The sequence below is a fragment of the Achromobacter marplatensis genome, assembly GCF_002209535.1.
Taxonomy (GTDB): domain Bacteria; phylum Pseudomonadota; class Gammaproteobacteria; order Burkholderiales; family Burkholderiaceae_B; genus Achromobacter; species Achromobacter marplatensis.
This window is the reverse complement of sequence record NZ_NJIG01000001.1, coordinates 1-115,343: the sequence shown is the minus strand read 5'-3', so window position 1 is coordinate 115,343 and position 115,343 is coordinate 1. Positions and strand designations below refer to the sequence as shown.

General features: G+C 63.8%; 73 protein-coding genes and 3 pseudogenes (1 of these 76 running past the window's edge). 41 read left to right on the top strand and 35 right to left on the bottom strand.

Annotated features, from left to right (window positions below; genetic code table 11):
- From CEY09_RS00385 to CEY09_RS00365, 5 genes are all read left to right on the top strand, one after another.
- Positions 1 to 1,418, top strand: partial view of a sugar ABC transporter ATP-binding protein gene (locus tag CEY09_RS00385; protein ID WP_088587129.1) — the 3' portion only. The gene continues 103 nt to the left of window position 1, outside the view; only the last 1,418 of its 1,521 coding nucleotides appear in the window; the start codon falls outside the window, past its left edge; the stop codon is at positions 1,416 to 1,418.
- Positions 1,418 to 2,458 (top strand): ABC transporter permease, encoded by a 1,041-nt coding sequence (locus CEY09_RS00380; protein WP_088587128.1) that lies wholly within the window; start codon positions 1,418 to 1,420, stop codon positions 2,456 to 2,458. The genes CEY09_RS00385 and CEY09_RS00380 overlap by 1 nt, the downstream gene beginning before the upstream one ends.
- Entirely contained in the window at positions 2,455 to 3,435 is a 981-nt protein-coding gene (locus CEY09_RS00375; RefSeq protein WP_088587127.1) for an aldo/keto reductase, read from the top strand. The genes CEY09_RS00380 and CEY09_RS00375 overlap by 4 nt, the downstream gene beginning before the upstream one ends.
- Before the next feature lie 17 nt (positions 3,436 to 3,452).
- Positions 3,453 to 4,307 carry a class I fructose-bisphosphate aldolase gene (locus CEY09_RS00370; RefSeq protein WP_088587126.1) on the top strand — a complete coding sequence of 285 codons (855 nt, stop codon included), beginning with the start codon at positions 3,453 to 3,455 and terminating at the stop codon, positions 4,305 to 4,307.
- A gap of 71 nt (positions 4,308 to 4,378) precedes the next feature.
- On the top strand, positions 4,379 to 5,179 hold the full coding sequence (locus tag CEY09_RS00365) for an APH(3')-II family aminoglycoside O-phosphotransferase (protein WP_088587125.1): 801 nt from the start codon (positions 4,379 to 4,381) through the stop codon (positions 5,177 to 5,179).
- Positions 5,180 to 5,217: 38 nt separating this feature from the next.
- Here the strand turns inward: CEY09_RS00365 and CEY09_RS00360 are convergent, their stop codons facing one another.
- Positions 5,218 to 5,901, bottom strand: coding sequence for a response regulator (locus CEY09_RS00360; protein ID WP_088587124.1), 684 nt, complete (start codon positions 5,899 to 5,901; stop codon positions 5,218 to 5,220).
- Positions 5,902 to 6,582: 681 nt separating this feature from the next.
- Here CEY09_RS00360 and CEY09_RS00355 point away from each other — a divergent pair.
- Both CEY09_RS00355 and CEY09_RS00350 read left to right on the top strand, forming a co-directional pair.
- On the top strand, positions 6,583 to 8,103 hold the full coding sequence (locus CEY09_RS00355) for a ShlB/FhaC/HecB family hemolysin secretion/activation protein (protein WP_234818192.1): 1,521 nt from the start codon (positions 6,583 to 6,585) through the stop codon (positions 8,101 to 8,103).
- 71 nt (positions 8,104 to 8,174) lie between these two features.
- Positions 8,175 to 11,387 (top strand): GLUG motif-containing protein, encoded by a 3,213-nt coding sequence (locus CEY09_RS00350; RefSeq protein WP_158218643.1) that lies wholly within the window; start codon positions 8,175 to 8,177, stop codon positions 11,385 to 11,387.
- Between the two features lie 318 nt (positions 11,388 to 11,705).
- Here the strand turns inward: CEY09_RS00350 and CEY09_RS31850 are convergent, their stop codons facing one another.
- The 5 genes from CEY09_RS31850 to CEY09_RS00325 form a co-directional block, all read right to left on the bottom strand.
- A complete protein-coding gene (locus CEY09_RS31850) occupies positions 11,706 to 12,956 on the bottom strand; it encodes a fimbrial protein (RefSeq protein ID WP_143219538.1) in 1,251 nt (416 codons plus the stop codon).
- Positions 12,957 to 13,017: 61 nt separating this feature from the next.
- Positions 13,018 to 13,782: a fimbrial biogenesis chaperone gene (locus CEY09_RS00340; protein WP_088587121.1), complete on the bottom strand. Its 765-nt coding sequence runs from the start codon at positions 13,780 to 13,782 to the stop codon at positions 13,018 to 13,020.
- Positions 13,779 to 16,352 (bottom strand): fimbria/pilus outer membrane usher protein, encoded by a 2,574-nt coding sequence (locus CEY09_RS00335; protein ID WP_088587120.1) that lies wholly within the window; start codon positions 16,350 to 16,352, stop codon positions 13,779 to 13,781. The genes CEY09_RS00340 and CEY09_RS00335 overlap by 4 nt, the downstream gene beginning before the upstream one ends.
- A 166-nt stretch (positions 16,353 to 16,518) precedes the next feature.
- A complete protein-coding gene (locus CEY09_RS00330; protein ID WP_234818191.1) occupies positions 16,519 to 17,253 on the bottom strand; it encodes a fimbria/pilus periplasmic chaperone in 735 nt (244 codons plus the stop codon).
- Positions 17,254 to 17,283: 30 nt separating this feature from the next.
- Positions 17,284 to 17,865 carry a fimbrial protein gene (locus CEY09_RS00325; protein ID WP_088587119.1) on the bottom strand — a complete coding sequence of 194 codons (582 nt, stop codon included), beginning with the start codon at positions 17,863 to 17,865 and terminating at the stop codon, positions 17,284 to 17,286.
- A gap of 437 nt (positions 17,866 to 18,302) precedes the next feature.
- On the opposite strand from CEY09_RS00325, the gene CEY09_RS00320 reads away from it, so the two are divergent.
- A complete protein-coding gene (locus CEY09_RS00320; RefSeq protein WP_088587118.1) occupies positions 18,303 to 19,916 on the top strand; it encodes an NAD(P)/FAD-dependent oxidoreductase in 1,614 nt (537 codons plus the stop codon).
- 48 nt (positions 19,917 to 19,964) lie between these two features.
- Here the strand turns inward: CEY09_RS00320 and CEY09_RS00315 are convergent, their stop codons facing one another.
- Positions 19,965 to 20,582 (bottom strand): TetR/AcrR family transcriptional regulator, encoded by a 618-nt coding sequence (locus CEY09_RS00315; protein ID WP_088587117.1) that lies wholly within the window; start codon positions 20,580 to 20,582, stop codon positions 19,965 to 19,967.
- A gap of 99 nt (positions 20,583 to 20,681) precedes the next feature.
- On the opposite strand from CEY09_RS00315, the gene CEY09_RS00310 reads away from it, so the two are divergent.
- On the top strand, positions 20,682 to 21,809 hold the full coding sequence (locus CEY09_RS00310) for an MBL fold metallo-hydrolase (RefSeq protein ID WP_088587116.1): 1,128 nt from the start codon (positions 20,682 to 20,684) through the stop codon (positions 21,807 to 21,809).
- A gap of 118 nt (positions 21,810 to 21,927) precedes the next feature.
- Positions 21,928 to 22,587 (top strand): hypothetical protein, encoded by a 660-nt coding sequence (locus CEY09_RS00305; RefSeq protein WP_088587115.1) that lies wholly within the window; start codon positions 21,928 to 21,930, stop codon positions 22,585 to 22,587.
- 94 nt (positions 22,588 to 22,681) lie between these two features.
- On the opposite strand, the gene CEY09_RS00300 is transcribed toward CEY09_RS00305, so the two are convergent.
- Positions 22,682 to 22,918 carry a tautomerase family protein gene (locus CEY09_RS00300; RefSeq protein ID WP_088587114.1) on the bottom strand — a complete coding sequence of 79 codons (237 nt, stop codon included), beginning with the start codon at positions 22,916 to 22,918 and terminating at the stop codon, positions 22,682 to 22,684.
- 50 nt (positions 22,919 to 22,968) lie between these two features.
- Positions 22,969 to 23,679: an SDR family NAD(P)-dependent oxidoreductase gene (locus CEY09_RS00295; RefSeq protein WP_088587113.1), complete on the bottom strand. Its 711-nt coding sequence runs from the start codon at positions 23,677 to 23,679 to the stop codon at positions 22,969 to 22,971.
- An 82-nt stretch (positions 23,680 to 23,761) separates the two neighbouring features.
- Between CEY09_RS00295 and CEY09_RS00290 the strand changes: the two genes are divergently transcribed.
- Together CEY09_RS00290 and CEY09_RS00285 are read left to right on the top strand one after the other, a co-directional pair.
- Positions 23,762 to 24,649 carry a LysR family transcriptional regulator gene (locus tag CEY09_RS00290; RefSeq protein ID WP_088587112.1) on the top strand — a complete coding sequence of 296 codons (888 nt, stop codon included), beginning with the start codon at positions 23,762 to 23,764 and terminating at the stop codon, positions 24,647 to 24,649.
- A 12-nt stretch (positions 24,650 to 24,661) separates the two neighbouring features.
- Entirely contained in the window at positions 24,662 to 25,759 is a 1,098-nt protein-coding gene (locus CEY09_RS00285) for a DNA glycosylase AlkZ-like family protein (RefSeq protein WP_088587111.1), read from the top strand.
- Between the two features lie 12 nt (positions 25,760 to 25,771).
- On the opposite strand, the gene CEY09_RS00280 is transcribed toward CEY09_RS00285, so the two are convergent.
- Positions 25,772 to 26,941 (bottom strand): hypothetical protein, encoded by a 1,170-nt coding sequence (locus CEY09_RS00280; RefSeq protein ID WP_234818190.1) that lies wholly within the window; start codon positions 26,939 to 26,941, stop codon positions 25,772 to 25,774.
- Between the two features lie 301 nt (positions 26,942 to 27,242).
- Here CEY09_RS00280 and CEY09_RS00275 point away from each other — a divergent pair, with 301 nt between their 5' ends.
- Together CEY09_RS00275 and CEY09_RS00270 are read left to right on the top strand one after the other, a co-directional pair.
- The gene (locus CEY09_RS00275) at positions 27,243 to 28,349 is read left to right on the top strand and encodes a DNA alkylation repair protein (RefSeq protein ID WP_088587109.1); all 1,107 of its coding nucleotides are present in this window, start codon (positions 27,243 to 27,245) and stop codon (positions 28,347 to 28,349) included.
- 153 nt (positions 28,350 to 28,502) lie between these two features.
- Complete coding sequence (locus CEY09_RS00270) at positions 28,503 to 29,402, top strand: SDR family oxidoreductase (protein WP_088587108.1); 900 nt, start codon at positions 28,503 to 28,505, stop codon at positions 29,400 to 29,402.
- A gap of 63 nt (positions 29,403 to 29,465) precedes the next feature.
- Here the strand turns inward: CEY09_RS00270 and CEY09_RS00265 are convergent, their stop codons facing one another.
- Both CEY09_RS00265 and CEY09_RS00260 read right to left on the bottom strand, forming a co-directional pair.
- Positions 29,466 to 30,272 (bottom strand): methylenetetrahydrofolate reductase, encoded by an 807-nt coding sequence (locus tag CEY09_RS00265; protein WP_234818189.1) that lies wholly within the window; start codon positions 30,270 to 30,272, stop codon positions 29,466 to 29,468.
- A 114-nt stretch (positions 30,273 to 30,386) separates the two neighbouring features.
- Positions 30,387 to 31,310 carry a LysR family transcriptional regulator gene (locus CEY09_RS00260; protein WP_088587106.1) on the bottom strand — a complete coding sequence of 308 codons (924 nt, stop codon included), beginning with the start codon at positions 31,308 to 31,310 and terminating at the stop codon, positions 30,387 to 30,389.
- Between the two features lie 144 nt (positions 31,311 to 31,454).
- Here CEY09_RS00260 and msuE point away from each other — a divergent pair, with 144 nt between their 5' ends.
- The 3 genes from msuE (at position 31,455) to CEY09_RS00245 (ending at position 34,175) form a co-directional block, all read left to right on the top strand.
- A complete protein-coding gene (msuE, locus tag CEY09_RS00255) occupies positions 31,455 to 32,036 on the top strand; it encodes an FMN reductase (protein WP_088587105.1) in 582 nt (193 codons plus the stop codon).
- A 98-nt stretch (positions 32,037 to 32,134) separates the two neighbouring features.
- Positions 32,135 to 33,118, top strand: a complete 984-nt coding sequence (locus tag CEY09_RS00250) for a DUF1852 domain-containing protein (RefSeq protein ID WP_088587104.1) — start codon at positions 32,135 to 32,137, stop codon at positions 33,116 to 33,118.
- A 28-nt stretch (positions 33,119 to 33,146) separates the two neighbouring features.
- Positions 33,147 to 34,175: a methionine synthase gene (locus tag CEY09_RS00245; RefSeq protein WP_088587103.1), complete on the top strand. Its 1,029-nt coding sequence runs from the start codon at positions 33,147 to 33,149 to the stop codon at positions 34,173 to 34,175.
- A gap of 45 nt (positions 34,176 to 34,220) precedes the next feature.
- Here the strand turns inward: CEY09_RS00245 and CEY09_RS00240 are convergent, their stop codons facing one another.
- From CEY09_RS00240 to CEY09_RS00230, 4 genes and pseudogenes are all read right to left on the bottom strand, one after another.
- Complete coding sequence (locus CEY09_RS00240) at positions 34,221 to 35,204, bottom strand: Bug family tripartite tricarboxylate transporter substrate binding protein (protein WP_088587102.1); 984 nt, start codon at positions 35,202 to 35,204, stop codon at positions 34,221 to 34,223.
- Positions 35,205 to 35,401: 197 nt separating this feature from the next.
- Positions 35,402 to 35,485, bottom strand: a pseudogene (locus tag CEY09_RS32770) (LysR family transcriptional regulator); the annotation flags it as partial.
- A gap of 19 nt (positions 35,486 to 35,504) precedes the next feature.
- Positions 35,505 to 35,828 carry a DMT family transporter gene (locus tag CEY09_RS00235; RefSeq protein ID WP_088587101.1) on the bottom strand — a complete coding sequence of 108 codons (324 nt, stop codon included), beginning with the start codon at positions 35,826 to 35,828 and terminating at the stop codon, positions 35,505 to 35,507.
- A 4-nt stretch (positions 35,829 to 35,832) separates the two neighbouring features.
- Entirely contained in the window at positions 35,833 to 36,501 is a 669-nt protein-coding gene (locus tag CEY09_RS00230; protein ID WP_088587100.1) for a glutathione S-transferase family protein, read from the bottom strand.
- 224 nt (positions 36,502 to 36,725) lie between these two features.
- On the opposite strand from CEY09_RS00230, the gene dxs reads away from it, so the two are divergent.
- Entirely contained in the window at positions 36,726 to 38,618 is a 1,893-nt protein-coding gene (gene dxs, locus CEY09_RS00225; protein ID WP_088587099.1) for a 1-deoxy-D-xylulose-5-phosphate synthase, read from the top strand.
- Positions 38,619 to 38,736: 118 nt separating this feature from the next.
- Positions 38,737 to 39,627: an NAD(P)-dependent oxidoreductase gene (locus CEY09_RS00220; protein WP_088587098.1), complete on the top strand. Its 891-nt coding sequence runs from the start codon at positions 38,737 to 38,739 to the stop codon at positions 39,625 to 39,627.
- A 40-nt stretch (positions 39,628 to 39,667) separates the two neighbouring features.
- Here CEY09_RS00220 and CEY09_RS00215 read toward each other — a convergent pair whose 3' ends face one another.
- The gene (locus CEY09_RS00215; protein WP_088587097.1) at positions 39,668 to 40,153 is read right to left on the bottom strand and encodes a PaaI family thioesterase; all 486 of its coding nucleotides are present in this window, start codon (positions 40,151 to 40,153) and stop codon (positions 39,668 to 39,670) included.
- Positions 40,154 to 40,234: 81 nt separating this feature from the next.
- Here CEY09_RS00215 and CEY09_RS00210 point away from each other — a divergent pair, with 81 nt between their 5' ends.
- Positions 40,235 to 41,575, top strand: a complete 1,341-nt coding sequence (locus tag CEY09_RS00210; RefSeq protein ID WP_088587096.1) for an aminotransferase-like domain-containing protein — start codon at positions 40,235 to 40,237, stop codon at positions 41,573 to 41,575.
- A 54-nt stretch (positions 41,576 to 41,629) separates the two neighbouring features.
- Here CEY09_RS00210 and CEY09_RS00205 read toward each other — a convergent pair whose 3' ends face one another.
- Positions 41,630 to 42,487: a LysR family transcriptional regulator gene (locus tag CEY09_RS00205; protein ID WP_088587095.1), complete on the bottom strand. Its 858-nt coding sequence runs from the start codon at positions 42,485 to 42,487 to the stop codon at positions 41,630 to 41,632.
- A 98-nt stretch (positions 42,488 to 42,585) separates the two neighbouring features.
- Here CEY09_RS00205 and CEY09_RS00200 point away from each other — a divergent pair, with 98 nt between their 5' ends.
- Positions 42,586 to 42,966 carry a tautomerase family protein gene (locus CEY09_RS00200; RefSeq protein WP_088587094.1) on the top strand — a complete coding sequence of 127 codons (381 nt, stop codon included), beginning with the start codon at positions 42,586 to 42,588 and terminating at the stop codon, positions 42,964 to 42,966.
- 53 nt (positions 42,967 to 43,019) lie between these two features.
- Here the strand turns inward: CEY09_RS00200 and CEY09_RS00195 are convergent, their stop codons facing one another.
- Together CEY09_RS00195 and CEY09_RS00190 are read right to left on the bottom strand one after the other, a co-directional pair.
- Positions 43,020 to 43,538: a lipocalin-like domain-containing protein gene (locus CEY09_RS00195; protein WP_088587093.1), complete on the bottom strand. Its 519-nt coding sequence runs from the start codon at positions 43,536 to 43,538 to the stop codon at positions 43,020 to 43,022.
- A gap of 87 nt (positions 43,539 to 43,625) precedes the next feature.
- On the bottom strand, positions 43,626 to 44,342 hold the full coding sequence (locus CEY09_RS00190; protein ID WP_088587092.1) for a class I SAM-dependent methyltransferase: 717 nt from the start codon (positions 44,340 to 44,342) through the stop codon (positions 43,626 to 43,628).
- A gap of 66 nt (positions 44,343 to 44,408) precedes the next feature.
- Here CEY09_RS00190 and CEY09_RS00185 point away from each other — a divergent pair, with 66 nt between their 5' ends.
- The gene (locus CEY09_RS00185) at positions 44,409 to 45,206 is read left to right on the top strand and encodes a helix-turn-helix domain-containing protein (RefSeq protein ID WP_234818188.1); all 798 of its coding nucleotides are present in this window, start codon (positions 44,409 to 44,411) and stop codon (positions 45,204 to 45,206) included.
- Between the two features lie 171 nt (positions 45,207 to 45,377).
- On the opposite strand, the pseudogene CEY09_RS00180 reads toward CEY09_RS00185, so the two are convergent.
- Positions 45,378 to 45,629 (bottom strand): annotated as a pseudogene (locus CEY09_RS00180) (MBL fold metallo-hydrolase); the annotation flags it as partial.
- Here CEY09_RS00180 and CEY09_RS00175 point away from each other — a divergent pair.
- A pseudogene (locus CEY09_RS00175) lies at positions 45,625 to 46,203 on the top strand (LysR substrate-binding domain-containing protein); the annotation flags it as partial. The pseudogenes CEY09_RS00180 and CEY09_RS00175 overlap by 5 nt on opposite strands.
- A gap of 163 nt (positions 46,204 to 46,366) precedes the next feature.
- Here CEY09_RS00175 and guaA read toward each other — a convergent pair.
- Both guaA and guaB read right to left on the bottom strand, forming a co-directional pair.
- Entirely contained in the window at positions 46,367 to 47,959 is a 1,593-nt protein-coding gene (gene guaA, locus CEY09_RS00170; RefSeq protein ID WP_006224234.1) for a glutamine-hydrolyzing GMP synthase, read from the bottom strand.
- Between the two features lie 103 nt (positions 47,960 to 48,062).
- On the bottom strand, positions 48,063 to 49,523 hold the full coding sequence (gene guaB, locus CEY09_RS00165) for an IMP dehydrogenase (protein ID WP_006224233.1): 1,461 nt from the start codon (positions 49,521 to 49,523) through the stop codon (positions 48,063 to 48,065).
- A gap of 255 nt (positions 49,524 to 49,778) precedes the next feature.
- Here guaB and CEY09_RS00160 point away from each other — a divergent pair, with 255 nt between their 5' ends.
- Both CEY09_RS00160 and CEY09_RS00155 read left to right on the top strand, forming a co-directional pair.
- On the top strand, positions 49,779 to 50,396 hold the full coding sequence (locus tag CEY09_RS00160) for a DUF2239 family protein (protein WP_088587091.1): 618 nt from the start codon (positions 49,779 to 49,781) through the stop codon (positions 50,394 to 50,396).
- Positions 50,397 to 50,556: 160 nt separating this feature from the next.
- Positions 50,557 to 51,960 carry an HdeD family acid-resistance protein gene (locus CEY09_RS00155; RefSeq protein WP_088587090.1) on the top strand — a complete coding sequence of 468 codons (1,404 nt, stop codon included), beginning with the start codon at positions 50,557 to 50,559 and terminating at the stop codon, positions 51,958 to 51,960.
- 4 nt (positions 51,961 to 51,964) lie between these two features.
- On the opposite strand, the gene CEY09_RS00150 is transcribed toward CEY09_RS00155, so the two are convergent.
- A complete protein-coding gene (locus tag CEY09_RS00150; RefSeq protein ID WP_234818186.1) occupies positions 51,965 to 53,017 on the bottom strand; it encodes a D-cysteine desulfhydrase family protein in 1,053 nt (350 codons plus the stop codon).
- Positions 53,018 to 53,158: 141 nt separating this feature from the next.
- On the opposite strand from CEY09_RS00150, the gene CEY09_RS00145 reads away from it, so the two are divergent.
- Positions 53,159 to 53,539: a DCC1-like thiol-disulfide oxidoreductase family protein gene (locus CEY09_RS00145; protein WP_088587572.1), complete on the top strand. Its 381-nt coding sequence runs from the start codon at positions 53,159 to 53,161 to the stop codon at positions 53,537 to 53,539.
- 28 nt (positions 53,540 to 53,567) lie between these two features.
- Here the strand turns inward: CEY09_RS00145 and CEY09_RS00140 are convergent, their stop codons facing one another.
- Entirely contained in the window at positions 53,568 to 54,452 is an 885-nt protein-coding gene (locus CEY09_RS00140) for a LysR family transcriptional regulator (RefSeq protein ID WP_088587089.1), read from the bottom strand.
- 176 nt (positions 54,453 to 54,628) lie between these two features.
- On the opposite strand from CEY09_RS00140, the gene CEY09_RS00135 reads away from it, so the two are divergent.
- Both CEY09_RS00135 and CEY09_RS00130 read left to right on the top strand, forming a co-directional pair.
- The gene (locus CEY09_RS00135; protein WP_088587088.1) at positions 54,629 to 55,624 is read left to right on the top strand and encodes a Bug family tripartite tricarboxylate transporter substrate binding protein; all 996 of its coding nucleotides are present in this window, start codon (positions 54,629 to 54,631) and stop codon (positions 55,622 to 55,624) included.
- Between the two features lie 45 nt (positions 55,625 to 55,669).
- Positions 55,670 to 56,635 (top strand): 2-hydroxyacid dehydrogenase, encoded by a 966-nt coding sequence (locus tag CEY09_RS00130; protein ID WP_088587087.1) that lies wholly within the window; start codon positions 55,670 to 55,672, stop codon positions 56,633 to 56,635.
- Between the two features lie 24 nt (positions 56,636 to 56,659).
- Here CEY09_RS00130 and CEY09_RS00125 read toward each other — a convergent pair whose 3' ends face one another.
- From CEY09_RS00125 to CEY09_RS00085, 9 genes are all read right to left on the bottom strand, one after another.
- Positions 56,660 to 57,457 carry an efflux RND transporter periplasmic adaptor subunit gene (locus tag CEY09_RS00125; RefSeq protein WP_088587571.1) on the bottom strand — a complete coding sequence of 266 codons (798 nt, stop codon included), beginning with the start codon at positions 57,455 to 57,457 and terminating at the stop codon, positions 56,660 to 56,662.
- Between the two features lie 19 nt (positions 57,458 to 57,476).
- A complete protein-coding gene (locus CEY09_RS00120; RefSeq protein WP_088587086.1) occupies positions 57,477 to 59,459 on the bottom strand; it encodes a preprotein translocase subunit SecA in 1,983 nt (660 codons plus the stop codon).
- Between the two features lies 1 nt (position 59,460).
- Positions 59,461 to 61,614 (bottom strand): efflux RND transporter periplasmic adaptor subunit, encoded by a 2,154-nt coding sequence (locus CEY09_RS00115; protein ID WP_088587085.1) that lies wholly within the window; start codon positions 61,612 to 61,614, stop codon positions 59,461 to 59,463.
- Positions 61,615 to 61,624: 10 nt separating this feature from the next.
- Positions 61,625 to 63,448, bottom strand: a complete 1,824-nt coding sequence (locus CEY09_RS00110; protein WP_088587084.1) for an efflux RND transporter periplasmic adaptor subunit — start codon at positions 63,446 to 63,448, stop codon at positions 61,625 to 61,627.
- Positions 63,441 to 96,062 (bottom strand): DUF4347 domain-containing protein, encoded by a 32,622-nt coding sequence (locus tag CEY09_RS00105; protein WP_088587083.1) that lies wholly within the window; start codon positions 96,060 to 96,062, stop codon positions 63,441 to 63,443. The genes CEY09_RS00110 and CEY09_RS00105 overlap by 8 nt, the downstream gene beginning before the upstream one ends.
- Positions 96,063 to 96,232: 170 nt before the next feature.
- On the bottom strand, positions 96,233 to 97,879 hold the full coding sequence (locus CEY09_RS00100; RefSeq protein ID WP_006227063.1) for a TolC family outer membrane protein: 1,647 nt from the start codon (positions 97,877 to 97,879) through the stop codon (positions 96,233 to 96,235).
- Positions 97,872 to 98,708, bottom strand: a complete 837-nt coding sequence (locus tag CEY09_RS00095; protein WP_234818184.1) for a hypothetical protein — start codon at positions 98,706 to 98,708, stop codon at positions 97,872 to 97,874. The genes CEY09_RS00100 and CEY09_RS00095 overlap by 8 nt, the downstream gene beginning before the upstream one ends.
- Before the next feature lie 48 nt (positions 98,709 to 98,756).
- Positions 98,757 to 99,548, bottom strand: coding sequence for a SapC family protein (locus CEY09_RS00090; protein ID WP_088587081.1), 792 nt, complete (start codon positions 99,546 to 99,548; stop codon positions 98,757 to 98,759).
- A 509-nt stretch (positions 99,549 to 100,057) separates the two neighbouring features.
- Positions 100,058 to 100,459 carry an Imm1 family immunity protein gene (locus CEY09_RS00085; protein WP_088587080.1) on the bottom strand — a complete coding sequence of 134 codons (402 nt, stop codon included), beginning with the start codon at positions 100,457 to 100,459 and terminating at the stop codon, positions 100,058 to 100,060.
- 660 nt (positions 100,460 to 101,119) lie between these two features.
- Here CEY09_RS00085 and CEY09_RS32440 point away from each other — a divergent pair.
- Together CEY09_RS32440 and CEY09_RS00070 are read left to right on the top strand one after the other, a co-directional pair.
- Positions 101,120 to 101,656 carry a hypothetical protein gene (locus CEY09_RS32440; RefSeq protein WP_234818183.1) on the top strand — a complete coding sequence of 179 codons (537 nt, stop codon included), beginning with the start codon at positions 101,120 to 101,122 and terminating at the stop codon, positions 101,654 to 101,656.
- A 2-nt stretch (positions 101,657 to 101,658) separates the two neighbouring features.
- Positions 101,659 to 102,258, top strand: a complete 600-nt coding sequence (locus CEY09_RS00070; RefSeq protein WP_088587079.1) for an OmpA family protein — start codon at positions 101,659 to 101,661, stop codon at positions 102,256 to 102,258.
- Positions 102,259 to 102,273: 15 nt separating this feature from the next.
- Here the strand turns inward: CEY09_RS00070 and CEY09_RS00065 are convergent, their stop codons facing one another.
- Positions 102,274 to 102,483, bottom strand: coding sequence for a hypothetical protein (locus tag CEY09_RS00065; protein WP_088587078.1), 210 nt, complete (start codon positions 102,481 to 102,483; stop codon positions 102,274 to 102,276).
- A gap of 250 nt (positions 102,484 to 102,733) precedes the next feature.
- Here CEY09_RS00065 and CEY09_RS00060 point away from each other — a divergent pair, with 250 nt between their 5' ends.
- From CEY09_RS00060 to CEY09_RS00005, 11 genes are all read left to right on the top strand, one after another.
- Positions 102,734 to 103,300 carry a sugar O-acetyltransferase gene (locus CEY09_RS00060; protein WP_113914596.1) on the top strand — a complete coding sequence of 189 codons (567 nt, stop codon included), beginning with the start codon at positions 102,734 to 102,736 and terminating at the stop codon, positions 103,298 to 103,300.
- A gap of 373 nt (positions 103,301 to 103,673) precedes the next feature.
- Positions 103,674 to 104,651, top strand: a complete 978-nt coding sequence (locus tag CEY09_RS00050) for a LysR family transcriptional regulator (RefSeq protein WP_088587075.1) — start codon at positions 103,674 to 103,676, stop codon at positions 104,649 to 104,651.
- The gene (locus tag CEY09_RS00045; protein WP_006227054.1) at positions 104,648 to 106,123 is read left to right on the top strand and encodes a flavin-containing monooxygenase; all 1,476 of its coding nucleotides are present in this window, start codon (positions 104,648 to 104,650) and stop codon (positions 106,121 to 106,123) included. The genes CEY09_RS00050 and CEY09_RS00045 overlap by 4 nt, the downstream gene beginning before the upstream one ends.
- The gene (locus tag CEY09_RS00040; RefSeq protein ID WP_088587074.1) at positions 106,120 to 107,094 is read left to right on the top strand and encodes an ABC transporter permease; all 975 of its coding nucleotides are present in this window, start codon (positions 106,120 to 106,122) and stop codon (positions 107,092 to 107,094) included. Before CEY09_RS00045 ends, CEY09_RS00040 begins: the two co-directional genes overlap by 4 nt.
- Positions 107,091 to 108,008 carry an ABC transporter permease gene (locus CEY09_RS00035; protein WP_088587073.1) on the top strand — a complete coding sequence of 306 codons (918 nt, stop codon included), beginning with the start codon at positions 107,091 to 107,093 and terminating at the stop codon, positions 108,006 to 108,008. The genes CEY09_RS00040 and CEY09_RS00035 overlap by 4 nt, the downstream gene beginning before the upstream one ends.
- Positions 108,005 to 109,015, top strand: a complete 1,011-nt coding sequence (locus CEY09_RS00030) for an ABC transporter ATP-binding protein (RefSeq protein ID WP_088587072.1) — start codon at positions 108,005 to 108,007, stop codon at positions 109,013 to 109,015. Before CEY09_RS00035 ends, CEY09_RS00030 begins: the two co-directional genes overlap by 4 nt.
- Positions 109,012 to 110,028, top strand: a complete 1,017-nt coding sequence (locus CEY09_RS00025) for an ABC transporter ATP-binding protein (RefSeq protein WP_088587071.1) — start codon at positions 109,012 to 109,014, stop codon at positions 110,026 to 110,028. Before CEY09_RS00030 ends, CEY09_RS00025 begins: the two co-directional genes overlap by 4 nt.
- Before the next feature lie 92 nt (positions 110,029 to 110,120).
- Positions 110,121 to 111,692 carry an ABC transporter substrate-binding protein gene (locus tag CEY09_RS00020; protein ID WP_088587070.1) on the top strand — a complete coding sequence of 524 codons (1,572 nt, stop codon included), beginning with the start codon at positions 110,121 to 110,123 and terminating at the stop codon, positions 111,690 to 111,692.
- Positions 111,693 to 111,696: 4 nt separating this feature from the next.
- Positions 111,697 to 113,061: an acyl-CoA thioesterase/bile acid-CoA:amino acid N-acyltransferase family protein gene (locus CEY09_RS00015; RefSeq protein ID WP_088587069.1), complete on the top strand. Its 1,365-nt coding sequence runs from the start codon at positions 111,697 to 111,699 to the stop codon at positions 113,059 to 113,061.
- A gap of 24 nt (positions 113,062 to 113,085) precedes the next feature.
- Positions 113,086 to 114,261 (top strand): CMD domain protein, encoded by a 1,176-nt coding sequence (locus CEY09_RS00010; protein ID WP_088587068.1) that lies wholly within the window; start codon positions 113,086 to 113,088, stop codon positions 114,259 to 114,261.
- A 106-nt stretch (positions 114,262 to 114,367) separates the two neighbouring features.
- A complete protein-coding gene (locus tag CEY09_RS00005) occupies positions 114,368 to 115,237 on the top strand; it encodes a class I SAM-dependent methyltransferase (protein WP_088587067.1) in 870 nt (289 codons plus the stop codon).
- Positions 115,238 to 115,343: the final 106 nt, after the last annotated feature.

The window sequence follows — 115,343 nt, the reverse complement described above, 5'->3', positions numbered from 1 at the left end:
TCCACGCCCTGTGCGGCGAGAACGGCGCCGGCAAGTCGACGTTGATGAAAATCATCGACGGCATCCACGCGCCTGACGAGGGCGACATCCGGCTGAACGGCGAGCGCGTGGTCATCGACGGGCCGGCCCACGCCATGCGGCTGGGCATCGGTCTGGTCCACCAGGAAATCGCGCTGTGCGGCGACGCCACGGTGGCCGAGAACATCTTCATGCCCGAGATCACCACCCGGCCGCGCGCCTGGATGGACTTCGCCAGCCTGAATGCGCGCGCCGCCCAGGTGCTGGCAAGGCTGGGGCAGCAGATCGACCCTGGCCTGCGCGTGGACGACCTGGGCATCTCCAGCCAGCAACTGGTCGAAATCGCCAAAGCACTGACCCTGGACTGCAAAGTCCTCATCCTGGATGAACCCACGGCGGCGCTGACCGAAGTGGAATCCGCCGCCCTCTTCCGCGTGCTGCACGATCTAAAAGCACAGGGCATCGGCATCATCTACATCAGCCACCGCATGGCCGAGATCTTCCAGCACTGCGACCGCGTCACCGTCCTGCGCGACGGCCGCGACGTACTCTGCGCCCCGCTGTCGGGCCTGACGCCGGATGCGCTGGTGCGCAGCATGGTCGGGCGGGACCTGGGCTGCTACTACCCGCCCAAACAGGCGGCAGGCGGTAACGCCGCCCCCTTGCTTGAAGTTGACGGCATCGCCGACGACGTCAGCGTGCACGGCATCTCGTTCACGCTCAAGCGCGGCGAGATCCTGGGCATCTCGGGCCTGATGGGCGCCGGGCGCAGCGAACTGGCCGAGACGCTGTGCGGTCTGCGGCGCGCGCGGCGCGGCAGCGTGCGGTTGCGAGGCGAACCGCTGCGGATCCGCCGCTACGGCGACGCCCTGCGCCATGGCATCGCCTACCTCAGCGAAGACCGCAAGGCGGCGGGCCTGTTCCTGGAACTTCCCATTGAACAGAACATATCGTCGATGGCGCTGGCCCGCATCAGTTCGCGTTTCGGCCTGTTGCGGCGACGCGCGGAACGGCGCCTGGCCACGGAGCTGGGCGCGCGGCTCAAGCTCAAGTCCGACGGCGTGGCCATCGACGCCGCAAGCCTGTCGGGCGGCAACCAGCAGAAGGTCGCGATCGCCAAATTGCTGGCCACCAACCCCGCTGTGCTGCTGATGGACGAACCCACGCGCGGCGTGGACGTGGGCGCCAAATCCGAGATCCATCACATCCTGCGCGACCTGGCCAGCCAGGGCGTGGGCGTGGTCGTGATTTCTTCCGAACTGCCCGAAATCATCGGGCTGTGCGACCGGGCGCTGGTGATCCGCGACGGCCGCCTGGCCGGCGAGCTGGCGGCCAGCGAAATGACTGAAGAAAGGCTGCTGAGACTAGCCTCGGGCCTCAGCGCCCAGGAGACGATCTGATGTCCGAACTCAAACCCTCCCCCGCGGCCGACGCCGTTCTGCTGCATGACGCCGGACTGACGCCCGCGCGCCCCGCCACCGGGGTCCCGTTGCGGCACCGGCTGGCAAGCATGCGCGAAGCCGGCCTGTTGTTGATCATTGCGCTCCTTGCCATCGGCATGAGCTTCGCGTCGCCGCATTTCCTGACCTGGGAAAACATACGCGCGATGCTGTTGTCGTTTTCCATCGAAGGCATCGTCGTGGTCGGCATGACCCTGCTGGTGATCGTGGGCGGCATCGACCTGTCGGTAGGCTCCGTCGTCTGCATGGCCATGGTGATCACCGGCAAGCTGTTCCTGATGGGCGTAGACCCATGGACCGCCAGCCTGGCCGCCATCGCAGCAAGCGGCGTCGTGGGCGCGCTGATCGGCCTGTGCGTGACCCGCATCGGGCTTAGCCATTTCATCGCGTCCCTGGCCTTCATGGTGATCGTGCGCGGCTTGTCGCTGGCCATCACGCAGGGCACGCCGCAGTCGCTGTTCTCGCTACCGGCGCAGTTCAAGTTCATCGGCCAGGGCGTCATCGGAGGCATCCCCGCCGTCATCCTGATCTTCGCCGCCATCGTCATCGTCAGCGACTTCGCCTTGCGCCGGGCGGCGCTGCTGCGCAAGGTGTTCTACACCGGCAGCAATGAAAAAGCCGCCCTGTATTCCGGCATCCGCACGGGCCGCGTGAAGTTCTGGGTCACCGTGCTGTGCTCGACACTCGCGGGGCTGGCGGGTGTGGTCTACACCGCACGCTTCGGCGCCGCCACGCCCACCTTCGGCCTGGGAATGGAACTGAACGTGATCGCCGCCGTGGTGATCGGCGGCGCCAGCCTGAAAGGCGGCTCCGGCACGGTCCTGGGCGCCGTGCTGGGTCTTGCCCTGCTCTCGATCGTCACCAGTTCTCTGATCCTGCTGGATGTCTCGCCGTACTGGCAAGACGTCGTCAAGGGCCTGATCCTGCTGGCCGCCGTCACCGTCGACCATCTTATGAACGTCAAGAAAGGACACCGATGAACATCACAACACTGGGCGCGTCCGGCATCGAATGCGAAACCGTCGGCCTGGGCACCTGGGCCATGGGCGGCTGGATGTGGGGCGGCGGCGACGACGCCGCAGCCATCGACGCCATCCGCGCGTCCGTGGACGCCGGCGTCCGCCTGATCGATACCGCGCCCGCCTATGGCCTGGGGCATGCCGAACGCCTGGTCGGCACCGCGCTGAAAGGACGCCGGCACGACGCCGTCATCGCCACCAAATGCGGGCTGGTCTGGCACACGCAACAGGGCGCGCACTTCTTCGACGAAGACGGCAAACCGGTGCACCGCCATCTGGGCCGCGCCTCCATCTTCCATGAAGTGGAACAAAGCCTGGCCCGCCTGGAAACGGATTACATCGACCTCTACATCACGCACTGGCAGGACAGCACCACGCCGGTCGCCGAAACCATGGGCGCGCTGCTTGACCTGAAGCGCCAGGGCAAGATCCGCGCCATCGGGATCAGCAACGCCACGCCCGAGACGCTGGCCGAATACCTGGAGCAGGGCCCCGTGGACGCCATCCAGGAACGCTACAGCCTGATCGACCGCGACATCGAATCCACGCTGCTGCCCCCATGCCGGGACCACGGCGTGGCCTCGCTGGGCTATTCGTCGCTGGCGCTGGGCCTGCTGGCCGGCCCGATCGACCCCGACCGGCAATTCACGGGCGACGATCAGCGCGCCGGCAACCCGCGCTTTTCCGCTGCCAACCGCCAGCGGCTGAAAGCCTTCTTCGAGGCATTGGCTCCCTTACAGCAACGCCTGGATTGCTCGTACGCGCAGTTGATGATCGCCTGGACCACCCGCAACGGCGGGGTCAGCACCGCCCTGTGCGGCGCGCGCACGCCCGCGCAGGCGATCCAGAACGCCGGCGCGGCCGACCTCAGGCTGGATACGGCCGCCCTCGCCGCCATCGACGCGGCCGCCGCCCGCCATCTTGCCACCCTCGACTGACGGACAAGGAAACCTCCATGACGCACAACAAAGAAGCGCGCCTGAACCGCCTGCTGACCGCCGGGCGTTGCCTGGACATCGCCGTCGACCACGGCGTCTGCAACGAACCCGGATTCCTGGACGGCCTGGAAGACATGCCCGCCGTCATCGACCAGTTGGCCGCGGCGCGCCCCGACGCCATCCAGCTCAACTACGGCCAAGCCGGCCTGCTGCAGCAGCGCCCGGGGCGTGAAAAGCCCGCGCTGGTGATGCGCCTGGACATGGGCAACCCCTACAACGCCACCACGCACCGCGTGATGTGGGCCGTGCTCCAGAACACCCAAGACCCGGTGCTGCCCGCCGTACAGATGGATGCGGCCTGCGTCGTCGTCAACCTGTTCATGCTGCCCGACGAACCCGACCTGTTCCGCCAATGCGTCTCGAACATCGCGCGCGTCAGGGCCGACTGCGACCGCTACGGCATGCCGCTGATGATCGAACCGCTGGTCATGGCGCCCCACTCTGCCCGCGGCGGCTACATGGTGGACGGCGACGCCGAAAAGATCGTGACGCTGGTGCGCCTGGCTCGCGAAATGGGCGCCGACATCATCAAGGCCGATCCCACCACCGAAACCCGCGATTTCCACCGCGTGGTGCAGGCGGCCCGATGCCCCGTTCTGGTGCGAGGCGGCGGCCGTGAAGACCTGCAACGCGTATTCGGCCGCTCATGGGAACTGCTGGACCAGGGCGCGGTGGGCCTGGTGTACGGACGCAACGTCTACCAGCACGCTAATCCAGCGGCGGTGGTGCGGGCATTGATGGCGATGATCCACCAGGGCGCCAGCGCGCGGGACGCGTGGCAACAGTACGAAAGCGATTCCGGGCGCGGATAGCGCCAAGTGTGGCCAAGTCTGATTATCATGTCGAAGCTCGCTCTGAAGCCGCCTAGAGAATTGGCAAGCCAATGGAATCGCTCAATACAACGGACTGCAACCGGATCGCCCTGCCCGCCAAGTGGCGCGACGGCTTCGCTCATGCCTCCATCGAACAACAGTCCATTGGCGAGTCGCGCGCAGACGTCTACCGCGTGCGCCGCCGCGGTCAGCCCGATCTGTTCTTGAAGTCCGAACTCACTAGCGTTGTGAACGAACTGCCCGATGAGATTGCGCGGCTTCGCTGGTTGCGGCAGGTCGGCCAACCGGCCCCCACCGTGCTCGATTCCGTAGACGACGGTGGCCGCCACTGGCTGCTGATGACTGCGCTGGAAGGCTGCGACCTGGCCAGTGCCACTCTGCCCCCGGGCCAGGTCATTGGCCTGTTGGCCGCGGCATTACGCAACCTGCATCGCGTCCCAACGGAATCCTGCCCGTTCGACCACAGGCTGGCGCCCCGCATCGCTGACGCAAAACGGCGCGTCGACGCCGGATTGGTTGATGAAGCGGATTTCGACGATGAAAGGGTTGGGCAATCAGCCGGCCAGGTGCTGGCCGAACTGCTATCGACCTGCCCCACGGCACATGACTTGGTCGTGACGCATGGGGATGCCTGCCTGCCGAACTTCATGGTCGACGGTAACCGTTTCACCGGTTTCATCGACTGCGGCCGATTGGGCATCGCAGACCGCTTTCAAGACCTTGCCCTGGCTGCGCGCAGCATCGCCCGCAATGTCGGCGAGGAATGGGTTGCGCCCTTCTTCCGCGAGTATGGCGTCGCGCCCGACGCGCAACGCATCAAGTTCTATTGCCTGCTGGACGAATTTTTCTGACCTGCTGGGCGGCCGATGCCGCCCCGTCCTGTTCGGAGCTAGGCCGCAGGTTCGGCGTCCGTGGCGCCGGCCATGTCCAGCGACGTCTTGATTCCGTTGCTGAGCACGTGCCGCACCAACGCCGCGTCCGTTGTCACGCCCAGCTTTCGCATCGCGCTTCGCTTCTGGGTGCTTACCGTCTGCACGCTGCGATGCACGAGTTGGGCGATGTCGGTAATCGTTCCCCCCGCGCAAAATAGCCGGACGATCTCCGTTTCGCGAGGCGTCAGCCTTTCCACGTCACCCATCCTCATGTTGTGCATGAAGAGTTCCTGAATCACGGGCGAATAGTACCGTCGACCGGCGGATGCGGAATTCACCGCACTCAGAAGATGATTGGGAGAATCGCATTTACTCACCACCCCCATGATCTCTTGCCGTACCAGCGCCCATATCAACATGGGATTATCGGACATCGTATGAATAATCGTGCGCAGGTTCGGGTAGTTTCGCGCCAGATACGACACCAGCGCCAAGCCGTCGCCGTATTTTCCGCCGGGCATCGAAAAATCTGAAATCAGCAAGTCGCAGCGCGTTTCGTTGAGCAACTCAACGAGCCCTGTTGAATCCTGGGCGTGCCCAACAATGACAATTGCGGGGTTTCGGCTCAACACCGCCTGCACCCCCAAAGACACGGCAGGATGATCATCGACCAGTGCGACGAATATATTGGCTTCAGACACCGGGACTCTCTCCTTATCAAGCGCGGGACCACCATCACCGATTTAATTGTAGATGGCACCTCATGCTAAATGCGCATCCCGTTTGCTTACCAGACGATCTGCACCCCTCAATTTAGGACTCAATTACCCCCACCCCTCTCGAAATCTAGGACTAATTCGCGCAAAACAACACCAATTCTCCGAAGTCCGCACGAACCTCAATAAAAATTCTAGAGAATCACGTGCATAGCTAAATTATTTTCCGAATACACCGCAGTTCAATCTCGTAGTCTTACTAACTCTCTTCGTCTTACACATACCTATAGTCATCGCATGTGGCAACGACACCGGAACGAGCTTGTCCCGGGCCCTTGTCGCACGCGCTGAGCAAAGGTAGCGGCCTTTCGCTCGAACAATAAAAAAGACCCAGAGAGGGCCGTTGCGAAAGACGGTTAGAACGAATTGATATTGCGAAACGCCGTGGCGCTGCTGCGCCCAAAATCTCCCCCTTCCTTTCCCTCAGATCCATTTCCGTTCCGTAGCGGCCTGGCTCACCGAGCTTGTCAGGGGATCGGCGGACTTCTGCTGGCGCTGACACATACCACGACGCCGGCTCAGATACCTGACGCCGGCCGGTCGCTGCGCGAACTTGAATCGACGCTGCCCGCGCTTGCCCCGCCGGCTTCGCAACCCGGTCTGGACGTGTCGGGCTCTGCCCCCGCGCGGCCCTCGGCCACGGGCCAATCAGAAGGCCCCAAGGTGGCCATCAGCGGCTTTCATCTGCAAGGCAATCATGTGTTTCGGGCCGCAGATCTGCTGGCCCTGCTATCCGATCTGACAGGTACGCAGCAAGACCTTGACGGCCTGCGCGCCGCCGCCGACCGCATCACCAGGTTCTATCAAGACCACGGCTATCTACTGGCCCGGGCCTACCTCCCGCCGCAAGAAATCGTCGATGGTCTCGTCCAGATCGCCATTCAGGAAGGCGTCTATGGCGGCCTGACGCTCACCAACCGAACTCGCGTTCGCGACTCGGTCCTGCGTCGGGCGCTTTCCCCGTTGCGCCCAGGCGACGTCGTGCACCTTGAAGCGCTGGACAACCGCCTGATGCTCGTCAACGACATTCCCGGCGTCCGGGTCCAGGGCACCCTGCGCCCGGGGCAAGTCCCCGGTTCCACGGAACTGTTCATCGATGCCGCCCCCGGCCCCCTCGTGGCGGGCAGCCTGGACGCCGACAACTTCGGGGGCTATTACACCGGCGAGTTTCGCCTGGCCGGCAGTCTGGACGTAAACAGTCCGCTGCGCCTGGGCGACCAGTTGAACCTGCGCCTGCTGACCAGCGACAAGAAGCAGCGCTATTACCGCATGGCCTACCAGGTGCCGGTCGGAGCGCGCCTGACCCGCCTGGGCGCCAGCGTCTCCAACATGAGCTATCGCCTGGGCAGGGATTTCGACCTGCTGCAAGCGCACGGCAACGCCTCCATCTCCAGCGTCTTCGTCCAGCAACCGGTCTTGCGCGGCCGCAGCATCAATCTGCAAGCGCAACTGCAGTACGAAGACAAGAGCATGCGCGACGCCATGGATCTGTTCGACGTCGTCAGCCGCAAGCATATCGGCCTATGGACGGCATCCCTTAGCGGCAACAACGACGACGCCTTCCTGGGCGGCGGCCGCAATGCCCTGTATCTGTCCTATGGCATCGGCTCACTGCAGCTGCGCGACGCAGCCAGCCGCCAGGGCGACCGCCTCTACAACCGAGCAGCCGGCCGGTTCGGCAAGACCAACCTCGCCCTGCTGCGCCTGCAGAACCTGCCCGGCCCTTTCATGCTGTCCGCGCAATTCAGCGCGCAACGGGCATCGAAGAATCTGGACAGCTCCGAGAAATTCAGCCTGGGCGGGCCATTCGGCGTACGCGCCTTTCCCAATGGCGCCGGCAGCGGAGATGAAGGCTGGCAAGGCAGCCTGGACCTGCGCTACCTGCCCTTTCCCGGCTTGCAGCTTGCCGCCTTCGTGGACAAGGGCGCCGTGCGGCTCAACAAGCGCCCGTGGATCGGCGGCCGCAACAGCCAGCATCTGTCGGCCACGGGTGTGAGCGTGATCCAGACCGGCCGCCAGCACCAGATCACGCTGACCGCGGCATGGCCGCTGGAGCAGAACAACTATCGACAAGAAGGCCCCAAACGCGAACCGCGCTTGTGGTTCCAGGCCACCCGTCTTTTCTGACCCCGACGCGTTTACGCGTTTTTCAACCCCGCACGGAACTTCTCCCGTGCGTCACTTGCAAGAAGGAAGACATGAACAAGTCCTATACCGTGGTATGGAATGAATCCAAGGGATGCTGGAGCGTCGCCGGCGAATCCGCCAAGCAACGCGGCAAGTCCAGCTGCTCTGGTGTACGCGCCGGCGTCATGGCCGCCGTCGTGATGGGGCTGTCGGCATTGATGCCGGTCGCCCATGCATTGCCCACCGGTGCCACGGTCACGCACGGTACGGCGCAAGTCGGGACATACGGCAAGGAAATGGTGATCACCCAAAGCACGCCGAAGGCCGTCATCGACTGGAATGCGTTCGGCATCGCGGCCGGCGAACGCGTCACCTTCAGCCAGCGTACCAGCGATATGACGCTGAACTACGTTTCGGGCAATTCTCCCACCACGATCAACGGCAGCCTCAACGCCCAGGGAAAAATCTTTATCGTCAACCCTAACGGCATCGTCTTCAATTCCGGCGCCAGCGTGAACGTCGGCAGTCTGGTGGCCTCCACGCTTAAGGTAGACCCCGATAGCTTTTACAACAATACCAATGGCGAATTTGTGTTTGAAGCCGCGGGCACCAACGGCGTCAGGAATAATGGCGGGGTGATCACCGCCATTAGCGGCGACGTGCTGCTGCTTGGCGCCCAAGCCACCAACATGGGCACCATCCAATCCCACCGCGGCACCACCGCATTGGCCGCGGGCGACAAAATCACGGTCAGCATGGGCAGCGGACTGGTCAAGGTGGAAATCAACGCGGCAGTCGCCAACGCCTTGGCGCGCAACAGCGGCACGATCCGCGCCGATGGCGGTCAAGTATTGCTACAAGCCAGCGCCAGCAACGCCTCGCCCCTCTCGACGGTGGTCAACAACTCCGGCGTCATCGAAGCCAAGACGCTGAACAATATGCCCGGCAAGATCGTGCTGCACGGCGGAACGCAGGGCACCGTGGAAGTGGCTGGCCGCCTAAGCGCGACCGGGCTGACAAGCTATGGCAACGGCGGCGCAATTGAAGCCTCCGGCAAAAATGTGCGGGTGCGCTTGGGTGCCACCATCGACACACGCGCCACGAACGGCTCCACCGGCGCCTTCAAGCTCACCAGCGATGGGATCAACATCGAAAGCACCGCAACCAGCACCAATCCAACCCTCCATGCGGACACGTTGAACCGCACGCTGGCCACGACCAACGTCGAATTGGCCAGCGCTGCTGACGACATCGTGGTGAACGCGCCGTTGAACTGGACGTCCGGCAACAGCCTGACGCTGAACGCTCAGCATGGTGGCGCAGGCAAGGCGGTGTTGAACGGTACCCTGTCCGCCTCCGGTGCGAACAGCACGCTAAACCTGTTGGCCGACGAGCGCATTGACATCAGCGACCGCATCTTGCTGAACGGCCCGAATGCCCGCATTGCCCTGACGACAACCGCCGCTGCTCCCGGCACCGGCGGCGCATCAGGCAAACCCGCTACCGCCAACTACGTGTTGCGGGGCCCAGACGCCAACATCACCCTGAGCGGCGCTGGCGCCGGCTTCCTGTCCAACAACATCTACCATACCGTCATCCAGGACCAGGCTGCACTGCAGGCCATCAACAACAACCTTAACGGCCTTTACGTATTGGGTACCGATCTTCAGGGTGCCGAAACGTTCCAACCCATCGGCGGCGCCTACGGCTCGTTCAATGGCGTGTTCGACGGCATGGGTCATACGCTGACGAACTTCTCCGTTGCCACCACGGGCGACAACCTCGGCTTGTTCTCGTCGTCTGCCGGCATCATCCGGAACCTCAATCTGGCCTCGATGTACGTCACGTCCACCAATGCCAACGTCGCGTCCATGTCCATCGGGGCGTTGGCCGGCCGGAACACCGGCATGATTGACAACGTCAAAGTCACCAACACCACCGTCAACGGCAACGCCTACCGTGCCAACGTCGTGGGCGGCTTGGTCGGCACGAACCAGAAAGGAACCATCAGCAACTCGGCATTTTCCGGCTCTGTCTTCAGTAACACCTACACCAGCAGCGTTGGCGGTCTGGTAGGGGTAAACCGGAGTAACGGCAACATACTGAGCAGCCAGGCAAGCGGCGTCGTCAGCGGCGTGTTGCAACATAACGGCCTTGGCGGTATCGGTGGTCTGGTCGGCTTCAACGAAGCTAGCCATATTCAAGACTCGACCAGCGCAGTGGAAGTCAGTGCTAGAAGCGCCAGTCTTAACGTCGGCGGCCTCGTTGGGTCGAATCGCAACGGCACACTGACCAACGTCAGCAGCACGGGGACGGTGAGCGGCGACGCTTCCAGCAACGTTGGCGGCTTGGTCGGCGTCAACATCGGCGACATTACCCTCGCCGATAGCAGCGGGCAGGTCTTCGCCGCCTCTGGCAGTTCCGCTGGCGGCCTGGTCGGCGCCCACAACGGCGGCAAAATCTCGACTGCCAGCGCATCCGGCAAAGTGTCCGGCTACGACGGGGCGAACACGGGCGGCTTAGTAGGCGCGAATAACGGCAGTCTGGAAGACGTCAAGGCCAGCAACATCGTTGAGGACTGGCAGTATGCCGGCAACATCGGCGGTTTGGTGGGCTATAACGGCTTTAACGGCTCGATTCAGAATGGCGAATCCAGTAGCGAAAGTGTGTCAACGTACTATGGATACGGCAATGCCGGTACTCGCATGGGCGGCTTGGTAGGCGCCAACGACGGCAACATTCTGTTTGGCATCTCAAACGTGGAGAAAGTTATTGGAGGCAACTATGCAGCGGTAGGCGGCTTGGTCGGCTACAACAGCGGATCCATCATTGCTTCCAACGCGGCGAGCTTGACGCAAGGGGGCGAATACAGCACGACGGGCGGCCTGGCAGGGGTGAATGCCGGGAAAATCATCGCCGGCACCGCGTCAGGCACGGTCATCGGTAACGACTACGCCACGATTGGCGGTTTGGTTGGCCAAAACCTCGTGGACGGGATAATTGAACACTCCACCGCAGAAGGCCTAGTTACAGGCCAGCCGGTTGGCTCCTACTATTATTCCGGCACGGGCATGGCGCTGGGAGGCCTGGTCGGCATCAACCAAGGAGAGGTCAACGACTCCACCGCTTCCGGCCAAGTGGATTTCCGCCACAATATGAGCCAAGCCTTCGGTGGGCTGGCAGCCATCAACTACGGCACCATGCAAGGCAACTCTGTTTGGGGTCAGGCAGCCCAAGTGCCGATCGTTGGCACCAACTACGGTTGGATCAACATGTTCCACTAATTCAGCCGAACCTTATGGCCGACCGAGCCTGGCTAGGTCGGCCTACCCAACGCTCCTGAATGCACTGCCCCCGAAAGTTAAAAATATCTAACCTACGGGGTTTTTTGCAGACTTCCCCCGGGACATCAGTACAGGGAAAAGCGAGAGATGTGGGTTGTACCTCAGCGCCTCAAACGGAGCGAATTCATCACGCTGCACGACCTCCAGCAGCAATGAGGGCTTGGCAAGACGACTACAACCTTGATCGCCCTCAGGCGCTATTTCTTATGCTTGACGTGCCACGATCCATGCAGAACCAGGCCAGCCGCGCAAAATCTGTCAGTCGTAATAGATATTGAAATTCACCTGGCTATTCGCAATACCAGCTTGGACACCCGACGGCTGCTGCTGGTCAGTTCGCCGATAGCGCGCGCCCAACTTGATCTCTGCCCCGGAATTTTGCGCCACCCCCGCGCCGGGCAGGTTGTCAAACTCGTACTTGTTGCCTACATCGCTACCTTGGCCGATCACTAGCGGTTGGTCGTTACCTTGCCTGGTCAGAATGATGCCCAAATTCTTCGCACTGGTCACTGCGGTATGGTCTTTCAGCTGAAGTACATTGCTAGCGCCAGGAATCAAACCATACTGCGCATTAAAACCGATCTTGGGTTTGGCCCCTGCTGCACATGTGTGAACGGAGACCTCGAACGGAACCTCCTTGCTTAAAGCCCCGTCCGAGCGAAAATCCGCGGCAGCATAGTTACCCATAGGCAGCGAAAATCCCGCTCCCTGGAACTTCGCATCAACGGTACATTTTGCTTCGACCGGAAGTCCGCCGCCGCCGCCGTCGAGAGTCAAGATATCACTCACGGTATAGACTTTAACGTCGTAACATGTGTTGCCGTTACTATTTGCAGGCTTTCCTTCTTCCCTCCCTACCTGCATAACCGCGCCAAGCGCTGGGGTGTTGCGTGTATCTCGCTGCGTTGCCAAGATCTCGAGCCTTGTTCCCTTCCATGTCGAAGCGAGATCGCTCACTGTATGTGAACCAGGCGCGACAGGGCCTGTCACGACCACCTCCACAACAACGGTATCGCCAAAAGTGAAACTCACTGAGTTCCTCGCTTCGCTGGAACCGGAATAGATTGTTAAAAAATTTCCGGGGTCCAGGGGGCGCACATACGCCCCCTGATTCATAGCACCGGAAATCCGAATGGACAACCCATCCACGTTTGTCGGAATAAGATGCGTAGACAGATTCGGGGCACCAGACCAGCGTGCTCCTTGAAGTAGAGCCAGCCCGTCCCTCTCATCAACCTCGGTAGCGGTTTTACCTACAGCATTGATCGACACAGTACGCTGCGCAATCACGTTGTTCACCGTCGCCGTATCCTGGCCCGTTTTCCGCCATGGGGTTGCACCACCGTTACCCGTCTCCCCGATTTGGAAAAGGCTGCATTGGTTGAGATAGTAAGGTTTAATCTGGGGCTGAGCCTGCGCTGCCCCCATCGCGCAAACAAGCAATGCACCTGCCAGGGCAAGTTGCCCCATGCCGCGCCGGGTGCCCAAAAAAAATGAAACTGCACGCATAGCTGAACTTCTCCAATAGTGCCGCCCTCCGCATCTGAGCGAGGGCGCGCGAGCCACACAATTACGGCGAGGCAATCTGAAACCTCGCCGTGCCGGGAACCACAAGCCCCAAGTCATCGACGGCCTCAAATTCCAGGCTGGCGCCATTTACGGGCGGGGCCGATTCGGCAGGCAACGCAAAGCGCTCTGTTGCTTTGGGCAGGATGGTCAAACCCGTCCATGCGATGGGTACGGGCCCGTTGCGCAGGCTTAGCGTCGACAGTGACACAACATAGGGCGTGGGGTTCTCGGCCTGTAAGTACGGAGCGGATTGCCCCGCGCCTGGGTGGTAACTCCAGCGCACCTCGGCTGGCGCATCGTTGGCCTTCCCTGCCAGACCGTTCGGGCGGTACAGGACTTTCATCACGTAGTTCAATACCGCCTCCAACCGTGACCTGGAGTCCTGCTTGGCCGGCGCGTGCCGGAGGTTGACCCAGAACACGGTTTCCCTATCCGCCGGCAAAGGCTCTCCGGTGTATCGCAATTGCAGCGCCTTGCGTTGGCCTGGGTCTAACCTGAAAAGCGGCGGCATCAACACAAAGGGCACCTGCAGGCGGCTCAGGTCCGACTCCGCCCTTCCGTGGTCTAACCAGGTCTGGACCAGGACGGGGTCGTCGCCGGTATTACGCAGCGCCACGACGATTTCTTTTTGGCCTTCCGGGTAGACGAAACGCGTACCCGTAACGGCCAAGTCGGCCCGTGCGGCTGCTGACGCGACGACCGACAGCAGCACGCAGAGCTGTGCCAGCCAGCCGCATAGGCTCGTTGATTGATGGGATGCCCTCATCGGCTCGCCACCGGAGACATGGGCGGCGCCTTGGCCGGCAACGGTTTGCAGGGGAGTTCCAACGTGTCGTATCCGTCTTGCTTTTTCCCCTTGGCGCGCTCTGGCAATTGATAGTCGATCATGCATTGTTGATCGGGCCTTCTGCCCCACGCCACCCGCAAAGAACCCTGGTCTTGCAGCGCCCGCATCACGATGCGGCTGCCCTGGCCCACGCCTCCGACGGAGTCTTCGGTCGCCATATCGAACACATCCGCCCCGAACGGCAACCTGTCGCCATTCGGCAAGCGGCTGTCGATCAGCACTGGCCGCGCCCGCCGCGTTGGATAAGACAACAACACAACGGCGCCCGCGCGAGGGGCCACGCTGCGCGTGCTATTCAACAGTTCCACGTCATCCGACATATCACCCGGATTGAGCTCAACGGTGTTTAGCTGATAGGGAGACAAGCTGGTGACCAATCCGTAGCCGCGATAATCAACCTTGTTCTGGCTGAATCCCACACGGGCATCTTCTGCGTCGGGTGCGTGCAGCAAGCCCACGGTTTCACCCAACATGGAAGCAAAGGTCACCCCTCCCGCGTGAGCCAACACGCTGCCACTCGCCCGCAAGGATCCTTGGCGATAGCCGCTGCCCTGCGAAGCGCTAAGCCCCACGTTGGCAGCAGACGCCCGATAGTCCAGGTTGCCGCTGGCGGAATTGGTGCCGCCCCGTGTATCGCGCGACGCCCCCAGCGAATAGGACAAGTCCCCACGTTGATCCAAATAGCCCGACACACCTGTTGCAACGTCCGTCCCACTGCGGTTGTCATGGTTCACGAAGGTAGTCAGGACCGGAGCGCTCACGGAACGGCCCAATGGGATGGAGATATTGAACGACACTACCGTGCTCTTTTCGCGGCTGCCGGCATACACTGAACTGCCCGGCCACATGCTTTGCATGCGTTGCGCACTAAGAGAATAGGTGACGTCACGCCAACGGTTTGTATATCCCATGCTGTAGCTCAAGGCGCTGCCGGAACGTTTCCAGTATTGCGTTGCCGACCCGTTGGCATACAACGTACCCAACGACGAGCCCAGATCTTGGCTGGCATTCAGGTCAAACCGGGTGCGAGGCCGTCCCAAATCGCCATAGCGGCGGATCTGGCCTGCGTCGCGCAAAGCGATGGCTTCGTTGAACCCGATGAAGCCGCTGGTGGAATAGCGATAGGCCAGCAATGAAAAGTTGGTGCCGCTATTGGGCAAGTTCCTGCTGTAGGCAAGGCGATAGCTGGAGCCCGAGATGCTGCCGTAATTGGGGAGATTGGCGCTGGCCACGCTGATGTCACCGCCAAATGCGCCTATCGACGTATTGATCGCGGCCCCGCCCATCACGGATCCGTAATAGTCGCTGGCCGCCAAGCCGCCATACCCGGTCACCATGTTACTTAGGCCACGCCTGATGACGCCTTCAAAAATGTTCTGCCCGCTGCTGCGGTTGGCCGACGACATGGCGCGTCCGACTGACACTGAATATCGTGTGGTGCCAGGACGCAACAGTTCCACCCCCGTGGCGAAAGGCACCACAAACGTGTGTTCTTCACCATTGGCTTCCACCACCTTGACGTCCAGGTCTCCGCCATAACCCGCGGCCTGCAGGCTCTCAATGGCGAATGAACCCGGAGGCACGGTGGTTTCATAGATTAGAAATCCCCGCTGATAGACTGACACCGATGCATTAGTAGCGGCCGTGCCCCGTATCACGGGGGCATAGTTACGCAAGCTTTGCGGCAGCATGCGTTCATCGCTGCGTATGTTCACACCGCGATACGACACCGCGTCGAAGTAGTCGCCGCCCGTGGATGTTTCGCCGATCAACAACTGCGAGCGCCACGCCGGCAGGTCGGTGGTGACGTACGTTTGACCGCGCTGATAATCCGCGCCTGCGCCGTTCGAAGCCCAGGTGAGCGAGCCGTAGTGGCGCAACCGCCAAGCGCCAAGATTCAGGCCCGCGTTCAATCCCGCATAGCCCCGCGTATCACGACGCCCGTTGCTTTCCATCATGTTGACGTTGGCGTTGTAGTTCAACCTGCCTGCGGTCACGCCGCTGTCCCAGTTGCTGGGATCCACGTAGTTGTCCATCAGTTCGGAATGCAGGTAGTACTTGGGGACAGTCAGGTAGAGCCGCTGTTCGCCCATGTCGGATTTGACAATCACGCCCGGTACAAAACGGTCCAGGTCTTCGCAAACCAGTTCGTCGCCTAACGGCACACGGCCATGCTCGGCAGCATAGCGGGCAGTGAGTTGAATATCGAGGCCGGCGCGCCGCAGAAAGTCGACGTTGTAACAGGGCTGCCCACCAAGCTCCTGTGTACCGCGATACTCGACATCTTGGGTGCCGCGCCACTTCCCGTTGACGTAGAGTTCCAGGCGATATTGGCCCGGGATGACGTATCCGCTGCGCTCGAAGCGCGAAAGATCAATCGTGCTGCCGCCAATACCGGGCATCAACGTCTGCGGATCGAACTTCACGACCCGTTGGGATCCTTGGGCCAGCGCACCGGGGCCAAACACCATGGCCAACGCCGCGATCAACAGCCTGGGCTTCCATTGGGACCGCCCCCTGCCGCAGCAACCATCCCTCCTACGTTGGCCAAACGCCAGACGTGTCTTTCCCCGCAGTGAAGCGTACATAACCATGATCCAAATACGAATGCTGAATTGAGTGGCGCCCGAGCCTGGCTGCCAGATGCCCTTAGCGCTACAGTGCGCGCTCTAACATATGCCGACCGCCGTAGTCATTAATGACCTCGTAGTGAACGCGCATCTTTCCCGGTTCAGCAGCGGCCCCCTTGGGCAACTTGAAACGCTCCACGCCAAACGGCACGATCATGCCCCCGCCGAGCGAGGTAGTCCTTCCGTTCGCTACGGATTCGATAGACGACATCGAAACGTGATAAGGCGTGGGATTCTTCACTTCCAAGGCTGAGCCGGCGCCGGACTGAACCACCTTCCATTCAAGTTGCGCCGGCGCATCTACAATGCCGTCGCGCAGCGAGGCAGGCCGAAAGAACAGCTTGATACGGGTTCTGAAACTGAAGCTCGCCGATGAAGTCGAATCACTACTTGGCGGCACTTGCAGCACATTGAGGTAAAACAGCGTTTCACGATCGTCAGGCAAAGGGCTCTTCGTGTACACCAACCGGATGACGGCACTAGAGTTCGGGTCGATTCGGGTAAGAACCGGAGACACCGTGAAGGGCACCAAGACATTGGCTGGCGCGACGCCCACGGCGCCATCGTCTATCCATACCTGTGCCAGCATGGGTTCGAAACCGTCGTTACGCGCCCGAATCGTGACATCCTTGGAATCCGACGGATAGACCACTCGTGTACCCGTCAGCACCAAAGCCGCCTGCGCCGAACCGGCGCAGGCGGCCCAGCCCATGACGCCAGCCATAAAGGCAAGAAAAACCTTACGCATCACTAGCGTCATGATTGCTCCTATTACTGGTTCGACCGTGAATTACTGGTACACGACCATGAAAGGAATAATCGAGTTTGCCGAGCCACCCGTAACGGTACCGGCCGTCGAGACATAGTTTGCCGTGAACTTAAGAGTGCCCTTGTTACCGGCAAGCAGCACCTTTTGGGGATCTGTCTGGGCAGCGCCAAGGTTGATTTTTCCAGCCTTGCCATTGCCGAAATCGGCGATTTCAATCTGAATACCTACGGCAGGCGACGTGCTGTTGATTTTCAAGTTGCCCGACGACTTGTCAATGTGAGGGGAGTTTTGGTCGAAAACAACGCTCGCAGTCTTACTGGCGTCGCATACAGCGGTGGGGCCATTGCTGGTCAATTCGATACTGAAGGGCTCCGGAGTGCTCTTCGTGCCAATTGCACTAAAGAAGCTAGGCTCGTACTCTCCCAGAGGTACTTCCGTGATGTTGTTCATGCCCGGCATGTTTCCGTTGATCAGGCAGGTGGTGTCGCTGATTTTTCCAACGAACTTGACCTGACCATCCCATTGCGCGTGCGAGACGCCCGGAGCCAAAGCCAGCATCAGCGCGCCGGCAGCCGAAAAGGATGCAAAAGTACTACGTTTCATTTTTTTGATTTCCTAAGACGGAAGGATTAACTGCGATCACCATTCAGGGATTAGCAGCTGACATGCGAACGTGATGCGAGCACGGGTCGGCCTGTGCAAGCGTCGTATTGCCGTCGGGGATTCGCCGCCGCAACACATGCGATCGACAGGCATCACTATAGTGATTGCGCATCATCGGGTCCGTAGGAAACCGAACATAATCAACTCGTATGATTCCGAATCTCCTCGGAGAAAAAATCATCGAGCAAAGCAATCTCGCCTGCGGTCCCTGCCCCTGTCCAGGGAAGCGGCCTCCCCCGCGAAACTGCGTGAGAGCGGCATCGGGCAGGCCCATGCCACCGGCCTATTGGCAGGTGAGAGGCCGCATGCGCCCCCTGCGCTCCAGTACAATTCGCGGTTTGGCGACGTTGTGATCGCCCATTCATCTGGACCAAAGCATGTTGCGACTGTCTGAAATCAAGCTGCCGTTGAACCACACCCCCGAAGAATTGCCCGCTGCGATTCTGAAAAAACTGGGCGTTCCGGCCAGCGACCTGCACGGCTTCACCATCTTTCTGCGCAGCTACGATGCACGCAAAAAGCACAATATCCTGCTGACCTACACGCTGGATATCGACATCGAAAATGAAGCGGCGCTGCTCAAGCGGTTTCACGATGATCGCCATGTGAAGCCCACGCCCGACACCGAATACAAGTTCGTTGCCCAGGCGCCCGCCAGCCTGAACAAGCGCCCCATCGTCATCGGCACCGGCCCCTGTGGCCTGTTTGCCGGACTGGTACTGGCGCAGATGGGCTTCAAGCCCATCATCCTGGAACGCGGCAAGGCGGTGCGGGAACGCACCAAAGATACGTGGGGCCTGTGGCGCAAGCGCGTGCTGAACCCGGAATCGAATGTGCAATTCGGCGAAGGCGGCGCGGGCACGTTCTCCGACGGCAAGCTGTACAGCCAGATCAAGGACCCCAAGCATTACGGTGAAAAAGTGCTCAAGGAATTCGTGCTGGCCGGCGCGCCGGAAGAAATCCTGTACGTGAGCAAACCGCACATCGGCACGTTCCGCCTGGTGGGCATGGTGGAAGTCATGCGCGACACCATCACCAAACTGGGTGGCGAGGTCCGGTTCTCCAGCAAGGTGGAAACGCTGCAGCGCGAAAATGGCCAGATCACCGGCGTGACGCTGGCCAGTGGCGAGCATATCGAGGCCGACCACGTCGTGCTGGCCATCGGCCATAGCGCGCGCGACACCTTCCAGATGCTGCACGACCAGGGCGTATTCATGGAAGCCAAACCGTTTTCGGTGGGTTTCCGGATCGAACACCCGCAGTCGCTGATCGACAAGGCGCGGTTCGGGCCGAACGCCGGCCATCCGATCCTGGGCGCGGCGGATTACAAGCTGGTGCACCACGCCAGCAATGGGCGATCGGTATACAGCTTCTGCATGTGCCCCGGCGGCACGGTGGTGGCGGCCACCTCTGAACCCAATCGCGTCGTCACCAACGGCATGAGCCAATATTCGCGCAACGAACGCAACGCCAACGCGGGCATCGTCGTGGGAATTTCGCCCGAGGAGGATTACCCGGAGCACGTGCTGGCCGGCGTGGATTTCCAGCGCGCGCTGGAGTCGCGCGCGTTTGAGCTGGGCGGCAGCGATTACAGCGCGCCGGGCCAGCTGGTGGGGGATTTCATCGCGGGCAAGGCGTCGACCGAGTTCGGTTCCGTGCTGCCCTCTTACACGCCCGGCGTGCACCTGACTGACTTGGCCACGGCATTGCCCGAGTTTGCCATTACCGCCATCCGCGAAGCGCTGCCCGCCTTTGACAAGACCATCAAGGGTTACGGCATGCACGACGCCGTGCTGACGGGCGTGGAAACGCGGACCTCGTCGCCGATCCGCATCAAACGCGACAACGAAACCCTGCAAAGCATCAACACCAAGGGCTTGTTCCCCGCTGGCGAAGGTGCTGGTTATGCGGGGGGAATCCTGTCGGCGGGCGTGGACGGCATCAAGATCGCCGAGGCCGTAGCGCTAAGCATCATGGGCCGGCAGGCCTGAGCTGGTTTCATACCAGATTCGCGGGCGGTGCAACGCCGCCCGCCGGCATCAACTGCGGCGCTGGTAACAGCCCAGGAACATCGCCACCGCGGAATCCGCCACCCGCTGACGCTCGGCCGGGTTTAACGGCGGCTGCCCCAACGTCACCTGGGGCCAGAACGCAAAACTCTTCACCAGCCCCTGCAACTGATGGCCCGCAAAGTCGGGGTCGACTGCGGCCAGGCGTCCGTCCGCGATCGCGGCCTGGATCCAAGCGGTAACGCCGCTTTCCTTTTCTCCCATCCGGCACACGATGCCCTGCGCCCGCTCGGGGGAATGGATGATCTCGGCCAGCGCTACGCGCGCCAGATCGATGAAATTGGAATCGCCCAGCAATTCAAGCTTCTGCATCAATAGCTGCTTAAGCTGCTGATCCAGTGGCAAATCGGGGCGGTAGGCCAAGTCAACACTGGAGGCGCTGCTGTCCCACAGTTGCTCAAGCATCTGTCCGAACAGCTCTTCCTTGCTGGGGAAATGGTTGTAGACCGTACGCTTGGAAACGCCCGCGGCAGCGGCAATGCGGTCCATGCTGGTGGCCTCGTATCCCGCCGTCCGGAATTCGTCCACCGCCGCGCGCATGATGGCTTCACGTTTACGGTCGGTCAGACGTTTGGGCGGATTGGGCATGGAACGGCCTAAGGCGGTAGAAACGCTATTTTACACCGGGCAGTGTACTTTTTAAAAAAACAAAACTACACTGTGCAGTCTACATTCAAGATGCCTTCCATGAAGCGTCTCTCCGTCTACGCCCTTGCCTTCTTACTGCTTGGAATTCTTGCCGTGACCGCCAATACCGCCTACGTCCATTGCACTCAGCCGAGCTACCCCGACTCGCCCCAGCACCGCGACGGCCGTTTCGGGAACGTATCGCCGCGCCCGCCCATGGGCTTCTGGAACGGCCTGAAATTGACGTGGGCATTCCTGTTCGACAAGCCCACCGGCACGGTTCCCGACCAACCTATTCCTGTCCGCGCGCTAACTCGCGCCCAGCTTGACGCCGCCCCCGACCGCAGCCTGTACCGCCTGGGCCATTCCACCGTGCTCTTAAAACTGCGTGGCCGTTACTGGCTGACCGACCCGGTCTTCTCCAAACGCGCCTCGCCGGTGCAATGGTTCGGGCCGGCGCGCTTTCATGCGCCCCCCATCGCCATCGAAGACTTGCCGCCCATTGCGGGGGTCATCCTGTCGCACAACCACTACGACCATCTGGACCACGCGGCCGTCATGCAACTGGCCGGCAAGACGGGCCGATTCATCGCCCCGCTAGGCGTCGGCGACCAGTTGATCGCCTGGGGCATCGATCCGAAGCAGGTGGAACAACTGGACTGGTGGCAGTCGACGGAAGTCGACGGGCTGCGCTTGACGGCCACGCCGGCCCAGCACTTCTCGGGCCGTGGCTTGACCGACAGCGACCGCAGCCTGTGGGCATCATGGGTCATCCAAGATGCGGACCTGCGCGTGTTCTTCAGCGGAGACACCGGCTACTTCGACGGCTTCAAGGCCATCGGCGACGCCTTCGGCCCATTTGACCTGACGCTGATGGAGACCGGCGCCTACGACAAGCGCTGGGCGTACGTGCACATGCAGCCGGAACAGACGCTTCAGGCGCACCTGGATCTTCGCGGCCGCTGGTTGCTGCCGATTCATAACGGCACCTTCGACCTGGCGATGCACGCCTGGCAGGAACCGTTTGAACGCGTGGCGGAATTGGCCGCCATGAAAAACGTGGCCTTGACCACGCCTGAAATGGGCGAGCGGGTGGACCTGAACGCGCCCCACGCGGGTGAAGCATGGTGGCGGAAACTGGTGCCTGCCAGCCGGGGCGTGCAGGTGCCCGCGTCAGCAGCGCAATAGCCCCTCGATTGCCGTAACTGCTGGCCGGGTGCAGAACTCGCCGCTGCTTGCTATGGTACGTTTTTACCGGCCTGCAACCTCCTCCAACCGGCATCCAGCAGAGGTCCAGATCAACCCCATGACTGTTCGACGGATTTTCCTCGCCCTTGCCACACTGGCCATGTCGCCCGCGCTCACCGCCCATGCGGCGTCCAAGGTCGCAACCTGGGTCCCCCCGGGCCCGACGGCCTGCAATTTCTCTGGTTGGACGACCAACAAAAAGCCCGTGATCCAAGTGCGCGCTGCACCCTCCCCCCAGGCCGAAACGGTGGGCAGCCTGCCCACGACCCGCGGCGACGACCCTGATCCCGACCACATCGATTACTACAGCGTCACCTTCGACGTGAGCGAGGCGCGCGACGGGTGGCTAAAGATCAGAAACGCCAGCGACGATATGACCGGCAACGAAGCAAGCCGCCCCCGGCCCGTGTACCGGGGAGAAGGTTGGATCGAAGCAGCGGATGCGCAGGTCGGCATCCAGTCGGCGCGGGGATACGCTCGCCCGGACGCCGGCAGCGATCGGCTGCTGGACCTGGGCAGCGACTGGCTCACGGAACGCGCCACGTTGCGCGGCATCGTGGCCTGCGAAGGCGAATGGCTTCTGCTGGATTACGAGATGCGCCAAAGCGAAAACTGGGAGCTGCTGGCCCCCAAGGACCGCACGCAGGGGCGCGCCTGGTTTCGCGGCATCTGCACCTCCCAGGAAACGACCTGCGATATGCGGTCGGTGGACAAATAGCCCTTGCATCAGGGGCACAGATACCCCTGTCAAGTAGGCATCCGACTACCGCTCCGGAACCCCGAAACCGCAGCCGGATGCCATGTCGGCGGACCTACCGTTCGACCTTGGCCTGCTGCGCCCGGTATTCCGGCACCGTGACGCCGCCCACGCCCCAGTTCTCCATGTCTACCTCGTCGATGACGACGAAGGTCGACGCATGGGGCTTTCCCAGCACCTCAAACAACAAGTCGCTGACGCCCTTGATGAGCGCGCGCTTTTGCTCGGGCGTTGTCGCCGTCGCGCCGGGCGCCGTCCCTTCGCGGGTGACTTTGATATTCACGTAAGGCATCTCTGTTCTCCGTTTGATTGCATCGCTGTAGGGGTCGGCCTTCTCGACGGTCAAGCGCCCGCGACTTGCCCGCCGTCCACATGCAGGATCTCGCCAGTCACGAAACCGGCATCCTCCAGATAGAGTACCGCCTGGGTCACGTCGGCGACCTCGCCCATGCGCTTCATGGGATGCAATGCGGCCAGCGCGCCGTGCGTTTCCGGGGCGTGCATGGGCGTCTTGATGATGCCCGGCGACACCGCATTCACGCGAATATTGCGCGAGGCGTACTCGATCGCAAGGCTGCGCGTTGCCGCGGCCAAGCCGCCCTTGGTCAACGACGCCAGAACCGACGGAACGTTGGAGTTTGCGTGGTCGACCAGCGTCGTGGTGATCTGCACGATGTGGCCGCCCCCCTGTTTGAGCATCGCCTCCACGGCAGGCTGCGTGATGTAGAAGAATCCGTTCAAGTTGGTCCACAGCATGTCCCGATACTGCTGCTCGGTATATTTCGTGAATTCGCTGGCGACGAAAATGCCGGCGTTGTTGACGAGCGTATCCACCCGTCCGAAACGGGCCAACGCCTGCTCCACAACCTGCCTTCCCGTCGCCGGATCGCCGATGTCGCCCGCGATGGTCAGGTAGTTCGGATTGTCCGACGGCGGGATGGACCGGGACGTCCCGACGACGCGGTAGCCGCGGCTGAGAAATGCACGGGCGATACCCTCGCCCAGGCCCTGCGATGCGCCGGTAACGATGGCGACTTTCTGTTCGTTGCTCATGATGCTTCCTTCTGTATTGGGGTTGGCATGACCCGTACAGTAGGCGCATCGCACCTGTTCGAAAATCCGCTATTCTTGCTCAATGGCTGATAAAAAACGCACAGAGCCCGACTGGCAGGACATCCGCGTATTTCTCGCGCTGGGGCGCTACGGCAGCCTGTCGGCGGCTGCGCGGGCGCTGTCGACCAACCATTCGACGATCTCGCGCCGCCTTCAGTCCTTGGAGGCCACGCTAGGGGAAAAGCTGGTCGAACGCCGCCCCGAGGGATACGTGTTGACGCCGGCAGGAACCCACGCGCTGGCGGCCGCCAGCGACATGGAGGCTGCCGTCCACACCCTGGGCAGAGGCAGCGCAGACGGCACGCCGCGCGGCCTGGTCCGGGTCAATGCTCCCCCTGCCCTGTCCCAGGGGTTTCTGGTGGGCAGACTGGCCAGATTGCCGCTGCAGCACCCCGGCATCGACATCGACCTGGCCACGGATCTGCGCTCGGTCAGCCTGGAGCGGCATGTCACCGATATCGCCGTCCGCCTGGGCCGCCCCCAGGATGGCGACTTCATCGCAAAGCCCCTGGGCCTGATGGCATTCGGTTTCTATGGAACACCCACGCTATGTCAACGGATCGAAGGCGGAGCGGAACCTGTCTTTGTCGGGTTCGATGAGGCGAACGCCTATCTGCCCGAGGCCGTTTGGCTTGCCCGCCATTTTCCGCAGGCCCGCATGGTCTTTCGGGCGAACAATCAGGTAGCGCAGGCCACGGCGGCCGGATCAGGCGTGGGGATTGCGCTGCTGCCGCACTACGTCGGGCGGACGACGCCGGGTCTTGCACCGTGCAAGCTGGACGCGGCACCGCCGCCGCGCGAGATCATGCTGCTGACGCGACGGCAAGACCGTAAAGACCTGCCGATTCGGACGGTTGTCGAATATCTGGTTGAAGTGTTCGACGATGAGCGGGCGTTGTTCTCACCGTGATTCAATTGCCACATGCCTACTGATCCCCGCCTTGAAGACCTGCGCCGCTACGCCGTGGGGCGCAGCCTGTTCACGCCCGTCACCTTGCCGGCGGCAATCCGACGCCTGGGCTTTGTGCAGGCCGACCCGATCCGCGCCCCCGCCCGGGCACAGGACCTGACGCTGCGCCATCGGGTGAAGGACTACCGCGCGGGCGACCTGGAGCGCCGCTACACGCGCCTGGCGATCGACGAGGACTGCCTGGTCAACTACGGCTTCCTGCCCAGCGAACACCTGACGCTAATGCACCCCCGCCAGGCCAGGAAAGCCTGGGATGCCGAGACCGAGCGCAAAGCCGCGGACGTGCTGGCTTTCGTGCGTGAACACGGCGCGGTACACCCGCGCCAGGTCGATCAGCACTTTCAGCATGGCCGCGTGAAAAACTATTGGGGCGGATCAAGCAACGCCAGCACGCAATTGCTGGACGGCATGCACTATCGCGGCCTCTTGCGAGTGAAACGGCGCGACAGTGGCACGCGTATCTACGAGGCCGCCTCGCACCCGCCCGCGGACGACAGCCCCGCCGGCGCCGTTCGGCGCGCCGCCACGTTGATCGACCTGGTGGTACGCAAATACGCGCCGCTACCCGCCGCCAGCCTGACCTATCTGCTGCGATTGCTCGGCTATGGGGCTCCCCATCTGACCGCGCAAATCCAGGCGGCGCTGCGCCTGGCGCGCGAGCACCTGGCCAGTTGCCGCATCGATGGCACCACCTGGTACTGGCCTGCCGACGAAAACCCACGCTCGCGCCGGTACGCGGTGGATGACCGACTACGGCTGCTGGCCCCGTTCGACCCCGTGGTCTGGGACCGGCGCCGCTTCACGCTGCTCTGGGACTGGACTTATAAGTTCGAGGCCTACACGCCGCCGGCGCAACGCCAGTTTGGCTATTACGCACTGCCGATGCTATGGCGTGACAAGGTGATCGGCTGGGCCAACGTGTCAGCGAACGAAGGACACCTGGCGCCCGCGTTCGGTTATGTGGCGGGCACAGCGCCCAAAGACGCTGCGTTCCGCAATGCGCTGGATGAGGAAATAGAACGCATGAAGCACTTCCTCACCCCGCGCTGACCCGTCTGGCAATCAGCGCGACGCGCCGATCTGCAGCACCTTGAAATCGCGCTGCATATAGCGGTTCATCACCTGAGACAGAATCGGGTTGCCCGCATTCTCTGCTTTGGGGGAAGTCATGCTGACGACCGCGGCACACAGCTTACCGGCCTGGACGGTACGCCCCGAGACCGTGGCCTCTACCGACGCAGCCATGCTTTCCTTCCATGCGGCGCCGATGCCGTCAACGGCCTGCTTGGCGGTGGCGCAATCCGCGTAAGCCAGCGAAATCACCACAGCGGGGACGTTGTTGATCTGGGCGTCTGCCAGGATGCCGGAGAAGTAAGGCGGGATGCCGCGCGCGCTGGATGCCGCAGCCGCTTCAAGATTGCGCTTTGCCGCGTCGAAGTCTGCGGGCGTAGCGGGCAACACCTTCGCCGGATCCACGCCTTCCAGGCCCAAGACCGGCGAAATCACCGCGGCCTGCTCAATGTGGCCGTCGGCAGAAGAAACGGCTTCCTTCAGCCCGGCAACCGAGGCGGCAACGACTGCACTGTCGGCCACCGACGGCGTGGGTTTGGCCAGTACGTTCATTCCCGTTGCGGCGGGCGCCTGAACCAGCGCGGTATCCAGCGGCAGGACAAAGCTGGCCTTGCCCATCGAGCCTCTCCAGGGGTCTCTGGGATTGGCCTTTTTCATGTCCATCTTCTGCGCCTCGCCATTGGCGAGCACGCCGGGGACGTCACCCCCCACCGCGGCGAAATCGGCCTGCTTTAAGCGATCAACCAGCCCCGCCACGGCTTTACCGTCCTTCATCCCCCAATAGGTGACGTTGCCAGGCGCCTGGCCGAACGCAGCGAAATAGGAGAGTTCATCGAAAGGGATTTTGGCGTTGGTCGACCATTGGTCCAGACCGTATCCCACGGATTGAAGCGGGCTGATCCACTGCGCCATCGCCAATCTGCGCATGCCATCCGCAGAGGGTCCGGCTTTCTCCAGCCCGCGCCACGCTTGTACGTCCACAAAGAATATCTGCATCGCTTCCGGGGCGGTAAGCACCACCTGCGGTATCTGCTTGAATGCCTGCTGCAACGATTGGGTGCTGTCTTGGGCGGCGGCCGAACCTGCAAAACCGGCCATCAAGCAGAGGGCAAGAGCCTTTAAGCGCATCAGATTTTTTCCTTTTCTTGATTCGTTTGGCATTGATGCGATCCCTGTCTGCATCGTTGAAGACGGCCTGTGGCCGCCTTCAAGAACATCCCAGGATCGCTGCCGAAAGATGGTACCTCAATGCTTATGATCAATCTGATGCGCTCGAACGCGCGCCCATGTGAACACGCGTTCGCGACCGCTTACCCGATTTGGCCGCCCGATTGATAGCCGCGGCGAATGAGATGGGCGCGGCGCGTCCGCGCAAGCTGCTGACAGGAATTGACACGACGATCGCCGACACTGGCAACCCCCGCCCGGCCGTGTCCGGCCCGACTCAGGAATTCCCCGCCCGATGACCACCCAGACCCACGCCCCGCTCAAGGATTCGATGGGGCCCGCGCAGTTGCGCGAGCTGTCAGCCGTACTTCAATCGATATGCGCCCGCTTCGACACCGGCCGGTTCCTTTCCACCGCGCTGGACGGCCTGGAAACGCTGACACTGATGAAGCGCGTGCGGCGCGCCAGCGATGCCGTCGCCGCGGGCGCCCATGACCTGCCTGGCGGGTATGAAGGCGTGCTGGCATTGCTGATGGAAGCGGCGCCTCGCCTGGGCAACGGCTTCATGTCGCTCGTCGCGCCCGATTATGTGGGCCAGCATGGCCGCCAGGCCTTCGAACGCTCCATGGACGCGTTGAAATTCTTCACGCCGTTCGGCACGTCGGAATTCGCCGTACGCGAGTTCCTGCGCGACGACCTGCCCCGCGCGCTGGAGATCATGACGGCCTGGTCGCGGCACCCCAACGACGCCGTGCGCCGCCTGGCCAGCGAAGGCACGCGGCCGCGTCTGCCGTGGTCGTTCCGGCTGGGCGCCCTCGAAGCGTCTCCAGCTCTTGCCGCCCCGATCCTCGACAATCTGCGCGCCGACCCAAGCCTGTATGTGCGCCGGTCCGTCGCCAACCACCTGAACGACATCACCAAGGCCAATCCGGCATGGGTGCTTGCACGCGCGGCGCAATGGGGGATCGAGGACCCGCATACGCGATGGATCATCCGCCATGCCCTGCGCACGCTGGTCAAGCAAGGCAGCGCGCAAGCGCTGGCGATGCTGGGCGCCGAATCCACCGCAGACATCGAGGTCGACGCATTCCAGGTGACGCCCGCCCGGCTTGTGCTCGGCGATACGCTCACCCTTGCCTGCACCTTACGCTCGACCGCGTCCGCGCCCCGGCGACTGATCGTCCTGTACCGCATCGGCTACGTGCGGCGAAACGGCGCCGCCACGTTCAAGGCGTTCAGGCTGAAAGAGCTGACCCTGGAACCGGGCCAGGCCATCACGCTCAGCCGCAGCCAGCAGATCCGCGACTTCATGACCCGCACGCACTACGCCGGCAGGCACGCGGTGCAGTTGTGCGTGAATGGCAGCATCGCCGCCCAGGGTTGGTTCGATCTGGCGCGGTGACGCCTGCCCGCTGGGCACAGGGCAGGGAAAACAGGAGCGCTCCATTCGCTATTGTTAAAGCAAATGAAATTATTATCTTCATAACCGCCCAATTATCTTCCAAACGGAACAGTCCAGAATTGATCCCGTCAACTCAACCACCGGATCAATGCCATGACGACTTCCCAAATTGCCCTGATCACCGGCGCTTCGTCGGGCTTCGGGCTCATGACCGCCAAAGCGCTGGCCAAGGCCGGCCACACCGTCTACGCGTCGATGCGCGCGACCACGGGCCGCAATGCATCCCGCGTCGCGCAAGCCGCGCAATGGGCCGCCGACAACGCCGTGGACCTGCGCACCGTCGAACTTGACGTGCAGTCCGATTCCTCCGCAAACGCCGCCATTGGACAAGTCCTGGCCGAAGCGGGCAGGCTGGACGTCATCGTCCACAACGCCGGTCATATGGTCTTCGGCCCGGCCGAGGCTTTCACTGCGGAACAGTTGGCCCAGCAGTACGACGTGAACGTGCTGGGCGCGCAACGCGTCAACCGGGCAGCGTTGCCGCAATTGCGCAAGCAGGGCAAGGCGCTGCTGGTCTGGGTGGGTTCATCCTCCACCCGGGGCGGAACGCCCCCCTTCCTCGCACCCTACTTCGCGGCCAAGGCCGCCATGGATGCGCTGGCCGTGTCGTACTCGACCGAACTTTCGCGCTGGGGAATCGAAACCACGATCATGGTGCCGGGCGCCTTCACCAAAGGCACGAACCACTTCGCCCATTCGGGCAAGCCCGAGGACACCCACATCGTCGCCGAGTACGAGCAAGGTCCCTATGCCGGCGTGGCTGCCAGGGCGCTCGAGAGTTTGGCGGGGCTGGAACCCAGCGATGCGGATCCCGAAGAAGTCGCCCGCCAGATCGTGCGCGTCGTCGGCCTACCCCACGGCAAGCGTCCTTTCCGCGTCCACGTGGATCCCTCGCAGGACGGCGCGGAAGTCGTCAACGCCGTCGCGGACCGCATGCGTGCCGAGATATACAAAGCCATCGGCCTTGCCGACCTGCTTGGCCCCCGCCTCTGAGGCGCCTTGAGCTTGTTCGCCACGCTTGACGGCCACGCGAACGGCTCTCGGCAAGGCGCGCAGTTACTGACCCTGGGCGCGGTACTGCGCGATCCATTTCACAGACTGTGCGATCCCTCCGAATGGAAAGAAGTGCAGGCTTACCTCTCCATGTTCTTCTGTGAGTCCCGCAACCAAGCGATCCACAAAAACATCCGGCCCAGCCGTGCCGAACAGCTTGCCCAGGGAAATACCGTACTTGGACCACATCGATGCGCATGCGCTGACGCCGCACAAGGCGGCATAGCGGGCAAGCACCGCGATACCTGCGGGGCCCGGCACGCCCACGCGCACGGGATGCTCGATGCCACGCTCGCGCAGGGTTTTCAGCCACGCCAGCACGATGTCGGCATCAAATCCAAACTGCGTGACGATCAAGGGCGTCATGCCGCGCATGCCGATGCTGCGGCACTTGCGTTCAAGCACCTCCCACCGATCGGCCGCGCTCATGACCGGATGGCCTTCCGGATGCCCGCCTACGCCGACAACCTGGATGCCCGCGCGCTCGAATACGCCTGTTTCGATCAGCGAGGAACTATCGGCAAACGGCCCCAGCGGCGTCGACGGATCTCCTGCGATCACGAAGCAGCGCTCGATACCGGCTTCAGCGACCGCGCGCGTCACGAAGGACTCAAGCTCGGCGAGCGAGGCGATACGGCGCGCAGAAAGGTGCGGCATGGCTACCAAGCCCAGTGCGCGCACGGCACGCGCGGCGGCCAGTCGCGCGTTGTCGTCCTGGCCAGGCAGATAGGGAATGGAAATGGTCGACCCCGGCAACATCCGCGGCGCCGCCGCGGTCAGCGCTGGAATGTCCTTCGCGCTGACTTCCAATGAATAGGCATCGGTGATGTGGCCGGGCGACTGGGGGGAACTGGGATGAATCAAGGGCATCAATGACAGGCACGCCGAACGGCTCGGCTAGCGGTTTACGTTCAACGGTGAGATTCAGCGAGTGCCTTCTTGCACAGCGGCCGAGGTGGCGCCAGCGGCCGGCTGCCGGGCCAGTTCGATGAAGGCCCGCACGTAGTCGATGGCGGTTTCTGCCTCGCGCGCCCCCAGGAAGATCTGCTTGGCGATGCCGCGCACGCCCAGCCGCACGGGCACCACGTCCATCCTGGCCGCGTATTCCTCGACCAGCCAGCGTGGCAGCGCCGCCACGCCGCGGCCGCTGGCCACCATCTGCACCATGATGTCGGTGGTTTCAATGGCTTTGTGGCGCTTGGGCGTCACACCGGCCGGCAACAGGAACTGGTTGTATATGTCCAGGCGCTCGATGTCCACGGGATAGCTGATAAGCACTTCCTGGGTCAGCTGCTGGGGCTTCACGTACGCCGCCGTTGCCAGGGCATGGCCCTTGGGCACGACCAGCACCTGTTCGTAGTCGAACACGGGCTCGAACTTCAGGCCCGGCTTGAACAGCGGATCAGGCGTGACCAGCAGATCGATCTCGTAGCCGAACAGCGCGCCGATCCCGCCGAACTGGAACTTCTGCTTGACGTCCACATCCACGTCAGGCCATGCGGCCAGATAGGGGGACACCACTTTTAGCAGCCACTGGTAGCAAGGATGGCATTCCATGCCAATGCGCAACGCCCCGCGCTCGCCCTGCGCGAACTGGCCCAGGCGCTCTTCGGCCAGGTCCAGTTGCGGCAGCACTCGGTTTGCCACCGCCAGCAGGTATTGACCGGCCTGCGTCAGGCGCAGGCTTCGGCCCTCGCGCAGCCAGACGTCGGTGCCCAGTTGCTGCTCCAGCTTCTTCATGCTGTGGCTCAGGGCCGACTGGGTCAGGTTCAGCACGCCGGCCGCGGCCGTCAACGACCCTTGCTTTTCGACCTGCTGGACGATGCTGAGGTGGATGCGCTCAAGCATTCAGATGATTTCCGCTCATGGATTCGTGAAATAAAACCATTTTACTTCATCACCCCCCTCCCCTAGTATGCGGATCCCGGCCTGTTGCTGCACCTGCACAAAAGCAGATGCGGCGCCGCGTAGACCCATTCATGTGAAGCAAAGATGACACGTCCACTCCGTCTCGTAGCAGTTTCCGGCGGACTGCAACGCCCCTCGAAGTCGGCAGCCCTGGCAGAGCACCTGCTGGACCTGATCGCCGACGAAGTCCCGTGTGAACAGCACCTGGTCGAACTGGGCCAGCTCGCCCCGCAACTGGCGGGCGCGGTCTGGCGCTCGCAGCTGCCCGACACGGTGGAGCGCGAACTTGCCCTGGTCGAGCAAGCGGACATCCTGGTGGTGACCACCCCGGTCTACCGTGGCTCCTACACGGGACTCTTCAAGCATTTCTTCGACTTCATTCATCAGGACGCCTTGATCGACAAGCCCGTCTTGCTGGCGGCCAACGGCGGCAGCGAACGCCATGCCCTGATCATCGACCACCAATTGCGGCCGCTGTTCAGCTTCTTCCAGGCACGCACGCTGCCGCTGGGCGTTTACGCGACCGACAAGGATTTCGCCGACTACCGTCTGCAGGACGAGGCCCTGATCGAGCGGGCCAGATTGGCAGTCGAACGGGCATTGCCCTTGGTCGAATTGATGCGCCATTCAAGCACTGCCACCGCGCAAGAAGCCGTCGCAGCCTGAAGCCAAGCTAATCCGGCTGCCCCATAGCGCGGCGATAGCGTCCGCCGCCCAGCGGTAGACCGACTCAATTTTCGCAAAAATAAACACACCCCATCGCAATGAGCCAAGACTTCACCTTCAGCATCAAGAGCATCTCTTTTGATGAGAATTACCAGCCGTCCGACAGCACGCGCATCACGACCAACTTTGCCAATCTGGCCCGGGGCGCGAGCCGCCAGGAGAATTTGCGCAACACCCTGCGGATGATTGACCGGCGTTTCAACAGCTTGGCGCATTGGGACAACCCCAAGGGTGATCGCTACGCGGTTGAGCTCGAAATCATTTCCGTTGAAATGCACATTGGCGCCGAAGGCGGCAGTGACGTTTTTCCGCTGATCGAAATATTGAAAACCAATATCGTCGACCGGAAAAACAACGAACGCATTGAAGGCATTACCGGGAACAACTTCTCGTCCTATGTGCGCGACTACGACTTCAGCGTGCTGCTGTCGGAACACAACAACAATAAATCCACGTTCAGCACACCCGACAATTTCGGCGAACTGCACGGCAAGCTGTTCAAGCACTTTGTGAATTCAAGCACTTACAAAGCGCACTTCAGCAAGCCGCCTGTCATCTGCATCAGCGCGTCCAGCAGCAAGACCTACCACCGGACTGAGAACCAGCACCCCATCCTGGGCGTTGAATATCAGCAAAATGAATTCTCCCCGACGGATCAGTACTTCGAAAAAATGGGTTTGCAGGTGCGCTACTTCATGCCGCCGGGTAGCGCTGCGCCTTTGGCCTTTTACTTCCAAGGCGATCTGCTTGGCCACTACACCAATCTTGAGCTGATCAGCCTTATCAGCACGATGGAAACGTTCCAGAAGATCTACCGCCCCGAGATCTACAACGCCAATTCCGCCGCCGGCAAGCTCTATCAACCGAGCCTGAAGAACCAGGATTACTCGTTGACGCAGATTGTCTATGACCGCGAAGAACGCAGCCAGCTGGCCGTCAAGCAAGGGAAGTTTACGGAAGAACACTTCATCAAGCCTTACGCAAAGACGCTCGAAAGCTGGGCCGCCAACTACGCCCTCTAATCACTCAAAACATACAAGACTACAGATCATGAAAAAACTACTGCCCACCTCGACCGCCGGCAGCCTGCCCAAGCCTTCCTGGCTTGCCCAGCCCGAAAAGCTGTGGTCGCCGTGGAAACTGGAAGACCAGGAACTGGTCGAGGGCAAGCAAGACGCCCTGCGCCTGGCGCTGCAAGAACAACAACACGCCGGCATTGATATCGTCAGCGACGGCGAGCAAACCCGTCAGCACTTCGTCACCACGTTCATCGAGCACCTCGACGGCGTCGATTTCGAAAAGCGCGAGACCGTCCGCATTCGTGATCGCTATGACGCAAGCGTGCCCACCGTCGTGGGCGCCGTGAGCCGTCAGAAGCCCGTTTTCGTCGAAGACGCCAAGTTCCTGCGCCAGCAAACCAAGCAACCCATCAAATGGGCCCTGCCTGGCCCCATGACGATGATCGACACGCTGTACGACGGCCACTACAAGAGCCGCGAAAAGCTGGCCTGGGAATTCGCCAAGATCCTGAACCAGGAAGCCCGGGAACTCGAAGCCGCAGGCGTCGACATCATTCAATTCGACGAGCCGGCATTCAACGTCTTCTTCGACGAAGTGAACGACTGGGGCATCGCCACCCTGGAACGCGCCATCGAAGGCCTGAAGTGCGAAACCGCCGTGCACATCTGCTACGGCTACGGCATCAAGGCCAACACCGACTGGAAGAAGACTCTGGGTTCGGAATGGCGTCAGTACGAGGAATCGTTCCCCAAGCTGCAGCAATCCAATATCGACATCATCTCGCTGGAATGCCACAACTCGCACGTGCCGATCGATCTGCTCGAACTGATTCGCGGCAAGAAGGTCATGGTCGGCGCCATCGACGTGGCCAGCGACAAGGTTGAAACGCCGGAAGAAGTCGCCAATACGCTGAGGAAGGCGCTTAAGTTTGTGGATACCGACAAGCTGTATCCGTGCACGAACTGCGGCATGGCGCCGTTGTCGCGCGCCATTGCGAAGGGCAAGCTGCTGGCGCTGAGCGAAGGCGCGGAGATTGTTCGGAAGGAACTGCTCGGCTGATGTTGAGCTGAAGTGGTAAGGGGGGTGAAGGGATCGTTGTTCTACCTACTGTTCCTTCAACCCCAACGACTTCATCAATGGGGCGAACAATTTCTTCTCGTCCTGCACACGTGCGGCGTAGTCGGCCACGCTCAGCGGTAGCGCCTCGGCGCCCGCGTCGAGGAAGCGCGCCTTGATCTCCGGCCGCGCCAGCACCTTGTTGATTTCGCCGTTCATGCGAGCGACCACATCATCGCGGGTGCCGGCGGCGGCATACACGCCGAACAGGCTGTCCGCGAAAACGCCGTCAATGCCGGCCTCAGAAAAGGTGCGGATGTCGGGCGCGACAGCAGCCCGTTGCCTGCTTGCCACCGCCAGCACCTTCAGCTTGCCCGCTTGCACCATGGGAAAGACCGTGGCCGGTCCAAACGCAAAGTCGATCTGGCCTGCGGCCAGGTCTTGTATCGCCGGCGCCACGCCGCGATATGGCGCATGGGTGGCCTGCATGCGGGTAGCCTGCTTGAGCAGCTCGCCTGCCAGATGCGGCGTCGTGCCGTTGCCGGCCGACCCATAGTTGAGCGGATTGGGCTGCTTGCGCGCGTATTCGACAAACGCTTCGAGCGTATCGACGCCCAGCGAGGACCGGACGAACAGGAACAACTGGCTGTTGGCCAACAAAGCGACCGGCCGCAGGTCCCGCTGCGGATCGAACGGCATGCTGGTGAACATCAGCGGGTTGACTGATTCAGTCGTCGACGGATTAAGCAAGAAGGTGTGATTGTCTCCGCCGTTGCGCACGACCTCGGCGCCCGCCACGTTGCCGCCCGCGCCGCCCCGATTCTCCACGATCACCGTCTGCTTCAGGGCCTCGGCCAAATGCGGCTGTACCGTACGCGCCAGCACGTCGACCAGCCCGCCAGGGGCCAGCCCCACGACCAGGCGAACCGGCTTGGCGGGCCAGACCTGAGACGGCGTTTGCGCATGGCTGCCCGTCGCCCAGCCCGTCAGCGCCAGCATCATTATGGCCAGGCAATGTCTACGCAGCAGCATGCGATTCTCCTTACCGGGCGCCACCGCGCGACCTGCGTACGGTGCGTCAGGTGCCGCACCCCGGTGAACCGCCGTGATGCCTCATCGCGGCGGCAGCCCTGCATCTGCCGCTCATTCTTCACAAAACTTTAAGCATAAAGAATCCCGGATAACCCTAGTGTGCTGGCGACGCCGGCCATGCCCAAATTCTCTTTCAATTCGACAGGGAGCTGCTCTGCTGCCCGAGCAAAATGACGTTCTTCGGCCACAGCCAAAAAAAAGCGCACGTGTCGAAATTCCACCGTATGTCTTCCCACCGCGTCAGGCCGTCGCTACGGAAAAACGCAATCCAATGATTCCGATAGCCGTTAATCCGAGGAAGAACATCCGAAGCCAGTTCATCTCCTCTTGAAATGCCAACACACCTACCAGGATCAATCCAATCGTGCCGATGCCCGTCCAGATGACATAGGCCATCCCAACGGGCAACGAGCGTAAGGCCAAAGCCAGCAGGTAGATGCTGCCCAACCCCGCCACCACGGCGACGAGACTTGGCCCCAACCTGGTCCACCCCGCGTTCAACTTGAGAGAAATGCCCATCACGATTTCCAGGGCTGCGGCAAGAAGCAGATAAGTCCACGCCACGGTCTCATCCCTCCACAGAAGTTAACCGTTCGGCGGTATTTCTGGAGCCCGGCTCACTTGCAAGCAGTCCTGCCTGTACCGCGGGTCGAGCAGCGATCACTTCGAGCCAACCCTGTACATGCGAGTACGGAGTGATATCCAGGTTCAACTCACCCCACGTTCTAAGCCAGGTGAAGGCAGCAATATCGGCGATGCTGTAATTTTCAGAGGCGATGAAAGTGGATTCGCTCAGGCGGGCATCCACGACTTGGTAAAGACGAAGCGATTGCTTCTGGTACCGCTGTATGGCTTCGGTATTGCCCATTTTCGAGGCATGCAAAAACCACCACAGCTGCCCCAACATTGGACCGATGCCTCCAATCTGAAAATGTAGCCATTGCTGCACGGCGACGTTTTCAGCTTCCGTCGCAGGCAACAGGCACCCCGTCTTCGACGACAGATAAGAAAGGATAGCGCCAGACTCGAAAACGGCCAGGCCGGCTTGCCGATCAATGATGGCGGGGATCTTGCCGTTCGGGTTGATCTTGAGGAAGTCAGGTTGATGCTGCTCTCCTTTGTCAAGATCAAGGTCGAACTGCTCATAAGCCAATCTGGCCTCTTTAAGAAAGATACTGACCTTCTGCCCATTGGGTGTGTTCGCGGTATAGAACGCGAGATCGCTAGCCTGTGTCATAGCTATCCTTGTTGTTGATCACGATTGCATTTACAATCGTTGCATTAGCAATCGTATGTCAGGATATCAAGTCCTGCAAGAAGGCAAGACACCCGGGCGTAGCTGGACGAGCCGAAGACTGTCACGACGGTCGAAGGTCGTTCGTACGCCCACTACCTGATCGACCAACCTCGATCCGGAAAGCATTGACCCCCGCAACAATCCCATATGCATACACAACAACCATGGACGATTTGTTGAGCAGTATCGATACCCCGTCAGATCTCAGGCACCTTCACCGTCGCGATTTGCCGCAGCTGACGCATGAACTGCGCACGTTCATGCTCAACAGCGTTTCACAGACCGGGGGCCACTTGTCGCCGAATCTGGGAGTGGTCGAGTTGACCATCGCTCTGCACTACGTATTCGATACCCCTCACGATAGGATTGTCTGGGATGTGGGCCATCAGACCTATCCGCACAAGATTCTTACGGGCCGGCGAACGCGAATGCACACGTTGCGGCAGCCTAACGGAATTTCAGGCTTTCCCATGCGGGCCGAATCAGAATACGACGCGTTCGGCACGGCTCATTCAAGCACGTCCATCTCGGCCGCGCTCGGCATGGCTATCGCCGCAAAACTGCAAAAGGTGAAACGCCATTCGATTGCCGTCATCGGTGATGGTGCAATGACGGCTGGCATGGCATTTGAAGCGATGAACAATGTTGGCGCCGCAAAAGGTATGCCGTTCATTGTGATTCTGAATGACAATGACATGTCGATCTCGCCGCCTGTCGGCGCATTGAATCGCTACCTTTCTCGCCTGATGTCGGGCCGTTTTTACGCGGCGACGCGTACTGGCGCAGGACACGCCTTGAATTTCGCGCCACCCATGCGTGAGCTGGCACGCAGGCTTGAATCACACGCGAAAGGAATGATTGTTCCCGCCACGCTGTTCGAGGAGTTTGGGTTCAACTATATCGGGCCGATAGACGGTCACGATCTGGAGTCGCTCATTCCAGTGCTGGAAAACATCAAACACCTGCACGGCCCGCAGTTCCTGCATGTCGTGACAAAAAAGGGACACGGTTACTCCTTCGCTGAAGGCGATCCGGTGCTATATCACGGCCCAGGAAAATTCGATGTGAAAGAAGGGATAAAGGCGTCGGAAACGCCACAGAAAAAAACCTATTCGCAGGTTTTTGGAGAGTGGCTATGCGACGCAGCAGAACGGGACTCGCGCGTGGTGGGCATTACGCCGGCCATGCGTGAAGGTTCTGGAATGGTTGAGTTCGAGAAGCGCTTTCCCCACCGATACTTTGACGTGGGTATCGCGGAACAGCATGCGGTGACCTTTGCAGCAGGCCTGGCAGCCGACGGCTTGAAGCCTGTTGTGGCTATTTATTCGACATTTCTTCAGCGGGCATACGACCAGCTCATTCATGATGTTGCGCTACAAAATCTGCCCGTTGTCTTTGCTATCGATCGAGCGGGGGTCGTCGGCGCTGATGGCGCGACCCACCTTGGCAGCTATGACTTGGCATTCCTGCGCTGCATCCCCAACATGATGATCATGGCGGCGTCGAATGAAAACGAATGCCGTCAAATGCTGTACACCGCTCTACAGCAAGCGACACCGGCCGCCGTTCGCTATCCCCGTGGCGCTGGCACAGGAGTCGAGATCATCAAGGAGATGACGACGATTCCAATCGGCAAAGGACAAACGCTCCGGCATGCCTCTCAATTGTCGAAGATGCGCATCGCTATCCTCGCGTTTGGCTCCATGGTCGAGCCAGCAGTTGGCGCAGCAGAATTGATCGACGCAACGGTAGCAAACATGCGTTTCATCAAGCCCCTCGACACCGATCTGGTGCGCCACTTGGCGGCTACGCATGATGCCATCGTGACGATTGAGGAAGGCTGCGTCATGGGAGGCGCGGGATCCGCATGTGCCGAGGCCTTGTTCGCGCGGGGTGTAAACCTGCCCGTACTACAACTCGGATTGCCTGATCACCTTATCGATCATGGAGATCCTCTCAAGCTATTGGCTGATTGTGGGCTCGATAGTGCGGGCATCGCCAAGTCGATTCGCAAGCGTTTTCAGATTGCACTGTCTGAGAATGTGGCCAATCCATGATTGACTTTCCAAGCCAACACGCCGCAGTGATCGACGCGGGCGCGCCTATCAAATAGAGGTCAAGATACCGCTATTCCTGTTTAACAAAAATCGATGAAATTTTTTCAGGAGCCGTGAGATGCATGCAAACGTTGGTTTTATCGGTTTGGGCGTGATGGGAACCCCCATGGCGCTTAACTTGGCGCACGCCGGAATGCCGTTGATGGTGTGGAGCCGCTCAAGCACTCAGTACGACACGCTGCGTGAAGCGGGAGCAAGCGTTGTCAGTAGCCCTGAAGAACTGGCCTCCAAGTGTCCAACCATTCTGCTCATGCTAGCTAACGAAGGGGCCATAGACGATGTTCTCGGAAGGCGGACATCCAAGTTCAACGATCTCGTGAGTGGACATCTGATCGTGAACATGAGTACGACATCCGCCGAGTACTCGCAGGGGCTGGCTATAGAGATCAACGCGCACAATGGCCACTACGTCGAGGCGCCGGTATCAGGATCTCGCAAGCCGGCGGAAGCGGGGCAGCTTGTCATGATGCTGGCCGGCTCCGAGGAGCACGTGGTTGCCGTGCGCGACCTCCTCCAGCCCTTGTATCGAGAGAGCATTCTGTGCGGCGACGTGCCAAATGCCCTGACGATGAAACTTGCGGTCAATCTGTTTCTCATCACCATGGTAACGGGGTTGGCCGAAGCCACGCATTTCGCTCAGAGCCACGGGATTCCACTGGCGAAATTTTCTCACGCATTGAATGCTGGCCCGATGGCAAGTGACGTATCGCGCATAAAAATAGAAAAGCTTGCCACGCAGGATTTTTCGGTACAGGCGGCCATTACCGATGTCTTGAAAAACAGCCGCTTAGTTGCTGAATCTGCACGGAGCATTGGAATTGCGTCACCGCTTTTGGATATTTGTCATGCACTTTATGGCGAAACGGAAGCACTAGGACTTGGGGCCCAAGACATGATCGCGGTCATTCGTGCCCTCGAACATCGCACGCCTGACGGTACCCCTTCATGAATTCCCTTCCGGGGTGCCAGTAGGCGTCGCGCTGCTTCCTTCACCGTCCGCGTGCGCGCTCATCTCGCAGCGTCATCACAGCGCTCTCAATGCTCGCCACGACCTTGTCGTCTTCACGCCGGATCACACACCGGTAGTGGCTGATTGTCTTGCCGCGATGGGTTGCCCAGGCATGGGCACGTAGCTGAGACTGCCACACGGGACGCAAGAATGACGCCTTGAGATCAATGCTGGTAAAGCTCTCGCCTTCCTTTATCAAAGTGGAATGTGCAGTGCCGATGGCGGCGTCTGCCAGTTCGCATAGCAATCCACCGTGAACGGTTCCCTGCTGATTTCCGTGTATGGCAGCATCCGCATCGAGTTCAATCTCGGCGTCAGCTTCTGAAATCGAAACAATGCGAAATTTCAACAACTGGGAAATGGCTGTGGGGTAGCGCATATGAGTCCTGTCGCCCTCCCCCAGCAAACCGTCCAATTGGCGCTGCAAGTACTCCAGTACGGGCAAATGTTGACCTCGGCTCGTCATAAGAATTTCCTGTCGTTAATGTCGTCCACAAGTCTAAAAGCGTAGAATAAGACAATCAAAAAATTGTCCTAATTACGGTTCATGCCGGTTTCGTCCATCTCCCGCCTGATTGAAGGCATGGCAGCCGACATCCGCAGCGGCAAGCTACCTCCAGGCACTCTGCTGCCAACCCATCGCCAACTGGCCGCACAGCACGGCATTGCGATTGCCTCGGCGAGCAAGGTGTACACCCGCCTCAAAGCGATAGGGCTGGTCGTGGGCGAGACGGGACGTGGCACTTTCGTGCGCGACCGTCCTCAACGACACGAATGGGATGGCGGCGACGAAGCTCGACAAAGCGCCACTGCCGTAGATCTCTCCTTCAATCATCCGACATGGCCAGGCCAGGGAGATCTGTTGCGCAGGACCTTGCGGGAACTGTCGCTCTCTGGCGATCTTGCCGCCTTGCTACACCAACAGCCGCCTGGCGGTCGAAGGCACGAAAGACAGATCGTTGCCGACTTCCTCGCCAAGTCTCGCGGCATTCGGACCGAGCCTGATGGTCTTTTTTTGGTGAACGGTGCTCAGCAGGGATTGGATGTCACCACGCGCGCTTTACTCAGCCCAGGCGATACCGTAGCCGTCGATGCGCTGACCTACCCAGGATTCAAAATGCTGGCCCAAGTTCAACACTTGGCGCTGCTACCGGTACGCGGCCTCACAAAGGGGCCAGACCTAGATGCACTCGACACGCTATGTCAACGCAAACGAGTACGAGCTATCTACGCTATGCCGACCATGCACAACCCGCTGGGCTGGATACTGACAGTCGGTCAACGCCAACGTTTGGTGGATATTGCCCGGCACCACGATTGTCTGCTAATCGAGGATGCTTCTTACGCGTACCTGGCCAAGAAATCCCCTCCTGCACTCGTTACGCTCGCGCCTGAACGCACGCTTTATATTGCAAGCCTCTCAAAGAGCTTGGCCAGCGGATTGCGTTTCGGATTCGTCGTCACACCCGAGAGCTACCGGATCCCTATCAAGGCAACGATTCGTGCCAACTACTGGAGCCTGCCGAGTCTCATCACGGCCATAGGTACACGCTGGATCGCAGACGGCACCGTTGCTCGACAAGAAAACAGAATGCGCCAGGAAGCATCTAAGAGACAAACCATCGCGCGCCAAGTTTTTTATGGGATGGACGTCATTACTCACCCGTCCTCTCTATTTCTATGGCTGCGACTGCCTTCCGAATTGAGAATGGATCGGATCGCCACCGCGCTTGCCGACCGCAACATCGCCGTGTCCAAAGCGACTGCCTATTCGACGACTCCGCATGCACCACACGCATTGCGGTTGGGTTTAAGCTCAGTGCCTATGGAGGATCTTTTCTCGGTTTTAATGCAAGTGCGCAGCATCATCGAGCATTTTCCGATTTGATTTTTTATCAACGCGAACGCAATAGCAGCACACCGCAAGGTGACGCCTTTTCCATCATTCCCGAACGACGCTTCTGAACTCAGCCGCCAGGGCATCCAGCGCATCGCGCAACCGACCTGTGCGCGTTCTTGTATGCAGTAGAACCGGCAAACGAGGTAGTTCAGGAAGCAGAAGCCTGCCGCCCACCTCCTCCGCACCGAATGGCAGCATGCGGGGGGCCAGCGCCGCCACACCCAGGCCTGCCATCACCGCAGCAACGACTGCAGCAACCCCGCCACCGATAAATACTTCCCTCCAGGGGATACCCGCCAAGTCGAGCGCCTGTTCGGCCATTGCGCGCACCCCGCAAGGCTCAGCCATCGTAGCCAATGGCAATGGCTCTGCCGTGCGATGCTGCCAACCGGGCGCGGCAAACCAACCGAAGGGTTCATCCGTTACTAATTCACCATCGTTGCGGCCTGTATCCAGGCGCACGATGGCGGCATCTAACTCGCGCCGATCAAATCGTTGCAGCAAGTCAACCGACGAAGCAATGCGAATTTCGATCAATACTTGAGGCACTTGGGCGTTCATACGGGCGATCAGCGCTGGCAGCTCCGGCCCTGCGACATGGTCACTGATCCCAATCGCCAAGCGCTGCCGCTCCCCCACACACAATTTCAACGCTCGATCATGTGCGTCCAGCAAACCTCTTGCCTGCTCCAGAAACGCAACGCCATGTGCAGAGAGTTGGACATGCCGAGGAGTGCGCTCCACGAGCCGTGCGCCTAATCGTTGCTCCAGGCGCTTAAGTTTTAGGCTGACTGCGGACTGCGTGATGCGCATGCTATCGGCCGCGTGGGTGAAGCTGCCAGATTCAGCAATACGCACAAAAGCCCGAACAGCATCAATATCGAGAGGATGGTCATTCATTTCAAAAGCTCATCTCTATTATCTCTTTCCACATCTTGTTCAAATGGTTGACAGACCATAAGGTGTTGTCTCTTGACAATCACAAAAAAGGAATCGTCATGCCATTTGTCCAAATTTCCCTGCGTACCGGGAAGTCTCCCGCTTATCGGCAGGCACTCTGCGACGGCGTTTATCAAGCGATGCGGGAAACGTTCGACGTGCCCGAGGATGACCAGTTCATGACTGTCGCGCAACATGAATCTGCTGACTTTCGATACAGTAAATCCTATCTAGATGTGGCACGCAGTGACGATCTGGTATTCATCCAAATTACCGCTAACGCCACGCGGAGCGTGGCGCAGAAGAAGGCGTTGTACCAGTGCATCGTACAGCGGCTCGGCGACAATCCTGGTTTACGGCCCGAGGATGTGTTCGTGAACATTGTCGAGGTTGCCGTGGAAAACTGGTCCATGGGCCATGGATTGGCTCAATACGCGTAAAGAGCGCGAGGAGCGCCTCTCGGCGCTCCTCATTTCAAACATAAAATTGATTGCTATTTGATTCTGCGCCATACAGAAATCGGCACATCCCCATTGGGACGCGGGGCAACGCGATAGCTCAATTCACCATTTTTAAGCTCGTAGCTCCGCTTTTGTTGCTGTCCTTCCCAATTGGGAAAGGATGCATGGTCGATGCGAAAAGTCAGTGTGGCGTCGGCCGGATCGATGCTTATCGTACCGAAATGCGTGCTGGACCCCATGACTGCCGCTTTGTACTCGGCGGGTGTTGCAGCGCCCTTGTCCGCTGAAGCAAACCGAGGACGCTCCGCCTTGAAAATCTGCAGTGAATAATGTCCCTGTGCGTCGATCATCAGCATCCCCTTCGGACTGGCGCCATAGTCATGTGCCCGCGTACCATCGGGATGCAGCACATCCGCCGCGACGAGGCTCCATGTTCCCACCATCGAGGGGTCGATGGACGCCGCATCAGCACGTGAAAGTGCCGCCGCCAACAGGCCAGTTGCAAGAACGGCACCAAATAGGCCGCGGTTGAAAATTGTCTGTCCGCTCATACACTGATTTCCTCCATTATCTGGATGCTTAACAAGGCTTTGAAGGCCGTTGGGGTCGGTAGCGCGCGCTAAAATTTCACTAGCCGTTCACGCAGCGACCGAAATTCGTCGTGCCAACCACGCCCCCCAGAACAGGCTGGCAAAGAAGCGCAGAGGTTTCACGAAGCCAGCGTTCTCAAGCAGAGCAACCACTGCTTCTTCCGATTGAGGCGGCTCTGCACCATGCAGAATTTTGTTCATCTTGGACTGAACTTCTTCAGGTGTCACACCGTTCATTCGCCAACGAGCTGCCCAGGCAGCCATAAGCAAGGGCTGCGAAGAATAAGGGCGATAATTTCCGGCGATGACCACGGGGGCAGCCGGTAGCAAGCGCGCGGCAATCTGCGTCAAAATTTCCTGCTTCGCCTCATCCCCGGCCAGGTGATGCAAGACTCCGATCATGATGGCTGCATCGAATGACGGCGTGGAATCGATGTCTTCGAGGGTACCCAGAACGGTCTTCACCCGATCTGAAACGCCTGCGTCGTCCATGTGTGCGCGCGCCAGCTCCAGCATTGGAGGGGATGGATCGATAGCAACAAAAGACCATGCAGGCTCCAAGCGCGCGGCAGCAATGATTTCGCCCGCGGTTCCCCCGGCACCGATCACCAAGACTCGCGCGGGTTCTCCTTCGCCCAGAGCGGCTGACAGCATGCAGGCGGAAAGCTCATGGCAGGCGTCATAACCTGCAAGAGCGATCCGACTCTGGGATGCATATTCTCCTGCGCGGGCGGCATCGAATTTTCGGGCGGAATGCTGAGTCATATAGTCTCTTGTGCGTTGTGATTGAGTCGCGGCTAGCGCAGCACTGCATGTCATGATAAAAGATTAATGATCAATATTTTTTGGAAAATCATGATCGAAAGTTCCAAAATCGAGCGAAAGCATGATCGGCTGGTGGCGTTTCTAAAAGCCTTTTCTCTTAGCGCAACGCATTGCGAATCAATAGAAGAGGCCAATCTCCTCATCGTCGATATGGAGGCTTCGGGTGACCCCACTCATTTGCTCTATCGAGCGCGCTCAACCGCAACGCTGCCGGCAGGAGCGGGGCTGTGCGCTGCTACGAAAATAAGCTTTGGTGGCGATGTCAATCCGCTCGTCGGTGCTTTACCTGATGAGTTGCGTTTCTCGCTGGCTGACGATTTGCAATTACTTGAATTGTCGAAACTGATCGTGGCCGAGGTGACCGTTGCTCGCTGCGGTGGAGGTTCCATCCGGGCGAGGTTGTGTGAGGTCATTGTGGTTCTGGCGATCCGCAAAGCCATAGCAATTGGTACGGTCGATGCAGGATTGCTGGCGGGGCTTGCCCATCCCAAGCTGCACGTCAGCCTCATTGCGATGCACGATGATCCCGCGCGGAATTGGCAAATTGCGGATCTGATGGTCCTATCGGAAATGTCGCGCGGACCATTCATTGCAGCCTTCAAACAGACCGTTGGCCAGTCGCCCGGCGCATATTTGAATGGATGGCGTTTAGCGTTGGGGCGCGCACAACTGCTCTCCGGCCGCAGCGTCAAAGCGGTGGCGGCAAGGGTCGGCTTTGGAAGTGCCGCGGCATTTTCTCGTGCGTTTTCACGCAAGTTTGGCTATCCACCGACTCAGAGCAAGTTGCAACATTCAGTCGTATGAGACCGTACTGATCTGAGTGGCGCCGCTTGCGGCAAGCACTCCCCTCAGAATGGAGCCCGCGTGGGGGGGGATTACTATCCTAGACATCACTGCCGCCCGCTAAGCTTCATAGAGAATCTCGTAGCGCGTACCTTTGCGTTTGATGTGGCCAAACCCAAGCTCGCCAAGGTGCATGCCAGCAAGTGCAAGATTCGCTATCAACTTTCCACCCCATTGCTTGAACCCACCAGCTCCCGCGTCGATGAGGATCGTGCGCCCTCTTCCCTGCACCAGGTAACAGTTGATGTAGATCGAGGTTGGGTCGCTCACGCCTGCATCCTGCTGCAACTTGGACGCCTCCATAGGATCGATGTTGGAGAGCAAACTTAGATTTGCGCAAAGGTATCCGTCACTGATGGCCGTGACCGTCGATTGAGTGCCCAACGGAGAGCGTTACGCGGTCCAGGTTCGCGAATCGCTAGACCGGCTGGATCGGGACAGCCAGTACTTGATGGAGCAGCCTAATGATGGCGCGAGCCTAGACATCGCCACCATCCCGACGTTCGCGATGCGATGGCTCATTCCTCGCTTGTCAAGATTTCAGCAGAAGCATCCGAACATCACTGTGCATCTTGCCGAGCGCATGGACCCCTTCGTCCTGGCCGGAAGCGGATTTGATGCCGCTATCCATTTCGAGCACCCAGCGTGGACGGGAATGCGGACTCACCCGCTGTTGCATGAAGTGCTGGTTCCGGTTTGCCATCCTGAACTTCTGACAGGACGCAAACGACAACCCACACTGGAGGAATTGCCGCGCTTGCACCGACGACAGAACCCGGAAGCTTGGCTTCAGTACTCCCAGGAGACGGGAACCCCGCTGAGCAATCTGGTGGCCCCGTGGCCAGAGGGAAAAACCATTTCCAAAACCTTCTGCCTCGTCCTCCCCGAGCCCATCGGATTGAGCAGAGAGCCAATACAAGCGTTTGCTCAATGGCTGCTCGACGAAGCGAAGACATGAACGGCGGTTACAGAAGCGATGGTGTCTACGCTTATCACACATGCGAGCGCAGATATCGGCCGCGAAATCAGGCTCGCCCCCAAACCACACAATCGACTGTTTTCTCCGCAATGAAAAAGAGCGCCGAAGCGCCCTTTTCATTTACCTCAATCGACCAGCAGGATCACTCCCACTCAATCGTCGCCGGCGGCTTGCTCGACACGTCGTACACCACCCGGTTAATCCCGCGGACTTCATTAATAATCCGCGACGAAACCCGAGCCAGCAGCGGATGCGGCAGCGGCGCCCAGTCGGCGGTCATGAAGTCGAAGGTCTGTACGGCACGCAGGGCCACCACGTATTCATACGTGCGGCCATCGCCCATCACGCCCACCGACTTGACCGGCAGGAACACGGCAAACGCTTGCGACGTCAGCTCGTACCAGGTCAGGCCGCTGGCTTCGTCCTTGGTGTTGCGCAGTTCTTCGATGAAGATCGCATCCGCGCGGCGCAGCAGTTCGGCATATTCATGCTTCACTTCGCCCAGGATCCGCACGCCCAGGCCGGGGCCGGGGAACGGGTGGCGGTAGACCATCTGCGGCGGCAGGCCCAGGGCCACGCCCAGTTCGCGGACTTCGTCCTTGAACAGTTCGCGCAGCGGCTCCAGCAGTTGCAGGTTCAGCGTGTCCGGCAGGCCGCCCACGTTGTGGTGCGACTTGATGGAGGTGGCCTTGCCCGTCTTGGCGCCAGCGGATTCGATGACGTCGGGGTAGATCGTGCCCTGGGCCAGCCACTTGGCGCTTTGCTGCTTGCCGGCTTGTTCCTGGAACACTTCGACGAATTCGCGGCCGATGATCTTGCGCTTGGCTTCCGGGTCGGCGACGCCGGCCAGTTTGCCCATGAATTGCGCGGTGGCATCGACGTGAATGATCTTCACGCCCATGTTTTCGGCAAAGGTCTGCATGACCTGCTTGCCTTCGTCCAGGCGCAGCAGGCCGTGGTCGACGAACACGCAGGTGAGCTGGTCGCCGATGGCCTTGTGGATCAGCGCCGCGGCAACGGAGGAATCCACGCCGCCGGACAGGCCCAGGATGACTTCGTCGGTGCCGACTTGCTCGCGAATGCGGGCAACGGCTTCGGCGACGTAGTCGGGCATGTTCCAGTCGCCCTGGCATTCGCAGATCTCGTTCACGAAGCGGGCCAACAGGGCCTTGCCTTGGACGGTGTGCGTGACTTCGGGGTGGAACTGGACAGCGTAGAAGCGGCGGTCTTCGTCGGCCATGCCGGCGATGGGACACGACGGCGTGGAGGCCATCAGCTTGAAGCCCGGGGGCAGCTCGGTGACCTTGTCGCCGTGGCTCATCCAGACCTTCAGCATGCCGTGGCCTTCAGGCGTGGTGAAGTCGGCCAATCCGTCCAGCAGCTTGGTGTGGCCATGAGCGCGGACTTCGGCGTAGCCGAATTCGCGGTGGTCCGAGAAGCTGACCACGCCGCCCAGTTGCTGCGCCATGGACTGCATGCCGTAGCAGATGCCCAGGACAGGCACGCCCAGCTCGAACACGGCGTGCGGCACGCGCATGGAGCCTTCTTCGTAGGCGGAAGCGTGGCTGCCCGACAGGATGATGCCCTTCAGGCCTTGCGCCATCTGTTCGCGCACGAAGGCGTCGTCGACGTCGCCCGGGTGGACTTCAGAATAGACGCCGGCTTCGCGCACGCGGCGGGCGATCAGCTGGGTGACTTGCGAACCGTAGTCAAGAATGAGGATGCGCTGGTGCATGGAGACTCTACCCGTTAGAAATAAAACCGCACCGGCAGAACCGCTACAAGATTTTGCGATTCTGCCGGTGCGTAATGCATGACATTGTAGTTGACTGTGTAGATCAGTCGGCGCGGTAGTTAGGCGCTTCCTTGGTGATCTGCACGTCGTGCACGTGGGACTCGCGGACACCAGCAGAGGTGATTTCCACGAATTCGGCCTTGGTGCGCATGTCGTCAATGGTTGCGGCGCCGCAGTAGCCCATCGAGGCGCGGATGCCACCGACCAGTTGGAAGATGATGGCCAGGACGCTGCCCTTGTAGGGGACGCGGCCTTCGATGCCTTCCGGAACCAGCTTGTCGGCGTTGTTGGACGGGTCTTGGAAGTAGCGGTCGGCCGAGCCGTCCGTCATGGCGCCCAGGCTGCCCATGCCGCGGTACGACTTGTACGAGCGGCCTTGGAACAGCACGACTTCGCCCGGTGCTTCTTCCGTACCGGCGAACATGCCGCCCATCATGCAGGCGAATGCGCCGGCGGCCAGCGCCTTGGCGACGTCGCCCGAGTAGCGGATGCCGCCGTCGGCGATCAGCGGAACGCCCGTGCCTTCCAGCGCCTTGGCGACTTCGGAAATGGCATGGATCTGCGGCACGCCCACACCCGCCACGATACGCGTGGTGCAGATGGAGCCGGGGCCGATACCGACCTTGACGCCGTCGGCGCCGTACTCGACCAGCGCACGCGCAGCGGCGGCAGTGGCGATGTTGCCGCCGATGACTTCAACCTTGGGGTAGTTCTGCTTGACCCAGCGCACGCCTTCCAGCACGCCCTTGGAGTGGCCGTGGGCCGTGTCGACGATCAGGACGTCAACGCCTGCCGCGACCAGCTTTTCCACGCGCTCTTCGGTGCCGGCGCCCACGCCAACCGCTGCGCCAACGCGCAACTGGCCTTGGCCGTCTTTGCTGGCCATCGGGTGTTCGGTGTTCTTGACGATGTCCTTGACGGTGGCCAGGCCACGCAGTTCAAAGCCGTCGTTCACGATCAGCACGCGTTCCAGACGGTGCTTGTGCATCAGGGCCTGCGCCTCATCCAGCGTGGCGCCTTCCTTCATGGTGACCAAGCGTTCCTGCGGCGTCATGATGTTGCGCAGGGGCTGATCCAGGTTTTCTTCGAAACGCAGATCGCGGTTGGTCACGATGCCGACCAGCTTGCGGCCTTCGACCACCGGCAGGCCCGAGATGCCATGCTGGCGCTGCAACGCAATGGCGTCGCGCACTTTCATCTGGGGGGTGACGGTGACCGGATCGATCACGATGCCGAATTCGTGGCGCTTCACACGAGCCACTTCACGGGCTTGGGCATCGGCGGACAAATTCTTGTGAATGATCCCGATGCCGCCCTCTTGCGCCATGGCGATGGCCAGACGCGATTCGGTGACGGTGTCCATGGCGGCGGACACAAGGGGGATATTCAGGCTGATATTGCGAGTCAGGCGCGTGGCCAGGGAGGTGTCGCGCGGCAACACCTCGGAATACGCAGGCACCAACAACACATCGTCGAAGGTGAGCGCTTTTTGAACGAGACGCATGGGTAACTCCGGGCGCAAAGCAAGATTATACGCCGCCTGCATGTTTTGACTAGGTGTTGACCCTAGGTTTGTACGGAATTTTTGCAGTCTGGCAAGTCAGCGAATGCAACGAACCCGACTGGTGATGTGACCCCGATTTCTAGTGAACAATCTCACTCGAAGAACAATTCTACCCGGGCAATATTGACTTATATTTTTACCCGGATCATAATCCGCACCAGCTTAACTCCACTCGGGCACGGGAACCCTACCGCCATGTCTAGCACTGCCTCCCCCCTTTCCTACACCGCCTTCGAAGGCCACCGCATCCTGGCCACGGGGCACCTGGCCGACGTGGCGCTGGCCGTCAAACGGGCCATGAATGCGTCCGACCGCGAGGCGGTGCTGGTCTTTCAGGACGGCACGGGCCAACAGACGGACCTGGACTTGCGCGGCGACGACGCGCAAATCGCCGCGCGCCATGCGCCGCCGCCTGCCGCCGACTTGCCCGCCGTCGAAGCCGACGCTGTCGATGCGGCGGATGCGCAGCCCCGCGGGCGCGGCCGGCCGAAGCTGGGCGTCGTGCCGCGTGAAGTCACCCTGCTGCCCCGGCACTGGGACTGGCTGGGCGCGCAACCCGGCGGCGCCTCGGTGGCGTTGCGCAAACTGGTCGAGCAGGCGCGCCGCGACAACGAGGCGCGGGATGAGCGGCGCCTGCGCCAGGAAGCCGCCTACCGATTCATGTCCAGCATGGCCGGCAACCTGGCCAGTTTCGAGGACGCGACCCGGGCGCTCTATGCAGACGACCGCGAGCGCTTTGCGCAGTGCATTGCCACGTGGCCGCAGGACGTGCGCGCCTACGCGATGGGCCTGGCCTGGCCAGCGCCCGATTAAGACGAATCGTTGCAGGGCACGCTACCCGGCGGCCCTGCGGACTGCGGAATCGGATGGGAAACCGCATTGAAGGATTGCATTAACGTGTTCAGAATCAACCGGGTTTCGGTACCATGCAGTTCTGACCTCCTATCCGCCTACCACTTTCCGGACCGCTGGCATGCCACAACTTGTATTGCTGCTGTTGGGAGTCCCCTATCTGCGCAAACGCTGGCGCGCCTTGTTCGCAGTCGGCGCATTCTTTCTGGCGGCTGGCATATGCGTCTTCATCGACGCGCTGGACAACGCGCTCTATTTCCCCTTGAATGCCTTTGCCGTCCTGTTTATTATTGAAGGACTGGCCACGCTGCTGATCGCCTCTTCCGGCGTGGGCGGCCAGCGTGTCTTGCGCTACACCAAGGGTGTATTCGTGCTGCTGGCGGGCACGCTGATCCTGATCGGGCACCACCACGGGCACTTCGCGCTATCGATGATCTTTGGCGCCTTATTCCTGATGGACGGGGTTCTGCAATGCCTGGCCGCCTATGTCGTGCGCTACGACCGCTGGCGCTACGCCTTCGCCGGAGGGGTGGCCGAAATCCTGCTGGCCATTTTCTTCTTCCAGCCCTACCCCACCAATTACGTCGGCACGGTGCCGTATTGCCTGGGCCTGTTCCTGGCCATTGCGGGCCTGAAACTGCTGTGGCTGGCGCGGCGCGTCAAGCACCTGGCCTCGAACCCGGCCTTCGCCGCCAACGATTCTTCGGATTTCCTGCCGGCCGCGCCGGCGGCCGCGTCGCCCGTGTGGGACGGCCCGCCCGCCGATTCCGAGCGGGCGCTGACCGTCCACGTCTGGACGCCGTCCGGCTCGGCCAAGGCACAAACGCGCAACTATCCCGTCGTTGACCGCTACATCGCGGCCGTCGATGTGAACGGCGTGATCTCCACCGGCCACGCCGCCTTGGAGTCCCCGGAAGGCATCTATATCAGCCTGTATCCCAAGGAAGAAATCGACCGGTCGCCCGATGAGTTCGGCAACCTGTTGCGCGCGACGCCCGACAACGACATCCCCGGCGTGTACCAACCCGACTATGCGACCGAATCCAAGGCCTGGTGCCCGTCCACCATGCGCGTGCGCATCCGGAATTACAACCCCGACAAACTGGCCGCGTTCTGGAACGAGTACCGGCAGAACAGCACCTACAACCTGACCCACCGCAATTGTTCAAGCTCGGTGGCGCGGGCGCTTGATGCCGCGCTGGACGGCGTGGTGGGCCGGCTGCACGGCAGCCGGGCGGGATGGCGCGTGCTGATCCGGCTGCTGTTGACGCCAGAGCTTTGGGTGGCCTCGCAGATCCGCAAGCGCGCCATGACCATGGCCTGGACGCCGGGGCTGACGCTGGACTATGCCCGCGCCATGAGCATGCTGGCCGATCCGCGCCCGTTCGGCTGGTGGAAGATGTCGCAGCAGGCGTTGCGCCAGATCGCCGGATTGCGCGCGCGGTGGCGGGCGCAGGACCGTGGGGCCACGCAGCGCGGCCAACAGGCGTCGGCCGACCTGCCCGGTGCGGGGCCCGAAGCGTGAAGGCCTAGCCGCGGTTGGCGCCAGTCGCCCGCGTCGGCTCGAAGGCGCTGCGATAGGCGAAAAGGCCAGGCTGGCCGCCTGTCATTACGAACAGCACGTTCGAGCCGGGCGCGTACTTGCCCTGTTCGATATCGGCCAGCAAGCCCGCGAATGCCTTGCCGCTGTAGACGGGGTCCAGCAACCAGCCCTCGGACCGGGCAACGGTCGTGACCGCGTCCAGCATTGCCGATGTGGCCGCCCCGTAGTGCTCACCGCGATGCGATCCATTCACGCGGATTGCGGAGACGGCGGGTGACGCCAGCCCAAGCAGCTCGCACGCGCCGGCCACCAAGGCGTGGGTCGTGGCGATGGTCTGAGCTTCGACGGCCAGAACCCCATATCCCTGAACCAGGCCGGGGTCTCGGCCCGCCGCGTAAAAGCCGGTCACCAGACCGGCTTGCGTCCCGCCGCTGCCGTTGGCGACCGCCACGGTCGAGAATTCCACGCCGAGTTCGCGTTCCTGGTTCAGGATTTCCTGGGCGCAGCTGACGTATCCCAGGCTGCCCAGCGGTGTCGAGCCGCCGGTGGGAAGCACGACAACGCGCCGACCTTGGGCGCGCAGCGCTTCCGCGCGCGCCTGGGCCGCGGTCAGACTGTCCGTGCCTGCCGGTGCGATGGTGACCCGGGCCCCGAACAATGGGTCCAGCAGCATGTTGCCGTTGTACTCGTATTCCGCGTCATCCCGGGGCACGGCGCGTGACAGGACCAGTTCACAGGCCAGGCCTGTGACCGCCGCGGCCGCCGCCGTCAGGCGCGCATGATTCGACTGCAGTCCGCCCACGGTGATGACGGTATCGGCGCCATGGGCCAAGGCGTCGCCCAACAGGAATTCCAGCTTGCGCAGCTTGTTCCCGCCCCCGCCCAAGGGCATGAAATCGTCGCGCTTGACGTAGAGCTGCACGCCTTGCAGGCGCCCCTGCACGGCGGCGGCCAGACGATCCATTCTTTGGATCGGCGTCGGTGCGCCGACAAGCGAAACCGTCGGAAACTGGTCCAGGGGAATCTTTGCGGTGGTCATGCTGGAGTACATCCCTTTGAGTGTCGAATGTGGGCGCCGCAAGCGCGACGGGTCGGGCACTTTTTTATCACGAACGAAATGCGCTTTAATCCGTATAGGCGGGCGGGATTCCCGCGCCCGCGCAAAAATATAGGGGGCCCCATAGCCACGCCCAAGAACTTCCTGCTGTATGACGGAGACTGCCCCTTTTGCTCGAACTACGTGCGGATGCTGCAACTGCAGAAGGCCGTGGGCCCGATCGACCTGCTTAATATGCGCGACCACCCGGACCTGGCGGTGGCCTACAAGGCACAAGGGTACGACCTGAACCAGGGCATGCTGCTGCATCTGGACGGCCAGGATTATTGGGGCGCCGACTGCATCAACCGGCTGGCGCTGATCAGCACCGGCAACGATTTCTTCAATAGCGTGAACGCCGCCGTCTTCCGCAACCCCTGCCTGTCGACGGCGCTCTACCCCTTCATGCGCACAGGCAGAAGCCTGGCGCTGACCTTGCTGGGCAAGAAGAAAATGCAGATGTGACGGCCGCCGTCGCGGCCGCCCGGTTTACTCACTTGGCCGCGACGCCCGCCACCCGCTGCAGGAACGCGTCCAGCGCGGGGTTGTCATGCTGCGCGTGCCAGGCCAGATACATGTCCGCGTATAAATCTCGCTGGCCGATCGGCCGGAACTCCACGCCTTCAAACCGCAGTTCCCGCGCCGAATCCGGCACGATGCCCGCGCCCAAACCCGCCCGCACCAGCGCCAGCAAGGTGTGCGTCTGCCCTGCGCGCTGAACGTAGTCCGGCTGCACGTCGGCCAGCCCGAACGCGCCCACGATACGGTCATAGAAGTACTTGCCTTCCCGGGGCGAATACAGCACGAAAGGCTGGCCCTGCAACAGGCGCAACGGCACGGTGTCGTGTTCGCACAAAGGGGAGCCTGCGGGCAACGCCAGCACCAGGGGCTCGCGTTCGACCAGCCGCGATTCGATGCCGGCCTGTTGCGGCACGCTACGCGCAAGGATGGCGTCCAGTTCGCGCGCCAGCAGCAGGCGCGCCAGATCAGTGCTGACCGTTTCGCGAAGCTGGATTTCAACGCCGGCCAGCAGCTTGCGCGCCTGCATGATCAGCGACGGCATCAGCCGATACGACGCGACCGCGGTGAAACCCAGCGTGATGTGCCCGGCCTCGCCCCCGGATGTACGCCGCGCGGTGGCAGCAGCGCGCGCCGAGAATTCCAGCAAGTGCCGCGCATCGCGCAAGAAGCGCCTGCCTGCCGCGCTGAGCAGTACCTGCCGGCTATTGCGTTCGAACAGCGTCACGCCCAGATCCTGCTCCAGCAACTGGATCTGCCGGGACAGCGGCGGCTGCGTCATGCATAGCCGTTCGGCCGCACGGCCGAAGTGCAGTTCTTCGGCAACGGCGATGAAACACTCCAGCTGACGGAATTCCATCGATTCAACTCTTGAATTGATCAATGCTATTTATAGCTCGAACGGCTATCCATCAACAGCCGTTTCTATACTCCGCGACAAGGCCGCCCGCCGGCCCGCAGGAACCAAAGGAGTACCTACGCAGCACGTTTTTTCGCGGCAGACGCCGCTTCCCACACCAAAAAGAGAAGAGAGACATGGAGACAACCCCCATCGCGCGACAACGCGTCCGGCTCATCGCCGCGGCGCTGGCCCTGGCCGCCACCGCCGCGTTGCCTTGTAATGCCAGCGCCGCCGGGTACCCGGAGCGCCCGATCAATCTGATCGTCCCCTTTTCACCGGGCGGCGGCACCGACATTTCGGCCCGGTTGCTGGCGGCCGCGCTGGGCGACAAACTGGCGTCGTCAGTGGTAGTGGACAACCGCCCAGGCGCGGGCGGACAGATCGCCGCAGATCTGGTGGCGCGTTCGCCGGCCGACGGCTACACCTTGCTGTTCGCCAATTCCGGGATGCTGGCCATCAACCCGTGGATCTACAAGCTGCACTCGGATCCGGCGACGGCCTTCGCCCCCGTTTCGCTTTTCTCGGACCTGCCCTTCGTGCTGGTCGTGCCCACGGGGCTGCCGGCCAAGAACGTGGCCGAACTGGTAACGCTGGCGCGTGCCGAACCCGGCAAGCACACGTTTGCCAGTTCCGGCACAGGCGGCGCCCCGCACCTGTCCGCCGAAATCTTCCAGCAAGCCACCGGCGTGGACCTGATGCATGTGCCATACAAAGGCGGCGGCCCGGCCATGACGGACCTGATGGCGGGCCGCGTGGACATGCTGTTCGCCTCGGTGCTGGAAACCATGCCCTACGTAACAGGCGGCAAGTTGCGGGCGCTGGCGGTGACAGGCGCCGCACGGTCGCCCGCCATGCCAGACGTGCCGACCATTGATGAAGCTGGCGTGAAGAACGCGCAATCCGGATCCTGGACAGCCGTGTTGGCGCCGGCCGGCACCCCGCCCGCCGTCATCGACAAACTGTCGCAAGCGATCCGAGAGATTGCCGCCGACCCCGTCATGAAAGCCAAGCTGGAATCCCAAGGCGCGGTCGCGCATGGTTCCACCCCGCAGCAGTTGCAAGAGCTGGCCGCCAGCGAACGCGCGCGCTACGGGCAGATCATCAAGACCCGCAATATCCAGACGAACTGATCCCCATCCGGCCCGGTCACCGGGCCTTTCTCATAAGCCGTATCCATGACAGATTCCCTGCCCGCCTCCTCCGCCCACCTGCTGATGGTCGGCCCCTTGCTACCCGAGCTTGTGGCCGATCTGGAATCCCGCTATCGCGTCCACCGCCTGTGGGAAGCCGCCGATCCCGCCGCGCTGCTGCGCGAACAGGGGCCGTCCATTCGCGGCATCGCCACCAGCGGCCGCTTCGGCGCCACCCGCGAACTGATCGACGCCTTGCCCGCGCTGGAGGGCATTTTCAGCTTTGGCGTGGGCTACGACACCATCGACCTGGCAGCCGCCCAGGAACGCGGGGTGGTCGTCACCAACACGCCCGGCGTGCTGGACGCTTGCGTCGCCGACACGGCGCTGGCGTTGATGCTGGCGGCGCCGCGCCGCATCGTCGAGGCCGACCGCTTCGTGCGTGCCGGCCGCTGGCCGAACGAAGGCTTTCCGCTGGCCACACGCATGAGCGGCAAGCGCTGTGGCATTGCCGGACTGGGCAACATCGGCCTGCAGATCGCCCGCCGCGCCGCGGCCTTCGACATGGAAATCCTGTACACCAGCCGCAAACCGCGCGCCGACGCCCCGGCCGGCTACCGCTATTGCCCGGATATCAAGTCCTTGGCGGCCGAATGCGATTTCCTGGTGCTGGCCGTGCCCGGAGGCAGTGCGACCCGCCACCTGGTGAATGCGGAAGTGCTGGACGCGCTGGGGCCCCAGGGCTGGCTGATCAACATCGCGCGCGGCACGGTCGTGGACGAAATCGCGCTGGTCAGCGCCTTGCAGGACAAACGCATCGCCGGCGCGGGCCTAGACGTGTTCGAGCACGAACCGGCAACGCCGGCCGCGCTGAACGCGATGGACAACGTGGTGCTGCTGCCGCACATCGCCAGCGGCACGCACGAAACCCGCCGCGCGATGGCGGACTTGATGGTCGCCAACCTGGATGGCTGGTTCCGGGATGAAAAGGTGCTGACTCGGGTGGTGTGACCCAACGCCAGGCCACGCCTGTTTTCAGAACTTGACCGAACACCGGATCCCCGACGGGATGGCATTGCCGTCATTGGGCACGCGCAGCAGCACCGTAAAGGTGCCGCTTGCCGCGTCCATGACCCGGTCGATGCGCCACACCTTGGCCTGCAGCGGCTTGCCGCTGATGGCCTGGTTCACCGTAACCTCGGCACCTGCGTCGGCCTTGATCTGCCCGTACAGGCCTTCGGGGACGACCACCTTCACCAGCAAGGGGTTGATCTGCGCCAGCTTGACGATCTTGTTGTCGTTGACGCGGTCACCCGGCCCCGCAAAGCGTTCCGCGACGACACCGTCGAACGGGCTCTTGATGCTGCGCTCGGCCAGGATCGCCTGCTGCAGCGCCACCTGAAGCTGCGCCTGGCGGCTGCGCGAGGTCATTTCGTCGTAGTCGCCGGCCGGCAACAGTTGGCGTTTGAACAGGTCGGCATTGCGCTCGACGACGCGGCCCAGGTAGGCCGCTTCGGCGCGGCGCAGCCCCAAGGTGGCTTCGTCGACGCTGGTGTTCAGCTCGGCCACCACCTGGCCTTTCTTGACGACGTCACCGCGCTGTACCAGCACATTGCTGAGCACGCCCGCCGATGCGCTGCCCAGCTCGGACACCTGAAACGGTTCGATCAGGCAGGCCATCGGCGCATGCAGATTGTCGCCCTGCGTGGACAAGGCCGGCTCCGTCAATACGGGCAGGCGGGCATCCGGCGGAAGGCCCTGGGCGCGAACGCCGGTGGCGGCAAGCAGGCCGGCCAGCAAGGCGGGGCAAAGCAGTCGAAGGCGTAGCGTCATGGGATGGGATCTTTGCATGTCAGTCGCCCTGCCCGGAAAACGACAGGGAGTTTTCAAGTTCTTCATCCGCGGCCACCATTTGGCGGCGGTCGCGGGCCAGTTTTCGTTCGGTGCGGGCTTGCGCAAACCGCAACCAGCGCGCGGCCAACCCATGCCATCCCTGAGCGCGGGGCGCGCGCAGGATCTGCATGGGCTTGGCCCACGCGCTGCCGGTCACGCTATCCAGCACCGCGTCTTCCAGCGACAGAATGGCCTCGACATGGCCCGGGTCGCCCTGGCGCCCGCAGCGGCCTTCGAGTTGCCGGTCGATGCGTGCGGATTCATGCCGTTCGGTCAGGATGACATGCAGGCCGCCGGCCTCGCGCGCGGCGTCGGACAGCGGAATGTCAGTGCCGCGCCCCGCCATGTTGGTGGCGATCATGATGCTGCCGATCTCGCCAGCCCGCGCGATCATGTCGGCTTCGTCGGCGTCTTGCTTGGCGTTGAGCACCACGGCGGGCAGGCCCGCCTGAGCCAGCACCTGCGCCACCTGCTCGGACGCCGCGACGGAGCGCGTACCGATCAGGATCGGCACCCCTTGCTGGTGCAGCGCGCGGGTGCGGTCGCGCACCGCGGCCCATTTCTCGGCCAGCGTGGGGTAGACGGCATCCGGCGCGTGCCGCCTGCGCGACTTGCGATGCGTGGGAATGCGCACTACCGGCAGGTCATACACGCGGCCCAGTTCGGCGCGGATCTCGGCCGCGGTTCCCGTCATGCCCGACAGCAGCAGATAGTGTTTGAAAAAACGCTGGTAGCTGATGCTCTTGAGCGTGGCGCGCGGTTCGCTCAGCTCCAGCCCTTCCTTGTGTTCCAGCATCTGGTGCAGGCCCTGGCCCCAGGACCGGTCCGGCATCACGCGGCCGGTGAACTCGTCCACGACCATGATTTTCTCGTCGCGGATGATGTATTGCTCGTCCAGCCGGTACAGATGCAGCACGGTCAGCGCGCTTAGCACCAGTTCCTCGCGCCGGAACGGGATGCTCCAGGGGGCAGGCAGCGCGGCGCACTGCCCGCGCAGGTATTCGCGCCCCAGCTCGGTCAGCGTCACGCGGCGCTCGCCGCGGTGCAGGCGGTAATGCTCGGGCACCATGCCGCCCGCCAGTTCCATGGCCTGGCGCGTGACCTCAGTGGTGTCGTCTTCCTGCACGCCCGAAATGATCAGCGGCGTGCGCGCCTCGTCCACCAGCACGCTGTCTGCCTCGTCCACGATGGCAAAGCACAGACCGCGCAGGTACAGCTGGTTCAGCCTGCCCTGCGCCCCGCGCAAGCGCTCCAGGCGCAGCGCGTCTTCGTCCTTGTCGCTATCGAGCACGATCAGGTCGCGCAGGTAGTCGAACACCAGCGTCTTGTTGGAACAATAGACCACGTCCGCCTGGTAGGCCTTGCGCCGCGCGGGGATGTCCATTTCCATGCTGACCCACGCCACCGACAGGCCCAGCGCCTCGTAGATCGGCCCCATGATCTGCGCATCGCGTTCCACCAGGTAGTCGTTGGTAGTGATGACGTGCACGGGCAGACCAGCCATGGCGACTGTGGCGGCGGGCAGCGTCGCCGTCAGCGTCTTGCCTTCGCCCGTATGCATTTCGGCCACCATGCCTTGCAACATGGCCCAGCCGCCCAGCAATTGCACATCGAAATGCGCCTTGCCCAGCGCCAGCCGGCCCGCTTGGCGGATCAGCGCGAAGGCACGCGCGGCGCTCTCCTGCGTGATGCCATTGGCGCGCAGGTCGAATGCGATGTCGTCTGCGCGCCGACGCACGCCTGCCAGGTCGATATCGCCCAGCGCCGCGGTTTCGCGCCGCACGCGCGACAGGATGCGCCGGGTGCGCCACAGCGGTTCGCGCCACTTGCGACCCAGCCAGCGCAAGGTGCCCGTGCCCCAGGCTTCCAGCTTGTTGGCATGGCGCTCGCTCTCCTTTTCAGGATAGAGCGGGTCGGGGTTCAGGGCGGCAAAGGCGTGCATGTCAGAACCGGAACTGGCGCAGCACCATCTGGCGCACGGCATCGTAGGCTTGCAGCGCGACCGGGCGGGGCTCGTGGGAGAACTTCACGTAGACGCGCGCGCCCAGATAGGCGCGCGGCGCGTCCTCGGGCAGGGTCAGGTCCATGACGAACAGGTTTTCGGACGATTTGGCGCGCCCTTCCTGCGATTTGCGCGGGTCCACGCCGATGCTGCCCCCACCTTGCAGGCTGAGCGCCAGACTGGGCAATTCGTCGGTGGCGGCGGGCACCTCGCGGGCGATCGTGGCCACGAATTCCTGCCCACTGTCCTGCACCAAGCGGACGCGCACATCCTTGAGCGACCGGTGGATACGCTCCAGGCTGGACTGCGGCACGACGACCCGCACGGTCTCGGCATCCGTCAGTACATAGCCCAGCAACTCGCCGCGCTGCACGTAGCGCCCCGTCATGTCTTCGGGCTGCGCCGACACATAGCGCCCGGCGTGCGGGCTGCGCACCTGCTGCGCCTGCACCTGTTCCTGGATCGCCCGGCGCTCGGTTTGCAGGCTGGTCCACTGGTGGCGCATGATGGCCGCCTGCACCTGGTTTTGCGCATAGGCCTGCACGTAGCGCGCCTGGTATTCGTCAACCTGCGCGGCCAACATGGCGTCGCGGCGAATCAATTCATCGTTTTCCAATGCCATCAGCGGCGCGCCCATCCCCACGGGCGCGTCATCGGCCGCCTGGCGGGCCCGGACAAAGCCGGCCACGGGCGCCCTGACCTGCGCGGTCGGCGGCACCCAGACGACGCCCTCCGTGTCGGTGGACGACGGCATGGGCACCGCGCCCACCAGGCCTGCCACGCCCAGCACACATAACCCGCAGATCACATAGGAACGGAAGCGGTGAGCCTGGATCTGCGGGTCGGCGTAGAACTGGCGACCCAGGCGCCACAGCGGCATCACGATCGTGTTGAACAGCGCCCACATCGCCAGCAGCACGCCGAAGAAAAAGAACTGCCCGGCCATGATGAAGATGGCCAGGAACATGATGAACATGCGGTAGCAGAAGGACAGCACCGCATACCCGACGAACCAGGCGCGTTCGCCCGGGGTGGCGCGCGGCGCCTCCACGCCGCGCAGGCCCAGCGCATAGCGTTTGAACAGATAGCCCAGGTAGCCGTTGGAACGCTGGCCCAGGTTGGGGATCTCGATGGCGTCGGACAGCACGTAGTAGCCGTCATAGCGCAACAGCGGATTGCCGTTCATGAACAGCGTGGACACGCCGCACAGCACGATGACGGTATAGGCCAGCGACCGGCCCAGCCCCGGATCCAGCTGCGTCCAGGCGATCATCGCCACCGCCGCCAGGAACAGTTCCACCAGGATCCCTGCCCCGCCCACCAGCATGCGCCAGCGCTTGTCCGCGAAGGCCGAGGCCGCCGAGGCGTCCACATACGGGATGGGCACCAGCAGCAGGAACATCAGGCCGATTTCATGGACCTCGCCTCCGCGCGCCTTCACGGCGCAGGCGTGCCCGAGCTCGTGGATGGCCTTGACCACCGGATAGACCAGCGCCATGGCCAGCACGTTGCCGGTGGAAAACACCTGGTCCCAGATGTTGTGCGTCAGCGTCTGCCAGTGCATGGCGCCCAGCGCCGCGCCCGCCCCGACCACGCCCAGCCACAGCAAGGCGCCCACCCAGGTGAACAGCCAGCGGTAAGCCGGAAGCAGGCGCGTCAGCCAGCGGTCGGGGTCCAGCAACGGCATCTTCAGCGCGCTGGGGTTGCCGATGTATTGCTTGACCTTCTGCATGCGCTGGCGCTTGCGGCGTTCGACCAGATCGCGCACGTCGGGCGCGCGATCGGTGGTCAGCACGTCGGCGCGGTGCAACTGCGCCATGAGGCGGATGACCTCGTCCTGCGGCATGGCGTCGTCATCCAGCTGGCCGCAGGCGATTTCCCAGATCTCCTGCACCGTGCGGCGGCCGTCCATCAAGCTGATCAGCAGGTTGGCCTCGGGCGTATAGCGGTGGAATTCGCCATTGCTCTGGTCTTGCATCACGTACCAGACCTCGCCCCGGTAAACGTGGCGATGGATATGGATGTGCGAACGCAGCCGCGGGCGCAGCGTGCTGACCCGGTGCCAGGAATTGCTATAGAGCGCGGTGCTAGACATCTTCTGCTCGTCAGCCGAACCAGCCCCACCATTTCAGGCGTAGCCAATCAAAAAACCCATGCGTCCAGATCCAGACGTAGCGGCGCTCATCGATGTCGATGCGCCCCACGCCCTCCATCCCCGGCCGCAAAGCCGGCGCCGACTTCGGGTCCAGGCTGGCTTCCAGGCGGAACACCGTCTTGCCTTCCTGCACCTGCGCCAGGGGCACGATGCGCGTAACCGTGAACGGAATCTGCCGGTCGGGCATGGCGGCCAGCGCCACCCGGCCGGTCTGGCCCACCGCCACGTCGTCGATCAGCCGATCTTCCACGTCCAGCCACAGCCGGTAGCCGTCCGGCGGCGACAGCTTGAACAGCTCTTGCCCGCGCTTGACGGCTTCGCCCAGCTGCTGGCTCAAGTCGCCGCTGACGATCATGCCGTCAAAGGGCGCGCGCAAGGTCGACCGCTGGACCTGTTCCCGGTAGAACTGGATTTGCGCCATAGCCTGGCGGGCCTGGGCCTGCGCGATGGCGGCGGCCGCGCTGTCGCCCCGCGCCGACGCCTCTTCGGCCTGGCGGCGGTACTGCACTTCCAGATTGCCGGCGCGCAGCAGTTCCAGTTCGGTCTCGCGCGTGTCCAACGCGGCCAGGGCGTCGCCCTGCTTGACGTCGTCGCCCGCGCGGTGCGTCGCCTCGCTGATGTAGCCGTCGAACGGCGCCGCCAGCACGCGCTGCACCACGCCCTGCACGGTGGCGGTAGCGCTGATGCGGTACGGGCCGTGGGCGAACACGCCGAAGGCGACGGCGGCCACCAGCGCCAGCGCCAGCAATTTGCGCCCGATATGGCGCGGTCCCAGCAAGCGGCCCGATTCGCGCAAGGCCCCATCGCGCCATTTGCGCCAGAAGGGCCGTTCCTGCTGCAAGCGTTGATAGAGCACCCGGCCGGTCAAGAGCACCACGCTTTGGCAAAGCTCGATGCTTTGCCGGTCAAATGGCTGGTTGTCGGGGCGTTCAAACACCAGCGCGCCACGGGCCTCGTCTTCCGGCGCGAAGGGCACGGTCAGCACGTTGCGGTTGCCGAATTCGCGCGCCAGCTTTTGATGCGCGCGCAGCTGGATCGTACGGCCCTCGTCCTGCGGCAGGCACAGCGTCGTGTTCTGGTCGATGGCCTCGTCCATGGCTTCGGCGACGCTGCGCATCAGGTTCATGTTCTGAACCAGCCGGCTGCTGTGCGACAGCGCATACACCTTGCTGCGGCCATCCTGGCGAAAGCCGATGCTGACCCGGTCGCACTCCAGCCGGGTGGCCAGGTCGGTCACCAGGGTCAGCGCCACGTCCTTGAACTTCCCTTCCTTCAGTGCGCGCGCCACGCTGTTGATCACGACCATCAGACGTTCGACCGTCTGCGCGCTGTCGGTTTCCTGGCGTTGCAGCAGCCAGAATTCCAGCACGCCCGTCCCCCAGCGCAGCGCCTGCACCAGGGGTTCGGGCGCCTGCATGGCGGTCTCGAAGGCCGCCACGCCATGGACGCGCCCGGCCAGGACGATGGGATAGGCCACCACCAGCGCATGCGCATCGGCCGACACCGCGACCTCCCTGCCCTGCAGGGATTCGTCCACCGCGCCGTAGAACGACGCGCACGGACGGCTGCCCACGGGATATTGCGACACCGCCTCGAATGGGCCGGTGTCCGGCTCGCCCAGGATCAACGCGGCGTGACGCACCCCCGCCAACTGGCCGGCCTGCAAGGCCAGCCACGCGTCCAGGAAAGACTGGCGGTCGCTGGCGCCCGACAGCGCCGACCACCAGGCCAGGTCCGCGCGCTTGACCTGCGCGGGCACGACTGCATCATTCATCCTCGCTTCCAATCTCCGTAAGCTGGGGAGCCTCGCGCCGCACGCTCAAGCCGCGCTTGCGGGCGGCCTTCGGTTCCCACGTATTGGTCTTCGAATTGAACACGACCGTGCCGTTGCCCGACGTGCCCAACGCGCCGCTCAATCCCAGCAAGCCCACCCCTGCCGCCATCGCCACCCGTTCGGCCGCGGACGCGCCCGACGCAGGCTCGGCGGCAGCCGCCGAATGGTCGGCCTGGCCTTCAGCGCGCAGCGCCGCTTGCTCGCCATCCGGCAGCGTTGCGACCGGCTGCGCGTCGGCTTGCGGCGCTTGCTCGTCGGCCGGTTCCACGGGCGGCGCCTTCCGAGATGCCGGCTGGGGTGCGGCCGACATACCGCCCGCATAGCCCTGGCCGCCATCCTGCACCGTCTGATCGGTGCGCATCGATACCTCGTCCGCCGCGGCCGACGAAGCATAATCGGAAAGCCCGCCGCCGTCGCGGTCGATCACGATGTCCGGGCGCGCCGCGCCCAGGCGGATGCGGTCGATCAGATCCTGCACACCGCCATTCAGGTAGCTGTCCGCGCCCCAACGGGTGGACAGCGCGCCGAACACCGGCCGCGACCAGTCGCCGAAGTTGCCGTTCCACGAGAACAAGTCCTCCATCGCCCGCGTGATCAGGTCGGGGGTGTTGCCGCCCTGGCCGAAGCGAGTCAGGTTGATGATGCGGCCGCTTTCCGGCTGGATATAGATTGCCGCGAAGTCGCCCACCATCACGTCCTTGGAGAGGCTGCCGCGGAAGTTGTCCGCGCCAATGCCGCCCAACATGACGTTGTTGCCGGGGCCGGCCAACAGGATGTCGTCGCCGCCGAACGCGATGTCGATGGTTTCGATCAGGCTCATGCGGTCATTGACCAGCACCACCCGGCCGTTGTCGCCGAACATCACGTTGTTGCCCGCGCCGCTTTCCAGCAGGTCGGCGCCCATGCCGCCGATCATCACGCCTTCGCCGTTGTTGTAGAGGCTGTCTTTGCCACCCACCGACGGATGCGTGGACTCGAACATGGCGATGCGGCCGCCGGCCGTGAACAACGCCCGCGCGCCGTCGCCGGCGATCAGGTTGAAGCCGCCCGCGCCCACGGCCCGAATGATGTCGTCGCCCATGCCGCCAAACAGGGCGTTGCGGCCGGCACCCACCGTAATGGTGTTCAGGCCGCCCGCCGGCAGGTTGATCGTCTCCAGCATCTGCAGGCCGGCGCCCGCGAGATAGCGCGCGTCCGTACCCGGCGCCGCGGCGTCGATGAAGTCGCCCCGGTTACGCAGGTAGTTCACCGGATCCACGGTGACGATACGGCCGAAGTTGGCAAACACGATGTTGTTGCCGTCGCCCGCCGTGATCGTATTGCCGCCGGCCGCCAGCAAGTCGGCCGAACCGCCCACCGCCAGGCCTGCAGCCTGCTGCGGCGTCAACACCAGCGTCAGCGCCGCCAGCGATTGCACATCCGCCGTTGCCGCCGAGCCCATGTTCATCGGCGTGCCCAGGTCGATATTCATGCCGGCGTTGCCGAACACGATGTTGTTGCCCTGGCCCGCATGGATGACGTTGTTGCCGCCGCCACCCGCGATCAGGTCATTGCCCAAGCCTCCGTAGATCAGGTCGTTGCCCGCTCCGCCGTACAGGATGACGCCCTGCGTGGTGGTGCGCGCGTCCAGCACGTTGTTGCCCGCGGTGCCGAAGTGCAGCGCCTGCCCCGCCACGCGCTGTCCCGGCAGCGCGGTGTAGTAGGCGTCGTCCTGGCTGGTCGACCCGAACAGCAGCACCGGACGGTCGGTGCCGCCCACGGTGCTGCCTTCGGCGATCAGCAGGTTGTTGCCGCCACCGCCCTGCACCAGCGTCACCGTGCCGACCGTGGCGTGGCGCACCGTATAGGTGTCGTCGCCCTGACCCAGCATCGTGTTCACCGACTGCACGCCGTGGAAGAGGATGCCGCGGTCGTACACGTGCGTGCCCGCCTGGCTGGCTTGCGACACCGTGCCGCCGGCACCGCCCAGGCCCGGCGTCATGCCCAGCCCGGTGATGCGGCCGAAGTCGCCCGCTTGCGCGTTGTCATACACGCGGTCCAGACCGCCCATATTGTCGACCTGGTCCTGCATGCCGGTCTGGCCGGTGGTGGTGCCGTCGTTGAAGAGGCGGATGCGGTCATTGACCGGCGAGGCCGAGGCCACGCCGTCATACCGCGCGCCCAGCACGCCGTCGGTTTCGCCCGGCAGGCCCACGCCGGCACGCAGCGTGGCGTCGTAGTCGGGGCGGTCCAACGTGTCGCCCTCGATCAGCAGCGTGCCCTGAATGCCCGACACGTCATGCGGCTGGTCGCCGTAATTGGCGTAGCTGACGCCGGTCACCGGATCCACCGTGATGATGGGCTGATCCGTCGCGCGCGGGTCGCGCACCTTGCCCGGCTCGTTGGCGGGGCCGGCATAGGCCGGGTCCGCCACGCGCACCAGAATCGGCGGCAAGGCCACGTCTTGCAGGCCCGGCAGCGTCGTGAAGAGCGAAGCCGACAGATGCAAGTCCCGGCCCGCCAGGCTCAGCGGCGGCAGGCCTGCGCCCACGCCATCCTCGACCTTGACCAGCACCTGCTGCATCGCGCCCCAGGCTTGCGCTCCCACGCCGTTGGCGTCAAACGTCAACACCACGCTCTGGTGCCACGTCAGCCCGCCGTCGGTAGACAGGAGCAGACCGCGCCCTTGCAGGCTTTGCATGGCGGCGGCAAGCGAGTCGGCCGCGTTCAGGCCCACGCCCTGCGTCAGCGACCCATACAAGGCCGACGCCACCATGGCGCTACTCAGCGACACATACGCCTGGCCCGTGACCGGGCGCGGCAGCACGCTGGCGTCCAGGTTGACCGACAGCGACAACGTATTGCCGCCGTTGGCGTCCAGCTGGCCCGGCTGCGCCGTGATGCTGACCGGTTGCGCGCCATCGAACACATCGCGCGCGCCGCCACGGCCCGTCACGATGGTATTGCCCGCCACGTCGCCCGACAGATCGAAGGTGTCGCTGTCGCGCCCGCCAATCAGCGTCGTGATGACGTTGCTGCGCGTGGACAGCACGTAGATGTGGTCGTTGCCTTCGCGCGCATCCAGGTTGACGCGCTGGATGTTCTGGTAGCTGGTGTTCAGCCCCGCGCCCCGGATGCCTTCCTGCGTCAGCACAAAGGCGTCCGCGTCTTCCGAGCCCAGCACGGTGTAGGTGTTCAGGCCCTCGCCGCCATCGATCGACACGGGGCCGTTGATGACATAGCCGCGCTCGCCATTGGCCTGCACTTGCGCTTCCTTGAACGCGTAGACCATGAACTCGTCATCGCGACGGCCGCCATAGAGCGCCAGCGGAGCGGCGTTGCTGTAGATGCGGAACACGTTGCTGCTGTTCTCCGCGCCGTACAAGGTCAGGCCAAAGCTGTTGCCGCGCGACAGATAGCCTTGCGTCGTCTGCACCGTATCGATCGTGTCGCCCGCACCCACGTTCGGGAACTGGCGATCCAGCGCGTACAGCTGGCCGACCTGGTACTCGTTGTGCTTGGTCGCGTCGCTACCCAGGCCGCCGTCGATCACCACATAGGTGCTGGTGTCGTCGATGTAGAAGCGGTTGCCGCCGTCCACGGCGTTCAGGCGCAGCCCGCCCGTCATGCTGCGGTCGTAGTTCACGCGCTGCACCTCGTTGGCGTAGCCCGCGCCCTGCGGCGTGATCTTCGCAACGAAGTGCTCGCGCACCAGGAAGGTCTCGTCGTCGGTGGTGCCGTTGATGGTCAGCGTGTTCACATCCGACAGGTTTTCCAGCCCGTTGTCGTCGGAATCGTGGACGTTGATGACAATAGACGTCAGCGCGGCCGCCAGATTCACGATGATGTGATCGGCGCCCCGGCCGCCATCCACGTCGACGCGGTCCGTCACGCCGGGCACGCCCTGCTGGCTCGTCAACGACGGCAATTGATCCAGCACGATCAGGTCGTTGCCGTCATTGCCATGCAGCGACACGCCACCGGCCAGCGCGCGCGCCGACAGGTAGATATAGTCGTCGCCCTCGCCCGCCAGCACCGTTGCGCCACGGGCCAGCAGAATCCGCGCCATCCAGATCTTGTCATTGCCGGCGCCCGCGTCCACGGCCAGATGGCCCAGGAAGTCGGAGTCGGCCAAGGTGATCAAGTCCACGCCTGCGCCGGTCGCAATGTCGGTCGCGCCGCCGATGGTTACCGTGTCAAGCAGGATCACGTTGTCGCCGTCGCCGGCATCCACCGTCAACGATCCGATCAAGCCGCTGTCCAGCAGCGTTATCTGGTCGTCACCGGTACCCGTCGTGATGGCCGAGCTGCCGCCGACCGTTACCGTGTCCAGCAGCACGGTGTTGTCACCGTTGCCCGCATCCACAGTCAAGGCGCCGGTCAGCGCCGTATCGACCAAGGCGATCTCGTCCTTGCCGATGCCGGCCGTGATCTGCGTATCGCCGCCCACGGTCACGGTATCCAGCAGCACGACATTGTCGCCATCGCCCGCGGCTATCGTCAGCGTACCGGTCAAGTCGCTGTCCACCAGCCCGATCAGGTCGTTGCCCGCGCCGCTCGTGATGCGCGTATCGCCGCCCACGGTCACCGTTTGCAGCACGACGCCGTTGTCGCCATTGCCGGCCGCCACCGTCAGGTCGCCCGTCAGGCCACTGTCCACCAGCGCGATCAGGTCATTGCCCGTGCCGGTGGTGATGGCGGTGTCGCCGCCCACCGTCACGGTATCCAGCAGCACAAAGTTGTCGCCATTGCCGCCGTTGACCGTCAATGCGCCGGTCAGCGCGCTTTGCTGCACGGTGATCTGATCGATGCCCGCGCCCGCCGTGATGGCCGTCGCGCCCGCAATGGTCACGACATCGAGCAGCACGACGTTGTCGCCATTGCCCACATCCACCGACACCGCGTCGCCAAAGCCGCTATGCGTCAACGTGATCAGGTCGGCGCCCGCGCCGGCCAGCAGCGTCGTGACGCCGCCTACCGTCACGGTATCCAGCAGCACGGCGTTGTCGCCGTTGCCTGCATCCACCGTCAACGCGCCCGTCAACCCGCTGTCGAGCAAGACAATGGCATCCGCGCCCGCCCCGGCCGTGATGGCGGTATCCGCGCCCACGGTCACCGTATTCAGCAGGATCGTGTTGTCGCCGTCGCCCGCGTTGAGGGTCAGCGCGCCCGTCAGGCCGCTGTCCAACAAGGTGATGGCGTCCACGCTGGAACCGGTGGTGATGGCGGTATCATCGCCCACAGTCACCGTGTCCAGCATGACGGTATTGCCGCCGTCGCCCGCGTTGAGGGTCAGCGCGCCCGTCAGGCCGCTGTCCAGCAGGGTAATGGCGTCCACGCCGGAACCGGTGGTGATGGCCGTGTCTCCGCCCACCGTCACCGTCTCCAGCAACACCGTATTGCCGCCGTCGCCCGCCGTCAGCGTCACCGAACCCGTCACGCCGCTGTCTTGCAGCGTGATCTGGTCGGCGCCGATGCCGGTGACGATGACCACATCGCCATCCACCGTGGACGCGTCCACCAGGATGACGTTGTCGCCGTCGCCGCCGTCCACGTTCAGCGTGCCGGCGATCATGGTCTGGGTGACCGTCACGGCGTCATCGCCCAGGCCCGCCAGCACCGTCACATCGCCGCGCACGTCCGTAGCGCCGAAGGTGATCGTGTCGTCGCCGCCCAGGGTGCGCACGGTGGTCTGTTGCTGGTTGACGAGCTGCGCGTTGACCAGGATGGTGTCCTGACCCGCCCCGCCCGTTACGTCCAGCAAGACGCCCTGGGTCAGCACGCCGCCCGCCAGCCCGCCGCCGATGTCGGCCGTGCTGCTGAAGGTGATGGTGTTGTTCCCGCCGTCGCTACCGTAGACATAGATCTCGGGCGCCAGCAGGCGGCCGTTGACGTCCACCGCCGACGCCTTGCCGTAACCGGCGGCGCCACGGTCATCGCGGTCAACGCGCAGATTCATGCGCTGGCCCGCCTGGATCAGGCCGCCCGCCTGCAGGCCGCTGCGGCCCGCCACCGACAGGTTGTTGCCCGCCAGCAGGCTCAGCACGCCCACGGTACGAATCACCGTGTCCGGCGCCAGCACGATATCGCCCGACGTACCGGCCTGGCCCGCCTCGTGGCGCGCCACCAGCCAGGCGTTGCGCGCGTCGATCTGCCCCACGTTCAGGGACAGCGCCTGCGACACGCCTTGCGCGTCGGTCGCAGCGCCCACCTGCACCAGCGCCACGTCGCCGCGCGCCTGCACATTGATGGTGGACGCCTGCCCCACCGCCGCCACGATCAGCGCGTCATTGAAGGCCGCGCCTGCGGTGTCAGACTGCATATACGCGCCCACCGAGCCGCCCGCCACGAAGAACAGGCTGCCGCCCGTCACCACCGCGTCGCCGCGGCCGTTGGACAGGCCCGGATGCGCGGTCTTGTCATTGACGATGCTGGCGGCGCTCGTCAGATGCACCTCATCACGCGAGCGCGATTCCACCCGCGCCAGCACCAGATCATGCGATCCGATCTGGCTGATCGATACCGAGCCCAGCGCCGAGGCGACCAGATAGCCGGACATGTCCGTCAGCAACGGCGAACCCAGTTCGCCAATGGTGCCCGACAGCGTTTCCAGCCACACATTGCGCGCCGTGATGGCGGCCTGGCCGGACGCCGTGCCGTTCAGGATGGCGTCCAACGCATACAGGCGCACATCGCCGCGCACGCCGTTGGCATCGACCACATCGATGCCGCCCAGGCGCAAGCCATGCATGCCATACAGGTTGACGCCCTGCGTGGCCGAGGCCCGCACCAAGGCTTGGGTGTCGGTGGCCGACACGCTGACCAACAGCGGCGTGCCTTCCTGCGACACGTCCGCGCCCAGCTGCCCGACCGACTGGCCGGCGATCAGCGAGATTTCGCGCACATAACCCAGCCCTGCCAGCTCGACGGCGCTCAGGTCCGACAGCACCACGTTGGCGTACTGGCGTTGCCCTTCGGACGTGGCGTTCAGGATGGACAGGCCCGCGTTCAAGGTCACGCTGCCGGCCGACACTACCTGACCCACGAGCAGGTTCGCATCGGTCTGGTACGAAGACCCGCCCGCCGCCGTGCCCTTGGTATTGGCCAGCACCAGGTTCAAGTCCTGCGCGCCCAGCTGCGACACCCGCGCCACGCCGCCCGCTTCCACATACAGCGCATGGCCGGCGGTCAGGCTCAGTTGCAGGTGCTTCGTGGCGTCGTATTGATAGATGCCGTTGCCGTCGCGCGAGCTGCCGACGATGTCGCGGTCCGCCACCAGGCTGACCTGGCCGGCGCTTTCCAGCGTGCCGGCGTCGGTGCCGATGATGGAACCGCCCTGCGCGCTGACCGTGATGGTGATGCCGTCCTTGGCGTGGATATCGCCCAGGCGGATGCTGCCCTTGGGCGAATCCAGCCCGACGGTGGTGTCGCTGTACGCGGACACCACGCCGTTCACCGCCTGCACCGCCAGCGAACGCGTGAGCTTCAGCGTCAGGTAGCGCGGGTCGCGCATGTCGCCCACCAGCATGCCGCTGGCCAAGGCCTGCGGGCTGGCGCCGTCTTGCGCCATGTAGGGCACGCTGATGGATTTCCACACCGGGTCCAGGAAGCCGCTGCCGATGTCCACCACCTGCACGCCATTGGCGCGCGCGGCGGCCACATTGGCCTGCCACTGGCTGATCTCGCCCGCCGACGCGCCTTCCAGCAACTTGCTGTTGTAGATGAAGACCTCGCGGCTGTTCTCGTACAGACCAAAGCGGTCCGCAAACAGGAACTGCACGGCGCTGTTGGCGGGCAAGGTCGCGCCCAGCTTGAACGCCGCGTCGTTGGAGAACTGCGGTTCAAAGCGCTGCCACAGGCTGGTGTCGGAGAAGTCCACGCTGGCGCGGTCCAGCGGCTGCGTGCCGGCCGGGCCGATGTAGCGGTACAGCGTGTGATACACGCCCGCCAGGTTGACGGCGTTGGCGCGCGACAAAATGGCCTTGTCGGCCTCGGGCAGCGAGTCGAACACGTTGGCGCGTTCGTCATCGGTAAGCCCGCCCAGGCTGGGCAGTTGCAGCGTGTAGTCGCCCAGCTGCGCGCCGATCGAGCCCTGGCCCGACGTGCGCAACACGATGCCGCCACCGGCCTTCACGTTCAGGAAGCGGTCCGCAGGCGGCGCGCCGTCGGTATCGCCGTCCACGTCGAAGACCTGTTCATTGATGGCGGCCGACACCGGGTACAGCAAGTTGTTCTCGATGTTGCGCAGCGTGGCCGTCGAGAAGTAGAAGAAGTAACCCGCGTTATAGGTTTGACCGTACTGCGCGATCTCGGCCGCCGTTTGGGCCGGCGCGTCGGCGCGCACCGTGTAAGTGCGCGTGTACGCCTCGACGCCCGTGCCGTTCAGGCTGGAGGCGTCGAACGCCACCGTGATGGCGTCACCCATGTTCGGGTACAGCGCCAGCAGGCCGTCGTTCTGCCCCGCCCCCGTCTGGTACAGCATGGCGTCGGCCAGTGTCGCCGCCAAGCGGATGGTGCCGTCCGCGCCCACGATGGCGTAGTACGCCGTGTCGGCGCGCACATTGCCGATCGACTGGCGGAAGTAGATCTCGTCGCCCGTGCGCAAGGCGCGCAACTGCCCCGTGCCGTCGTCCACGATGTTCATGTTGGCCAGCTTGAAGCTGCCCGATCCCACGGACGTCAAGCCCGAGCTGACCGTGCCGGCCGCGGACTCCAGCCGGTCGCGCCAGTAGTTGTGGTATTCGGCCGTCTGCGCCAGTTCCTTGTCGACCACGTAGTCGTAAACGATTTGGTTACGCGTGGACTTGACAAGGTTCTGTGCCGCCGTGATGTCCAGCGCCGCAGGCAGGTAGTTCGGATCGAAGCCCTGGTTCTTCAGCTGCTCGTGCAGCGCCTGCGTCTGCGCGTTCAGACCCGCCGTGGAACCGGCCGCCTGCGTCTGGAACAAGTGCGTGGACACGGTGAACATGCCGTTCACATCGGCCGCCGCAAAGCCCCGGAGCAATTCGCCCGTGATGCCGGCGTCGGTGAACAACGCCTTCACCAGCTCCCTGCCCTCTGCCGTCTGGTTCAGCAGTTCAATCTGCTGATGCAGCACCGCCTGTTCCTTGGAGGCGAACAGCTGGATGGTGTTGTTCGCGCCCACCAGCACGTAATAGGCCACGTTGGTTTGCAGGCTGGCCGTCTTGCCGATCTGCACGCGCACGTCGTTCAGATAGACGCGGTCATAGTTCTGCAAGGCGCGGTAGCCCGTCACCTGGCCGTTGGCGTCCGTCACCGGCACGATATTCATGTCGGTCAAAGTGATGACGTTGTCCGTCGACACCGAGGCGCCACTGGCGGCCGCGTCCAGCAAGCGCACCGTCACCGCGCCCGGGGTCGCCCCCGCCACGCCGAAGATCTTGTCGATGGTGACCGCGGCACCGCCATTGAAGGCGCCGTTGACGCTGTCGGACAGGGTCACGACGCGCCCGTTGACGCTCTGGATGTAATAGATGGCCGTCTGCGTGGAATTGGCGAAGCTCAGTTCCACGCGCTGGCCTTGCACCAGGCGGTCGTTGCCCGGCAGGGTCAGCGTGGCAACGCCGAACTGCGTCAGCGACTGCTGGGTGAAGCCCTTGTCCACCAGGCGGATGCCGGCATTCACCGTCATGCCCTGCAGCACCGGCGTGTAGCCGCCCGACGTGGTCGTGTCGTGCACATTGGTGTTCTGGTAGACGTTCAGGTCTTCCAGCTGCGACTTCTGCGCATACACCTTGCCCGAGAACGTGATGCGGCCAGTCAGCCAGGCGCTGTCGGGGCTGGATGCCGTCAGCGGGTTGCCGTCGGCATCAACGATGGTCAGGATGCGCAGCGTGCCGTTGTCGTACACGCCCAGATCGTGGCCTTGCAGGCTGCCGTTCTGGTTCGTCATGTACAGCTCAAGCCCGGCCAGCGAGATCGACTGCCCGCTTTGCAGCAGCGCCTTGATGCTATTGGCCAGCTGCGTGCGCGCCACATCGCTGAGGTTGACCTTGTTCAGGTCCCAGCTGAAGCCGTCGCCCATGTCGACAAACTCGGCGTAACCGGCGCCGGACGTTTCCGTATAGGTGTAGAACGGCAGCAGGTTGCTGCCGAACCAGCCCCAATTGGTGTTCGGCGTGTCGGACGTCAGGACGCCTTGCTTGAGCGCCGTGGCGCCAAAGCCGCGCTGGATCGTGTAGGCGACGGAGGCGGAGTTCGTTCCCTTGCCCAGGCCGGTCAGGCCATAGACCAGCTGCGACGGCAGCACCGCGGACGTCACCACGTTCGCGCCATTGCGCACGTAGTAGCTCTTGATGGAGATGGCCGCGCCCGAGAACGTGATCGCGATCTGGTTCTGCCCGTTGTTGACGCTGGTGGCGGGCGAGCCGTCGGCCTGAACCAGTTTCAGCGATTCGATGCGCCGGGTGTACTCCACCCCGTCGATCGTGAACGTGATTGTGCTGCCGATCAGCCCGTTGACCGCACTGTTCATCCAGTCGTTGTATTGCTGCACCGTGCCCGAGCCCGGCATCTGCCAACCCAGCGAATTGCCCGCCAGTTGCAGGGTGTTGCCGGTGACGGTGCGCTCGATGACCGACCAGGTGCTGCCCGGCGTCGTCGCCGTCAAGTTGGCGTACAGCGAGCCAGTGCCCGTGGCGATCTGGGCTTGCGGATGGTCCAGGTTGTACTGCGTGATGGCCGCAATGATGTCGGCCGACATGTCCCGGTCATTGGCGCCCAGCACGGGCGCCGGCGTGTTCGTTGCCGGCACCGTCGGCCGGGTGGCGTTCGTGGTGCCGCTGGTGTCGCCCGCGCCCATCGTGCCGGACGCATTGCCCAACACGATGTTCAGATTATGGTGGCCGGAGCTGTCCACGTTGCTCAGGTCGCCCACATAGGGCGACTTCAGCGTGATCAGGATGCTGTCGAAGCTGTTCGAACCCCACCATTGAGCGCCAGTGGGCAAAATCTGGTCAACCGCCAGTTGCTGCCCATCCACCAGCACATAGGTATAGGTACGCAAACCCGCCAGCGCGCGCTGGTACAGGTCGCCCTGCGTCTGCCCTGACTGGCTGGCCAGCGCGTTCAACTGGGCGTTGCTCAGTTGCAGGCGCAGCGTGCTTGAGCCCTGCTGCACGGTCAACGCGCCGGAAGGCAGCGTGAACGAGATCGGCAGATTGGCGTTGGCCTGGTCCGTGGCGCCGGCCAGCGCGTACGACGGGCCGTACAGCACGCCCTGGCTGCCGGCCGTGTAACCCAAGGCCGCCAGCGACACCGGGCCGGGGGTCACGCCCGGATTCGCCGGGTCGTACACCGTGAAGGTGAATTGATAGACGTTGTTCACGCCACTGCCCGCCACCAGCCCCAGATAGCCCAGGATCTCGGTGCGCACATTGCCGTTCAAGCTGTTGTTATAGGCCAGGCGCACCAGATGCTGGCCGTCCACCGCCGCCTTCAGCGCGGCGTTGTACTGGTCCGCCGTCAGGTTCAGCGCCAGGTATTGGCCGCCTTCGGCCTGCGTGCTCAGGTACGTGCCCACGCCGCCCAGCGTGATGGTGGCCGTCTGCAAGGACCGCACGCCCGACCAGTAACTATCGTACTGGGCCAGTTGCGCGTTCAGGTCGGCCAGGATCTTGGCCGTGACCGTGGGATACGCCTTCTCGGTCGCCGTGCGCGTGTCGGCCAGCTCGCCATCCAGCAGCGAACCGCCATTCAGCGTGATATTGACGCTGCCCAGCTCCGCGTAGACGGAGGCCTGCGGATTCGTCCAGTTCACCGGCTTGACCAGCGTCAGGTCGGCGTTCAGCACGTTTTGCGACAGGTAAATGCTCTTGTCGACGCCCGCGGGGCCGCCCGCCAGGCCCGCCTGCGCGGCAAAGCCCTGGCGCGCGTTGATCGTCAGCGCCTTGGACGCGGTGCCGATGGCGCCGTAGCCCGCGTTCAGTTCAATGCGGTTACCCGACACCACAGTGTCCGTGCCGCTGGACGCATGGCTGAAGATGCCGTTCAGCGCCTCGATGTACACCGTGCCGGCGGACGAGTTGACCTTCTTCAAGGTCGCCCACGAACTCGCGCCGCCATCCGAGAAGTAGTTCAAGCGGATGTCGTTGCGCGCCTCGGCGCGGGTATAGCCGTTGGAGCCCATCAGGTTCAGCTTGATGGCCCCGCCCAGCGCGATGGCGTCCACATTCACCTGGGCGTTTGCGCCCGTGGGCATCTGCCCGTTCACATCTCGCGCCATGATGCCGACTTCGCCCTGCATCGTGATCGATGTGGGCTTGGACGCCGACACGGCCTCGATGTGCACCGTTTTTCCGTTGCCCACGATCAGGTTGCCCGCCAGCGTGATGTCGCCGTTGCTGCGGAGGTAGATGGCGTTGTCGGCGTTGCTGGAGCCCATGAAGCTCAGCGTGATCTCTTGCGAGGCCGGCATGTAGAAGGTGAAGAGTTCCTGCTGCTTCTTCTCGACCACCTGCGTCAGCGTGGTGGTCTTGGTGCGCAGCCAGCCGCCGCCGCTCGTGTGCGGGCCATCATTGCGCACGATGACGCCGGTGTTGAACTTGCGGTAGGCCACGCTGAACACAGACGTGTCCAGCGCCGTGCCGCCCGTGGTTTCCAGGCGGTAGTGCTTGCCGTCGGGGCCGACAATGGTGCCGTTGGCATCCTCCACCAGCTTCTGCGTCCCGCTGCCTTCGATCGTGGTCGGCAACAGCGCGTCGTTCAGCTTGCCGCTGGCGCTCAGTTGCGCCTTCAGCGCATCCGGCACGGAATTCACGCCGTCATAGGCGACGACGGTGGACACCAGCACGGGGCGCGGCGTCTCGAAGACCGTTACCGGGCCGGACTTGCTGGTGTTCTTGTCGGTCAGCCAGCCCAGCGGATCAAAGTCGCCGAACAGGTTGAACTGCTTGGTCGTGTAGACGGTGGTGGTGGTTTCGCCCGAACTCCAGCCCATGACCCACACCATCATCTGGCCGGCCTGGGGCTTGTAGTTCAAGGTCAGCGTCTGGCCGTCCTGCAGCGTGCCCGCCGCGCTGCTGGAACCGGCCGTGTTCTGCTGGCCGTTGCCGTTGTCGTACACCCAGATCCAGGTCAAGGGATTCACTTCCCCCGGCGCCGGCTGCACTTGCACGAACTTGTTCCACACCGTGTGCACGACGTTGTTCGTGCCTTGCAGCTCGTACAGGTCCTTCTGGCCACGAGCGGTGTCGATGATTTCGATGCGGCCGCGACGGTAGGTGCTGACGTCGATGTCGCCCGTCACCAGGCCGTAGGTGGTCTGGTTGTCGATATGCACCGAGGCGTAGCCGTTCGCCACGATCAGGTTGCCATTGCCCACCGACACGATCTGCCCGGTCAGCGAAATGCTGCCGCCGGCCAGCCGGATCGGGTCCAGGATGATGGTCTGCGTGGCGTAGTCGAAGCGGCCCGTGATGGCGCCGTAGCGGTTCAAGGAGCCATCCGCGCTGAACGACACGCCGCTGACCGCATAGCCGTTGCCGTCCTGCAGGGACTTGTCCTGGTCGCCGCGGAACGAGCTGTCGATCTTGATGTAGGCGTCGGTCAGGCCGCTTTGGATCTTGCCGTCGATGTTCAGCGTCAGCGCCGAAATGCTCACCGCGCCCAGCGCGAAGATGCGCGAATCGCGTGCCGCCGTGTTGCTGTTCATGTACTGGGCGAACGAGTCCAGCTTCAGGTAGCCCCACTTCAGCAGCACGTTCTGCATCGTGTCGCTGATGCCGGTGCTAGTGCTGTTGCTCTTCAAGGCGTTGACGACGCTGGCCCAGCTGTCGTTAAGCAGCGTGGGGTCGGCGCCGGTGTTGAACCAGCCTTCGCTTTGCAGGCTGAAATTGCCCTTGGCCACGATATCCAGGCTGACCGCCTGGATCGTGCCCGACACGTTGATACTGCCCAGCGTGTTGATGACCGAGACCTTGCCCAGCGGGTTGACCACCGCGCCCAAGAGGCCCAGGTCCACCGGCGCGTTCGCAATCAGGTTGGCCAGCGATTTGTCTCGGCTGCCATCCGCCCTGATCTCGTCCAGCATGCCGCCGAACGGGTCCGCGGCCCAGGCGTTCTTGACCTGGCTGATATTGACTTCGGCCGTGTCGGAGCCCGACGCGCCCTTGACCGACACGTCGTTGATGTACAGATGGCCGGTCTTGAACACCTTCAACTGGCCATCGGAACCCGGCCGGATGATGGTGCCGTCCAGCACCACGGCGTCATACACGTTCATCAGCATCGGCGAATCGTTGACGATGTTGATCTGTGTGTTGGCGCGCGCGTCGATGCCCGCCCGGTTCACGCCGCTGGTGTCCGTGGCGCTGACGTAGACCGATCCGCCTGACGCGTACATATCGGCAATTTCGATATAGAACGTGGAGAACGAATCCAGGTAGCGGACTTGCCCGTCCACCACCGTCGCCATCTGGATGCTTTGCAACTGGCGCTGCAAGGCGGCGATGTTGGCCTGGTAGCGCGCCACCGCCTGCGGGTCGGACGCGTGCTCGTTCTGCATCTTCGTCAACGTGCGGATCTGCTCGCTGATGATGTTCTGCTGGCTGGCGTAACGCAGCGTGGGCATCCCCACGTCCAGAGTCTTCAGCACAAAGTACAGGCTGCCCACCTGGGCAGCCGCCGTGGCGCCGAAGTCCTTGCCCAGCGCTTCGTCCTTCTGGGCTTGGGTCGGGTTATTCAGACGCAGCCAGTAGCTGTTGCCGTAGTTCTCATCGGCCAGATTCAGGTCGCGGCTGTCCAGGCTGTTGTAACGGTAGTAGTTGCCATTGCCGTCCGTGATGATCATGCCGGTCGTGACGTTGACCTTGATGTCGCTGGCGGTAAACGCTTTCAGCTCATAGTTCACGTCGATATTGACCGTGCCGGCCGCGCCGTCCAGGCTGGTCTTGCCCGCACCCAGCAGCTTCTCCAGAATGGCCTTGACGATGGCCGAGTTCGAATCGAACTTCACCGCGCCGCCGGCCGCCTGCACGCCCAGGCTGGTCAAGCCCAGTTCCTTCAGCAGTTCGGCCGGGATCACGAACAGGTTCGCCGCGTTGTTCACGCCCGCGATGATCTGCGTGGCCGCACCCGTGGCGACCTTGCTGGAGGTGGTATCCACCACCCCGTCCGCCAGCTTGGCGGTGGGGTTCAGGTTCAGGCCGATGACCTGCACCGTGCCGTTCACCTTGGCCTGGTCCAAGGTCGATGGGTTGGTCTCCAGGCGCACGTTGCGCTGCGCCTTCAGCAGCGAACCGCTGGACGACACGCCGTCGATCAGCACCGCATTGATCTGGCGCGCCTTCGCGCCGCTGTCCACATCCGGAATCTGGGCGATGCCCACCAGCGTGAACGACACGTTGTCGTTTGCCAGCAGATAGCCGGTCGACAAGGGGTCGGACGCCTTCCCGTTGCCCGCCAGCGCCAGGATGCTGTCGGCCTCGATCGAGGAATTGTCGATCAGGATGCTGTTGCGCACCGTCAGGTCGTTGTTGCTGTCCGACTTGCTGAAGCTGGACACGGACACCACCAGCAGGTCGCTGATGGTCGTCGTGACGCCGCGCGTGTTGGCGGCCATCACCACGTCGCCAAAGGCGTTGCGCAGGAAAGCGCCATCCACCTTCACCTGCGACAGGCTGCCGTCGGTGCTCAGGTGGTTGGTCGACAGCGTGACCGAGACCCCGGCCACGCCGGTGATCTTGTTCTTCTGGGTATAGATGATGTCGTTCGTCGTCACCAGGTCCAGCATGCCCGGCGTGCCGAAGTCGCCGCGCGCCTGCACGACCGTCATGCCGGCGGACGTGATGGTGTCGGTCGCCTGGCGCGAGCCGGTGATGGTGATGGTGGATTCCGGCTTGATCGACACCGTGTGCTTGCTGACGTCGGCGCCCGCCACCCGGACGGAATAGCCCGACAGCGTGGACGTGCCGCGCACGGTGTTGTTGCTGCGGATGTCCAGCTTGTTGCCGGTGACCTGCGCGCCGCCGCTGATGTCGATGGCGGACTTGCCGCCCACTTCCACGTCGATCTTGCCCTGGCGGCCCGCCACCAGCGCGATCGTGCCGGCGTCCATCTTGACGTCCACCGACTGCACCTGGCTGGCCGAGATGCTGAGCATCGTGCCGTCCACGCGGGCGTTGTTGCCGATCTGCACGCGGGCGTCCAGGTTGGTCGTCAGCGACGCGGTGTCGATCGACACCGTCACGCCGCCCACTTCCAGCGAACGCGCCTCGGCCAGCAGGCCGGCTTCGCCGTTGCGTTCGGTGGTGGCACCCACCGTGATGCCCACGATGGCGCCCTGCACCGTCGCGTTGTCTACCGACGCCTTGAGCGAGCCGCCCAGGCGCGTTTCGGCGCTCATCATGCCCACGCCGACGATCCCGCCCGTGATCGCCTTGGAATAGGCGCGGCCGTAATAGGTGCCTTGCGCATTGATGTTGACCATGCCGGGGGTCACGCCCAGCCCGGGCGTCGTCACCGACACACCGGTCAGCACCGCGCCATTCCTGGCTTCGGCCAGCGTCGTCGCGCCGATGTCCACCAGCGCGCGGTTGACGTTGACGGCCAGCCCCGTCGACGCGGCCACGCCGGCCGTCTGGGTCTGGCTGAAGTCCACGGCCACGAGCGCGCTCAGGTCCACCACCGGGGCGGAGACGGTAGCGCCGTCCACCGAGGCCGTCGTCGTGTCGCGCGAGATGTTCTCGGCAATGCCCACGCCGATTGCCGCGCCCACCATGCCGACCGCCACGCTGACTTGCGTCAGGTCGATCTCCGCCGTGATCTTGGTGTCGGCCTTGATGTCCACCTTGCCGAATGCGCCCACCTGCCCGCCGCCCGTGACGCGGGCGCTGACGTTGTTGCGCGTGTTGTTCGTGACCCGCACCCCGGCGCCCGAGGCCGCGATGCCGCCGCCCACCGCGACCGAAGCCGTCACCGCGTCCAGGCCCTTGAAGCTCGTCGTCTCCAGCGCCAGCACCGACACGGCGTCATAAGCGCCCACGTTCTTGCCGCTGGCGGTGTTGATGGTGGCGCTGACCTGGTTCTCGGCCACGCTGTCCACCAGCGTCACGGCCAGGGCCAGGTTCAGGCCGAAGTTGCCCGGCACCGGCAGCGAGGCCGCCACGGCCACGCCGTACGCGCCCGATTTGAGGATGGTGCTGGTGTCTTGCGCCCGCACCGTCACCGAACCCGCGCCGCCCATGATGCCCGCCGTCACGTCCGAGCCCTGGATGGTGGCGGACGTGGTGGTGCCAAAGCGGTTCGTCACCTGCACACCGGAGCCCGCGGCCGAACCGCCCGCACCCGCCACCGCCACGCTGCCCGCGAAGTTGACGCTGGTGAGCGTTTCCGCCGAGGTCGCCAGCACATCCACATTGCCCTTGGCGACGTTGATGGTGCTGTTTTCAATCGAGGCCAGCGCGCGGTTCGTGCGGCTGATGCCATCGCCGGCATAAGTGCCGAAGGTATTGTTGGCGATCGACACGCCGATGCTGGCCGCCAGGCCCGCGCCCGTCGCGCTGACGGACACCGCGCCCGTCACCGCCGAGATCGTGGACGTGTTGTCCGCCTTGACGGACACCCCCGTGCCCGCCGTCAGCGTCGAACCCGTGATGCGGCTTCCCACGTCGTTGGCCACAATGTGCGTGCCTTCCGCGCCCGAACCGGACACGGACACGCCCGAGAAGCCGGCCGCGACCGACGCGGCTACCGACACGCCGTCCAGCGTGGCGGTTTCCTTGGCCGACACCGACACCGCATCCGACACGTTCAGCGTCGACGCGTTCACCGACGCCTGCACGCTGGTCGCGGCGACGTTCTTCGCCACCGATGCGCCCACCGCCAAGGACCCGCCCGACATCGCAAACGCCAGCGAGGCGCCGATGGCCTTGGCGTTCAAGATGGTCGTGTCTTCGGCAGCCACGGACACGCGCGTCATCTGCGCGCCCGTGCCCACGTTCAACGTGGTGTTGGACACCGACGCATCCACCGCGCCCAACGCCTTATTGCTGGCCAGCGCTACGCCCACCGACAAGGCCAGGCCCTGCGACGTGCCGGACAAGGCCGCGCCTGCGGCCGTGGCCTTCAGCGTGGCGGTGTTCGTGGCCTTGACGGTCAGGCTGTCCGCGCCGCGCACGTTGGCGTCAATCTGCGTCAGGCCGTCAACCTGCGCGCGCGTCACGGCGCGCGTGCTGTTCGATGCGTTGGATCCCGCCGCCGCCAGCGCGACGCCGTTGTAGGCAATGCCCACCGCGCCCGCCACCACCACGGTTTCCAGCGTCTGGATCGTGTCGGCCGTGACGTTGATGGCGCCCAGGTTCGACACCTGGGTGTTGGACAGCGTGGCGCGTGCGCCCGCCTCCTGCGTGATGTCGTTCTCGGCCACCGAGGCGCCGATGGCAAGCGAGCCGCCCGCCGCCGTGAAGGCCACGCTGGCGACCACGACGGTGGACTTGATCGTGCCGCTCATGTCGGCGTCCACGGTCAAGGTATTGGCGCCGTTGCCGCTGATGCGCGAGCCGTTCATCAACGCCGTGGCGGACGAACTGATCACATTGCGCGCATTGGCGCCGCCGCCCGCCAGCGATATGCCGCCCAGGCCCACGCCCACGGCGACCGATGCCGCCACCGACACGGTATGGATGCTGGCCTGGCTGTCCGCCTTGACGGTGATGGCCGGGGCGTTGACGAAGTTCACGCCATCGACCTTGGCCAGCGCCGCATTGCCCACATCGTTCTGCGCCAGCGACGCCGCGACCGACAGGGACGCGGTGGCGGCCAGCGACACCGCCACCGAAATCGCCACCGCGGCAATCGTGCTGTCGATGCGGGCCGCGTCCATCGCCACCACCGACACGGTGGCCGCGTTCCACGCATGCGCCTGGTTTTGGTCCGTGATGCGGGCGGTGATGCCCGTCTTGATCTTGTTGACGGCCCGCGCGCCCGCGCCGGCCCCCGACACCGCCAGGCTGGCGCCGTCCACGATGGGCGGCGCATAGGCCACCGACACCGCGACCGCGCCCGCCACCACGACGGCGTCGATGCTTTGCTGCTGGTCGACGCTGCCGTCGGCCTTGAACGTCGCATTGCTGGCGTTGACGCGCACCGCGCCCGCCGTCACCGTGCTGCCGTCGATGCCGGCCACGATTTCATTGACCGGACGGCCCGCGCCCAGCGCCACCACCTGCCCGGCGCTATTGACGTCGTAGCCGATGACGTTCTCGGCCATGGCCACGCCCACGGAGGCCGACGCCGCCGCGTAGTGGCTGACCGACACCGAGGCCGACATGCCCAGCACCACCGCGTTGATCTGCGACAGGCCGAGCGCCAGCACGTCCAGCGCGCCGAACGTGTTGCCCGCGCCCGAGGTGTCGATGACCGCATCCGACACCACCGCCTGCACGCTGGCGGAAATGACGTTGCGCGCCAGCGCCCCGCCGCCGCCGATGGCGGCATTGGCGCTATCGCCCACCGACACCGCGACGGACGCGCCCAGCACTACCGACGTGATGTCGGCCTGCTGCGTGGCGCTGACCGTCAGCGCCGCGCCGCCCGTTTCAATGCGGCCGCCCTGGATCTGGGCGTGCACCGTGTTGAACACCTTGTTGACCGCCACGCTCGTGCCCACCGCAATGGCCACGCCCGCGCTGCCCGCCTGCACGCTGACCGCGCCGCCCACGGCGACGGCGGTGATGGCCGCCGTGTCGCTGGCCGACACCGTCACGCCCTGGCTGCCGGCGCGCGTGCGGATCACGGCGCTGTCCACCAACGCCTTGACGACGGTGGTGATGTCGCTGATGGCCACCGACACGCCCACGGACGCGCCCGCGCCCATGCCGCCTGCCGACACCGCCACGGCCAGCGCGCCGGCCACGGTGACGATGCTGCCGGTGTTCTCGGCGTTGACGCGCACGTCGCCGTCGATCGTTCCGTTGTTCTTGGGGTCCACATTGCGCAGCGTGGCCTGAACCGAACCGCCAATGGTGTTGCCGCTGCCCGCGCCTGCACCGGCGCCCGCAAAGCCCTGCCCCACCGCCACCGCCGCCGCCACGCCAATCGACGTGGACACGATGCGCGACTCGTTGATCGCGTCCACCGCGATGCCGTTGGCCGAGCCGATCTGCGTGCGCGCATTCGCGTCGCTGACCGAGCTGCCGTCGATGTACGCCAGGGTGTTGTTCCTGACCGTGTTGTCGGTGGCCGACACGCCGGCCGCGATGCCCGCGCCGCTGCCCGGCGACACCGCCACGCCCAAACCGCCCGCCACGGCCAGCACATAGCCGTCGTCGCGCGCCTGCACGGCCACGCCCGGCGCGCCGCCCGAGGACAGGGCCTCGACCAGACGCGCGTTGCGGATGCCGGCTTCGTTCTTGCTGTTGACGCGGTTGACCGACACGGCCCCGCCCACCGACACCGCCGCCGTGCCCACGGCCACGCTGCCCGCCACGGTCACGTTGTGAATCTGGCCGGTGAACAGCGAGGCCACCTGCACATGCGCGCCGCGCACGGCGCCCTGCGTGTCGCGGATCAAGGCCGACACCGAGTGCTCGCGCGCATTGCCCGCGGGCGCGCCACCCAGGTAGTTGTAGGACAGGCTGGCGCCCACCGCCACGCTCGCGCCTTGCGAGCCCAGGCCCAGCGCCACCGCGCCGGCCAGGCTGTTGATGGTGGATTCGTCGGAAGCCTGCACGACGATGTCGCCGTCCGCCACCACGTCCTGGCCGCTGACCGTGTCGCCGATCTCGGCGGTAATGGTGTTGGCGATCCAGTTCAGCACCGCCGACCCGCCAAAGCCCACGTTGGCGCCGGAGCCCCCGGCCGCCACCGCGCCGCTGACCGCCATCGCGGAAATCTGCGCGTTCAGGCCCGGCGACAAATCATCAGGCTTGGCAAACGTGGACAGCACCACGATATCGCCCGCCGCCGACAAGGACGAGCGCACCGCGCCCGCGTACACCGTGTCGAAAATCTGGTTGACGGCAAAAGCCATGCCGGCCGCCACGCGGCCGCCTACAGAGACGGACACATTGCCCGCCAGCGCCGCAATGCTGGCCATGTCTCGCGCGGCGATTCGGATATCGCCCGCCGTCGCCGTCACAGACGCATCGCGGATCTGCGCATGCACGGTGTTCTGGATGGTATTGACTGCGACCGAACCACTGACCGCCACGCCCGCGCCGCCGGCCAGGCCGATCGACACGTTATAAATGCTGGCGCGCTCGTCGGCGCGCACCTGCACGGATTCGGCTTCGACGGTTGCCGACGCGATCGCCGCGCGCACGTCATTGCGCATGTCCGCCACGCTGACCGAGGCGCCGATCGCCGCCGACGCACCTTGCGTCAGAGAAATGCCCAGCGCGCCCGTGGCCGTGACGATACGGCTGGCGTCCTGCGCCGACACGGACACCGCGCCGGCCTCGGCCAGCACCTTGGTGCCCGCCGCCGCGCCCGTGTTGTCGATGATTGCGGACACATCCGCCCGCGACAGGTTCACGCCGATGGCGCCCGCGCCGCCCAGGGACTTGCCCCCGGCGCCGGCCACCGTGATGCTCAGCATGCTGTTGGTCAAGCCATGGCCTTGCGTCAGCGAACCGATGTCCAGCGCAATCAGACCACCCGAGGTGATGCGGTCCACGGCCTTCTGCAAGCTGATGCCACCCGTGCCCGTCACGGCGCCCAACTGCATGGCGATGCCATCGCGTGCATTGTCCAGCGACGTCGCCAATTGATAGCGGAACGCGCCGCCTTGCGACGCGTTGATGACGTAGTAACGCTGACCATCGACCAGACCCGCAATCTCCGTGCCCTGGCTGCGGTAGATCACGGTGTCGCCCGTGGCCAGACCCGCGTCGGTGGCAAAGGTAAAGCTGTTCTCGCCCGCCACCTGCGACTTGCCGCTGCTGGCTGACAGCGTGGCGTCCGTCGGCGTGCCCTGCGTGATGCTGGTGTTTTCGGTGCCGTCGCTGCCGGTGGTGGTCGTCGTCTGCGAGGTCTGGCGTTGCAGCTCGACCTGCGTGAACGCGATCATCGCGTCCGGGTTGACGGTCATCGGCTGGTTCTGCGCGTCCAGCAGCTTGTTGCCCGCCGCATCCGTCAGGAAGTAGTCATAGCGCTTGGTGCCGGCATTGAATTCCGCCACATAACCCAGCGCCGCCAGCGTGACGGCGGCGCCGTTCACGTCTTTGAAGCGCAGCGTGGTGCTGTCCACGACCTCAACCACGTATACGTGATCGTCCGTCAGGCCCGTCAGCACGCCGTTGGCGGCCACGCTGACGACCACCTTGTCGCCGGTCGCCAGGCCATGCGCCTTGGGCAGCGTCAGGCTGCCATCGGCGTTCAGCACCGCGCCCGCGGGGTTGTTGACGCTGAAGCGTTGCGGGGCCGCGCTGACCGATGCGCCGCTGAAATCCACCAGGTTGCCCTGGCCGTCACGCAGCTGGAACGAGGTCTGGTCGGCACTGAGGTTGACCACGTAATACGTCACGCCCACCTTCAGCACATCCTTGCCCTGCGCAAGAATGCGGTTGGCCAGCACGTCGTCGATCTGGCCATTGCTGCCCACCGAACCGCTGTACACGATGGCCGAGCCTTCCTGCACGCCGGCAAACGGCGTGCTCAAGGTCAGCGTGTTGTTGGCCGGGTTCAGCGTCACGCCCGCGTCCACACCGTGGAATGGCTGAAGATTGACGCTGGTGGAATTCTGCATACGCACATGGGCAAAGCCCACGGCGGCAAGGTTGCTCACGCTGCTGAATTGCAGCGCCTTGCCGCGCAGCGCGTCTTCCTGCGTGTCGGCCAGCTGGATCACGGCCTCGCCATTGGCGGCCTCGCGGCGGATCACGTAGTACACGCGGTCGTTGCGCAGGCTGGAGCCATCGGCCAGCTTGATGTTGGACGCGCCCGCGCTCACGTAAACGCCGTCGCCCGTCTGCCAGCCCGAGAACTCGCCGCCCGTCGTACCGCCCTGCCCCGGCATGCCGCCGTTGCCGCTGTTGTCGGCCGTACCGTTGATGACGGCCGCCGCGTTGCCGGTGAAGGTCAGCGTGCTGCCGCCCTGGTCCACCTTGATGTCGCTGCCGCCCACCGACAGCTGGTCGCCACCGTTCAGCTGCGCATTGCCGCCCGCCGCCATCGGGTCCACCAGGCCAGCGAACACGTTGACGTTGCCGGCCGCCGCGTGCACATCGCTGCGCTGGATGGCCGCCGTCACCTTCGGATTGGCCGTCGTGCCGGCATTGTCGGCCACGCCCGCCGTCGTGACCGCCGCGCCGGAATCGGCCAGCGTCCCGTTGTTGAAGCTGAGCAGGTTACGGTCAAAGGCGGTGTTTCCGCCCATGATGTTGACCGCCACGGCCAGGCCCACCGCCGCGCCCTGCGTGGCGATGGAACCGGCCACGGTGATGGCGTACAGCGCGGATGCGTCCGACGCGTTCACCCGCACGGCATCGCCCGAGAAGCCCGCGAGGCTGCCTGCCTTGATAGTGCTGTTGCTGATGCGCGCTTCGGTTGCGCCGCGCATCATGTTGACGTTGACCGCGCCGGCCAACGCGAAATTCTTCGACAAGGCGCCTGCCGCGCCCACCGACACCAGCAACGGCGACGAATGTGCCGACACGTCCACCTGGCCGCTGACGTCCACGTCGGCGTTGTCGATCAGCGCGCTGGTGCGCGAGCTCATCTCGTTGATACTGACAGACGCGCCCACGGCCACCGAGCCGCCGGCGGCCACCGCCACGCCGCCGGTCACGGCGACGAGCGTATTGTTCTCGGTCGCCTTCACCGTCAGCGCCGTGGCGTTGATGGTGCTGCGCGCCGCCACCGCGCCATTGCCGGCGTAGCTGGGCAGCACATAGGCCGCCACGGCCGAGCTGACCCGGTTGACCTGCACCGAGCCCGCGGCCGCGAACTTGGCCTGGCCCATGCCCATGCCCACGCCCACGCCGACCGCGCCACCGCCCAGTGACGAGGTGTCTTCAGCGCTGATGTTCACCGCGCCGTGGCCCTTGGTATCCACGGTCGAACCCTGGATGCCGGCCATGACCGCGTTGCCGATTTCGTTGTAGCTGACGGCGATGCCCACGCCCGCCTTCTTGCCCGCGCCGGCCGCGCCGGTAATGGCGACCAGCGTGGTCTTGTCCGACGCACTGACGTTCACGTCGTGGTTGCCGGTGGCCGCGCCGCTGTGCGTGACCTTGCTGTTGATCAGATAGCTTTCAATGCGGTTGGACACCACGTTGACGGCCACCGAGCCGCCCACGCCCGCGCCATCGCGCGCCATGCCGAACGCGCCGGCAAAGCCCACGACCACCTGGGTGGATTCCGCCGACACGTCCACGCGGCCCGTGTACAGCAGGTCGGTCACCTGGCGGATACCCGCCTCGACGTTGCTGGTGCTGACGTTGACGGCAATCGCCGCGCCCACGCCTGCCTTGCCGTCCGAGCTGGCGGCCGCGCCCGCCACGGTGGCCAGCACGCTCAGGTCGCGCGCCTGGATGGTGATGTCGCGCGCCGACACCTTAGCCGCGTTGCTCAGCACCGCGATGTTGGCGTAGTCCGCCACGCCCACGGCGGCGGAACCCGCCACCGCCACGCCCTTCTGCCCCTTGGCCCCGGCCATGCCGGCGGCAATCGTCACCGCGACGCCGGTCCGGCGAGCCGCCAGCGCCAGGTTGGCGGTAACGGCCAGTTCGCCCACCGCCATCACCTCGGCGCGGGCTTCGCCGCCCAGCATGTTCATGCTGTAGGCGCCGGCCACGCCCACGTTGGACTTTGCCGTGTCCGACTGCGCCAACGCCGCCGAACCCGACAGCGCCAGCGCGTGGGTGTTGTTCAACGCGGTAATCGACGCGTCACCGCCAATCTTGATGACCATGCCCGCCGCGTTGACATAGGCCTGGGCAAAGTCGCTGACCATGTTGACAGCCACCGCGCCCGAAATCGCCACGCCTGCCTTCGACGGCTGGCTGCTGGCGGCCGAGCCGCCTGCGCCGGATGCCGGCGCGCCCGCGTCCTGCGTCAGCTGGCCCACCTGGCCGCTGACCGAGTCCAGCACGCTGCTGACATCCGTGCTGGGCAAGGTCGGGGTGCTGGTGCCGGGAGTTGCATTGCCCTGGCTGCCCGGCAGCTTGATGGCCGACGTATCGGTGCCGGTGCCGCCTGCGCCGCCCGAGCCGCCCGCCCCCGCGCCAGTGCCGCCGCCCGCGCCCGCCACCGGGCTGGACACGCGCGAACCGGCCACGGCGAAGTTGCCGACAAAGCCCTTGTTTTCCGCCCGCACCGATAGCGAGGCCGCCGAGAACGTGCCGGCCGCCGAGGCCGAGGGCGCGCCATCGGACACGCGCAAGGTGTCGCCGATCAGCGCCTGCGTCCAGCGGTTGACGTCGTTGATGGACACGCTCATGCCCACGCCCGCCGCCTGCGAACTGGCGGCGGCGCCGGCAATCGTGCCGACCCAGGTAGCGTCGGTGGCCTGGATGGCCGCCGCGCCGCTGGCGTTCACCGTTGCGGCGCGGCCCACTTGGGCCAGCGTCGTCGCGCTGGTGGAATTCACCAGCACCACGCCATTGAGCGCCAGCGTCTTGGCCTGGCCGCCCGAGGCGCCCAGCGTGACCGAGATCAGTTCATTGTCGGCATTGACCGTGAGCTTGCCGGCGTTGATCACCGCCGTGTCGCTGACGACCGCGCGCGTGTCGTGCTTGGCCGCGTTCACATACACCGACACGCCAATGGCCGAGCCTTCCTTCGAGCTGCTGCCGTAATCGAAGCCCTGGTACTTCGGGGTCAGGAAACCCTTCGTCAAATCCTTGCCATAGCTCAGGCGGCTTTGGCCGTCGGCCTTGGCGTCGGCCTTCTTCAGCGACTTCTCGCCGCCGATCGACACCGACGGCAGGATGATGTTGCCGACCAGATTCAAGCGCTGCGAGGAATTTTTGGCGTCAACGGTGACGTCGCCGGCGGCGGCGCCAGCAATGCGGGTATCGATCGCGCCCGCCACATTGGCCTGCGTCTTGGTGTCTTGCACCAATACGGTGAAGGCCCCCGACAGGGCCAGCTTCTTGCTCTTGGCCGTGGCGCTGGCCCAGGTGCTGAAGCTGGACGAGATGCCGCCCGTGCTGGTCAGCGTGGCCTGCAGATTATTGAGGAAGCTCTTGGCGGCGTCGCTCGCCACCGTCATCTTGGCCGAGGTGCCATCGGCCGCGTTCCACTTGCCCTGGATGCCATCGAAGGGCGCATACAGATTCACCAACCACAGCTTGTTCGGGTCGATCTGGTTCAGCGTGCTGGCCGTTACGGCCACGTCGCCGCCCGTGGTGCTGATGCTGGCGTTCTTGGAAAGGCTGGCCTGCGTCTTGACGTCTTCAATGCCGATGACCACCGCGGCCGCCGCGCCAAAGTCCGACCCGTCCGGCCCCGTCGCGCGTTCCGGCTGGTTGGTCGTCAGGTCGTTTTTCTTTTTCAGAAACGCCTGCTTGTCGGCGATGGCCTGATCGTCCACCCCGCTCATCACCGTCAGCTTGGTGTTGTATTGCGTGACGGCATTCACCGTGACGTCACCGCCCGCCGTGTTGACCGTGGCGCCGTTCACGCCGTTTCCGATGCGCGCCGTGGTCGTGATGTTGCTCATCGACATGCCCAGCGCCGCGCCCACCTGGAACTCGGTGGACGGGTTGTCGATTTCCTTCTGGATGTCCTCGTCGTACTTGGCGCGGTCCTCGAAATCCTTCTCCTGCTTGATTTCCTTGACCTTGTCGCCGAACTTGCCACCCCGGCTATCCGACACCAGCCCGCTGAAGAAGCTCTTCACGTACTGCGCGCCGGTGCCCAGGCCGCTCAAGGCGCCGCCCACCACCGGCGTCACCGTCTTGGAAATGGCCGCGCTCTTGGCCTCCGTTTGCGCCGACGACAGATAATCGCTGCCGGTCGCGGCGCGCCCGCCCAGAATCGTCTTGACCGAAATCGCGCTGCCCTTGTCCAGCGCCTTGGCCTCGACCGTGACCTTGCCCGCGTTGCGCGTCACCACCATGCCGTCCATGAAGGCTTCGGTTTTGAGCTGGTTGTAGGCAAAGCCCACCGCCACGCCGACCTTGGCCACGCTGGCCTTGTACTTGCCGGCTTCCTTGGACGGATCGATCTTGCCATCCGCGCCCGTCACCGGTTTGGTGTCGTCGCTTTCGGCCATCGCGCCCTTGGCGGTGATCGAAATCGTGCTCTTGTGATTGGTGATGGCCTGGATGGTGACGTCGCCGCCCACATTGCTGACCGTGCCCGTTGTCGGGTCGGCCGTGTGTTGCAGGCCCGTTTCCAGACGCGCGCCGGTGCCGATGTGCACCGTGGATTCGCTCAGCACCACCGCCACGCCCACGCCGATCACGGCGGGCACTGCGCCCAGCTGGCCCGGCAGCAGGGTCACGGAGATATCGTTCGTGACCTCGGACTTGATGGTGATGGCCTTGGAGGCGATCACCCTGCCTTGCACGTCGATGTGCGAGTAATTCTGCAACACGCCCACGCCGATGCTGGCCACCTTGGACACCAAGGGGCTCAGCGCCACCGTGGCCGACGAGGTCGACGTGATGGTGACGTCGCTGTTGGACACCAGCCGCGCCTGCGCGCCCACATTGATGGACGACTTGTAGGTGATGCCCGCCCACGACGCCATGGCGCTGGCGCCGTCCAGGAACTTCATCAGCGCATCAAACGCGGAATTCACCCCGCCCGCCAGCGTGCCCAGCACACCGCTCTGGTTCGCGGCGTTCTTGATCAGCGGGTCCAGATCGTAGTCCTTGCTGTCGATCTTGGTCGTCAGGCTGACGCCCGCGCCCGACGCATTCTGCGCCCACAAAGTGGCGTTGTTGATCGTGATGCTGGTTTCCAGCGTGTAGATCTGGGCAAAGCCGCTGCGCCACGGGCGGTAGCGTTGCGCCGCCAGTTCGACGGCGCCCGCCGCCAGCACGATATTCGCGCCCGTCGTGGCGCCGACCGTGATCTTCTCGCCTTCCAACCGCAAGGTATGGGCAGCGTCCAGCGTGATGTCCGTGTTTACCGAGAACGATTGGCCGCGGATGATGACGTTGCGGCCGGTCACGGCAAGCGCCGTGTCCACCGTGCCATTGCCGATGTCCAGCACGTAGTCGAGCTTGTCGGTGTTGGCGCCCAGCGTCACGCCGAGGATGGTGCCGGTCGCCGAGATCAGGGTCGACAAGGCCGTGCCCGCGCCCAGCGCCATCACTTGCAGGCTGTTGCCCGACCCCGCGTTCGACGCCAGCGACACCGTGACGGTGCCGTTCGCGGTGTCGGCTGGCTGCGTCACCACGAAGGACACGTTGTTCGTGTTGCCCTTCAGCGTGTCATAGCCGCCGCTGGTGGCCAGCGTGACCGGTGCGCTCCAGGCAGAGGCGTCCAGCGTGGTCGCGCCGGTGGTGTTGGTGGCGATGACGGTGGCGTCGGTGAACGCGTTGCCGCCGTAGTTGACGACATTCGTGCTCGTCCCGGCATTGACGTAATGCACGTTGGGACCCGTCAACACGGCGCCGACGCTGGTATTGACCACCAGGTGATTGCCAGTGGCCGTCGCCAGCGTGACGATGTTGTTGCCGGCTCCGGTATTGTTCGCCGACTGGCCGTAATTGACGACAAAGGTGTTGTCGCCACCGCCCGAACGGATGGTGGAATTCGTGCCCGCCAGCACAAACTGCGTCTGATGGCCGATGGCCAGCGCCGCGCCCGTCAGCACGCCCGCGCCGGTCGAGCTGGTTTGCACCTGGCCCGCCACGATCAGGCCCAGCTTGTAGGCCGCGTCCGACAGGCTGACGGTGGAGTTCGACACCGTGCCGTCCGCGTTCAGCGCCGCCTGCATGCCGGGCGCCAACGTGAACACGCCCGAGAAGCCCGCCGCGATGGCGTCCTGGCTGTAGGCGATCTGCAAGCGGCCCTGCGCGTCCAGGCTGGCCGTGAGCGCGTACAGGTAGTCCCACTCGGTGGTGGTGTCGGAGGCCGGAATCAGCTTGCCTGCGTTCGGGCCGCTGACGGCCACGCGCAACGGCTCACCGGCCGCGTTCACCATGATGCCGGCGCCGATGGCGTCCAGCAGGTCTTGCACCGTGCGCACGCCTTCCAGGCCGACATCGACCCGGGCGTTGGCATGGTTGGGAAACAGGAAGGCCAGCGCCGGGCCTTCGGCCGGCGTGTAGCCCGAGGTCAGGTCCGACAGATAAGTCTGCGTCGTCACGCCCGTGAACGCGGAGGTGTCCACCGTGTTGGCGCTGCCGCCCTGCACCACGAAGCGGAAGTCATTCACGTTCGTGAAGGCGCTGTTGATGGCGGCGCCGCCCATGCCGATCGTGAGCTGGGTATTGTTCAGCGCCACGTTCTTGCCGCCCGTGGACAGCTCGATGGTGTTGATGCCGGCCGACCCGATCACCTGCGTGGCGTAGGCGTTGCTGATGATGAAGGTGTTGGCCAGGCCCGCCGAGCCATCCAGCTCGGCCGCGCCCGCAAAGCGCGACGTGTCGATCCAGTTGCCGTATTCGCCGCTGATGACGCGCGCGCTGGTGATGTTGGCGTAGGTAGACGCGGTGGCCTGCGTTTCGCCCGCCGCGCGCTTGATCCAGTTAGTGCCGCCGTTCTGCTCGAACGACACATAGCCCACGCCGCCGGTCGCGGCAATCTGCGCTTCATAGCCCGCGCCGTCGATGCCCGTCAGGCCGTCGGCGGCCACCACCAGTTCGGTGGTGGCGTGGGCGCCCGTGCCGCCGGTGATGGCATAGCGCCCGCCCAGCAGCATGATCTGGTGCTTGGTGTTAGCGCCGGAGCCCGACTTGATGACGCCGCCCATCATCAGGCCGCTGACCAGCACCGTGTTGCCGGAAAAGGCGGATGCGTCGATCAACGTGGAACCCAGGCCGCCGTTCAGGCGCGCATCGCTGAAGGTCCCATGCAGGGTGTTCACCAGGGTCGGATTCGCCACGCCCGTCGCAAGCGGTGTGCCGTCGGTGGCATACACCCCGGTCAACTGGGCGTTGGTCAGCGTGAAATTCCATTCCCCATTTTCGCTGACCGTATTGCTCAGCGACCCGGCCTGCGCCCACAGGTCGTTCGCCCCTTGGTAACCGGTAAATGTGTTGTTGCCCAGCCCGCCCTTGAGGACGTTGGCGCCTGCGCTGCCGATCAGCGTCAGGTCACCGCGATAGTTCGTGCCGTCCAGCGTAACGACGGTACCCGCGTGATTGGTCGTGCCTGCCGCCGCAGCGGCATCGATGGTGCGATAGTCCTGCAAGGTCACGGCGTTCACGCCGCGCAGGGTCACCGTCGTAGCGGTGCCCGCGCCAACAGGCGTGTTCGTCAACGTGGCCGAGGTCTTGTCGCCGCTGAGCGTGGCATTGCTGTCCACGCCCGCGATGTATTCCGTTGCGCCGCCCGTGGCCAGGTTGCCGATCACCAGATCGTTGCCACCGCCGCCGCTGATGCGGTTCTGCCCGCGGCTGTTGGCCACGGTGATGATGTTGTCGCCCAGGCTGCCGACGATGTCGTTGCCATAATCGCCGCCCGCGCCAATGACGTTGCTGATGTTCAGCACGCCGGCCAGGCCGCTGGCGTCGTAAAGCCCGGTGTTGCCGTCCTGGAAGTTCAGGTTAACCGTGACGTTGTCTTCATAGGCCGAGTAATCCAGCGTAGTTTTGCCGGCCACGCCGAAGAACATCTGGACGTCAAGATTGCTGACCAGCGCGGTCGCCAGGCTATTGATGCTGCCGTCGGCCGCCAACCCGGCGCCCAGGAATACGCTGACGCCGCCCCCCGTCTGCACACGGGCCGTGATGTCGGCGCCAAATTGGGAAAGGTCCAGGGTGTTGCCGCTTTGGCCAGCCTGCTGGGTCAGGGTAAAACCGATGGTGCCGCCTGCGACGATGTAGGTGTTGCCGCCGCCGCTACCCGTAATGATGTCTTGCGCGTTGTTGATCGTGACGGTGGTGTCGCCCACCACGGTGATCTTGTTGCCGCCCTGCGTGGAACCCTTGACGCCGCTGATCGCTCGCACATAGCCGAATCCGGTCGGCGGCGGCGGCGGAACGTCTTCGCCATTGGCGTCTTCCGTGGGGCCGGAAAGGTCGACCGTGACGCCGGTGGCATAGCCGCTGTAATCCAGGATGGTCTTGCCATCCAGCGCGGTGCCGATCAGGTTGAAGGTCTTGTCCCCGATCTTCAGGCTTTGCGTGCCATCGGCGGACTTGAACACCACGTTGACGACGTGCTGGGTCCAGTTGTTGCCCGCATCCACCGTCGAATAGGTGATCTGGTAGGCGTCGTTGTTGCTGATGATGGCGGTGACGTTGCCCTTGATGCCCGAGAAATCCAGCGTGTTGTTGCTGTTGTCGTCGTCTTCGTTGCGCACCCAGACGCCGTTCTCAAGCTTCATGCCCTGGCGCACTTCGATCGTCGTGACGGCCGAGGTCGAATTGTTGTCGAACACGAACGTGTTGTCGCTGCCATAGCCGATCAGGTGGTCATTGACCGCCACCCCCTGCAGCGTGGAACCGCCGCTCTGCAGGCCCGTGGCGCTGGCCATCACCCCGTTCCAGCTGGCGACCGTCACCGTGTTGGTGTCGATCACGCCATTGCGGTAGTCCAGCACCCAGTCGCCGCCCAGCGCGGCGCTGCCCACCGTGTGGGTCGCCGCCGCGACATCGGCGCGCGTGATGGCCGACAGGCTGTCGACGAAGGCCACGCCCGCGCGACCGGCCGCCACATTGCAACCGTACAGCAGGATGTCGCCGTCTTCCGACAAGGCATCGCCCCAGGCACGCAACTGCTCCTTGTACGTGTCCAGCTGGCCCTCGCCCAGCGTGGCCGTGCCCAGTGTCAGCGAGCCCACGCTGCCGTGGCTCATGATCTGCACCGCCGCCAGGTCTTTGTGCTGGGCCAGGATCTGCGTGATCTGGTCCACGCCGTCATAGCGTCCGTCCAGCACGATGATCTCGGTGTCATGGCTACGCAGCACCTGCACTTGCGGCCCCTCGCCCGTGGGCTTGACCAGGCCATCCAGGCCTTCGGTCTTGCCGCTGATCAGGCCGTACAGGCCTTGCACGATCTGCTCGGCGTTGTCGACGGCCGGGTCCACGAAGATGATCTGGCGCACCGGCGTCTGCTCGGACTGCGTGGTGTAGCCGGGAATGTTCGCGGCCGCTGCGGACGGTTTGGCCTGGCTGGCTTCCTGCCCGGGCAACCACGCCTTGGCGTGGCCCTGGCGCGTGGCGTTGGCCTTGGCGTATTGGTCCAGCGTCAGCATTTCGCTGTGCTGGGTAGCGGCCTTGAAGGCGGCGCGTTCCACCAGATACGGGTGGGTGCCCGGCGCGGTGGGCTTCTTGCCCTGGGCGCCGGCAGCCGCAGCACCGGGATTGGCCGGCGTCACGATGGGGGCCTGGTCGCTGGCGGGCGGCGGCGGCGGAACCAGCAGCTCGGCCGACATGAGATAACGGCGCTCCAGCGCCTCGAAGAGGGGCCGCCTGCGGAACAAGGATTGCTGCACCTCGCGGGAGGAACGGCCGGTCCAGAGTTTGCGCGCCAGTTTCTTCATGCTCATATCGTCGCTCGACACTTGTTTGGCGGGCGCCTGAAACGCCCTGAATTAAACGATTCGCAGCCATCCGGTAGCCCCCCCGGATGGCCCTGCTTTTGCGTGGCCTTGCTCTTGCGTTCCTTGCCAGGGCGAGCGAACTGCCGCGCGCCCCTTGCCGCTCTACCGCTACAGCGCTACAGCATCTGCTGGCTGATCGCCGCGATATCCGCCGCGCTCAGCGTGCCGGCGGCCTGCTTCAGCTTCAGCCCGTCCAGCACAAAGTTGTATCCGGCTTCAGCCTGCTGACGCTTCGCGTTGTACAGATTGCGCGTGGCATCCAGCACGCTGACGATGTCGTTCAGCCCAGCCTGAAACCCTTCTTCCTTCAGCTTCAACGCCAATTCAAAGGATTCCACCGAGCTGTTCAGCGCCTTGATCCGGTCGATGCCGATCACGATGTTCTGGAACGACGAGAACAGCTGGCGCTGCACCTTGCGGCGCGTCAGGCTCAGGTCGGACGAGGCCGCGCTCAGGCGGCTGGCCGCCGCATGGCTCATGCCGTACGTGTAGCCGCTCTGGAAGATCGGCACGGACAGGTTCACGGTAAAGCGCGTGTCGGCCACCGTGCTGCCGCCGCCGAACAGGCTGCCGCCGGTTTCGTTGCGGCCGGTGGAGGCGCGCAGATTCACGCTGGGGTAGTAGCCGGCCTTTTGCACCGACACTTCCTTTTCGGCCACCGCCACGCCGGCCGAGGCCGCGCGGATCGACCAGTTCTGGTCCAGCGCCGTGCGCAACCAGGCTTGGGGGTCGTTGGGCACGGGCAGCGTCATCGGCAGGTCTTTGCGCACGGGGCGCAGCTTCAGATTGCCGTAGCCGACGATTTCCTGGACGGCTTGCTGCTTGTCCAGGTAATCGTTCCTGGCCAGCAAGGTGTTGGCGTCCTGGATGTCCAGGCGGGCCTGCACTTCGCTCAGGCCCACGCGGGTTTCCTGGCCGCTGTGATAGCGCGCCTGGACCAATTCCTTCTGCTTCTGGGTCGTGCGGCGCTCGGCCTCGGTCAGTTCGATCTGATCCTGGGCGGCCAGCACGCTCAGATAAGCGGTGGCGGTGCGCAGCATCAGGTCCTGCTGCGCGTAGGCGTAGCTGGCCACTTCCTTGCGCTCGGCATCCTGCGACTGACGCCACTTGTGATAGGCGCCCAGTTCGAAGATGGGCTGGTTCAGGGTCAGCGCCCAGCCGTTTTCGGCCCAGCTCGCGCGGCCTGTCTGATAGACGGCGTTTTCGCTGTCGACCACGTTCTGGCGAACGCGGCTGCGGTTGACCTCGCCGCTGACGCTGGGCAACAGGCCCGCGCGCGCGGACATCACGCCATAGCCCACCGCTTGCAGTTCCTGATAAGCGCCTTGCAGTTGCGGATCGTTCTGCAGCGCCATCATGTAGACCTGGTCCAGCGTCATCGGGTCGGACTGGTCGGGCAACTGCGCGCCGTTATACGCCGGCATGTTCTCCGCCAGGTAGGACGCAGGCGCGGGCAGCACGGTGTTCTCGTCGAAACGCGGCGCGGGCGTGGGCGGCACTTCGTCCATCTGCGCGCTGGGGGTGGCCTTGCCGAAGCCGGAATCTTCCTGCGGCGTATGCTGCCCGATCTTGAGCGACCCGCTTTCCGTCTGCACGCCCGAGGACGCGGCGCCGGTAGGGGCAGGCGCCGCAGCGGCGGGCGCCGAAGCGGCCCGGTCTTGCGACGCGCAACCCGCCACGCTCAGCGCGGCCAGCACAGCTACCGCCAACAGGCCCTTGCGCGCATGCGCCGGGCGGAAGAGAAGCTTGTCGTTGTCAGTCATAGTAGACAGTCAGAAACTCGTGTCCGTCCCGCGCGGCGCCGGCAGCCAGGCTATAGAGGCTGCGCGGTTCGTCGGGCAAAAGAAAACCCAGGACCTCGCTTTCAGCCAAAGCCAGGCTGGCGGCCAGTCGCAAGAGATCGGGGATGAAGGCCCGCAGGGGCAGATCCGCCCCACGGAAGGTGAGCGTGAACGAATCGCGCCGGGTGTCGGCCTCGTCCACTTCCAGAAACATGAAACCCGCCGGATCGGCCTGGGCAGAGGCCTGTGCCACGATGCCCTGCGCCACCTGCCGCAGCACCGGATTGGCAAGCTTGGCCAGGTACGGCGCCAGATGGGCGTCGAACGCCGCACGGTCTTCCAGATACCGCATCCGGTAGGCGGTCACGGCGGCTTCGCGCTGCGTGGCCGGATGCCATTTGTACCCGCAGCCCAGCGGCAGAACGCCGTGCTGGCGCAACGCGTCGGGCGTCGGCATGAATTCCAGATACACGCGGTAGGTGCCGGCCGCGCCGTCGGGCTCGTAGGCGAAGAACATGGCGCGTGCGTGCTCCATGTCTTGCACCACGCGCATCCACAGCGACTGCGGGATGGCCAGCGCCTGCGAGAGCGTAGCCAGGTCCAGCTGATGCCAGTGTTCACGCTGGATGCCCAGCATGAAACGGTTGCCGACCAGGCCGGTGGCCGAAAACTTCATCGACCACTCGACCCCGTCGATCTGCCTGCCCTTGAATACGGACAGCAGGCGGTCCGCCCAGATCCGGGGTTCCCCGTGCAGCGTGTGCAGGGGGATATGGATCTCGGGCTCGGCGTCAGTCTGGCTCGAGGCCATACCGATCGCGGGAGTCAAGGAGGCGGTCAGCATCGCCCTGACGGCGGATCAGGCCGCGGACTCGACAGGCGCGGCGTCGGTGCTGGACGCCACGTCCTTTTGCTGCTGCGCCTTCACCCGGCGCTGCTCATCCAGCTGCATGGCCAGACGTTGGATGTTGCCCAGCGACGCGCGATGCAGTTCGATCAGGCGCAGCATGCCGGTGCGCTGCAATTCGACCACGCGGGCGTCGTCGATGCCGGCGAACTTCTGTTCATCCACGACCCAGAAGCCGCTCAGGTAGCGGTCGCCGTCGGTTTGCGAGATGGTGATCGTCTTGGCGGCGAGCAGGCCCAGCTCGTTCAGGCGCTTGGCCATGTTCTTGGTCAGCTCCATTTCGCCCTGGAACACGCGCAAGAATTCCATCATCTGCGTCAGGTAGCCGGTTTCCTTGCCGTCTTCGAACAAGGCCACGCCGTCGGCGGTGTTGATGCCTGGGTAGGACTCATCGATGCATACGGCCAGACGGTCGGCCTCGGACGTGGTGCCCAGCACGAAGGGATAGCGGCGTGCGAAGGCCGGCACATACGTATCGGCCTTCCAGGTGCCCAGTTCGGTCACGAACAGGTTGGACTTGTCTTCCAGGCCCAGCAGCACGGCCACATGGAAATTGCCGGCTTCATCGCCCACGAAAACGATGGGGTAATGACGGCCGGCATCCGCAAATTCGCTGGCGGCGATAGGCAGGGCATTCGTATCCAGCGCGAAGGCGTAATGATCCGGCTGGATCTGGATTTTGGTGTTCTGATGCGCCGCACGGTCCAGTGCAACAGCCCGTTCGTAAAACACAGTCGCTGACATTATTAAAATCTCCTTACCCGGTTTTTGTTACTTGTTCAAGTTTTCGGCAAGGCTGATGCACGCGCAGAACCACGCCAACTTGAGAAAATCCATACGTCATTAGGACGAACAATCGCAAGAATTAGACGGGTTTTGACAAATTTCGTCTATCCCTGAAACTAGGCATATGCACTGCGGAAAACCCGGAATTGCGGCGCTAATTCGGGCAACGGGCGGCATAAATCGATATATTTCACGCGCAGGTAATGACCCCATTTTTCCGGACTACGGAATTTGGGAAATATGCCGGCTGTAGTGATTCATTCGCGGGGATGAAACCGCAATTAGTTACCGATTGACCCACTTTTCGATGCGCCGATTCCGACCGGAAGTTACTCCGGCGGCATGGCCTGCGCATCGGACTTTAGTCGTAGCCGGGGACAGGGCCCGCCCGCGGATAGCGGGCAGGCGGTGCAAGGCAGAAGCGGATTTCGGGGATTAGCGGCGTGCTTGGAATGGACGCGACGCGCCTATTCGCTGACCCACTGCAGCTCGGGCGAGGGCTCGCCCGCCTGCTGGAAATGCCTGACCGCCGCCAGAGCAAGCTCGCGGTCCACGCACTGGTATTGCTGATAGCTGCCCGACTGGCCGCCGACCACGACGTCCTGGTCGTGGTCCTCGGATTTGGCGGGATCGACCAGCGTATAGATACGGGCGTCGTCATCCAGCGTGATGGACACGACATAGGCGCCCTCGCCGCCGCCGATCGCCATGACGGTTTCGTCTTCCGTCACCAGCGCAATGGAACTGAATTCCGCCCCATCCAACTGGTCCAGCGCGGCTAGCAAATCCGCATCCGAGGGGTCGGCACGCTCGCTGACCGCAGCCCGTTCGCCTTGGCGGCGTTCTTCGATGAGTTTTTTTATTTTCATGAATTCGGATCCCCCGATTATGGTTATCAAGCCGGCCGCCCACACGGGCCGGATAGCCGGCGCGTGTCGCCATGCACGCATCAGCCCCGTCAGTCTACCGGGTTGGAACAAAATACGAATTCCCCCGTAAGCGGGCTGTTGCGATTGACCGCTGGAATCCCTGCCGCCCCGGGTGTACCGTATTTGAACGGCATATGCCGCGTCACCTGAACAGGTACGCATCATGACGTCCCATACCCCCCGCTCTCCGCAAGCCCCCGCCGCCCCCGACGCTCCGGTTTCCCCGCACGCCGAGAAAGACCGCGCCAAAGCGGATCATCTGCAAGAAGAGGCCCGGCGCAAGGCGCTGGCCAGTGCCCAACATAAAGAAAGCCCGCGCAATATGTCCGCGCCCCGGTATCACGGTGGACATCGCGGCGGTTAGGTCCGGTTAATCAACAGGCACGTCGATGGGCCGCCGGCGAAAGAATACAACCACATGTTTCTTGCGCCGCGGGCCATCTAGTTTCCGTTATCGCCCGCAGCGTCCCCCGTTTCCCCTTGCACGCCCTCTTCCGAGGGCCGCTGCGCATTCCTTATCACGGTAACGATTTGGAAAATAATCGCATTGAAATATGCGCCACGAAAGCAGACTATCGCCCATTGGATTAGGCCGATAGCTTGAGTCTGATCCAACCGGATCAATCAAGGAGGCTTATCGTGAATCCCATCAGACCCGCCGTGGCGGCCTGTGCGTTGGGCGCAATGTTGACGTTGGCCAGTTTCAGCCAGGCCGCACATGCCCAGGCCGCAACCGAGGCCACAGGCACCAAACCGCTGGCGACGGGCCTGACGGAAACCGGCACGGCTGAAGGCCAGGTGGTTGAAGCGGTGCGTAGCGGCGATATCCTGACCCTTAAGGTCCGGTTCAAACCGATCGTCCCCGGCAAGACGGAAATGGTGTATTCGCAGATCACGAAAAACGATTACGAAGACAGCTTCTACGTCATCGCTGGCAATAAAAAGCACCTGCTGTTGAAAGACAGCAACGATAAGCCGCTGACCAATCCGAAACTGGTGCTGAAAACCTCGAAAGACGCGCCGATCGCGGGCGCCTGGCAGGGCAAATTCCCCGCGCCGCCCAAAGATATTACAGAGGTGTCCTTGACTATACCGGGTGTCGAGACTTTCGACGCCATCAAGATCACCGACCGCTGATTATGGCCCCCGCCCGGTATGTTCCGGCCGCGCTGGCCGCAGCGTTACTGATCTTGGCCCACGGCGCCGCTGCGCAAGAGCCACCGTATAAGGCGGAAGTCCTGGACTTGCAGGCGACCATATTGGACTTGAAGGGATTCCCGTCAGACACGGGTGCGGGCATCTCGGACCTATCTGCGCAGATAAGCGATCTGGCGGGCCGCCACGAAGGCTTGTCGGTGCGGCAGGACAAGGACGCCGTCACGGTATCGATGCTGGGCGACGTGCTGTTCGATTTCGACAAGGCCGCTATCCGGCCAACCGCCGAGCCCGCCCTGCAGGATATTGCGCGGGCGATCCAGGCGGCCCCCGCCGGCCGCGTCGCCATTGAAGGCCACACCGATTCCAAGGGCACGGCCTTGTATAACCAGACACTGTCAGTGAAGCGGGCCAACGCCGTCTTGCAATGGTTGGCGAATCACGGCGTGGATAAGGCGCGCCTGGCGGCTAAGGGCTACGGGGACACCCGGCCCGTGCAGCCCAACGCGTTGGCTAATGGCGCAGACAATCCGAAGGGGCGCGCCCAGAACCGGCGGGTGGAATTCGTGTTGCCCAAGCACTAATTAAGCAACGCGGACCTAGCGGTCGCGCTCTTCTTCGTCTTCTTCCTCTTTCGACTTGACCTCTTCCAGCTTCACCATTTGCGTACTGCCATGCGTGGCGGCACACTGGTCGGGCTGCTGCGAGCTTTTTACGCACTCGGCAAAAGCCAAGGCAGCATCCACGGTGGCGAAGTGGTACGAATGGCCGTTGGTAAAAGCAACCTTTCCTTCGACTGAGCAATCCATCAGGCCTCCGAATGACTATTGATTGATGGTGTTCGCGCGCGGCAGCGGCGGCGCGTTTATGACTGTTCTTCCCAATAGCCAAATGGCCAGCGTCGCTTTTTGGGTTCGGGCGGGGGATTTTGCTTATTCATTATGCGTTCCGATTTTTAGTTATGAGAATCCTATCTTCGGAGTCGTAACAGCGATGTAAGGGTTCGCAAACAAGCCCTTCACCCATCCACCACGCATGCCGATTTGGCAAAGGAATTCCATGCCCCCTATACAAGTAAGCGGCGAGATCGAGAAAATGCGCTCGGGTGCCCTGTACGACCCCACCGCCGCAGAAATCCAGCAGGAACAAGCGGCCACCATGGCGTGGCTGGCCCGATACAACGCCGCCCTTGCCCAGCCTGCCGAGCCGCGCTTCGCGCTCTTGCGGGAACGCTTGGGATCGGTAGGCGAAGGCGCCGTGGTGCGCCCGCCATTCCATTGCGACTACGGCTTCAATATCCACCTGGGCGCCGGGGTGTTCCTGAACTTCAACTGCGTGATTCTGGACGTGGTCGAGGTGACCATCGGCGACCGGACCCAGATCGGGCCCGGCGTGCAGATCCTGGCCGCGGACCACCCGCGCGATGCCGCCACCCGCAACGCGGGACTGGAGTTCGGCCGCCCGGTCCGCATCGGCGCGAATGTCTGGATCGGCGCTGGCGCGCTAATCTTGCCCGGCATAACGGTTGGGGATGACGCGATCATTGGCGCGGGCAGCGTGGTCACCCGCGATGTTGCCGCCGGCGCAACCGTGGTGGGCAATCCCGCCCGCCCCGTCAACCGTTGAAGTGGCAACGACTCGTCTGAACCAGGAGACCCAAATGGCAATATTCGGCGCATTCGTACTGCTTCACGGCATCATCCTGCTGCCCTTTCTTATTGTCTAGCCGGCAGGACGCCTCGCAGGCCCCATCCCACGGGGCCTCGCTTTGCATGCTGGCGGCCCGCCTGCAGCCGCCTGAAGTCACGCCAAGGTCACGCCAAATTTCCCCGCGCCCAGAAAACGCCTTTAGGGAAAACCCGCTAAGCCCTTGAAATAACTGGAAGTAATGAAAAGGCATCAGGAAATCCCCACTTAGGGAATTTACTTATGCCTTTTAACTATTTGCAGCGCGCATACTTGCCGGGCAAGAATTCGCTCTGAGCATAAAGCAAGACAGATGGAACTACGTCAACTCGAGGCCTTCGCGGCCGTCATGTCTACAGGCAGCGTCACCGCTGCCGGGCGATTGCTTGGGCGTTCGCAGCCGGCCATCAGCCGTCTGCTGCAAGAGCTGGAAGCCGAGATCGGCTACGCGCTCTTCAGCCGCAGCGGCCCCCGCGTGACGCCGACCGAGCAAGGCTTCCTGCTGTATGACGACGTGGAACGCGCGTTGGCCAGCCTGCAGCAGATCCGCGGCCGCGCCGAAGAGATCGCCCGCGGGCAAGCCAAGCCGCTGCTGCTGGCCGCCACCTCTGCCCTGGCTGCCGGGTTGTTGCCCGACGCGCTCAAGCGCATTGAATCCCAGACCACCGGCACACGCATCCAGGTGCGCAGCGCTTCACCCGAACGCGTCGTGCACGCCGTCTTGAGCGGCGCCGCGCAGTTGGGCGCCACCAGCCTGCCGCTGGAGCATCGCGGCCTCAACGTGCATTGGATCGGGCAGGCGCCCTGTGTCGTCGCGCTGCCGGAAGACGACGCGCTGGCCGCTCACGATGTGGTGCCCGTCACGGCGCTTGCCGGACGCCGCCTGATCACCATGGCCAACCCCTATCGCCTGCGCCGCCGGCTGGATGCCGCGCTGGCCCCGGACGGTAATGCGCCAGGCACCATCGAAACCAATTCGTCCGTCAACGCCCTGGCCGCCGTGCGCGCCGGGCTGGGCGTGTCGGTGCTGGAACCGATTACCGCTTACGGCGTCCCGATGCCGGGCGTGGCAATCCGGCCCATCGACCTGGACATCCCCTTTTTCTTTGGGGTCATCACCCCGCAGTCGCAACCCCTGACGCCGGCCTGCCAGGCCATGGCCGACGCGCTGGCCGATGCCGCCGCCGCCCTGCTGCCCGGCTTTGTGCTGCACGACGCGTGCGAGCACTCGGCGCTGTTGCAGTCGATTTACGGTGATGACGCCCCTGTTATGGAAACCCCCGCATTATGAATCTGCCCCTTGCCACCCCGCCGCAAGGCTTAGCCGCGCTGGAAGCGCGCCTGCGGCAAGACCTGTCCTGGCTGGAAATTCCCGCCAAGAGCTGGGTCGCGCCGCGCCTGGTGGACGGCCAGCAAGTCCTGGACGTGGTCGTCATCGGCGGCGGCATGGCCGGTTTGGCTGCCGCGGCGTCTTTGACGCATCTGGGCATCGCCGCACCGATCTTCGATCAGGCGCCCGAAGGCTATGAAGGCCCCTGGGCCACCACCGCCCGCATGGAAACGCTGCGGTCCCCCAAGCAATTGACGGGCCCTGCCCTGGGCTTGCCGGCACTGACGTTCCGCGCCTGGTTCGAAGCGCAGTTCGGCTCGGACGCTTGGGAAGCGCTGGACAAGATTCCCCGCCTGCAATGGATGGACTACCTGCGCTGGTATCGCCGCGTGCTGAACCTGGACGTGCGCAACGAACACCGCGTGTTGTCCGTGCAGCCGCGCGCCGACCGCCTGGTGCAGCTGGACATCGAATCCCCCGCCGGCCGCAGCACGGTGCTGGCGCGCCGCGTCGTGCTGGCCACCGGCCGCGACGGCCTGGGCGGCGCCTATGTACCTGATTTTGCAAAGAAGTTGCCGCGCGACCGTTGGGCGCATTCGTCCGACGTAATGGACTACGCCACGTTGGCCGGCAAGCGCGTCGGCGTCGTGGGCGCAGGCGCGTCCGCCATGGACAGCGCCGCGACCGCTTTGGAAGCCGGCGCCGCCAGCGTCGACCTGCTGATCCGCCGCAACGACATTCCGCGCGTGAACAAGGGCAAAGGCGCAGGCAACCCCGGCCTGACCCACGGCCACCTGACGCTGCCCGACGAGTGGAAGTGGAAGATCCGCCACTACATCAACGCCGCGCAAGTGCCGCCCCCGCGCGGCAGCACCTTGCGCGTGTCTCGCTTCCCCAACGCCCGCTTCAACCTGGGCTGTGGCGTGCAGGACCTGGCAATGGTCGGCGACGAGATCCACGTCACCACGCCCAAGGGTGTGTTCGTGCTGGACTTCCTGATCTTCTCGACGGGCTTCCGCATCGACTGGACCGTGCGTCCGGAATTCGCGCCGCTGGCGCCCCACGTGCGCAACTGGGGCGACCGATTCACTCCGCCCGCAGGCGAAGAAGACCAGGAACTGCACGATTCGCCCGACCTGGGCGCCGTCTTCGAACTGCAGGAAAAGGTCCCTGGCGCCTGCCCGGGCCTGGACCGCGTGCACTGCTTCTCGTACCCCGCTGCACTGACGCAAGGCACGATCTCGGGCGACATCCCCGCCATCAGCGACGGCGCCAAGCGCCTGGCGCAAGGCATCGCGGGGCTGTTCTACCGCGAGGACGTGGAGACGTACTACGCCAATATGGAAGCGTTCTCTGAACCCGAGGTGTTCGGCGACGAGTGGGTTGCCGCCCAACCCCCGGCCTCGGCACCGCAGGCGGAGACCGCGCAATGACCGGCTGGTTGCTACGCCGCGTGGCGCAAGCCGTCGTGGTTGTGTTCTTGATGACGCTGATCGTCTTCGTGGGCCTGCACGCCATCGGCAACCCCGTGGACATCCTGATCGGCCAGGACGTCGACCAGGTGGACCGCGCCCGCATCATCGCGGAACTGGGTCTGGACAAGCCCTTGTGGCAGCAGTACCTGGGCTTTTTGAACGGGGCGCTACACGGCAACCTGGGCAACAGCTTCGTCTACAACATCCCCGCCATCGAACTGGTGATCCAGCGCCTGCCGGCAACCCTGGAACTGGCGATCAGCGCCCTGCTGCTGGCCGTCATCATCGGCCTGCCGCTGGGCCTGGTGGCAGGCCTGTACCCCGACAGCCGCTTTTCCAAGATGATCATGGCTGGAAGCATCGTCGGCTTCTCGCTGCCCACCTTCTGGGTGGCGCTGATGCTGATCATGACGTTCAGCGTGTCGCTGGGCTGGCTGCCCGCCAGCGGCCGCGGACAGACGGTGGAGTTCCTGGGCTTCCAGTGGTCGTGGCTGACGGCCGATGGCTGGCGCCACCTGATCCTGCCGGCGCTGAACTTGTCGCTGTTCAAGATTTCGCTGGTCATCCGCCTGACGCGCGCCGGTGTACGCGACGTGATGCCGCTGGACTTCGTGAAGTTCGCGCGCGCCAAGGGCCTGTCGCCGTTTCGCGTGGTCTGTGTGCACGTGCTGCGCAACACGATGATCCCGCTAGTCACCGTGCTGGGCCTGGAGCTGGGTTCAACCATTGCGTTCGCCGTCATCACGGAAAGCATTTTCTCGTGGCCCGGCGCCGGCAAGCTGATCCTGGACAGCCTGAACGCGCTGGACCGCCCCGTCATCGTGGCCTACCTGATCGTGGTCGTGTGCCTGTTCGTCACGCTGAACCTGATCGTGGACATTCTTTATAAAGTGCTGGACCCCCGGGTACGGCTGGAGGGCTCGGCATGAGCACCACTGCAACTCCCGAGAAGGTTCCCGCCCTGCGCCGGGAATCGCCCTGGCGCCGCAACCTGACCGAATTCCTGTCGTCCAAGACGGCGGTGTTTGGCCTGGTCATCGCCACGCTGCTGATCCTGGCCGCGATCTTCGCTCCCTGGATCTCGCCGCAGAACCCGTATGACCTGCTGCAAATCGACGTGCTGGACTCGCGCCTGCCGCCCGGCTCCATGAACGGGCTGGACACCTTCCACTACTGGCTGGGCACCGACGGCCAGGGCCGCGATCTGCTGTCGGGCATCCTTTACGGCCTGCGCATCAGCCTGATGGTGGGCGTGGGCTCGGCCGTCATCGCCGGCATTGTCGGCACGCTGCTGGGCCTGCTGGCCGCCTACGCGGGCGGCAAGGTCGATGCCTTCATCATGCGCCTGGTCGACCTGATCTTGTCGTTCCCGTCCATCCTGGTTGCCATGATGATCCTGGCCTATCTGGGCAAGGGCGTGGGCAACGTGGTGCTGACGCTGGTGATCCTGGAATGGGCCTACTACGCCCGCACCGCGCGCGGCCAGGCCCTGGTGGAACGCCGCCGCGAATACGTGGAAGCCGCCCGCTGCCTGGACATCCCCAACTGGCGGATCATGTTGAAGCACATCCTGCCCAACTGCCTGCCGCCGCTGATCGTGATCGGCACCCTGCAGATCGCCCGCGCCATCACCTTGGAAGCCACCCTGAGCTTCCTGGGCCTGGGCGTGCCGGTGACGGAACCGTCGCTGGGCCTGCTGATTTCCAACGGCTTCCAATACATGCTGTCCGGCGAGTACTGGATCAGTTTCTACCCCGGCATCGCGCTGTTGATCACCATCGTCGCCATCAACCTGGTGGGCGACCGCCTGCGCGACGTGCTGAACCCGAGGACCCACAAATGACCGACCGCACCGCCACCGGCGCGCCGGCCACGCTTGAGGTGCGCAACCTGCGCACCCACTTCCATACCCGCGCGGGCGTGCTGCCCGCCGTGGACGACGTGTCGTTCACGCTGGAGCGCGGCAAGATCCTGGGCCTGGTCGGCGAATCCGGCTCGGGCAAATCCGTCACCGGCTTTTCCATCATGGGCCTGGTGGACGCGCCGGGCCGCATCGTCGGCGGCGAAGTCCTGTTCCAGGGCCGCGACCTGACCAAGCTGTCGCCCCGCGAACTGCGCAAGTTGCAGGGCAACCGCATCGCCATGATCTTCCAGGATCCGATGATGACGCTGAACCCCGTCTTGCGGGTGGACGTGCAGATGATCGAAACGGTGCGCGCCCACAACAAGATGAGCAAGGCTCAAGCTCGTACCCTGGCCCGTGACACGCTGGGCATGATGGGCATACCCAGCCCGGAAGAGCGCCTGTTGGCCTACCCGCACCAGTTGTCGGGCGGCATGCGCCAGCGCGTGGCGATTGCCATTGCCATGCTGCACCGCCCCGACCTGATCATCGCGGATGAGCCGACGACCGCGCTGGACGTCACCATCCAGGCGCAGATCCTGTCCGAAGTGCAAAAGCTGGCGCAGCAACACGGCACCAGCCTGATCTGGATCACGCATGATCTGTCCGTTGTGGCCGGCTTGGCCGACGACGTGGCCGTGATGTACGCCGGCCGCATCGTCGAACACGGCAAGGTCGATGACGTGCTGGACCGCCCGCAGCACCCCTACACCGTCGGCCTGATCGACAGCCTGCCCAGCAACAACCAGCGGGGCCAGCGCCTGCGCCAGATTCCCGGCATGACGCCCAACCTGCTGCACCTGCCCGCTGGCTGTGCGTTTTCCGCGCGCTGCTCGCGCGCGACCGCCGCCTGTGGCCAGCAACCCGGCATCACACAAGCCTTGCCCGAACACGACGTGCGCTGTTTCCATCCGACTATCCAGATCCACAACGAGGTGACGGCATGACTGTATCTGCTGCCCCCGTTCCGCTTATTGACCTGGCGCAAGTCAGCAAACGCTTTGGTGAACGCAAGGTCGGCGCCGCCGGCCGCGCCATGCAAAAGCTGGGCTTGTCCAAGCCGCCCGCCATCACGCGCGCGGTCGACAACGTGGACCTGATCGTGAACCCCGGCGAAGTGGTCGGCCTGGTCGGAGAATCCGGTTGCGGCAAATCCACGCTGGGCCGCATCGCGGCCGGTCTGCTCACGCCGTCGGGCGGCGAAGTCCGCATCAACGGCGTGCGCCCGTCGGACATGAACTCCGCCGCCGCCCACGCCGCGCGCCTGACCGTGCAAATGATTTTCCAGGACCCGTACGCCAGCCTCAACCCGCGCCTGCGCGTGGACGAGATCGTCGGCGAAGCGGCCCGTATCCACGGCCTGGTCGACAACGCGGGCTTTGACGACTACGTCAGCGCCCAGCTGGAACGCGCCGGCCTGGACCCGGCGTTGCGCCAACGCTATCCACATCAATTCAGCGGCGGCCAACGCCAACGCATCGGCATCGCCCGCGCGCTGGCCGTGCAGCCGTCCATGCTGGTCTGCGACGAAGCCGTGGCCGCGCTGGACGTGTCGATCCAGGCGCAGATCCTGAATCTTTTCATGGACCTGCGCGAAGAACTGAACCTGACGTACCTGTTCATCAGCCATGACCTGGGCGTGGTGGAGCACCTGTCTGACCGCGTCGTCATCATGTACCTGGGCCGCGTCGTGGAAACGGCCACCGTGGACGAAGTGTTCCAGCGCCCCAACCACCCGTACACGCAAGCGTTGCTGGCGGAAATTCCCAGCCTGAAATCGCGCCACAAGATCTTTACCGCGATCAAAGGCGAGATTCCCAGCCCGCTGAACCCGCCCGGCGGCTGCCATTTCCATCCGCGATGTCCGCATGCAATGCCGCGCTGCAAGACCGAGGTTCCCACGTTGAAGGGAATCGCCATCAACCATTTAAGCGCCTGTCATTTGAACGACATGGCCTGAACCTAATCGGCCGCGGGGCAAGCAAATACCGCAAACACCGCGCAGCCTTCGGAACACTTCACTTCGTTCCCCCCCTACCAAGGACCCCGAACATGAAACGCCTGATTCTCTCGACCCTGACCGCCGCCATCCTCGGCGCCTCTGCTGTCGCTTCCGCCGACAACCTGACCATCGGCTTTGCCGACCCGCTGTCGTCGCTGGACCCGCAGCTGAACAACCACGCCGGCGACCGCTCGGTGGCCTTGCACTTCTGGGACCTGCTGATCGAGAACAAGTGGAACAAGCTGCAGCCGGGCCTGGCCGTCAGCTGGAAGCCGCTGGACGACACCACCTGGGAATTCAAGCTGCGTGAAGGCGTCAAGTGGCAAGACGGCACGCCGTTCACCGCTGACGACCTGATCTATTCCTATACCCGCGCGCGCGCCGTGCCCGGCAGCGTGGCGACGTACGCCGGCTACCTGCGCACCATCGACACGATGACCGCCAAGGACCCGCTGACGCTGATCGTCAAGACCAAGGCCCCCAACCCCGACCTGCCGCTGAACCTGGCGTCGGTGCACGTCGTCAGCAAGCACGTTGGTGAAAAGTCGACCACCGAAGACTACAACTCGGGCAAGGCCGTCATCGGCACGGGCCCGTACAAGTTCGTGTCCTACACGCCGGGCGACCGCGTCATCATGGAACGCAACGACGGCTACTGGGGCGAAAAAGCCACCTGGGACAAGGTCAACTACCGCTACATCAACAACGCCGCCTCCCGCACCGCCGCCCTCTTGGCGGGCGACGTGGACGTGATCGACAAGGTGTCGGTGTCGGACCTGGCCAAGTTGCAAAAGGCATCGAACATCTCGGTGTACCCGTACGACGGCCTGCGCGTCATGATCCTGCAACCCAGCTTCAACCCCGCGCCCAACCAGTACATCACCGACAACAACGGCAAGCCGCTGGACAAGAACCCGCTGCTGGACCTGCGCGTGCGCAAGGCGCTGAACCTGGCGATCAACCGCAAGGCCATTTCCGACCGCATCCTGCAAGGCGCCGCCACCGAAGCCAACCAGTGGATGCCCAAGGGCACCTTCGGCTACAACCCCGACGTCAAGGACATCCCCAACGACGTCGAACAAGCCAAGAAGCTGCTGGCCGAAGCCGGCTTCCCCGACGGCTTCAAGCTGACCATGCACGTGCCGAACGACCGCTACCCGCAAGGCCCGGAAACGGCCCAGGCGGTGGCGCAGTTCTGGACCCGCGTCGGCGTGAAGACCCAAGTGGAAGTGGTGCCATGGGCCGTGTATTCGGGCCGCGCCAACAAGAACGAATTCGCCGTCAGCATGCTGGCATGGGGCAACGGCACGGGTGAAGCCAGCTACGCGCTGGTCAACATCCTGGCCACCGTCGACGCCAAGAAGGGCCTGGGCGCTTCCAACTGGGGCCACTACACCAACCCCAAGGTAGACGCCGCGCTGGAACAATCCACCTCGGAATTCGACGTGGCCAAGCGTGAAGCCATCCTGCGCGACTCCGTCAAGATCGTGGCGGACGACGTCGGCATCATCCCGCTGTACCACTACAAGAACATCTGGGCCACCAAGAAGGGCCTGAAGGTCACCCCGATGACCAGCGACCGCACGGCCGCCATGATGGTCACCAAGGACACGGGCAAGTAAAGCCATGGTGCCGACCTTAACCATCACCCCCGCGGACGCCCTGATCGACGTGCCGCGCCAGATCCGGGTTGAACACGTCGAACCCGGCCAGACGGTCGAAATCACCACCCTGACCCGCCGCAACGGCGTGCTCTGGCAAGCCCAGGCCGCCTACACGGCGGGCGACGACGGCGCCGTCGACCTAACCCGCGACGCGCCCGTCTCGGGCGACTACAAGGGTCTGGCCCCCATGGGCCTGATCTGGTCGCAGTCGCCCGTGGACTCGCCCAGCCGCGAACACTTCAACCACCCGGTGACCGACGCGCTCGTCACCGACGTGGTGGCCCACGTGGCCGGCGCACAGGCGCAAGCCAGCTTCACGCAACGCCTGGCGCTGGACGGCGTTACCCGCCAGGAGGTCCGCGAAGAAGGCCTGGTTGGCACGCTGTACCTGCCCGCAGGCAGCAAGCCGGGTTCGCATCCCGCCGTCATGATCCTGAACGGGTCCGGCGGCGGCATCAACGAACCGCGCGCGGCGCTGTATGCATCCCGCGGCTACGCCGCCTTTGCACTGGCCTACTTCAAGGCGCCGGGCCTGTCCGACTACATCTCGAACACCCCGCTGGAATACTTCCAGACCGGCCTGCGCTGGCTGCGCAAGAAGGTCCAGCCCAAGCACGACTTCGTCGCCATCAGCGGCCAGTCGCGCGGCGGTGAACTGGTGCTGCTGCTGGGCGCCACCTTCCCCAAGGAAGTGTCCGCCGTCGTCGCCTACGTACCCGGCGCCGTCGTCCACAGCGGCCAAAACGCCTGCGACCCCAAGATCGGCCGCGAAGGCCCGACCTGGCTCTTGGGCGGCAAGCCCATCCCCCACGTCTGGGAAAACAACCGCACCGCCACCTGGGCGCCGTTTGACGAAGGCCCCTCGCCGCATCGTCACGAGAAGGCCATCCTGACCGCGCTGCAAGACCCCGACGCCGTCGCCCGCGCCCGTATTCGCGTGGAAGACATCGAAGGCCCGGTCATGCTGCTGTCCGCCACCGACGATGGCTCCTGGCCGTCAAGCCTGTACTCGAAGATGGTGCAGGACAAGCTGGCCGAAGTGAAACACCCGTACCCAGTGCAATGGCTGGACTACGAGAACGGCGGCCACTCGATCCTGTTCCCATACGTGCCCACCACCCAGCTCGTCTACGCCCACCCCGTGTCGGGCAAGATCAGCACCAGCGGCGGCAACCCCAAGGACAACGCTCGCGCCGACCAGGAATCGTGGGAAGGCGTGAAGAAGTTTTTGGACGCGGCGGTGAAGGCGCGTGCGGCTGCGGCCGCGGCTGCGGCTGGCGTGGATTCGGCAAGCACGTCCGCAAGCAACCCCGGCAACGCCGGCTGATCAGACACCAAGGAGAACATCCCCATGGCACAACAACCCATCGTCTATGACGCCGTCAATGATCTGGTCGACAAGCTCGTCGGCCTGACGCCCGGCAGCAAAACTTTTGAGGTTCGCCACCAACGCGAAAAAGTCGCCGCCGCCACGCAAGGCAGCTACGACGCCCTGTTCGACCCGGCCCTGCCCGGCCTGTCGCTGACCGAACGCCTGCTGGTCGCGCTGTACGCCACCCGCATCAGCCCGTCGCCGCTCTTGGCCTCGCACTACCGCGCCCGCCTGGCGGAATCCGACGCCGCCCCCGCCGACATCGCCGCCGCCGAATCCGGCAAGCCGTCCGACGCCTCCACCCCGCGCCTGGCTGCGGTGCTGGAATTCACGCGCAAGCTGATTGAGAACCCCGTCGAAGGCGACGAAGCCGCACTGAAGACCCTGCCCGCGGCAGGCGTCTCCACGCCCGCGGTCGTCACCCTGTCGCAACTGATCGCCTTCCTGTCGTACCAGACCCGTCTGATCGCGGGCTTGATGGCATTGCAAGCGGCCGAAGGCCAGACGGTACCCGCCAATGCGGCTGAAGCCGGCGCGGTCGCCGCCAAACCCGGCACCACCGCACCCGGCGCCGTCCTCAAGGCCCACGGCTTCACCAACGAAGTGCTGGAGTGGAAAGCTTGGCTGGACGTCGTCAACGTCGACACCGCCACCCCGAAACAAATCGCCGTCTTGGAAGAAAGCCACCCCAAGGCCAAGGTCTCGGACTACTACCTGTTCCTGGTCCACCAACCGGAAATCCTGCGCCAGCGCTCGGCAGCGTTCAACGCCATCATGTACGCGCCCGGCGGTCTGTCGCGTGCGGAACGGGAGCTGGGCTCGACAGTCGTCTCGCGCGTGAACGGATGCGTGTACTGCGCGTCGGTCCATGCGCAGCGCTTTGAGCAACTGGCCAAGCGCAATGACGTGATCGCGCAGGTGTTTGAAGATCCGGCCACCGCTGGAACGAATGCGCGTGAACAGGCGATTGGCAAGTTCTCGATCCAGATCACCGAAGCGCAGGCGAACGTCAACGCGAACAGCGTCCAGGAACTGAAGGACGTGGGCCTGAGCGAAGGCGAGATCCTGGATCTGCTCCACTCGGATGCGATCTTTGCTTGGGCGAATCGTTTGATGTTGAATTTGGGCGAGCCGGTGTTCCCCTCCGCCGCCTGACGGTCGGCTTTTCGACTGCCCCACGGCCGCGTCAGCGTTTTCGTTAAACTGACGCTTTCCGCGCCACTACGCGCCCCGCCCCGTGCGGGGCGCTTTGCCTTCCCCCATGTCAGAAAAAACCCACGACATCCGCCCCGGCCAGTCCGTCGAACTGCTCAAAGCCCTGCACATCCTGACCCGCGACGGCAAGATGAACCAGGACAGCCGCCGTAAGCTGAAACAGGTCTATCACCTGTTTCAGTTCATCGAGCCGTTGCTGAAGGACGTCCAACAAGAACGCGGCGCCGTCACGCTCGCGGATCATGGAGCTGGTAAGTCGTACCTGGGGTTCATTCTGTATGACTTGTTCTTCAAGGAACAGAAAGACGCCGTCGGGAATGGGTCCCATATTTATGGGATCGAGACGCGCGAGGAACTGGTGAAGTCGTCAGAGGAACTGGCGAAGCGGCTCGGGTTTGAGGGGATGTCGTTCTTGAATCTGTCTGTGGCGGAGTCGATTACTTCGGATCGGCTGCCGGGGACGATTGATGTGGTCACTGCGCTGCATGCGTGTAATACGGCGACCGATGACGCGATTCACTTTGCGCTGGAGAAGAAGGCGAAGTACATCGTGGTCGTGCCTTGCTGTCAGGCGGAGGTGGCGTCGGTGTTGAGGAAGAATAAGGGCAAGGCGCTGGCTGATCCGCTGGCGGAGATTTGGCGGCATCCGTTGCATACGCGGGAGTTTGGGAGCCAGATTACGAATGTGCTGCGGTGTTTGCAGCTTGAGGCGCATGGGTATCAGGTTAGCGTGACCGAGTTGGTGGGGTGGGAGCATTCTATGAAGAATGAGCTGATCGTGGCGCAGTATAAGAATTTGCCGACCAGGAAGCCTGCGGAGAGGCTGACTGAGATGTTGGAGAGGATTGGGTTGCAGGAGTTGAAGGATCGGTTTTTTGTGCCGCAGCCCACGGAGGCGGCGGCGGGAGTGTCATAAATTTTGTGTTTGAGGCCTAACATACCGCTCAAGGAGCACATGTATGGCCACAAAGAAGAAACCTCCCCTGAGGGAATTGCCGTCGATCCCGGCAGATCTGGTTGAT

What these genes read in the sequence shown, in the direction of transcription:
- CEY09_RS00380 (WP_088587128.1), top strand. Translation starts at nt 1,418, where the DNA reads ATGTCCGAACTCAAACCCTCCCCCGCGGCCGACGCCGTTCTGCTGCAT.
- CEY09_RS00375 (WP_088587127.1), top strand. Translation starts at nt 2,455, where the DNA reads ATGAACATCACAACACTGGGCGCGTCCGGCATCGAATGCGAAACCGTC.
- CEY09_RS00370 (WP_088587126.1), top strand. Translation starts at nt 3,453, where the DNA reads ATGACGCACAACAAAGAAGCGCGCCTGAACCGCCTGCTGACCGCCGGG.
- CEY09_RS00365 (WP_088587125.1), top strand. Translation starts at nt 4,379, where the DNA reads ATGGAATCGCTCAATACAACGGACTGCAACCGGATCGCCCTGCCCGCC.
- CEY09_RS00350 (WP_158218643.1), top strand. Translation starts at nt 8,175, where the DNA reads ATGAACAAGTCCTATACCGTGGTATGGAATGAATCCAAGGGATGCTGG.
- CEY09_RS31850 (WP_143219538.1), bottom strand. Translation starts at nt 12,956, where the DNA reads ATGCGTGCAGTTTCATTTTTTTTGGGCACCCGGCGCGGCATGGGGCAA.
- CEY09_RS00340 (WP_088587121.1), bottom strand. Translation starts at nt 13,782, where the DNA reads ATGAGGGCATCCCATCAATCAACGAGCCTATGCGGCTGGCTGGCACAG.
- CEY09_RS00330 (WP_234818191.1), bottom strand. Translation starts at nt 17,253, where the DNA reads ATGACGCTAGTGATGCGTAAGGTTTTTCTTGCCTTTATGGCTGGCGTC.
- CEY09_RS00325 (WP_088587119.1), bottom strand. Translation starts at nt 17,865, where the DNA reads ATGAAACGTAGTACTTTTGCATCCTTTTCGGCTGCCGGCGCGCTGATG.
- CEY09_RS00320 (WP_088587118.1), top strand. Translation starts at nt 18,303, where the DNA reads ATGTTGCGACTGTCTGAAATCAAGCTGCCGTTGAACCACACCCCCGAA.
- CEY09_RS00315 (WP_088587117.1), bottom strand. Translation starts at nt 20,582, where the DNA reads ATGCCCAATCCGCCCAAACGTCTGACCGACCGTAAACGTGAAGCCATC.
- CEY09_RS00310 (WP_088587116.1), top strand. Translation starts at nt 20,682, where the DNA reads ATGAAGCGTCTCTCCGTCTACGCCCTTGCCTTCTTACTGCTTGGAATT.
- CEY09_RS00305 (WP_088587115.1), top strand. Translation starts at nt 21,928, where the DNA reads ATGACTGTTCGACGGATTTTCCTCGCCCTTGCCACACTGGCCATGTCG.
- CEY09_RS00300 (WP_088587114.1), bottom strand. Translation starts at nt 22,918, where the DNA reads ATGCCTTACGTGAATATCAAAGTCACCCGCGAAGGGACGGCGCCCGGC.
- CEY09_RS00295 (WP_088587113.1), bottom strand. Translation starts at nt 23,679, where the DNA reads ATGAGCAACGAACAGAAAGTCGCCATCGTTACCGGCGCATCGCAGGGC.
- CEY09_RS00290 (WP_088587112.1), top strand. Translation starts at nt 23,762, where the DNA reads ATGGCTGATAAAAAACGCACAGAGCCCGACTGGCAGGACATCCGCGTA.
- CEY09_RS00285 (WP_088587111.1), top strand. Translation starts at nt 24,662, where the DNA reads ATGCCTACTGATCCCCGCCTTGAAGACCTGCGCCGCTACGCCGTGGGG.
- CEY09_RS00280 (WP_234818190.1), bottom strand. Translation starts at nt 26,941, where the DNA reads ATGCCAAACGAATCAAGAAAAGGAAAAAATCTGATGCGCTTAAAGGCT.
- CEY09_RS00275 (WP_088587109.1), top strand. Translation starts at nt 27,243, where the DNA reads ATGACCACCCAGACCCACGCCCCGCTCAAGGATTCGATGGGGCCCGCG.
- CEY09_RS00270 (WP_088587108.1), top strand. Translation starts at nt 28,503, where the DNA reads ATGACGACTTCCCAAATTGCCCTGATCACCGGCGCTTCGTCGGGCTTC.
- CEY09_RS00260 (WP_088587106.1), bottom strand. Translation starts at nt 31,310, where the DNA reads ATGCTTGAGCGCATCCACCTCAGCATCGTCCAGCAGGTCGAAAAGCAA.
- msuE (WP_088587105.1), top strand. Translation starts at nt 31,455, where the DNA reads ATGACACGTCCACTCCGTCTCGTAGCAGTTTCCGGCGGACTGCAACGC.
- CEY09_RS00250 (WP_088587104.1), top strand. Translation starts at nt 32,135, where the DNA reads ATGAGCCAAGACTTCACCTTCAGCATCAAGAGCATCTCTTTTGATGAG.
- CEY09_RS00245 (WP_088587103.1), top strand. Translation starts at nt 33,147, where the DNA reads ATGAAAAAACTACTGCCCACCTCGACCGCCGGCAGCCTGCCCAAGCCT.
- CEY09_RS00240 (WP_088587102.1), bottom strand. Translation starts at nt 35,204, where the DNA reads ATGCTGCTGCGTAGACATTGCCTGGCCATAATGATGCTGGCGCTGACG.
- CEY09_RS00230 (WP_088587100.1), bottom strand. Translation starts at nt 36,501, where the DNA reads ATGACACAGGCTAGCGATCTCGCGTTCTATACCGCGAACACACCCAAT.
- dxs (WP_088587099.1), top strand. Translation starts at nt 36,726, where the DNA reads ATGGACGATTTGTTGAGCAGTATCGATACCCCGTCAGATCTCAGGCAC.
- CEY09_RS00220 (WP_088587098.1), top strand. Translation starts at nt 38,737, where the DNA reads ATGCATGCAAACGTTGGTTTTATCGGTTTGGGCGTGATGGGAACCCCC.
- CEY09_RS00215 (WP_088587097.1), bottom strand. Translation starts at nt 40,153, where the DNA reads ATGACGAGCCGAGGTCAACATTTGCCCGTACTGGAGTACTTGCAGCGC.
- CEY09_RS00210 (WP_088587096.1), top strand. Translation starts at nt 40,235, where the DNA reads ATGCCGGTTTCGTCCATCTCCCGCCTGATTGAAGGCATGGCAGCCGAC.
- CEY09_RS00205 (WP_088587095.1), bottom strand. Translation starts at nt 42,487, where the DNA reads ATGAATGACCATCCTCTCGATATTGATGCTGTTCGGGCTTTTGTGCGT.
- CEY09_RS00200 (WP_088587094.1), top strand. Translation starts at nt 42,586, where the DNA reads ATGCCATTTGTCCAAATTTCCCTGCGTACCGGGAAGTCTCCCGCTTAT.
- CEY09_RS00195 (WP_088587093.1), bottom strand. Translation starts at nt 43,538, where the DNA reads ATGAGCGGACAGACAATTTTCAACCGCGGCCTATTTGGTGCCGTTCTT.
- CEY09_RS00190 (WP_088587092.1), bottom strand. Translation starts at nt 44,342, where the DNA reads ATGACTCAGCATTCCGCCCGAAAATTCGATGCCGCCCGCGCAGGAGAA.
- CEY09_RS00185 (WP_234818188.1), top strand. Translation starts at nt 44,409, where the DNA reads ATGATCAATATTTTTTGGAAAATCATGATCGAAAGTTCCAAAATCGAG.
- guaA (WP_006224234.1), bottom strand. Translation starts at nt 47,959, where the DNA reads ATGCACCAGCGCATCCTCATTCTTGACTACGGTTCGCAAGTCACCCAG.
- guaB (WP_006224233.1), bottom strand. Translation starts at nt 49,523, where the DNA reads ATGCGTCTCGTTCAAAAAGCGCTCACCTTCGACGATGTGTTGTTGGTG.
- CEY09_RS00160 (WP_088587091.1), top strand. Translation starts at nt 49,779, where the DNA reads ATGTCTAGCACTGCCTCCCCCCTTTCCTACACCGCCTTCGAAGGCCAC.
- CEY09_RS00155 (WP_088587090.1), top strand. Translation starts at nt 50,557, where the DNA reads ATGCCACAACTTGTATTGCTGCTGTTGGGAGTCCCCTATCTGCGCAAA.
- CEY09_RS00150 (WP_234818186.1), bottom strand. Translation starts at nt 53,017, where the DNA reads ATGACCACCGCAAAGATTCCCCTGGACCAGTTTCCGACGGTTTCGCTT.
- CEY09_RS00140 (WP_088587089.1), bottom strand. Translation starts at nt 54,452, where the DNA reads ATGGAATTCCGTCAGCTGGAGTGTTTCATCGCCGTTGCCGAAGAACTG.
- CEY09_RS00135 (WP_088587088.1), top strand. Translation starts at nt 54,629, where the DNA reads ATGGAGACAACCCCCATCGCGCGACAACGCGTCCGGCTCATCGCCGCG.
- CEY09_RS00130 (WP_088587087.1), top strand. Translation starts at nt 55,670, where the DNA reads ATGACAGATTCCCTGCCCGCCTCCTCCGCCCACCTGCTGATGGTCGGC.
- CEY09_RS00125 (WP_088587571.1), bottom strand. Translation starts at nt 57,457, where the DNA reads ATGACGCTACGCCTTCGACTGCTTTGCCCCGCCTTGCTGGCCGGCCTG.
- CEY09_RS00120 (WP_088587086.1), bottom strand. Translation starts at nt 59,459, where the DNA reads ATGCACGCCTTTGCCGCCCTGAACCCCGACCCGCTCTATCCTGAAAAG.
- CEY09_RS00115 (WP_088587085.1), bottom strand. Translation starts at nt 61,614, where the DNA reads ATGTCTAGCACCGCGCTCTATAGCAATTCCTGGCACCGGGTCAGCACG.
- CEY09_RS00110 (WP_088587084.1), bottom strand. Translation starts at nt 63,448, where the DNA reads ATGAATGATGCAGTCGTGCCCGCGCAGGTCAAGCGCGCGGACCTGGCC.
- CEY09_RS00105 (WP_088587083.1), bottom strand. Translation starts at nt 96,062, where the DNA reads ATGAGCATGAAGAAACTGGCGCGCAAACTCTGGACCGGCCGTTCCTCC.
- CEY09_RS00100 (WP_006227063.1), bottom strand. Translation starts at nt 97,879, where the DNA reads ATGACTGACAACGACAAGCTTCTCTTCCGCCCGGCGCATGCGCGCAAG.
- CEY09_RS00095 (WP_234818184.1), bottom strand. Translation starts at nt 98,708, where the DNA reads ATGGCCTCGAGCCAGACTGACGCCGAGCCCGAGATCCATATCCCCCTG.
- CEY09_RS00090 (WP_088587081.1), bottom strand. Translation starts at nt 99,548, where the DNA reads ATGTCAGCGACTGTGTTTTACGAACGGGCTGTTGCACTGGACCGTGCG.
- CEY09_RS00085 (WP_088587080.1), bottom strand. Translation starts at nt 100,459, where the DNA reads ATGAAAATAAAAAAACTCATCGAAGAACGCCGCCAAGGCGAACGGGCT.
- CEY09_RS00070 (WP_088587079.1), top strand. Translation starts at nt 101,659, where the DNA reads ATGGCCCCCGCCCGGTATGTTCCGGCCGCGCTGGCCGCAGCGTTACTG.
- CEY09_RS00065 (WP_088587078.1), bottom strand. Translation starts at nt 102,483, where the DNA reads ATGGATTGCTCAGTCGAAGGAAAGGTTGCTTTTACCAACGGCCATTCG.
- CEY09_RS00060 (WP_113914596.1), top strand. Translation starts at nt 102,734, where the DNA reads ATGCCCCCTATACAAGTAAGCGGCGAGATCGAGAAAATGCGCTCGGGT.
- CEY09_RS00050 (WP_088587075.1), top strand. Translation starts at nt 103,674, where the DNA reads ATGGAACTACGTCAACTCGAGGCCTTCGCGGCCGTCATGTCTACAGGC.
- CEY09_RS00045 (WP_006227054.1), top strand. Translation starts at nt 104,648, where the DNA reads ATGAATCTGCCCCTTGCCACCCCGCCGCAAGGCTTAGCCGCGCTGGAA.
- CEY09_RS00040 (WP_088587074.1), top strand. Translation starts at nt 106,120, where the DNA reads ATGACCGGCTGGTTGCTACGCCGCGTGGCGCAAGCCGTCGTGGTTGTG.
- CEY09_RS00035 (WP_088587073.1), top strand. Translation starts at nt 107,091, where the DNA reads ATGAGCACCACTGCAACTCCCGAGAAGGTTCCCGCCCTGCGCCGGGAA.
- CEY09_RS00030 (WP_088587072.1), top strand. Translation starts at nt 108,005, where the DNA reads ATGACCGACCGCACCGCCACCGGCGCGCCGGCCACGCTTGAGGTGCGC.
- CEY09_RS00025 (WP_088587071.1), top strand. Translation starts at nt 109,012, where the DNA reads ATGACTGTATCTGCTGCCCCCGTTCCGCTTATTGACCTGGCGCAAGTC.
- CEY09_RS00020 (WP_088587070.1), top strand. Translation starts at nt 110,121, where the DNA reads ATGAAACGCCTGATTCTCTCGACCCTGACCGCCGCCATCCTCGGCGCC.
- CEY09_RS00015 (WP_088587069.1), top strand. Translation starts at nt 111,697, where the DNA reads ATGGTGCCGACCTTAACCATCACCCCCGCGGACGCCCTGATCGACGTG.
- CEY09_RS00010 (WP_088587068.1), top strand. Translation starts at nt 113,086, where the DNA reads ATGGCACAACAACCCATCGTCTATGACGCCGTCAATGATCTGGTCGAC.
- CEY09_RS00005 (WP_088587067.1), top strand. Translation starts at nt 114,368, where the DNA reads ATGTCAGAAAAAACCCACGACATCCGCCCCGGCCAGTCCGTCGAACTG.